General features: G+C 44.0%; 75 protein-coding genes (2 of these 75 only partly in view). 45 read left to right on the top strand and 30 right to left on the bottom strand.

Features of this window, described 5'->3' with window-relative positions; genetic code table 11:
* The 3 genes from AC59IL_RS02025 to AC59IL_RS02015 form a co-directional block, all read right to left on the bottom strand.
* A protein-coding gene (locus tag AC59IL_RS02025; RefSeq protein ID WP_496550400.1) for a circularly permuted type 2 ATP-grasp protein crosses the window boundary here: on the bottom strand, positions 1-2,525 show its 5' portion. It extends 55 nt beyond the left edge of the window; 2,525 of the gene's 2,580 nt are visible here — the first part of the coding sequence; it begins with the start codon at positions 2,523-2,525; its stop codon lies beyond the left edge, outside the window.
* Between the two features lie 131 nt (positions 2,526-2,656).
* Positions 2,657-3,010 carry a hypothetical protein gene (locus tag AC59IL_RS02020; protein WP_496550399.1) on the bottom strand — a complete coding sequence of 118 codons (354 nt, stop codon included), beginning with the start codon at positions 3,008-3,010 and terminating at the stop codon, positions 2,657-2,659.
* Between the two features lie 9 nt (positions 3,011-3,019).
* Positions 3,020-4,402 (bottom strand): C13 family peptidase, encoded by a 1,383-nt coding sequence (locus tag AC59IL_RS02015; protein WP_496550398.1) that lies wholly within the window; start codon positions 4,400-4,402, stop codon positions 3,020-3,022.
* 610 nt (positions 4,403-5,012) lie between these two features.
* Between AC59IL_RS02015 and AC59IL_RS02010 the strand changes: the two genes are divergently transcribed.
* The 11 genes from AC59IL_RS02010 to AC59IL_RS01960 all read left to right on the top strand — a co-directional run bounded on the left by AC59IL_RS02010 (position 5,013) and on the right by AC59IL_RS01960 (position 23,314).
* Positions 5,013-5,969 carry a helix-turn-helix domain-containing protein gene (locus AC59IL_RS02010; protein WP_496550397.1) on the top strand — a complete coding sequence of 319 codons (957 nt, stop codon included), beginning with the start codon at positions 5,013-5,015 and terminating at the stop codon, positions 5,967-5,969.
* A 292-nt stretch (positions 5,970-6,261) separates the two neighbouring features.
* A complete protein-coding gene (locus tag AC59IL_RS02005; protein WP_496550396.1) occupies positions 6,262-7,380 on the top strand; it encodes a Fe(II)-2OG oxygenase family protein in 1,119 nt (372 codons plus the stop codon).
* A 42-nt stretch (positions 7,381-7,422) separates the two neighbouring features.
* Complete coding sequence (locus tag AC59IL_RS02000) at positions 7,423-8,562, top strand: GNAT family N-acetyltransferase (protein ID WP_496550395.1); 1,140 nt, start codon at positions 7,423-7,425, stop codon at positions 8,560-8,562.
* Between the two features lie 112 nt (positions 8,563-8,674).
* Positions 8,675-10,234 (top strand): pyridoxal phosphate-dependent decarboxylase family protein, encoded by a 1,560-nt coding sequence (locus tag AC59IL_RS01995; protein ID WP_496550394.1) that lies wholly within the window; start codon positions 8,675-8,677, stop codon positions 10,232-10,234.
* A 48-nt stretch (positions 10,235-10,282) separates the two neighbouring features.
* Positions 10,283-12,124 carry an IucA/IucC family protein gene (locus AC59IL_RS01990; RefSeq protein WP_496550393.1) on the top strand — a complete coding sequence of 614 codons (1,842 nt, stop codon included), beginning with the start codon at positions 10,283-10,285 and terminating at the stop codon, positions 12,122-12,124.
* A 217-nt stretch (positions 12,125-12,341) separates the two neighbouring features.
* On the top strand, positions 12,342-14,150 hold the full coding sequence (locus AC59IL_RS01985) for an IucA/IucC family protein (RefSeq protein WP_496550392.1): 1,809 nt from the start codon (positions 12,342-12,344) through the stop codon (positions 14,148-14,150).
* Between the two features lie 3 nt (positions 14,151-14,153).
* Positions 14,154-16,286 carry a prolyl oligopeptidase family serine peptidase gene (locus AC59IL_RS01980; RefSeq protein ID WP_496550391.1) on the top strand — a complete coding sequence of 711 codons (2,133 nt, stop codon included), beginning with the start codon at positions 14,154-14,156 and terminating at the stop codon, positions 16,284-16,286.
* Positions 16,283-17,602 carry a lysine N(6)-hydroxylase/L-ornithine N(5)-oxygenase family protein gene (locus tag AC59IL_RS01975; protein ID WP_496550390.1) on the top strand — a complete coding sequence of 440 codons (1,320 nt, stop codon included), beginning with the start codon at positions 16,283-16,285 and terminating at the stop codon, positions 17,600-17,602. Before AC59IL_RS01980 ends, AC59IL_RS01975 begins: the two co-directional genes overlap by 4 nt.
* 157 nt (positions 17,603-17,759) lie before the next feature.
* A complete protein-coding gene (locus AC59IL_RS01970) occupies positions 17,760-19,166 on the top strand; it encodes an MATE family efflux transporter (protein ID WP_496550389.1) in 1,407 nt (468 codons plus the stop codon).
* Between the two features lie 234 nt (positions 19,167-19,400).
* Positions 19,401-21,746 carry a TonB-dependent siderophore receptor gene (locus AC59IL_RS01965; protein WP_496550388.1) on the top strand — a complete coding sequence of 782 codons (2,346 nt, stop codon included), beginning with the start codon at positions 19,401-19,403 and terminating at the stop codon, positions 21,744-21,746.
* Positions 21,747-22,012: 266 nt separating this feature from the next.
* Complete coding sequence (locus AC59IL_RS01960; protein WP_496550387.1) at positions 22,013-23,314, top strand: class II aldolase/adducin family protein; 1,302 nt, start codon at positions 22,013-22,015, stop codon at positions 23,312-23,314.
* A 51-nt stretch (positions 23,315-23,365) separates the two neighbouring features.
* Here the strand turns inward: AC59IL_RS01960 and AC59IL_RS01955 are convergent, their stop codons facing one another.
* The 8 genes from AC59IL_RS01955 to AC59IL_RS01920 form a co-directional block, all read right to left on the bottom strand.
* The gene (locus AC59IL_RS01955; protein ID WP_496550386.1) at positions 23,366-25,135 is read right to left on the bottom strand and encodes a hypothetical protein; all 1,770 of its coding nucleotides are present in this window, start codon (positions 25,133-25,135) and stop codon (positions 23,366-23,368) included.
* A 165-nt stretch (positions 25,136-25,300) separates the two neighbouring features.
* Positions 25,301-25,486 carry a hypothetical protein gene (locus AC59IL_RS01950; protein WP_496550385.1) on the bottom strand — a complete coding sequence of 62 codons (186 nt, stop codon included), beginning with the start codon at positions 25,484-25,486 and terminating at the stop codon, positions 25,301-25,303.
* A gap of 83 nt (positions 25,487-25,569) precedes the next feature.
* Positions 25,570-26,418, bottom strand: coding sequence for a lysylphosphatidylglycerol synthase transmembrane domain-containing protein (locus AC59IL_RS01945; RefSeq protein ID WP_496550384.1), 849 nt, complete (start codon positions 26,416-26,418; stop codon positions 25,570-25,572).
* The gene (locus AC59IL_RS01940; protein ID WP_496550383.1) at positions 26,415-27,356 is read right to left on the bottom strand and encodes a glycosyltransferase family 2 protein; all 942 of its coding nucleotides are present in this window, start codon (positions 27,354-27,356) and stop codon (positions 26,415-26,417) included. Before AC59IL_RS01940 ends, AC59IL_RS01945 begins: the two co-directional genes overlap by 4 nt.
* A gap of 7 nt (positions 27,357-27,363) precedes the next feature.
* Positions 27,364-28,935: an ArnT family glycosyltransferase gene (locus AC59IL_RS01935; RefSeq protein WP_496550382.1), complete on the bottom strand. Its 1,572-nt coding sequence runs from the start codon at positions 28,933-28,935 to the stop codon at positions 27,364-27,366.
* Between the two features lie 168 nt (positions 28,936-29,103).
* Positions 29,104-29,760: a hypothetical protein gene (locus tag AC59IL_RS01930; RefSeq protein ID WP_496550381.1), complete on the bottom strand. Its 657-nt coding sequence runs from the start codon at positions 29,758-29,760 to the stop codon at positions 29,104-29,106.
* Positions 29,761-29,788: 28 nt separating this feature from the next.
* Positions 29,789-32,014, bottom strand: a complete 2,226-nt coding sequence (locus AC59IL_RS01925) for a DUF3858 domain-containing protein (RefSeq protein WP_496550380.1) — start codon at positions 32,012-32,014, stop codon at positions 29,789-29,791.
* Between the two features lie 12 nt (positions 32,015-32,026).
* Complete coding sequence (locus AC59IL_RS01920) at positions 32,027-33,976, bottom strand: transglutaminase-like domain-containing protein (RefSeq protein ID WP_496550379.1); 1,950 nt, start codon at positions 33,974-33,976, stop codon at positions 32,027-32,029.
* Positions 33,977-34,352: 376 nt separating this feature from the next.
* Here AC59IL_RS01920 and AC59IL_RS01915 point away from each other — a divergent pair, with 376 nt between their 5' ends.
* The 3 genes from AC59IL_RS01915 to AC59IL_RS01905 all read left to right on the top strand — a co-directional run bounded on the left by AC59IL_RS01915 (position 34,353) and on the right by AC59IL_RS01905 (position 36,918).
* Positions 34,353-35,171: a DUF6597 domain-containing transcriptional factor gene (locus AC59IL_RS01915; RefSeq protein ID WP_496550378.1), complete on the top strand. Its 819-nt coding sequence runs from the start codon at positions 34,353-34,355 to the stop codon at positions 35,169-35,171.
* 196 nt (positions 35,172-35,367) lie between these two features.
* Complete coding sequence (locus tag AC59IL_RS01910) at positions 35,368-36,357, top strand: hypothetical protein (RefSeq protein ID WP_496550377.1); 990 nt, start codon at positions 35,368-35,370, stop codon at positions 36,355-36,357.
* A gap of 21 nt (positions 36,358-36,378) precedes the next feature.
* Complete coding sequence (locus AC59IL_RS01905) at positions 36,379-36,918, top strand: anthrone oxygenase family protein (protein WP_496550376.1); 540 nt, start codon at positions 36,379-36,381, stop codon at positions 36,916-36,918.
* Positions 36,919-37,065: 147 nt separating this feature from the next.
* Here AC59IL_RS01905 and AC59IL_RS01900 read toward each other — a convergent pair whose 3' ends face one another.
* From AC59IL_RS01900 to AC59IL_RS01875, 6 genes are all read right to left on the bottom strand, one after another.
* Positions 37,066-38,943 (bottom strand): RagB/SusD family nutrient uptake outer membrane protein, encoded by a 1,878-nt coding sequence (locus AC59IL_RS01900; protein WP_496550375.1) that lies wholly within the window; start codon positions 38,941-38,943, stop codon positions 37,066-37,068.
* 96 nt (positions 38,944-39,039) lie between these two features.
* Positions 39,040-42,576 carry a SusC/RagA family TonB-linked outer membrane protein gene (locus AC59IL_RS01895; RefSeq protein ID WP_496550374.1) on the bottom strand — a complete coding sequence of 1,179 codons (3,537 nt, stop codon included), beginning with the start codon at positions 42,574-42,576 and terminating at the stop codon, positions 39,040-39,042.
* Positions 42,577-42,870: 294 nt separating this feature from the next.
* The gene (locus AC59IL_RS01890) at positions 42,871-43,911 is read right to left on the bottom strand and encodes a FecR family protein (RefSeq protein ID WP_496550373.1); all 1,041 of its coding nucleotides are present in this window, start codon (positions 43,909-43,911) and stop codon (positions 42,871-42,873) included.
* A 246-nt stretch (positions 43,912-44,157) separates the two neighbouring features.
* On the bottom strand, positions 44,158-44,724 hold the full coding sequence (locus AC59IL_RS01885; RefSeq protein WP_496550372.1) for a sigma-70 family RNA polymerase sigma factor: 567 nt from the start codon (positions 44,722-44,724) through the stop codon (positions 44,158-44,160).
* A gap of 702 nt (positions 44,725-45,426) precedes the next feature.
* Positions 45,427-45,936 carry a DUF4440 domain-containing protein gene (locus AC59IL_RS01880; protein WP_496550371.1) on the bottom strand — a complete coding sequence of 170 codons (510 nt, stop codon included), beginning with the start codon at positions 45,934-45,936 and terminating at the stop codon, positions 45,427-45,429.
* Positions 45,937-46,147: 211 nt separating this feature from the next.
* Entirely contained in the window at positions 46,148-46,837 is a 690-nt protein-coding gene (locus tag AC59IL_RS01875; RefSeq protein WP_496550370.1) for an aspartyl/asparaginyl beta-hydroxylase domain-containing protein, read from the bottom strand.
* 310 nt (positions 46,838-47,147) lie between these two features.
* On the opposite strand from AC59IL_RS01875, the gene AC59IL_RS01870 reads away from it, so the two are divergent.
* Genes AC59IL_RS01870 through AC59IL_RS01860 form a run of 3 tightly spaced genes read left to right on the top strand, consistent with a single transcriptional unit; the run spans position 47,148 to position 49,999 of the window.
* On the top strand, positions 47,148-47,684 hold the full coding sequence (locus AC59IL_RS01870) for a phage tail protein (RefSeq protein ID WP_496550369.1): 537 nt from the start codon (positions 47,148-47,150) through the stop codon (positions 47,682-47,684).
* A gap of 33 nt (positions 47,685-47,717) precedes the next feature.
* Positions 47,718-48,626, top strand: coding sequence for a formyltransferase family protein (locus tag AC59IL_RS01865; protein WP_496550368.1), 909 nt, complete (start codon positions 47,718-47,720; stop codon positions 48,624-48,626).
* A 14-nt stretch (positions 48,627-48,640) separates the two neighbouring features.
* Entirely contained in the window at positions 48,641-49,999 is a 1,359-nt protein-coding gene (locus AC59IL_RS01860; RefSeq protein WP_496550367.1) for a T9SS type A sorting domain-containing protein, read from the top strand.
* 102 nt (positions 50,000-50,101) lie between these two features.
* On the opposite strand, the gene AC59IL_RS01855 is transcribed toward AC59IL_RS01860, so the two are convergent.
* On the bottom strand, positions 50,102-50,272 hold the full coding sequence (locus AC59IL_RS01855; RefSeq protein ID WP_496550366.1) for a hypothetical protein: 171 nt from the start codon (positions 50,270-50,272) through the stop codon (positions 50,102-50,104).
* A 78-nt stretch (positions 50,273-50,350) separates the two neighbouring features.
* Between AC59IL_RS01855 and AC59IL_RS01850 the strand changes: the two genes are divergently transcribed.
* The 14 genes from AC59IL_RS01850 to AC59IL_RS01785 all read left to right on the top strand — a co-directional run bounded on the left by AC59IL_RS01850 (position 50,351) and on the right by AC59IL_RS01785 (position 66,613).
* A complete protein-coding gene (locus tag AC59IL_RS01850) occupies positions 50,351-50,782 on the top strand; it encodes a CBS domain-containing protein (RefSeq protein WP_496550365.1) in 432 nt (143 codons plus the stop codon).
* 176 nt (positions 50,783-50,958) lie between these two features.
* Positions 50,959-51,372: an NADH-quinone oxidoreductase subunit A gene (gene ndhC, locus AC59IL_RS01845; RefSeq protein WP_496550364.1), complete on the top strand. Its 414-nt coding sequence runs from the start codon at positions 50,959-50,961 to the stop codon at positions 51,370-51,372.
* Positions 51,373-51,458: 86 nt separating this feature from the next.
* The gene (nuoB, locus tag AC59IL_RS01840; RefSeq protein WP_496550363.1) at positions 51,459-52,097 is read left to right on the top strand and encodes an NADH-quinone oxidoreductase subunit NuoB; all 639 of its coding nucleotides are present in this window, start codon (positions 51,459-51,461) and stop codon (positions 52,095-52,097) included.
* Positions 52,098-52,251: 154 nt separating this feature from the next.
* Positions 52,252-54,000, top strand: coding sequence for an NADH-quinone oxidoreductase subunit C/D (nuoC, locus tag AC59IL_RS01835; RefSeq protein ID WP_496550362.1), 1,749 nt, complete (start codon positions 52,252-52,254; stop codon positions 53,998-54,000).
* 254 nt (positions 54,001-54,254) lie between these two features.
* On the top strand, positions 54,255-54,791 hold the full coding sequence (nuoE, locus tag AC59IL_RS01830) for an NADH-quinone oxidoreductase subunit NuoE (protein ID WP_496550361.1): 537 nt from the start codon (positions 54,255-54,257) through the stop codon (positions 54,789-54,791).
* Between the two features lie 6 nt (positions 54,792-54,797).
* The gene (gene nuoF / locus AC59IL_RS01825) at positions 54,798-56,072 is read left to right on the top strand and encodes an NADH-quinone oxidoreductase subunit NuoF (protein ID WP_496550360.1); all 1,275 of its coding nucleotides are present in this window, start codon (positions 54,798-54,800) and stop codon (positions 56,070-56,072) included.
* 112 nt (positions 56,073-56,184) lie between these two features.
* The gene (gene nuoG / locus AC59IL_RS01820; RefSeq protein WP_496550359.1) at positions 56,185-58,902 is read left to right on the top strand and encodes an NADH-quinone oxidoreductase subunit NuoG; all 2,718 of its coding nucleotides are present in this window, start codon (positions 56,185-56,187) and stop codon (positions 58,900-58,902) included.
* A 67-nt stretch (positions 58,903-58,969) separates the two neighbouring features.
* A complete protein-coding gene (gene nuoH / locus AC59IL_RS01815; RefSeq protein ID WP_496550358.1) occupies positions 58,970-59,929 on the top strand; it encodes an NADH-quinone oxidoreductase subunit NuoH in 960 nt (319 codons plus the stop codon).
* 26 nt (positions 59,930-59,955) lie between these two features.
* Positions 59,956-60,471, top strand: coding sequence for an NADH-quinone oxidoreductase subunit NuoI (nuoI, locus tag AC59IL_RS01810; RefSeq protein WP_496550357.1), 516 nt, complete (start codon positions 59,956-59,958; stop codon positions 60,469-60,471).
* 178 nt (positions 60,472-60,649) lie between these two features.
* Entirely contained in the window at positions 60,650-61,234 is a 585-nt protein-coding gene (nuoJ, locus tag AC59IL_RS01805) for an NADH-quinone oxidoreductase subunit J (protein ID WP_496550356.1), read from the top strand.
* The gene (nuoK, locus tag AC59IL_RS01800; protein ID WP_496550355.1) at positions 61,227-61,532 is read left to right on the top strand and encodes an NADH-quinone oxidoreductase subunit NuoK; all 306 of its coding nucleotides are present in this window, start codon (positions 61,227-61,229) and stop codon (positions 61,530-61,532) included. Before nuoJ ends, nuoK begins: the two co-directional genes overlap by 8 nt.
* 63 nt (positions 61,533-61,595) lie before the next feature.
* On the top strand, positions 61,596-63,479 hold the full coding sequence (gene nuoL, locus AC59IL_RS01795; RefSeq protein WP_496550354.1) for an NADH-quinone oxidoreductase subunit L: 1,884 nt from the start codon (positions 61,596-61,598) through the stop codon (positions 63,477-63,479).
* Complete coding sequence (locus AC59IL_RS01790) at positions 63,476-64,960, top strand: complex I subunit 4 family protein (protein ID WP_496550353.1); 1,485 nt, start codon at positions 63,476-63,478, stop codon at positions 64,958-64,960. The genes nuoL and AC59IL_RS01790 overlap by 4 nt, the downstream gene beginning before the upstream one ends.
* Before the next feature lie 216 nt (positions 64,961-65,176).
* Positions 65,177-66,613, top strand: a complete 1,437-nt coding sequence (locus AC59IL_RS01785) for an NADH-quinone oxidoreductase subunit N (protein ID WP_496550352.1) — start codon at positions 65,177-65,179, stop codon at positions 66,611-66,613.
* Positions 66,614-66,629: 16 nt separating this feature from the next.
* Here the strand turns inward: AC59IL_RS01785 and AC59IL_RS01780 are convergent, their stop codons facing one another.
* Positions 66,630-66,887 carry a peptidase associated/transthyretin-like domain-containing protein gene (locus tag AC59IL_RS01780; protein WP_496550351.1) on the bottom strand — a complete coding sequence of 86 codons (258 nt, stop codon included), beginning with the start codon at positions 66,885-66,887 and terminating at the stop codon, positions 66,630-66,632.
* Positions 66,888-67,325: 438 nt separating this feature from the next.
* Between AC59IL_RS01780 and AC59IL_RS01775 the strand changes: the two genes are divergently transcribed.
* On the top strand, positions 67,326-69,572 hold the full coding sequence (locus AC59IL_RS01775) for a hypothetical protein (RefSeq protein WP_496550350.1): 2,247 nt from the start codon (positions 67,326-67,328) through the stop codon (positions 69,570-69,572).
* Positions 69,573-69,666: 94 nt separating this feature from the next.
* Here the strand turns inward: AC59IL_RS01775 and AC59IL_RS01770 are convergent, their stop codons facing one another.
* The 4 genes from AC59IL_RS01770 to AC59IL_RS01755 form a co-directional block, all read right to left on the bottom strand.
* Entirely contained in the window at positions 69,667-70,818 is a 1,152-nt protein-coding gene (locus AC59IL_RS01770) for a glycoside hydrolase family 26 protein (protein WP_496550349.1), read from the bottom strand.
* A gap of 89 nt (positions 70,819-70,907) precedes the next feature.
* Positions 70,908-72,581: a glycosyltransferase family 2 protein gene (locus tag AC59IL_RS01765; RefSeq protein ID WP_496550348.1), complete on the bottom strand. Its 1,674-nt coding sequence runs from the start codon at positions 72,579-72,581 to the stop codon at positions 70,908-70,910.
* Positions 72,565-73,884, bottom strand: a complete 1,320-nt coding sequence (locus AC59IL_RS01760; RefSeq protein WP_496550347.1) for a tetratricopeptide repeat protein — start codon at positions 73,882-73,884, stop codon at positions 72,565-72,567. Before AC59IL_RS01760 ends, AC59IL_RS01765 begins: the two co-directional genes overlap by 17 nt.
* A 317-nt stretch (positions 73,885-74,201) precedes the next feature.
* A complete protein-coding gene (locus AC59IL_RS01755) occupies positions 74,202-76,859 on the bottom strand; it encodes a PKD domain-containing protein (protein WP_496550346.1) in 2,658 nt (885 codons plus the stop codon).
* A 181-nt stretch (positions 76,860-77,040) separates the two neighbouring features.
* Here AC59IL_RS01755 and AC59IL_RS01750 point away from each other — a divergent pair, with 181 nt between their 5' ends.
* The 3 genes from AC59IL_RS01750 (at position 77,041) to AC59IL_RS01740 (ending at position 79,564) form a co-directional block, all read left to right on the top strand.
* Positions 77,041-77,727, top strand: a complete 687-nt coding sequence (locus AC59IL_RS01750; protein ID WP_496550345.1) for an MbnP family protein — start codon at positions 77,041-77,043, stop codon at positions 77,725-77,727.
* Positions 77,724-78,782 carry a cytochrome-c peroxidase gene (locus AC59IL_RS01745; RefSeq protein WP_496550344.1) on the top strand — a complete coding sequence of 353 codons (1,059 nt, stop codon included), beginning with the start codon at positions 77,724-77,726 and terminating at the stop codon, positions 78,780-78,782. The genes AC59IL_RS01750 and AC59IL_RS01745 overlap by 4 nt, the downstream gene beginning before the upstream one ends.
* Positions 78,783-78,994: 212 nt before the next feature.
* Positions 78,995-79,564, top strand: coding sequence for a DUF4337 domain-containing protein (locus tag AC59IL_RS01740; protein ID WP_496550343.1), 570 nt, complete (start codon positions 78,995-78,997; stop codon positions 79,562-79,564).
* Between the two features lie 162 nt (positions 79,565-79,726).
* Here the strand turns inward: AC59IL_RS01740 and AC59IL_RS01735 are convergent, their stop codons facing one another.
* Positions 79,727-81,787 carry an alpha-amylase family glycosyl hydrolase gene (locus tag AC59IL_RS01735; protein WP_496550342.1) on the bottom strand — a complete coding sequence of 687 codons (2,061 nt, stop codon included), beginning with the start codon at positions 81,785-81,787 and terminating at the stop codon, positions 79,727-79,729.
* 356 nt (positions 81,788-82,143) lie between these two features.
* Between AC59IL_RS01735 and AC59IL_RS01730 the strand changes: the two genes are divergently transcribed.
* Together AC59IL_RS01730 and AC59IL_RS01725 are read left to right on the top strand one after the other, a co-directional pair.
* Entirely contained in the window at positions 82,144-82,506 is a 363-nt protein-coding gene (locus tag AC59IL_RS01730) for a BlaI/MecI/CopY family transcriptional regulator (protein ID WP_496550341.1), read from the top strand.
* Positions 82,503-84,773 (top strand): M56 family metallopeptidase, encoded by a 2,271-nt coding sequence (locus tag AC59IL_RS01725; protein ID WP_496550340.1) that lies wholly within the window; start codon positions 82,503-82,505, stop codon positions 84,771-84,773. The genes AC59IL_RS01730 and AC59IL_RS01725 overlap by 4 nt, the downstream gene beginning before the upstream one ends.
* 98 nt (positions 84,774-84,871) lie before the next feature.
* On the opposite strand, the gene AC59IL_RS01720 is transcribed toward AC59IL_RS01725, so the two are convergent.
* From AC59IL_RS01720 to AC59IL_RS01695, 6 genes are all read right to left on the bottom strand, one after another.
* Positions 84,872-86,017 carry a glycoside hydrolase family 5 protein gene (locus tag AC59IL_RS01720; RefSeq protein WP_496550339.1) on the bottom strand — a complete coding sequence of 382 codons (1,146 nt, stop codon included), beginning with the start codon at positions 86,015-86,017 and terminating at the stop codon, positions 84,872-84,874.
* A 123-nt stretch (positions 86,018-86,140) separates the two neighbouring features.
* Entirely contained in the window at positions 86,141-86,899 is a 759-nt protein-coding gene (locus AC59IL_RS01715; protein WP_496550338.1) for an SDR family NAD(P)-dependent oxidoreductase, read from the bottom strand.
* A gap of 149 nt (positions 86,900-87,048) precedes the next feature.
* Positions 87,049-87,429, bottom strand: a complete 381-nt coding sequence (locus AC59IL_RS01710; RefSeq protein ID WP_496550337.1) for a helix-turn-helix domain-containing protein — start codon at positions 87,427-87,429, stop codon at positions 87,049-87,051.
* 12 nt (positions 87,430-87,441) lie between these two features.
* Entirely contained in the window at positions 87,442-88,416 is a 975-nt protein-coding gene (locus tag AC59IL_RS01705; protein WP_496550336.1) for an ABC transporter ATP-binding protein, read from the bottom strand.
* A gap of 75 nt (positions 88,417-88,491) precedes the next feature.
* Positions 88,492-89,445 (bottom strand): CE1 family esterase, encoded by a 954-nt coding sequence (locus tag AC59IL_RS01700; protein ID WP_496550335.1) that lies wholly within the window; start codon positions 89,443-89,445, stop codon positions 88,492-88,494.
* A gap of 103 nt (positions 89,446-89,548) precedes the next feature.
* Positions 89,549-91,480 (bottom strand): adenylate/guanylate cyclase domain-containing protein, encoded by a 1,932-nt coding sequence (locus tag AC59IL_RS01695; protein WP_496550334.1) that lies wholly within the window; start codon positions 91,478-91,480, stop codon positions 89,549-89,551.
* A 1,480-nt stretch (positions 91,481-92,960) separates the two neighbouring features.
* Between AC59IL_RS01695 and AC59IL_RS01690 the strand changes: the two genes are divergently transcribed.
* The 8 genes from AC59IL_RS01690 to AC59IL_RS01655 all read left to right on the top strand — a co-directional run.
* A complete protein-coding gene (locus AC59IL_RS01690) occupies positions 92,961-93,341 on the top strand; it encodes a hypothetical protein (RefSeq protein WP_496550333.1) in 381 nt (126 codons plus the stop codon).
* Between the two features lie 5 nt (positions 93,342-93,346).
* Entirely contained in the window at positions 93,347-93,796 is a 450-nt protein-coding gene (locus tag AC59IL_RS01685; RefSeq protein ID WP_496550332.1) for a hypothetical protein, read from the top strand.
* 722 nt (positions 93,797-94,518) lie between these two features.
* Positions 94,519-95,715: a hypothetical protein gene (locus AC59IL_RS01680; RefSeq protein WP_496550331.1), complete on the top strand. Its 1,197-nt coding sequence runs from the start codon at positions 94,519-94,521 to the stop codon at positions 95,713-95,715.
* Positions 95,716-95,860: 145 nt separating this feature from the next.
* A complete protein-coding gene (locus AC59IL_RS01675; protein ID WP_496550330.1) occupies positions 95,861-98,221 on the top strand; it encodes a hypothetical protein in 2,361 nt (786 codons plus the stop codon).
* Between the two features lie 11 nt (positions 98,222-98,232).
* Positions 98,233-99,336 carry a hypothetical protein gene (locus AC59IL_RS01670; protein WP_496550329.1) on the top strand — a complete coding sequence of 368 codons (1,104 nt, stop codon included), beginning with the start codon at positions 98,233-98,235 and terminating at the stop codon, positions 99,334-99,336.
* A gap of 73 nt (positions 99,337-99,409) precedes the next feature.
* Positions 99,410-107,413, top strand: coding sequence for a PA14 domain-containing protein (locus AC59IL_RS01665; RefSeq protein ID WP_496550328.1), 8,004 nt, complete (start codon positions 99,410-99,412; stop codon positions 107,411-107,413).
* Positions 107,414-107,476: 63 nt separating this feature from the next.
* Positions 107,477-108,223: a LolA3 family protein gene (locus tag AC59IL_RS01660; RefSeq protein ID WP_496550327.1), complete on the top strand. Its 747-nt coding sequence runs from the start codon at positions 107,477-107,479 to the stop codon at positions 108,221-108,223.
* A gap of 75 nt (positions 108,224-108,298) precedes the next feature.
* Positions 108,299-115,343, top strand: the 5' portion of a protein-coding gene (locus AC59IL_RS01655; protein ID WP_496550326.1) for an RHS repeat-associated core domain-containing protein. Its footprint extends 1,622 nt past the window's final position; only the first 7,045 of its 8,667 coding nucleotides appear in the window; its start codon is at positions 108,299-108,301; its stop codon lies beyond the right edge, outside the window.

The following is a 115,343-nucleotide window of genomic DNA, read 5'->3' as shown; positions in this document are numbered from 1 at the left end:
ATTTTTGAAATAACGGCATTTGTTTCAAGCAATAATTCGTTGAGCCTTGTAAGCAGGTTTTTTAAATTAAGATATTCCTGACTGTTATTTTCAAACTTACATAATGCCAGGCCATCTGAAAGATGTAAAAGTGTATGGGCTTCGAGCATCAGCCGTTCAGGCTCGCTCAATGTTTGGGTTTTTCCCTGTTTGGGCAAGGTTGATACGTGCTGCCTGATTTTATCTATAAGGTAAGCCAGCGATTTGGGATAGCTCATGTCGAGCATCAGCAGTTCCAGTACCAGGGGCAGATGCAGATGATCTCTGAACGTGTAACGATAGGTAACCATGCTTTGGGTGGCTGTAAGCACGGCTTCGAGTAACTCGTACTCGGTTTGTGCTTCCTGTTTTTTATCCAGCACCTGTTGCAGCAGCCGTATAATAAACAGCGTTTGTTCAAATTTTCTTCCCAGGTCAAGTATCGTCCATTCCTGTTCACGCCGGGCGCTTTCGCGGTTCATACCCAAAAAAGCAAACATAGAGGTGTTCAGGTTATCTATATCACTGATCATCGACATAGGTTCGTGTTGCGACCTGGTTTTTGCTTTTTGCCATGTTTCTGCCATTTGCTCTACCACGCGCCAGGTATCTGTTGATAAAAAGCTGCGAATCGTATGAACTGATTTTTTAAACAATGACAGGTTTTGAGAAAGCCCCCCGGTTTTATCTTCAGCATATAAATTTTTTGAAAATTCTTCCCAGGGGTTATTGATACCATTTTCGTGCTGTTCGGTACTTTCGCCTCCCAAAAAGCCTGGATAGGAATACGTACAGTGCGTAAGCGCTTCGAGCAATAACTTTTTTGTAATTCCGGTTGCAATAAGTTGGGGTTGCTGGTTTTGAATTACGAATTGCATAACGGTTCGCAGCAACCGGGCGTTATTGATCAGCCTTTCGGTGTAGCGCCCCGCCCAGAAAAGGTTTTCGGCCGTATGGCTTGGCAAAGAACCCTTTTGTAATAAATTATAAGAGCCGCTCGTTTGCAATTGCAATTTTACAGGTTGCACATGATCTTCGCCCGATGATATCACCCAGGTATCTTTACTGATGCCACCGGTTTGATTGGAGATGATGAAGCTGTTTTTGGCATTGCTGGTTCGGGTAAGTCCGCCGGGCATGGCAATAAAACTATCATCTTTTTTTACCAGGAAACTCCTGATCAGGGAATGTCCGGATTCTATATTTCCACTTACCCAGGAAGGCGTTGATGAAAAATTGATTTTTTCCTGCCCGGTATATAAATGCGGATTCGCTTTAATTTCTCTGATCAGCCCGGCTGCATTAGCCGAAGAAAGGGAAGCCCCGTCGATAGCAGAGCGGGTGCCTGCCGTTTTACGGAAAATGCGGCGAATAACGAGGTTGGGCAGGTTGTCTATTACATACTGCATCTCTTTGGGTTGTCCGCACCACCAGGTAGCAATAGACGGGATGATTAAATCTTCACTGAGCAGGTGGCGTGCGGCGAGGTGAAGAAAAGGCACCAGCCCGGTGTTTTCGATAATACTGCTGCCAAGCGGATTGGCAATAGATACATTTCCTTTTCGAACTACCTGCAGCAAACCAGGTATGCCCAACACCGAATCGCTTTTTAATTCAAGCGGATCGCAGTACACATCATCCATCCTTCGCAGTATTACATCTACCTTTTCGAGGCCTTCAATGGTTTTCAGCCATACAAAATTATCTTTTACCATCAGGTCGTTTCCCTGTACCAGGGTAATACCGAGGTACCCTGAGAGGTAAGAGTGCTCAAAATAAGTTTCATTTTCGGGGCCAGGTGTAAGAATGACAATTCTTGGCGTTTCGTTAGTATGAGGCGCAATGCTGTTCAATGCCTGTTGCATGGAATCGAAAAAAGGCGACAGTCGCCGTACCTGCAGGTTGGAAAATAGTTCGGGTAAAACACCCGACATGGCAAAGCGGTTCTCCAGAGCATATCCATAACCAGAAGGCGCCTGTGTTCTGTCGCTGATAATCCATAACCGGCCATCTGCGCCCCGGCCCATATCTGCCGCGTATAAAACAAGGTGTTGTTGTGCCGGTAAACTGATGTTCACACAGGACCGTAAAAATCCCGGGTGCATATAAATTAATTCCTGTGGTATAATCCCTTCTTTGATCAGTGTTTGCCGGCCATAAATATCTTTCAGCAAGAGATTAAAAAGCATGGCCCGCTGCACCAGTCCTTTGTTTATAACAGCCCATTCCCTGGCCGGTATTAATTGAGGGATAGGATCCAGCTCCCAGGGGCGGGTTTCACCCGAAGGATCGTTATAAATATTATAAGCCACCCCGTTTTCCTTCAGCAACCGTAAAATATCGTTGGTGCGGTTTTGTATTTCGTTATGCCCAAGGCTTTGCAGCGATGAAAAAAAGCTCATCCAGTCTGCTCTTACTTTTCCCTGTTCGGTATAAAGCTCATTGTATGAATTGAATGCAGGAATATATTGCTGTAAAAATTCATGTACAGAATGTTGACCGGGCATATTAATTTTCTCAGCTTTTGATGCCTAAAAATAGCGAATTATAAGCAATACGGGGTTTTTGGGGCAATCCAAAATAAACGTACTATTTTAAGAAAGCCTGCACATTATTACACATGCAGGCTTTTTAATTATCATCCGTTATACATTTCGCTGTTAAGCAACTGCCAGTCTTTTACCTGATCGGGTTTAATCAGTAATAATAAATCCTGTTCCGGCGGTGGAAATTCAGCTGGTATTTTTTGAATGCTGTTGCCATCGTAAACTATGTATAGGCATTGGTGCGACCAGTTTATGCCGGGTTCGATGTCAACGAACAACAGTGCCGAAGCTTGTTCAGCCGAAATTACCTTTCTGCTCATATTATAACTCCGGCCGGGTTGTAATAATTCTTTATATACATATACAACCGCCTGTTGCCTGGTATTGTCATCAATACCGGTGTTAACTAATTCAATCAATGCGCTGCGCGATGGCATATTGTTCATACTGCAAAGTTATTTAACCGGCTCGCCTTCGAGTAATTGTTCTACCTGTTTTTCGTATTCTTTTTCTAAAGAGGCCAGTGAAGCTTTTGTTTTTTCGTCGAGGCGATCTAAGCTGGGTTCAATCCTTGATAATACCTTATGTATAACTTCGGGATCGGGATCGGGCCAGTGTTTCTTAATGATCGATTCGATGCTGATGAGCTGAATGGGCGGGAAGTAAAAATAATTCGCTCCCAGCCAGCACGAACGGCCATTGTTTGCAAAACTAAATACGGGCGTATCGTACGGATCGTGTATGGCATTGGCATAATCAAATGCTTCTTTGGCCGATATTCGTCCGTTACCATTGCTGTCGGGGTTAAATGCCAACGGATGGCCATAGGGGTCATGACCCATCATAGCCGAGATCCAGTCTCTTGCAAACGGATCAAAGTCGGCCCCACCGATAGAATTGTTTAATTCTTCACAGGCCGAAGCAATGCTGGTATTGGATGCGGTGCTCTTTGATATTACCGCATTATTAAAACCGCCGCTATGGCATTGTTCCATCATTATCATTAAGCAATTATAGGCTGGTAACTCAGCCAGTTTATCGGTGAACTCTTTTACACCCAAACTGTCGTAATTGGGATAACAGCAAATATCACTTTCAATACCATTGTGTCCGCCATGGTTGTTGGTATGAATAAACAACATGTCGTTCGATTTCAGTTTGGGTTTCAAACTGTCGATCGCTGCCAGCAGCTGTGCTTTTGTTCCGGCCCCATGTACGGGCATGGTATAAGCGCTTCCGTTTCCGGGCCAGGCGGTCACCGGTTTCGGACCTCCGTTGTAGCTCAACGTGCCGTCGTAATTCAGTACTTTAATATTGGCAGGACTAAAACCATATACATGAATAAGCATGCGGTAAGCAAATTCAAGGTCATTGGTGTGGCGGTTATTGCTCATGCCCGAGAATAAAATGGCATACCTGTTACCTCTGAATCGAAATTTCAATGGTGGATAAATGTAAATCGGGTACATTTTCGAAGGCGCATGCAATACCGGTTCGTGAAATGCATAAAATGAAGCAGGTGTTTCACTTTCCCGTGCATAGGGAGGAAAATGAGCGTGTATTTCCTGGTACAGTTCGCCTGTTTTGGCATCGTGCAATAAATAACGGCATGGATGCGCCCAGTTGCGTAACGGTGCATCGTCGGCAAATGCCATAATGGTAGGGCGTGTAAAATGCAATTGCTGGCGGGGAATAGGAATAGGGGTTCTTTCGCCGAAAATTTCTTCCTGTACGTAAAAGTTGGAAGTTTTCAGATAGCTGCTGTTGTTTGTTAAGATCGATTGTTTGATCCCTGAAATAACCTGTTCAGCACCTCTGTTTGAACCATTTGTTGCCATAATTAAATTTTTTATAGGTTGAGTGATAGAACTAAAATTCTGTTGGGTATAGAAAATAACCCTTACAGCAAAAGAGTAATTGCTCATTTACTGAAGTATGATAACCTGTTCATTGAATTTTAATAGAATACTGAACGCTTCAAGGGGTAATGTGCCTGTAGTGTTTAGGTGGGGTACCTGATTGTGGCTTTACCAATCTGCTTAACGGTGTAGTGTTAATATGAAGTATCAATAACGAACATAAAAGTAATGTGAAATTATGCTTGGACCAATACCATGATCGTGGTATTTATATACATAATATATATCGTTGTATGACACTATTTGTTTAACGATTTAAGGTGTTAATGTAACGCTAACTAAACGGCGTGTGTTGCCGATGACTACTTGTTTGGGAAACATACCATATACGGTAAAAAATTTACCACATAAGAAAAAAGTTCGGTGATATATATACGAAAGCTACAGATTTTGCCAATATCGGAATGTTTTTTCCGGAATGCAAAAATGCTGAATCTATAATTTGCCTAAATTGGCCATCCCTGTATATAAAACCATTTCCATTAACATTTTACTGTTTTACTTTTTGTGAAACCATAAATTAAACCTTATGTTCTGGGATTTTGATATTCATGAAAACGATCAACTGGTGTTTAAAGAAAGCCGGCGACAAATCAATAACGGTCATAGTGGCATTGTTCATGAACTGGCAACGGCAGATGGGATATGCCTCAGATACTGCAATATAACCTCAAGTGAACCGGGGACAGTGGTTTTTAAAAATCCCCGGCCTTATATACAACTCAGCTATACCATCAGCGGTCATAAAACTTACCTCGTAAATAATGGAGGGTACCTGTTGGCTTCGTTTAAAAACCAGGAATATAACTACCTGTATCTTGCTTCGGAACAAATTCAGCTAAACTGGGAACCGGGCGAAAAGATTGAGAGTTTTGAACTAAGTATTAACCCTGAGTTGATGTTGCCATTTTTGCCCACAGAAAATCCTTTACTGAAAAGATTGCATGAAGGCATGCAGGAAGGTGAATCGGTGATCATGAGTGACTCGAATTTTTTTCTGCGATCAAAAAGCCGGAATATTTTGTACGACATGTTGCATTGTCCGCTCGAAGGCCGATACAAAGAACTGTATATTAAAAGTAAGATAGGCGAGTTGCTGGCGCTGGAGCTTGAACCATACGGCCAGCAGGTGAAAGTTAATAATAGCGATGTTTCCAAAATACCAAAGCCAAAGCAGAGTGATATTGATAAAATGCATCAGGTAAAAGATATTATTCTTTCCAACTTACAAAAACCCTGCTCCTTAATTGACCTTGCTCACCAGGTTGGTACGAACGATACTTACCTGAAACGGTATTTTAAAGAAGTTTTCGGCACTACCGTATATGGTTTTTTACAGGATACAAAAATGGATATGGCTAAAAAGAAACTAATGGAAGGACATAATGTTTCTGAAACAGCCTTCTTAATGGGCTATAAAAATGCCGGTCATTTTACACGGGCGTTTAAAAAATATTTTGGCTTCAGTCCTAACCAGGTACGGTAAATTATGTTTCTGGTTTGTGCCCGCCCGGATGACCCGGTCGGACGGGGTTTGTGGTTGCGGCCGCGTTTTGGACATTCTTAGTAAGTCAAACACCTGAACAGTTTAACAGATCCAATACTACAAGGCGAGATTCACCGAAAGAACCACAAACTACAAACAGAAAAACATTTACCGTATGTGGTATGGTTTTCTCCGTTCGGGATTGTAAAAAGTAAAGAAGTTTGCAAATAACAGGTATCGTTAGTAATTCGTTGCTCAATACTTTTTATTTGAAAACCTTATTTACATAGTAATGGAAGCTCAATTTTTAATTTCAGCTCTTAATGCAGAAGAAAGAACAGGACACATGCTGCAACCGCCGCTGGCGCCCCCGATTGTTACTGTTACTGCCGATGAAAGGCAGCAATTAATGCACACCGCTAAATTGTTACAAAAAAAATATGGCAGTTACGAAAATGCAGAATATATATCGGCGCTTCATTTAAACGCCTATAAAGTACTGCCCGAACGCATAGCCGCAATATTAAGTAAACTGGGAACTGATTTTTCGGCCCGTCAATACGGGGCCATTGTATTTAAAGGTCTCGTTGCTGTTGATCAGGATGCCCTGGGCCCCACACCGCCATCGTGGCGCGAGATGGACAATAGCCGGTTGCTTTTATATGGTTTTATTTCATCGCTGCTGCATGGTGCGGTGCCTTCAAAACCTGTTCAATATTTTGCACAGCGAAAAGGCGGGGGATTGATTCATGCCATTATTCCCGATAATAATATGGCGTGGTCGCAAACCGGCTCCGGTTCCAAAACCGAATTGTTTGTGCATACCGAAGATGCTTTTCTGTTCAATGCGGCTGATTTTCTAAGCTTTTTATACCTGCGAAATGAAGAGCAGGTGCCTTCTATGTTATACTCTATACGTTCACATGGCAATCCTGATCCGGTATTGAAGCCTTTGTTTCAGCATATATATAAATGTCCAAAAGATGCCAACTACAAAACTGATGAAGCTGCCGGTGAAGGCATCACAACATCTGTTTTATATGGCAATGCCGAAGCGCCGTTCATACGGTTCGATGCTGCTGAACAAATATATAATGAGCAGGCGGGGCAAAGCGACGAGGCCATGAAAAATCTGAAAGCATTTTGGGAAGAAGCGCGGAACCTTATATACAACGATTTTATTCCCGATGCCGGTGATCTGATATTCGTTAATAATCATTTGTGCGCACATGGCCGTAATGCTTTCACGGCCGGTTTCAGAAACGAGAACGGTAAAATGGTTCCCTGCGAACGGCGGCTGATGCTGAGGATGATGAGTAAAACCAGCCTGATTCAAATACAATCTGTAGCCCATCCGCAAAATCCTTACCTCGTAATGGAAGAGCATTATGGGAAAGTGTATGAAGGGTGAATGGTCAATGGTGAATAAAACAAACTTCGTTAAATAGAAGATATGCAAAGTAGTGTAATGGAATCGCCTGCTTTTTTTAAGCAGCCTGATGGATATGCGCCTTTTTATCTGAGGCCATTGCAAATTGAAAACGACATTCCTATAATACATAACTGGGTAAACAGAAGCTATGCACGGTATTGGCAAATGCAAAATACCACGGTAGAAGAAGTAAGGGCCGCGTATATAACTATTATGGAAGCTAAACACTCGAAAGTGTTTATGGGTTTTTATGATGATAAACCTGCTTTTTTGCTTGAATGTTATTGGGTGATCAATGATCCTCTCGGTAATTACTATGATGCGCGGCCCGGCGATTATGGTTTTCATATTCTGGTGGCGCCGGCAGAAAAACCGATTCACAACTTCACATGGCAGGTGTTTACAGTTATAATAGATTTTATGTTGTCTGATCCGGCGGTCGAGAGGCTGGTTGTTGAGCCCGATGCAAGGAATGAAAAGATACATGCACTAAACCGTCGTGCCGGTTTCGAATATCAAAAAATAATTGAATTGCCCAATAAAACAGCCTGTCTGGCTTTTTGTACAAGGCAACAGTATGCGGCTTCCCGGCAAACAGCGCTCACCCCACCGGAATATGTATGCACGAAACAGATCAGCAACTTTGGCGTTTTGTCGTTTCGCCTGCTGCAAATTGATAAAGATATTCCGCTGATACACGAATGGGTGAATAAAGAATATGCCCGTTACTGGCAAATGCAAAATACGTCGGTTGAAGAGGTGAAAGCTGCTTACCTCACTATAATGCAAACAAAGCACTCCAACGTATTTATGGGTTTTTATAATGATCAGCCTGCCTTTTTATGGGAAAGCTATCGCGCCATGAACGATGTGATCGGCAATTACTATAGTGTGCAGGAAGGCGATTATGGCCTTCACCTGCTGGTAGCGCCTGTTGAAATACCCATACACAACTTCACCTGGCATATTCTTAAAATGATCATTGACTTTATGTTGCTCGACAATAAAGTGCAACGCCTGATCGTAGAGCCTGATGTGCGCAACGAAAAAATGCATGTGCTTACAAAACGCGTGGGGTTTGAATATCATCAAAAGATACAGCTGCCTCAGAAAATGGCCTGGCTGGCCTTTTGTACAAGGGAGCAATATTGTCAATGGTGAATGGTCAGTGGTGAATATTTCAAAAGTGCCGTTAGGCACCAAATGTCGGTAGAAAAGATTGCGGGTATTTATATCGTCCCGTAGGGACGTAACAATTTTTAAATAAATAATAATGAATAAGAACATAGATACAGTTGTTGATGATGTTGCAGTATCCGCTCCGGTTGCTGTTACCCATGTTGAAGGGCGGTACAAAGATATTTTTCACGAGGGTACGGCAGGTGAATATAACAAAGCCATTCTGGCGGCTCGCGATCTGGTTATTTCTTTTTTGCAAAAGAATAAACAACCCTTTAGCGGCATCAGTCCGGTACAGTTAAAAGATTTATTCAGCCGGATTGATTTTGATACGCCGCTTGATAACTACGAACAAATTTTTAACGAGGTGGAAGAATTGTATGTTAATCATGCTACCGCTTTTCACCTGCCGCATTATATCGCGCATTTGAATTGTCCGGTAGTAATTCCGGCGCTTGCTGCAGAGGTGCTGATCGCTGCTATTAATTCTTCGCAGGATACCTGGGACCAAAGTGCAGGCGGTACGCTGATGGAGCAACAACTAATTGCCTGGACCTGCCGTGAAATTGGTTTCGATAAAGAGGCTGATGGTGTGTTTACTGCCGGCGGATCGCAAAGCAACCTGATGGGATTGCTGCTGGCAAGGGATCATTATGCAACACAACACCTGCAGTATAATATAAAAAAGAACGGTTTGCCGCCGGTGGCTGCAAAGTTCCGGGTGTTTGTTTCTGAAATGTCGCATTTCAGTTTGCAGAACACCGTTTCACTGATGGGCCTTGGTGAACAGGCATTGATAAAAGTAAAGACCGATGATGCTTTCAGAATGGATGCTGAACTGCTTGAGCAGGCCATACAACAGGAAATTACACTTGGCAATATTCCGATTGCCGTGGTGGCCACCGCGGGTACAACCGATTTCGGCAGCATTGATCCGTTAACAGCTATTGGGCGTATAGCCGCCCGGTACAAGTTGTGGTATCATATTGATGCCGCTTACGGCTGTGGTTTGTTGCTTACGAATAAATACAGACACCAATTGAACGGTATTGAACTGGCTGATTCGGTAACCACCGATTACCACAAATCATTTTTTCAGCCGATCAGCAGCAGTTCGTTGCTGGTAAGGCATAGCCATTACCTTGATTTGATCACCCATCATGCCGATTACCTGAACCCGCAGGAAAACGACTTTGAAGGACTTAACCAGATCAATAAAACCATTACGCAAAGTACACGTCGCTTTGATGCATTGAAATTATGGTTCACGCTACGCCTGATGGGCAAAGAAAAACTGGGAGGCTATATGGAAACCATCATTGAAACAACTGCCCGGGCTGCAAACCTTATTGCCAATGACCCCGATATGGAATTGCTGAATTATTCCGATATCAGTGCATTGGTATTTCGCTATAATCCACGCAGCCTGCAACCTTTCAATATAGCCGATAAAATGAACCAGTATATCAAAAAAGAAATGTTTATGGAAGGAAAAGCCATTGTTGCCGGTACAAAGGTGAACAATGCTTTTTATCTGAAGTTTACGTTGCTTAATCCGCTTACTACTATACACGATATTCAGGATATTCTGGCTATCTGTAAACGGCACGGATCGGCTTATGTAAAACTATTGCGTACATCGGTAAACTGGTGAGCTCATCGCCACCACACAAACTAATTCTACAAAGAAAATTAAAACAGCATGGAACCCTCAATACATGTGTCGCCCGAACAATCAATAGCGCACCTGCAACCTGCAACATGGGAAAAAGTTAACCGGTTGCACCTGCGAAAAGTGATTGCCGAACTGGCGCACGAACTGGTAATTGTTCCCAAAGAATTGTATAACAAACAGGGGTGGGGGTACTACGTGTTGCCTGCCGATGACCCCACTGTAGAATACAGATTTCGGGCAAAGTTGTTGCAGCTCGATCATTGGTATATTGATACGGCATCAATAGAAAAACTGGTAAACAAAAATAGTCAGCCGCTTAGTTCGCTCAGCTTTATCATTGAATTCAAAAAAGCAATAGGCATCTCTGAAGAAGTATTGCCGGTATATCTCGAAGAGATCAACAGCACGCTATGTGGCAGTGCGTACATGCACACGTATAATACTACTACTGCAGCCAACCTTGCTGTAGCAAGCTATCAGCAAATTGAACATGCCATGATGGCTGGGCATCCCTGTTTTATTGCCAACAACGGCCGTATTGGTTTCGATGCGCACGATTATCCGGCATATGCACCGGAAGCGGCCGATCCGTTTACATTGATATGGATCGCAGCCCATAAAAGCAGAACAGACTACGCCGGGGTTACGGATCTTGCTTATGAAAAATTAATTCGTGAAGAACTGGATGAACAAACCATTGCTTTGTTTCATCAGGTGCTGAAAGATGTAGCAGTTGATATAGCCGATTATTATTTTCTGCCCATTCATCCCTGGCAGTGGTATAATAAAATTGCCAATCTGTTTGCAACGGATATTGCCACCAAACACCTGATTTTGCTTGGCCATAGCATAGACGAATACCAGCCGCAACAATCCATCCGCACGTTTTATAACATAACACATCCTCACAGGCGTTATGTGAAAACCGCATTATCGATACTGAACATGGGCTTTATGCGTGGCCTGCATGCCAGTTTTGTGCGTACGGCCCCTGCTATCAGCGAGTGGGCGAGTGCAGTGGTGAACAACGATGCCTGGCTGCAACAAAAAGGATTTGTGCTGTTGCAGGAAGTAGCTGCGGTGGGTTATACCAATCCGCAATATGCCAGTATTATTCGCGACGACAATTCTTCGTACAATGGTATGTTGTCGGCGCTCTGGCGCGAAAGTCCGGCCAATGTACTGAAACCCAAACAGCGTTTAATGACGATGGCTGCCCTGTTGCATGTTGATAGTTATGGCAATGCTTTGCTTCCTGAATTGATTAAAGTATCAGGATTAGCGACTACCGACTGGCTGCGTAAATACCTGAGCTGTTATTTAAGTCCGCTGTTGCATTGTTATTACTATCGCGATATGCGTTTTATGCCGCATGGCGAAAACCTGATTCTCATTCTTGAAAATCATATTCCGGTGGGTGCAATTTTAAAAGATATCGGGGAAGAGATAGCCGTGCTGAATAAAAACATTAGCCTGCCAGATAATGTGAAGCAGATTTATATGCCGGTACCCGATGAGTTGAAAATACTTTCCATTTTCACGCAGATATTTGATTGCTTTTTCCGCTTTTTGTCGAACATACTGGTTGAGCATGTTGCGTATGATGAAGAACAATTCTGGCAACTGGCCGCGGATTGTATTCTGGAATACCAGCAGGAATTTTCTCAGTTAAAAGAGAAGTTTAAACGGGTTGATCTTTTTATGCCGGAAATTATAAAAACCTGCTTGAACCGGTTACAGATACGAAACAACCGCAAAATGGTTGACCATATGTACAACCCGTTCAAAAGCCAGCAATTTGCAGGTACGTTAAAGAATCCAATGTATAAATATAAAGAGGCTGCGATAACGGAAGCTGTTCACAGTTAAATGACCCGCGAAAAGGCGGCGTGTGTTTGTGGTTTGTAGTTTGTGGTTTGAAGTTGCTGCCGCGATTTGGAAATTCATTATTAAATTCAAACGCCTTATCTGTTTAACAGGATAAAAATTACACAGCAGGTTTCACCGAAAGGACCACAAACTACAAACCTCAAACTACAAACTGCTTTAGCGCCTTTGCGCGAAACTAAAATCACCATTGACCACCATGGCCACATTATCCACCATAAATGCCTCACAGGCCATTGCCCATGTGAAACCTGAAATATGGCAACAGGCAACAAGGTTACTGATCAAAAAAATGATCGCTGAGTTTGCCCATGAACGAATTTTGAATCCTGAACCGGAATACCATAAAAACGGATGGAATTATTATGTATTAAAAACCGATGATGCCATCATTCAGTACCGGTTCAAGGCAAAAGTGTTAAGTCTGAACCATTGGATCATCGATGCTGATTCAATAATAAAAACCAACAACGGTGATACCGCTTTACCGGATGCCGCCGCATTTATCATTGAATGTAAAAAAGCAATGGGCATTGATGCCGGTTTGCTGCCTGTGTATCTCGAAGAAGTGGCGGGTACTTTATATGGCAGCGCCTGGATGCTTTCATCATCGCGGCTAACCTCTGCTGAATTGGCCCATGCCGGTTATCAGCAAATTGAGCAAAGCATGACGGGCCACCCGCGTTTTATTCCCAATAACGGCCGGGTGGGTTTTGATGTGACCGATTACAGGCATTTTGCGCCCGAAGCGGCTGAACCGCTTTCGCTGATATGGATTGCTGCTCATAAAAGCAGGGCTGAATTTACCGCCATTGCAGGAACAGATTATCAGCAGGTACTGTTGCAGGAAATAGGCGCTTCTGCTATACATGCTTTCGACGCTTTATTGATAGAAAAGGGGCTTAACCCCGATAATTACTATTACATGCCCGTGCATCCGTGGCAATGGTATAATAAGCTGATCAATTTGTTTGCACAGGATATTGCCGGTAATATGCTTGTTTGTTTGGGATACAGTGATGATAAATACCTGCCGCAGCAATCGATCCGCACGTTTTTTAATATCAGTAATCCGCATAAGTATTATGTTAAAACGGCGCTGGGTATTTTGAATATGGGGTATGTGCGCATACTATCCCCATACTTTATGCGAACAACGCCTGCCATCAATGAATGGGTGTATTCGATTATTGACAATGATACTTATTTAAAGCAAACCGGCTTTTGCGTATTAAGAGAGCTGGCCACCATGGGCTATACCAATTATTATTATGAAACGGCGCTGAAAAGCGATAGCCCGTATAAAAAGATGCTCGCCTGTTTATGGCGCGAAAGTCCGCTCACGAAGTTACAACCCGGCCAGCGGCTGATGACCATGGCGGCGCTGTTGCATATTGATCAGCAGGGGAAGGCTTTGCTGCCTGAGCTGATATGTTGTTCGGAATTAACTACAGACGAATGGATACAGCGTTACCTGAATTGCTATTTAAGTCCGCTGTTGCATTGTTTTTATCAGTACGATATGGTATTCATGCCTCATGGCGAAAACCTGGTGCTGGTGGTAGACAATTATGTCCCGGTAAGGGCCATAATGAAAGATATAGGGGAGGAGGTCACCCTTATGAATACGGATTGTGATATTCCTGAAAACGCAAAACGCATTGTGGTGGCTGTTCCCGATGAATTAAGAACAAGGCCGTTGTTTACTCAGCTGTTCGATGGCATTTTCAGGTTCATTGCCGCCATACTGGTTGAACACAGCGATTATCCACAGCAATCATTCTGGCGATTGGTGGCTGATTGTATTGCAACTTATCAGGAGGGACATCCGCATCTGGTGGAAAAGTTTAAAAAGTACGATTTGTTTGTTGATACCATTACACCCGATGCATTGAACCGCATGCAGATACTGGATAATAAAAAACTCAGGAACCGCGATAATCCGTTTGATGTACCAACAACCGGAGAAATGATAAACCCGGTTGCAATGTTTCATAATAATCAGTGACAGATGAAAATTTCATGTATTTCAATTCCGGTCATTGCTGTGTTGATGGCCAATAGTGCCGGTGGGCAAATCATTGACTATCCGAAAACTGAAAAAGTGCAGGTGGTTGATAAATATTTCGACACATTGATTGCCGATCCCTACCGGTGGCTCGAAAGCGATACATCGGCACAAACTAAAGAATGGGTATCGGTTCAAAATCATATTACCAATGATTATTTGTCGCATATTCCTGTAAGAGAAAATATCAGGCAATACTTAACCGGTGCATGGAACTATGCCAGGGAAACGCCGCCTGTTAAAGTTGGCGACTGGTATGTATTTACAAAGAACAATGGACTGCAAAATCAGAATGTATGGTATGTAAAAAAAGGATTGACAGGGAAGGACTCAGTGTTACTCGACCCAAATAAATTATCAACCGAGGGAACGGCAGCGGTGACCATGCTCGCCGCTTCAAAAAATAAAAAATATATTGCTTATGCAGTGGCCGAATCGGGGTTAGACTGGAATACCATCTACATCATGGATATGGCCACCCGGCAGCCGTTGAAAGATACCATCAAAGACATCAAATTTCCGCGGGTTGGCTGGGCAGCTGATGGTTTTTATTATGCGAGGTACGCAACTACCTCTGCAGCGCCCTGGTGCCAGGTGTATTATCACAAGCCGGGTGACGACCAGCAGGCAGATAAACTGGTATATGAAGATAAAACCAATCCCCGTTTAAGCTTTGGCGTTTTTGTTACCGAAGATGAACGGTTTCTGATTATTACCGCCCTGCCCGGTTCGTTTTTGGGATTCAAATTAACCACATCAACCGGCAATGCATTGCTGTACCAGGATCTGTCTGTTGCCGGTTCTTCATTGCAACCATTGATAAAAGACTATAACAATCACCATACTGTAATAGATAATGCAGGTGATAAATTATTGTTGCAAACCGATTATAATGCACCCAACAACCGGATCGTGCTGATTGATCCTGCACACCCCGAACCCGAAAACTGGCAAACAATTATACCCGAACAAAAAGAGTCGCTGGAGAATACCGATACCGGAGGTGGTTATTTATGGCTAAGCTATTTGAAAGATGCGCATTCACTGGTACGTCAATATAATTATAATGGAAAGAAAGTACGCGATGTGCTATTGCCGGCATTAGGTACGGCGACAAACTTTAGCGCTGCAAAAGAGGATGGGGAATTGTTTTATTCATTTACCAATTTTACTACACCGGCAACCATTTACCGCTATTCAATATCCACGGGAAAGAGCGAGGTGTACAACAAACCCGGCATCAAAGTAAATACTGAAGGATACGAAACGAAACAAATATTCTGTACGTCAAAGGATGGAACACGCATACCTGTTTTCATCGTACATAAAAAAGGGCTAAAGCTGAATGGGAACAATCCTGCTTTTATGCTGGGGCATGGCGGTTTTAAACGCAACATGATGCCCTTTTTCAATTTATCGATACTGATGTTCCTCGAAAACGGCGGCGTGTATGCCCAGCCTGCCCTACGTGGAGGTAATGAATATGGCGAAGCCTGGCACCGGGCCGGTAACCGTGAGCATAAGCAAAATGTATTTGATGATTTCATTTCAGTAGCCGAATACTTAATTAAACAGGGATATACCAATCCTTCACGGCTAGCTATTGCGGGTCAGAGTACCGGCGGTGTGCTGATCGGCGCCTGTATCAACCAGCGGCCCGGATTAATGAAAGTGGCGCTGCCGGCAGTAGGCATGATGGATATGTTGCGTTATCATACATTCACCATCGGCAAAACCTGGGCTGCCGAATATGGCACCAGCGATATAAAAGAACAATTCGATTATCTGATAAAATACTCGCCGCTGCACAATATCAAAACGACGAGTCATCCTGCAACATTGATTACTACGGCTGATCACGACAACACAGTGGTGCCGGCTCATTCATTTAAATATGCAGCCACCTTACAGGAAAATCAGCAGGGCGCCAATCCTGTTTTGATCCGCATCGATACCAATACCGGTCACGGACTGGGAAAACCGGTTGTCAAACTGATTGAAGAGGCGACCGATGTATGGAGTTTTGTTTTTTATAATCTCGGTATGAATTGGAAAAATAATATTAATATAAAATGAGTTCCAAAAAAGTGTATACCATTATCGGCATTGGGATTGGCCCATTTAATCTGGGGCTTGCTGCCTTATTGCAACCGGTAAAAGAAGTACAGGCATTGTTTTTTGATGAAAATGATGGGTTCGACTGGCATGGGGGTTTACTATTAAGCAGTACCACGCTGCAGGACCCCTTCATGGGCACCGACCTTGTTACAATGGCCGATCCTACCAGCCGCTATAGTTTTCTTAATTTTTTAAAACAAACGGGCAGGTTGTACCGCTTCTTCATCAGGCACGACTTGTATATGCTGCGCAACGAATACAATGTGTATTGCAAATGGGTGGCTGATCAGTTAACCAGTTGCCGGTTTGCCCATAAAGTAACAAAGGTTGCCTATAATGATGCATTATACGAAGTAACAGTATGGAATAATCGTAAACAGCAGGAAGAAGTCTTTTATACCCAAAAACTGGTTATAGGTACCGGCACCAAACCCTGGGTGCCGTCATTTGTTCATACGAGGAATATGCCCGGCGTTTTTCATTCGTCGCAGTATTTATACAATAAAGAAGATGTATTGCGCAAGGGCGAGCTTACCATTGTTGGCTCGGGACAAAGCGCCGCAGAAGTGTTTTACGATCTTTTGCCCGAAGTGAAAGAGGGATTCAGGTTGAACTGGTTTACCCGGGCAGACCGCTTTTTCCCGATGGAACATTCAAAGCTTACGCTTGAATTAAGCTCTCCCGATTACGTGGATTATTTCTATCACCTTCCGGCAGGCAAGCGAAAGCAAACACTAACAACACAGAATTCACTATCGAAAGGCATTAATTACGACCTGATCAATAAAATATATGATGCGCTGTACGAGATGACAGTAACTGAACAAATACAGCCTGTGCTGATGAATACCAGCTGCGAATTGCTTGATATAACAACCGATACCAATAACTATACGTTGCACTTTAAGCAATTATTGCAGGACAAAGCATTTGCCTGTGAAGCAAAAGCTATATTGCTGGCAACGGGATACAGATACAATACCCCTTCGTTTTTACAGGGGATCAAACAACGCATAAGCTATACCAGCGATGGCCTATTGGATGTGCATCGAAATTATACAATCGATGTAAACCGGAATGAGGTATTTGTGCAAAATGCCGAAACGCATACCCACGGGTTCACAGCACCCGATTTAAGTTTGGGCGCTCATCGCAACTCATGGATCATCAATGCCATTTCCGGAAAAGAAATTTATACCATCGATCACCGGATTGCCTACCAGCAGTTTGGGGTGCAGGAGACTGATGAACTGATTGACGAATTGGTTGATTAAGTTAAGAGTATTTTCGCGCCAAGGCGCAAAGGCGCAAAACCTTTTCTTAGCGTTCTTAAAGATCGCGAAGCGATCACTTTGCGCCTTTGCGCCTCCGCGAGAATCTAAATACCTTAACTTAATTAATTCTTGCCTTTTTAAATTTTAAATGTTGTTAATGCATTTGTTTGTTATCAGAACCCGTTTGCTATATAATTTATGTAAGATGGCCGTACTGGGCCGGCAAAAGAACTTTACTTCGGGCAGTGTATCAAAGGCTGCATTTCTGTTAGCGCTGCCCGCCATGCTTGAATTGCTGCTGGAGTCGTTGTTTGTAGCCATCGACTTACTATATGTGAGCCGGTTAGGCAACAATGCCATTACCATAGCCGGTATGGTAGGGTCTGTAATCCTGATCATTTACGCAGTGCCTGTTGGATTGAATATTGCCGCTACTTCTTTGGTGGCCCGCCGTGTTGGCGAAAAAAAAGTTGCAATGGCCGGCAGTACGGCTATACAGTCCATTTATACCGGGGTGATTTTTTCATTGGTCTGTAGTACAGGGGCATTTCTTTTCAATAGCGAAATATTGCAATCGCTGGGCGCTTCGGCCGGTCAGCTACAGCAGGGCAACCTGTATTCAAAGATCAGGTTCGGTTGTGTTTTTTTTATGACACTGCGCGTATTGATGAATGGCATTTTGCGCGGCGCCGGTGAGGCGGCAATGGCTATGCGAACCCTGTTGTTACTGTTTGCCGTAAATGCGCTGGCCGGTGGTGTATTGATTTTTGGTTTAGGGCCGGTGTCTGCATTAGGGTTAACAGGCGCCGCCATTGCCAACGGCATCAGCAATGTGGTTGCAGTAAGTTATCAATGCTGGTATTTGAGCAAACAAAAAACCGTTTTGAAAATTGGCAAACAACAATTCATTCCCGTTGCAGATATCATAAAAAAAATAATAAAACTATCTTTTGCGGGCACCTTACAATACCTGATACCGGCTTCGAGCTGGCTGTTAATGATCATCATTGTTTCGAAACTGGGAAACGACACATTAACCGGATATATATTAGCCGACCGTATTATCGTTAGCGCCACCTTACCGGCATGGGGCATTGCCAATGCCGCAGGTGTGTTAACTGCGCAAAATCTGGGCGCCGGTCAGCCCGAACGGGCCGAACAATCAGTTTGGCGAACAGGGTTCTTCAATATGTGTTTTCTGGGTGTGATCGCATTGATATTATTGTTTTGTACCGGGTTAATAATACAACAGTTTACAGCTGAACCGGCTGTTGTTGAAAGTGCAGTATTGTATTTGCGCTGTATGGCCATTGCCTTCTTTTTCTTTGGCTACACCATGGTAATTTCGCGATCGCTGAATGCAGCAGGTTATGTACATATGGTTACTCTGTTATATGTATTCATGTTTTACGTTATACAATTGCCAATGGCCTGGGTTCTCGGAATCTATTATAAACTGGGTTCGGGCGGTGTTTTTAGCGCCATTCTTGCTTCTGAAATAATGCTGGCCTTTACCTGCATGCTGATCTTTAAAAAAGGCCACTGGAAAAACAAAGTAGTTTAATGGCTTGATGGTTTGATTGTTGAATTGTTAGGAACCGAAAATTCGGAGTCTTCAATAAATAGTTGAAGTCTTTAAATTTCAACAACCAGCAATCAAACCATCAAACAATTAAACCATCGCTTCAATATTTTTCCTCAATTCGAAATTCGTTTTACTGTTTGCGTAATACAGGTTGAAAACCAGTACAATATCTTCGGCCTTTTACAAGGAAATTAAAAACGGAAACAACTCTTCATGAAAAAATTGTATATGGCAGTAAAAGGCCTGACCATGCTGATGCTCTTTTTCATATTGAATAGTAATGCATTTGCAGGTACTATAACCGGAAAAGTGACCACCAGCGATGGAAAAGCGGCTGAATTTGCCACCGTATCGCTAAATGGTAAATCGCGTACCCAGGTTGATAAAGATGGCATGTACCGCTTTGAAAATCTGGCAACCGGCGCCTATACCATTACGGTAAGTTTTCTGGGCCAGGAATCTGGTAAAAAAACGATCGAACTAAAGGATAGTGAAACTGTAACCGCCAATTTTGCATTGACGTTAGCTGCCCGCGAATTAAACGAGGTAGTGATCGTTGGTAATAAGTATTCGGTTACTTCGCGCAAAAAAAGCAATTCCGCTTCCCGTCTTCAGCTTGAATATCTCGAAAATCCGCAGGTATATAATGTAGTAGATAAAGAACTGATCAAAGAACAAATGGCGCTTACGCTCGAAGAATCGTTCCGAAATATTCCGGGTGCAGCACCTGCAAAAACGGGGGCCGGTATGCCTGCCTTCTTTTCGCGTGGTTTTTTGACTACCGATAATCTCAGGAACGGTATGGCAACCTTTCTGCGTACGGGCATCGATCTTGCTTCGGTTGAACGGGTTGAAACCATTAAAGGTCCTTCTTCTACCTTATTTGGCGGCACGATGGTATCATATGGCGGACTGGTGAATTATGTAACCAAAAAGCCCTATAGCACATTTGGCGGCGAAATAAGCTATATGACCGGAAGTTATGAACTGAATCGCATAACCGCCGATATCAATGCACCTGTAAACGACGATAAAACCGTTTTGTTCAGGATCAACATGGCTGCACAAAATAAAAACGACTGGCAGGACCAGGGTCATGGTTCTACCATTGTAATAGCTCCTTCGTTATCGTACCAGGTGAATGATAAACTGGTAGTGCGGTTAGATGCCGATTTGCAGAACTATAAAGGAACCTCGAACACAGGATGGTTTGTTAACCCTGGTGTTACACTGAAATCATTCGACCAGTTTAATCTCGATTACAAACGCTCGCTTATCGACAACTCATTCATCGGTCACCAATCGTCGCGCAACATATTTGCACAGGCCGAGTATAAAATATCAGAACAATGGACTTCGCAAACAAACTATGCATGGGGTAGCGGTGAGTATAACGACCTGCTTTATTTTAATCAGGTATGGATTACAGATAGCACTATCAGACGCGATATAGGGGTGTTTTCGCCCGACAAAGTAGGCCGCAAACATTTTCAGCAAAACTTTACCGGTGATTTTCATATCGGTTCTATGCGTAACCGGTTGCTGGTTGGGGTTGATTATATGTCGCAATACCGCAACTATAAGTACGCCAGCCTTACGCTTGATACAGTAAATGTAAATGCCGCCACTATAAAAGATGTAAAAGTGCAAACGGTTGAAACCCGGCTGGGTCAGCTGAGCACCGCCCCCATACTGTTGAAGCAAAACTCGTATGGCGCTTATTTCTCCGATGTGCTGAATATCACCGGCAGGTTAATGATCATGGCCAGTCTGCGGTTCGATTATTTTGATAATAAAGGAACCACCAATAACCTGTCGCGCACCACCACCGGGGCTTATACCCAAACTGCCTTCTCACCTAAATTAGGCATTGTATATCAGCCGGTGAAAGATAAAGTGGCCGTGTTCGCCAATTATATGAATGGATTTAAGAATGAACCTGAAGTAGTGCAACCCGATGGAACAACAAAATCATTTAAACCGCAGCAGGCCGAACAATGGGAGGGAGGCGTTAAGCTCGACCTGTTTAAAAATAAACTGAGCGCTACCATCAGCTATTATGATATTGAAGTTTCAAAGATCAAGAGAACTGAAAGCGATGGTTTTATAGTACAGGATGGAAAACAGCAAAGCAAAGGCTGGGAATTAGAGGTGATCGGTAATCCTTTTCACGGCTTTAACTTTGTTGCAGGATATGGTAATAATGATAACAGGTACAAAAAATCAAACGCCAACGTATTGGATAAAAGAGCTATTGGAACGCCCGAACACGTAGCCAATGTATGGGCCAGCTACAGCCTGCTGAATGGACAACTGAAGGGTTTGGGAGCCGGCGCCGGGGTTATGTATGTGTCGGATGCTTTCTTCAATGCCACCAATACCTTTTCGATGCCTGCTTATACGGTTGTTGATGCTACTATATTTTACAATCTGCCTAAAATTCGCATCAGCATTAAGATGAACAATATTACCGATCAAAAATACTGGATCAGCGATGGATATTATTCGCGTCCGCAACCGCCGGTAAATTACCTGGCAAGCATTGCATTCAAGTTCTAAGTTTTAAGTTCTATGTTCTAAGTTATATACCTCCGATAAAATCAACTAAAAAGGCTTCCCGGTTCACCGGGGGCCTTTTTTGTTACCTTCCTGTACATGCCGGTACATGACAGTTGCCCCCGGATATTGCGCTACCTTGCGCCTATTATAACTACTACCAGCCCTTTTTGACCGGGAATTTTTCTGCGATTGTTGCAACCTTGTCTGTTTTAAAGCTTGCTTATAAAAAGAATTTGCTCGGCCATAGTTAAATCAAAAGAAATTATATGAGTACAGCATTGGATGTATTGCTGCAGGCGCCTGCACAGCAAATAGCATTGGTAATTGCAAGGATCTATAACAGGGGACTTACAACAACAAGCGGTGGTAATATTTCGGTAATTGATGAAGAAACGAATATCTGGATCACCCCCTCAGGTATTGATAAAGGTTCATTAACAGAAAATGATATTGTTTGCATAAAAGCCGATGGCTCGGTGAAGGGCAATCATAAGCCTTCGTCGGAATTTCCTTTTCATAAAGCGATATATGAAACGCGGAAAGACATCAAAGCCATTATACACGCCCATCCGCCGGCGCTGGTATCGTACAGCATTGTACGAAAAGTGCCCGAAACAAATATTATTTCACAGGCGCGGCAGGTATGCGGCCCTATAGGATATGCTGAATACGAATTGCCGGGGAGCGAAGCGCTGGGCGCCAAAATAGCTTCGGAATTTAAAAAGGGATTTTCGGCAGTGATCATGGAAAATCATGGTACAGTGGTGGGAGGAACCGATTTGTCGGATTGTTTTGAACGTTTCGAAACACTGGAGTTTTGCGCCAGAACAGGCATTTACGGCAGCCAGCTGGGTAAGTTGAATTTGCTTAGCGATGCCGCCATCAATGAATTTAATTCGCAATTGCCCAACAATTTGGCTGAACAGGATAGCGTAACTTATCCCAGCGATGAAAAAACCATACGCCAGGAAATTTGCAGAATCGTAAACAGGGCCTGCCGGCATGGATTAATGATCAGTTCATACGGAACCGTTTCGGCAAGATGGCGAAAAAATGATTTTCTGATTACGCCTACCGGTATTTCGCGGTGGGACCTGCAGCCTAAAGATATTGTACAGATCAAAGATGGTAAAAGGGAACCGGGAAAGCACCCCAGCCGTACTGCCTATATTCATCAGCAGATCTATAACATGCATCCGAAAATAGATTCGATCATACTTACGCAATCGCCTTACCTGATGGCTTTTGCTACCACGGGAAAAGATATTGATGTTCGCACCATACCCGAAAGCTGGATCTTTTTGAAAGACATTCACCAGCTCGATTTTGGCGTTCAATACAAAACATCATCAGAAATTCCGAAGCGGGTATCGGCCGAAAAACCGGCAGTGCTGGTAAAAAATGAATGTGTGATAGTAACAGGCGGCAACCTTTTGCAAACATTCGATTATTTAGAGGTGGCCGAGTTCAGCGCGCGCTCATTGGTTATGTCATCTTCAATAGGAAAGTTATTCCCTATATCGGATGAACAAACCGAGGAGCTGCGAAAGGCATTTATTAAAGCGTGATTACCCTTTCAGGTTTATTCTGCGATGCCGGCTATTTCTCTGTTATGGTTTTCATTTGGATGTTTTAGGATATAAAATTACGTTCGAAACAATCAGCAACCATATAAAGCCGAACATAAGTGGTACGTAGTAAACATACCTTAAACTCTGAAAAGACATTGATAATATCAACGATAAATTTGAGCCGATCAGTGCAAGAAATACCAGGTAATAACTTTTTCTTTGTTTGATTATATATGCCAACAGGAAAAAAAGCAGTATGTTAAAAATACCTGACCGGCGCGAAACCGGGTCAAGCGCCCTGCCGGCGAATTTCACGAAACCGCTGAGCACTTTCTTTAAAAAGTTATCGTGTTGTTGCAGGCCTAAGTCATTTTCTTCGATCGTGGGCAAGAAGCTGTAATTCGAAGACCCCTCGGCCTGATTTACATTCCACAATAATTCAGCGCCGCACAAACGGTCTTTTACTATCAGGAACGGATTATGGATAAATGTATTGGTATACAAACTAACCACTTTTGAAGTAGGTACGTGCGATAAATTACTAATGAATGGTGTATTGGTTTCGTACAGGTAAGGGTCGGCCGACCAGGGGCTGTAGTGGCTCTTCCACACTTCAAGGGGCAATAGCTTTTCCATTTGTTGCATGGTTTCGGCGCTCAGCGTTCCATTGTAATAAATTACCGATGCAATACCATGCACAGGAGCCGCCAACTGATACGCCGATGCAACCGGTTTCACCTGTAACCAACTGGGTAAAATCACTTTTTTATAGCCTGTAAACAACAATAGAAATACCGAAGTGGCCAAAACAATACCTGAGCGTTTGTTCTTTATGGCCCAGCCAATCAGAAAGGCTGAAATGAATAAGGCTGCAAATACACCGTTGTGTCGTAACAGCGCCACACATACGAGGCTTACCGTTAAACAGGTTAAGGTAATTTTATAATTAAAAACATAACGTTTGGTAACCAGCTCAGCCAGTATGAGCGTAAGCCATAATAAAGCGGTGCAATAAGGAATATCTTTCCAGATGGTTACAGCCATTACACCATTAGTTGGCATAATGCCGGTTAATGCGGTAAATAGAAGAAGCCATTTTATCGGAATGCCTGCTTTGTAAAGGAATACCAAAAAAGAGGAACAAACAGCCGCCAGAAAAACAACATGAAAAATGGCAACAATGGCAGGCGATTTCCATATGGCGATTAATGCCTTTAGTATAAGGGTGTAAAAAACAGGATGTTCATCACTCAGCGGAAGATTTCCTATTGCCTGTTTCCACATGAAAAATGAATCGACCGACATATTTGCGGGGAAAAAAGCAATAATATACAGCGACCAGCAGCCCAGTAAAATTCCCAAAAAGATGCTGTACAGCTTTGTCGTTGAGTATGCAGGCGATTGTATGCCCGGCGCACTGTAAGCTGTTATATAGCCCTTGCATTTGTCGGTAAAGTATAAAAGTGCAATAAAGGGAAACGACAGCCAACTGCAAAACAGTATAAAAAACAACAATTTGGCAAATAGTTGCTGAACCGGATATTCGGCAAAAAATAATTGTTGCCCCAGTATTGAAAAACCGGCATAAACTGCTGCTGCAATAAAAACTGCTTTAGCTGTTTTGTTGCTTTCCTGCACGAAAGCGGTCACCATTGTGTTCCGCATCAAAAAATAAATGCCGATACTTACACCTGCCAGGGCGAATTTTAATCCATAGTTAAGACCAGCAATATTGAAAAAGAAAAAAGTTACACTTAGGGGAATAGCGTATATAAAGGGGTGGTATTTTACCCGGCTAAAGGGTTGCAGGGAGAACATAGTTGTTTTAATAAAGCAGCCTTACCTTATTAGGGTTTTTTAGTTTTTATAAAATGTTTTTCCCTACGACAATAGCTGCAAATATATAACCAAACCCGCTAAGTGCAAAAATGCTCTTTTAGGAGAAATTTCCTGCAAATTGCAGGAGAGTAGACTGTTACAGAATTATTTAAGGATGATTTCTTCTTCCTGTTCTTTTACTTTCAATGCCTCGGTCATGGTATTGATCTGGTCACGTATTTCTTCCAGATCGCTTAATGTAGACCCATATTCAAGCGCTAATGCAAATTTTCTCATTTCATGAATCACAATAGTTCGTAACGCACCGGCAGAAAGATTTTGAAAACTCATATTATATTGGTTTTTCGTAGCTAATGAGAATGCAAAAATTATTCCCGGCATGATTCTCACAATTTACCCGTTTTGTGGATGTTTTATTTGAGCAATTGTTTCTTTACGCCTGCATAGCCTGCAATAGCGCTTATGGCAGTTACAGCGTAAAAAAGAATACTGGCAGTAACTGCCATAGTTGAGGAAACATGAAAGTACAGGGCGCCTGTAGCCATGGTTAATTCCCGGGTACCGATACCGCCGATACTAACAGGTAAAGCTGCAATGACAGAGCCTGCAAAAAACAATACGGCATATTGCATAAAGTCATCATATGAGGCGTGTAAAACCAGCAACAGGCAAAAAAAGCAGGCTAACTGACAGCCCTGTACAATAACCGACAGCAGCGCTGTTTTAAAAATGGCTGTATCAAAGGGCCTGAAATATTTGTGCACAATAAACCAGTACAGGAAAAAAGCCGGTATAATACCGAATGAAGAAAGCCTGATCCAGGCTGCCGGTAATGGAATCATGATAAAGTTCAGCAGCCCGCTCATGATGGCCAGCAACGTTAATAATCCCGTAGCCCGGTCAATAAGAGTTGCTTTTGATGCGGGCATCAGGGCGTTGCCTCTTTTTTTAAGCACCATCACTTTATATACATCGCCGCCTACGCCTCCCGGTAAAAAAAGATTATAGAACATACCTGTATAATATAATGGCAGGTTTAATGCATAGGTAATGCCGGAATCGATCAGCTTATAATATTGCAGCAGTCTGTACGCGCTTAAAAACTGTGAAGCATTAAAAAAAATCAATGCAGGCAACAACCACACAAGAGCTGTATTCCACTGTATGTGCTTTAATTCATCGCGGTTTACATGACGGAAAGCAATATATATTGCCACCCCGGCAATAATAACCTTTAAAAATATGAGCAACGATCTTTTCATATCGTTGTTTTGGTATATTCAATAACCGATCGTATTCTGTATGCCTTTTTTTGCTGGGATTCATAATAGGTACGCATCAGTATTTCGGCCACAAAGCCAAATAATATCAGCTGCAACCCGCCCAGCAATAAAATAACACCCAGCAATAACAGGGGGCGCCCGCCAATTTGTTCTCCTGTTAATTTTATGATCAGCAAATATACATTGATAATAAGGCCCGGAAAGAACAACAGCAAACCCGCTGGTCCGAATATATGCATGGGTCGCTGAAAATATTTTTGCATGAATAATACCAGCAACAGGTCACTGACTACTATTGTAGTGCGCCCTATTCCATATTTCGATTTACCATATATGCGGGGATGGTGTTTTACCGGTATTTCAGTCATTTTTGCTCCCTGCAAAGCTGCCAGTACAGGAATAAACCGGTGCATGTCGCCATATAAGCCCAGGTTTTTGGCGATATCGTTCCGGAATACTTTCAGCGTACAACCATAATCGTGAAGTGTTACGCCGGTAGTGCCGCGTATGATCTTATTAGCAATACGGCTGGGTATGGTGCGCAACAGATTGTCCTGCCTTTTTGCTCTGATACCAGCTATCAGTTCCCAATCTTCGGCCATTATTTTTTCAAGCATTACCGGAATGTCAGAGGGATCGTTCTGCAGATCGGCATCCATAGTGGCGATAAATTCGCCGCCTGCGGCATCAATACCGGCGGCCATGGCGGCCGACTGTCCATAATTCTTTCTTAATACAATTAACCTGATATTTGGCTGCAGGTGTTTTTTTATAATGGCCACCGATGCATCGGTTGATCCGTCATCTACCAGAATTATTTCATAGTCGAGTTGTTGCAGAGCGGTTGTGGTTGTCTTAATCAAAGCAGGTATATTGTCTGCTTCGTTATACAATGCTATGACAACAGAAAGTTTCATCTGGTTGTTATTGTTTTAATTCATACACAAACGAATACTGCCGGCTGAACAGATCTTTACCGGTTGCTTTTAAAATCAGTTGTGGTAAACTATCCTGTAAGGCAGACTTTCCGGCACGTTCCAGTACCAGCGTGGATGGATTGTTTTTTAAAAATGCAGCCACTTCATTGGCAGAATTCATTACAGGAACCGGCTGCCCGTGATAAAATGTAAATGCTTCATTGAAATTTAGATAGCCAATAACCGGCCTGTTTGTTTGCACCAGTTGCTTCAGCTGATGCACCGAACCTGTTGCATCTAACGCAGGAAACAATATCGAAAAAAATATTCCGTTGGCAACGATAGCGCCACCGGCCATTATTGAAAATGCTTTTGATACTGCCTGTTTTTTGTAGAAATAAACAGCCGGTAAAATGGTAGCGGGAAATGTTAGTAATAACAGGCTTAACGGAGCAATACGCTGCAATGCCTGTTCTGATCGCATCCACAAATACATGGCTGGTACCAGCGCAACGGCAATAATCGACAGCGCTATCCATTCGGGCCATAATTTTTTGACAGTTGCTTTTCCGCGGATATAATAAAATATAAAGGTGCCGGTAACAAGTGCCAGAAAAGGATAGGCGGGTGTGGTGTAGTTGAGCAATTTGGTTGCAGATAAAGAATATGCGAGTACTATAACAGCTGCCGCTACAAGGTTAAAGAACAGCCATTTGTTGGCGAAGCGTTGTTTCCAGGCAAATACAAGCGCCCGTATTAAAAAAAATGATAAGGGGAACAACCCCATGATAACAAACACCCAGGTTATTATAAAAGGGCCTTTATGGCCATCTACAGGTTGTTTAAACCTGTTTATGTTGTGTTGTATAAAAAAGTCCTGCGTCCATGCGCCGTTTGTTTTTACATGCACCAGGTAAAACCAGGGCAGTGCTACAGCCGTTATAATAATCAGTCCTGCAACGGGCTGCAGTTGCCATATTTTTTTTAACGACCATTCTTTGGCAAGCAATAAATACAATAAGATGGTAATGGCCGGTAACGCAAGTCCTACTGGTCCCTTGGCCAGTATTGCCAGGCCCAGCAACACATACATGGCCCACAGATATCCTTTTTTTTGTTGCCGGTTTGCTTCCCAAAAACAAAACAACGATAGTACATGACAGGCGATCAAATACGGGTCGGGTGTTGCCAGTCTGAACTGGAATATAGTATGAACGGAAGCCAGCAATACAAGGCTGCTGAACCAGGCTACCTGTTGCCCGGCATAGCGGTTGGCGAACATCCAGGTGGCGGCAATTACCAGTAAACCACAAACTGCCGAAAAAAAACGGGCGCTTGTTTCGCCGATACCACCTATGCTGTAGGCCAGCAGTATGGCATAATAATGAAGCGGTGGTTTATCGGTGCGCAACGCACCATTAAAAAAAGGAACGGTATAATCATGGGTTTTGAGCATTTCAACCGGCACTTCGCTGTTGCGTGCTTCAGCTATCTGAAACACGGTTACCGTACCGAGCTGTACAAATAATAAGAACGCAGCAATAACAATGATCCACAAAAAAGTTTTATTGTATTGCATGGTCAATACATTTATCAAACGGTTTCCGGCTATTGCATCCTGGTTTGTTATATGAGAACACCTGGGTTGGTACTTTGTTCAGTTTAGCGTGGCAGCGGGTTAAAAAATAAAAATCCCGCCATGCGGCGGGACTATTATAAATTGGGTTATGTGTTGTAACGATGTCTGTTATTCCGTCACCAGGCGGAAGCGAACACCAGCACTAACATATGGATGTTTTGTAAGCATATAATAATTCTCGGCATCAGTATGATCGGCTATATTCAATTGATAAGTATAGCCTCCTTCGAATTTCAAAGCGAACCAGGGAGCAATGTTTACCAAACATCCTGCACCGCCCGAAAGGCCGCCGCTCCAGTGTTGGTCAGCCGCTACTTTTTTATTGTCCCAGGCATCATTGTAAATTTCTTTAATTCCGCCCAGTAATCTGATATTAAATCCCAGGTTTACATAAGGCTGTGCAACTGGTTTTTCACTTTCGTTGTTCAACAAGTGATAACTAAAATTATATCCATATAGCAGGGCCGGTTTTGTTGTGCCTCCTACAGTTACAGGCATGTCATTTGCATCTTTTGTGTCGAACGAAAATGCATAGGATGGAATGTACTGTAGTTCCCAGTTATAAAAGAATCTTTTACCATCCTGATCTCTTCCGAATGACAGAAAATAGCCACGTGGCGTTCCTTTGCCATCGCCCATGGCATAAAAACGGGTACCAAGTGCATAGGTGCGGCCTTCTTTTCCGAAGAAACTTGCTTTTTTATACTGAGCAGATAGATTAATACCAATAAAAAGAACTACCAGGGTTACACTGATTTTTTTCATGTTCGAACGGGTTAAATTGAAGGGTTAATTACTGTTTGGGGGTTAATAAGATGTATTTGAATGTGCTGTTATAGGCTGCATCAATAAAGGCCAGCATATCATTCCATTTGTTGCTGGCTATATTCTTTGCCTTGTACACCTTTTGAATATTTATTACAACTGCACCGTTTTCTTCTTTGGCGGCCAAAGAAAATAAGCCGGTTTCATTTTCAATTTTCCGGGCCAGCTCAGGTAATCCCTGCGCCGTATAACCGGTTGGAATTTTAAACTGAATGGTCCAGTTGTATGTTTTGGGAAAACGTACATCGATATCGAATTTGCGGTTCCTTTCTTCTTTTTTGATCTGCAGCTGCGAACCGATTAATCCGGTAATGTTAACGAGGTATTTTTTGCCGGCCTTCCGTATAAAATCAGGTAGCTCAAATTCTTCCCTATATGAAAGGGTGCTTTTCTTTTGTGTACGGCCATCGGTGAGCAACGTGAATTTTACATTGTCTACACGCTGGTCAAATTCCGATTGCAACGCCTGTTTTACATATTCAGGTTTCCGGGTTTTGTATTCATCCTTTACAGCTTTTATCGAACTGCTGTACTCTTCGGCCTGTTTTGCTTTCATATTCTCCGACGGATCGGTGCCGCCATAATTCTTATAATCGTCAAACATATAGGGCGTATACTTCAGCGCATTGACAATCGACTTTGACTTTTGAATGCCTTTAAAAGAGGAGGTTCTGCTTACGCTCAGTGTCTTCAGGTCGGCCGACAGCTCGGCATTCACCGTGTATTCGGCAATGTTATCTGCGGGTGCGGTGCCCGGCAGTTTGAAGGGTTTTATTTCCTGTGCGCCCGTTTTTTTGGCAGGTTCGGTAATGATGAATGCATCATTGTCGAGCAGGCTTTCTTCCAGTTCTCCGGGGTTTGAATAGTCGGTACAGTTAAAATAAAACTTGTTTCCTACTTTAATAATATACCTGATTTCCTGGTCGAACAGCACCTGGTTCAGTTGCCCGATATTGTTGCCAATAGTGATCAGCAGGTCTGACTTAATATCGCGCTGATATAACAGCGAACCGAATATATAGGCAAACTTTTTATCGCTCAGATAATCGCGCATAAAAACCACTTTATTGCGCACCAGGTAATATGCCTGATCGATGTATTGTTGTTCAGATAAGCTTTTGGCGCCCAGTTTTACCAGTTCGCCCCAGCACTGGTTGATAAAAGCCTGTACGGTAAAATAGCCGTCAGAAAATGGCACATTGCTTTCCAATTCATAATCTTCCCAGGCTTTGCGGGCCAGTTCTTCTTTGGTAAACCCGCTTTTCAATTCACCTTTTGCACCCACCAGCGCACCTTTAACTTCATCTTTATTGCTGTAAATAACCTGAAACTTAACCAGCGGGTACTGCAAAAACGGACTGATAAAGTTTACATCCTTTTCGGTATCGCGGTCTTTATCGATAAAAACATAACGGAAAAAGTCTTTTTCGGTAGTGCTTTCTTTTTTGAATGTGGGAGCGCCGTTCAACGAAAGTGATTTGAAAAAAGATTTCTCATCTGTTTCAATGTCGATTTCATTGAACATGATGGGATATTCTTTATTACATACCTCGTATATGGGGCTAAATTCAATATAACCCGACCAGGTTACATCGAGCTTACTTTTTGTAGTGGTTACGTATTCGAGTATATCGCCGGGTTCAAGGTTGGCTGCCGGTACTTTGTAGTACTGATAACCCGAATTGGCCACCTGATCGAAAAAGCTCTGAAAATATTCGGGAATGTCTGCGCCGCGTTCAACGCCCACAGCATTCTTCAAATCGATATTAGTGGCGGTATCGCCGGGTTTTGTAATGCGGGCAATAAAACCATCTTCCTTTGAGCCGTATCTGAAATAAATTTCCGAGAAGGCTTTTACGGCGTTATTGTCGTTGAGCTTTATCTTAAAATGTGTTTTTTCAAAAAAGTACAGGCTGCGTTCGCGGCGTGTAAAAAAGCCGCCGCTGCTTTTGCGGTCGAATAAAATGGTACGTGAACAACCGATTATCACGGCCGATTCATTATTCCATTTGGCGGGTATATTGTTTACGTCAAAGGCAGGGGCCTTTTCGCTTAGCATAAAGCGGGCATTCGTTTCTATATTGTCAAGAAAATCTTCATCGATATAGCTCTGGGCCATAAGGCCGGTTGAAAAACATGCACCGATGATTGTGATAAATATTGTAAGCGCTGTGCGCGGTTTATATGTTTTCATTGGAAGAAAGGGTTATTTGGTTATACTGAAAAAATAACTGCTGAAAGCCTTGATACTTTCAAGGAATTTTTTCCAGTTGGCAAAATCTGTGTTACTGATCATGCTGTTTTTCAGCACCAGCCGTTTTTTGAGGGTTATTTTATTTCCTGTTACCACATATTCGCCTTTGAATTCATACCCGTCGTATTTCAGTTCAAGCGCTTGCGGCACATCAGAAAATTTACTGCCTGCCGGTATCGACAAAGCAAACTCGTCTTCAAAACTTAGCACATAGTCAAAATCATAACCTGCCTTTCTTTTTTCATCAGGCATATATCTTTCCAGTGTTTTGGGAAAGAAATCGAGGTTGATATACTTATCGCCCGAAATGGTTTGCACATAGTTCGACAGATCGATGTTGCCCGAAATAGTTACAGGAATATCGCGGTTATTGAGGTCGCTTGTTTTTACATCCGAAGCCACCACATTATCGTTATTGAACTCGAGGTAACTGTTCAGGAATTTTTCGCGTTCGTTGATCGGCAGCTCCCCATACATCTGGTGAAAGTCCTTACGTTCATTGCCGGTAAGCGTAACCAGTATTTTACCTTTAAGCACATCGTTGTTTAAGGTAAAATCGGCTTTGGTAAATACTTTATGGTCGTTACCCGTTGTAAGAGGCACTGTTTTTATTTCGTACTTTTCGCCGTTTGCCACCATGGCTTCTTTACCCTGTATACGATAGGCATTTTCACCAAACGGAGCATATTTTTCAGTAGCATCCAGAAAATATTCTTTGCCTTTAAAGTTGAGCGTAGTGATAGCATGGTTGTTTACGCATAGCGCAGGAAGCGATTGCGGATAGGGAATTGAACGCGTGCCGATCCAGGTGAAATGCGCATCGTAACCGGCCAGTTTCAGCAATTCAGTAAGCAGGTTGGCCATTCCTTTACAGTCGCCGTATTTGTTCAACAGCACTTCCTGGGCCGAGGCAGGAATATAACCTGAGTAGCCATCTTCATAAGCTATGTAGCGGATCTTATCCTGCACCCAGTAATAAATAGCTTTAATTTTATCCTCGTCACCGGTAACTCCGGTTGTGATTTTCGTTAAGGTTGCTTTTAGTTTATCCGGCTCGTTATTACTCATTTTGTAAAGCCGGTTGTTCCAGTTATAAACATCAGTTGTTTTATCGAAACCCGGCAGCGATTCGCCCTTGTTTTCGAACGATTTCACCTGTATTACAATATGCGGGTCGGTATATGCCCGGCCAATGGGTTTAAATTCGTTCCTGTTGGCGGGCAAATCTTTCATTATGAATACATAGTTGGTATAGCCGCCTTTTTTGGTTTCCTTTCTTTCGATTTTATATCCTTCGAAATGAAAGGTTTTGAAGTCAACCGAAAGCCAGTCTGGTACTTTAAATTCAAAAACCTGTTCTGTTACCGGATACTGCATGTTAAAGAATAAACGGGGCAGGTATTTGGCATCAGTATATTCTTTTTTAACCGTAATGCGGGCAGCGCTTCCTTTTTCGGCAAAACGCAAAGGATAAAACTGCACCCTGCTATCGTCGAAAAAGATATTTTCATCTGTTAGCGACCGGTCAATCCCTGATCTGTCGGATGTTAAATATTTGGTGCCTACTTTAACAGATTTCTTAAACGTTTTAAGATGTATGAATTTGTTGTAAAACTCGGGGTAGGTTAAACCCGAATATTTTTTTAATGACAGGAAATCCATTTCGGCATCTTCCTGAACAACCACTACTTTGTCTTTCAGGGCATTCAGGCCTTTATCGAAAGTGAAAAAGTGGTAAGATGAGCGGCAAACCACATTGTCATCTTTGTATGTTCTGGCCAGTTTATCGGCTTCGGCCACATCATCGGCGGCAATCTGCTGGGCATTGATCAGTTGTGTACAGCTCAGGAAAGAAGCAGTAAAAACTACAAATTTGATAAGATGAACAAAACGAAAACTCATAGCTACAGATCTTTGTGGCCCGACGGTACTTGGGAAGGGTAATTTCATTGTATTGAACAGGTTTTTGGCATTGCAATGATATAAAAAAAACAGGCGATGTGAAAGTACTGAGGAAAAATACCTGCTAAATATGATGGTTTTTTATAATAAAATTAGCAAATAGCCTCCTGTCAGTGAACTGCGGTAGATATTTGGGAAAAATGCCGCTGGCCAGGGATACAAATTCATGCCTTCTTTTTGCCCTGTTAAAATGGATCTGAATAAAGTCGTATTCCGATTACTTGCTGTACAAAAAAACACCGGTAATGCATACAGGAAATCATTAAGCAGTATCTTTAGAATACCGGCATATTGCATAACAATTATTTGTAATGACATGAGCCATCAACTGATTTCTCCTCCTGAAATATTAGAACCTTATGTGCGCTACATATGGGTGCTGGAAAATGATTCCAATGAAAAAGCGCCTGCCACGTTTAGCGCGCTGCCCGATGGCTGCCCGGGCATTATGTTTCAGCAATCAGATAAAGGGGCATTTTGCGATAACCATAACAAAAAACTACCGGAAATTTTCTTATACGGTCAAACTTTGGAGCCGGCAAAAATGCAATCGCAGGGAAAGCTGAGTACCGTGGGCATTTGTTTTCACCCCGATGCATTAAAATCGCTTTTTGGTATGGATGCCCATGAATTAACGGGGGCTTGTGTTGACCTGTTGCTGTTACAAAACAAAAAGGGGCGCCACCTGACCGAAAAATTGTGGGAGGCGCCAACGATAGAACAACAGATCAATGTGCTTTCGGCATTTCTGGTTTCCTCTATTCAAAAAAAAGGCTCAGCGCATGATGCCGTAACACAATACGCTGTTTCGGAAATACTGCAGTTGAAAGGAAGCCTATCGCTTAAAGACCTGCATCAAAAACTGCGTATGACCGAAAGAAGCTTTGAACGCCGGTTTAAGCAATCGGTTGGCATTTCGCCGAAATTGTTTTCACGCATCTGCCGTTTTCAGGAATCGTTAACGCAGTTAAGAAATAATAATTACGATAAACTTTCCGATATCGCCTACGACAACGGATATGCCGATCAGTCGCACTTCATACGCAGCTTTAAAGAGTTCGCCGGTGTGTCGCCAATCGAATACATAAAACAACTGAACGAGGTAACCGAAAATTTTGCCGAGATAAAATCCTGAGCATTTCATCCCTTACGGCTCTGCTGGTTTTGTTATTCTGATTTTTCACATGTTTAATGCTTTGGCATTTGTCTATTGCCTATTGCCCATTGCCTATTGCCCATTGCCCATTGCCCTCTGCCTTCTGCCCGAAGCCTGTCGGTTTTGTTCTATTTTCCGCCTCACGGCGCTCATAATTTTATGTAAAATTAAAATTATGAGCACCCGCATTATACCCACTACAATACTATTAATTACGGCCGGCGTGGGAACTGTTTATCTGCAATGTTGCAATGCATTTGCTACCGGTTTAACAGATATCAATGGTGGTATGCTGCCTAAAATTACTGACTATAAAATATTCATGGGCAACCTGGTTTCGCTAACTCCGGCAACCGGGGTATTTGAATATGAACCCGCAACAGGTCTGTTTACCGATTATGCCGAAAAACAACGCCTCATCAAATTACCGGCAGGATACAAACTTACAGCAGTAAACGATGGGCTGCCTTTCTTTCCTGATGGAACGATGTTTGTAAAAACATTCTATTACTGGAATGATAAAAGAGATACCACCAAAGGAAAACAGCTTATTGAAACCCGGCTTCTGATTAAGAACAACGGACAATGGGATGCCGGCACCTATGTTTGGAATAAAGAACAAACAGAGGCGCAGCTGGTAACAGGTGGTGCAAAAACTTCGGTAACCTGGGTCGATAAAGAGGCACACCAAAGAACTATAGCGTATCGCGTTCCGGCTGTAAAAGATTGTGGAAGCTGTCATAATGCAGATAATTCTATTATTCCCATAGGATTTAAAATAAGGAATTTAAATGTTGATGTGGTAAGAAATAACGGAACCATCAACCAGTTAAGCTACCTGCAAAATGCTGGTGTTATGAATGCCATTGATCCATCACGGTATACAAAATTGCCGGCCTGGCAAAATGCTGAGCTATCTATTGAAGAAAGAGCAAGGGCTTACCTCGATGTAAACTGTGCGCATTGTCATAGCGATAAAGGCAGCTGTGCCCGGACAACACTGCGTTTTGGGTTTGAAATTCCCTTTGCCAATACACATATTGCCGGTAAAAAGAACCGGATCGTAAATATGATGGCAAAAGGGCGGATGCCCCGCACCGGTACTACGATCGTTGATGAAGAAGCCCTTGCTCTTATTAAATCGTACATTCAAAATATTAAGTAACCAACAACACAACCTGCCAACATGAAAAACATTTCGAAACCAACAAACTCCAATAAAATGACATTCGCCAACCTCATACTGCTTGCTACGGCAACAACCACCGCCTTGATTGCCGGACTGTTTTATGCTTATTCAGTTTCGGTAAACGCCGGATTGGGAAAATTATCCGACACTTCTTACCTGCTGGCCATGCAATCGATTAACCGCGAAATACTGAATCCCTTATTCTTTATGAGCTTTATGGGAACCCTGTTGTTACTGCCGCTCAGTACTTTTTTACAGTACAATCAATCGTCGGCCCGTTTTTATTTGTTGCTGGCGGCTACGCTCATTTATGGTATTGGCACTTTTGGTGTTACCATAGGCGGTAATGTTCCGCTGAACAATGCGCTCGATGCGTTCAATATACAGTCAGCATCAGCCGAAGAACTTACCCGGCAGCGAACCCTGTTCGAAATGCCGTGGAACAGGTTGCATAGTATTCGTACAATTGCCAACTTTATAGCATTGGTGCTGGTGTTGGTTGCATGTATGGCGCCGGTTGATAAGTTGAAAAGTTAACGGGTTAACAAGGTAACAGGTTAACAAGTTTACAAGGTTACAAGTTGAAAAGTTGACATGTTAACAGGTTAACAAGTTGATCAGTTGACTGGTTAGCAGGTTGGCGATCTTGTCAACGGATCAACTTATTAACTTTTCAACTATTCATCACCACCCCGGCGCCTGCTGCAACACAGGATCTTTGATCAGTTCGTCCTGCATAATGGGAAAGAAATAATGCGTGGGCGACACAAACACCCAGGTGGCCACATAAAAGCGCTGCATGCTATATGTTTTGCCACCGACCACAATTTTACCATTGGGATCTTCAACCGGTTTCATACCATTTACCATACGCTGGCAGCGGGGGTAAGGCCAATAATGTTGTGAACGGCTGTCGTTATCGGCGCCGGCGCCCTGCCAGGCCTGTTCTTTGGCCAGCTCCGTGCTGCTGCTGGGCTCAAGGTAAAGCCGGCTGGTAAACCACCTTTTGTTTTCATAAAAAAATTCAACCCGGCGCTCGCGTTGTATGTATTCATTCATCTTTGCTTTATCGCCTTTAATAGCAGGCGGCACCGGCGCCATAAACGACCGCTGGCGAATGGTATTGAGTATATTAATGATCTCATCGGCCGAACCACCTGTTTCGTTCAATGCTTCGGCGTATATGAGCATAATTTCGGGCAGGCGTATCAGTGGAAAATGTATCTGAAAAGTAACGCCATTGCCAGGGCGGTAATCTTCGCGGTAAAACTTGCGCAAAAAATAGCCGGTGGTAGTTGAATTGGTGGCGGCTATTTTGTCGCTCCCGGTAGCTGTGTTCTTTACCGCATTGCGGAAGGTAGAGCCATGGTAAATAACATCCCGGTAAAAACGGGGATCACGTTTGATGCCTTCATACGGATTGGCATCGTCGTACCCGTCGGCAACAGCACGGGCGTCGTATACCGGGTAACCGTAACCGTCGGGACCTATGTATTCATATTCATCTACCTGTTCCTGTATGGGTTGCTGGCGTGAGCCGCCGCCTTCGGAAGGTGGATAATTATCGCCCTGCCAGGCTTCGTATTTGTCGTTCATGTTCATGAATATCGCCTCAGTTTTAAAGGCATTGAAATCGTAGTACAGCTGGTACAACCGCGTATACACTTTATTGTTGCTGCCAGGTACAAAATCGGCGGCGCCGTACCCGGCATAAAGCGTATAACGCGGTGAACCGTTGTCTGATTTCAGGTCAAGCACCGCTTTTGCCGCGTCGCGTGCAGCTTCCCATCGTTTGTTGTCACGTGCGGCGTAGGATGATTTTCCAATGCGGGTGTCGTTGGGCAGTGTTCCGCCATTATAAAGCGGAGTGGCTGCCATCCATCGTACAATGGCTTTTAATGCGAGCGCAGTTCCTTTTTCGGCGCGTGCAAACTGCGGATCGGTTTGGGTTACCGGCAACAGGGCAATGGCCGAATCGCAGTCTTTACCGATCTTTTCAACAATGGCATGAAAGCTTTCCTGTTTGATATTCATATCGCCATTGGGATCTATCAGATAATCGATATAAGGAATTTCGCCGTACAACCGAGCCGCGAGATAATGATAGTATGCGCGCATAAAATAAGTTTCGCCCATGCGTATGGCCAGGTCGCCCTGGTTTAACGGGTTATCGGGCGTATCATACACCCGTATGCCGGTTAGTATCTGGTTGGCCACCCTGATGGTGGAATAAATATCAGACCATTTATAACCGCTGCCCGGCTGGTCGTAGGCATTCCAGCCACCGGTATTAAAAGCGCGCGACTGGCCATTTTCAACAGTCGATCCACGGCATTCATCGGTTATGGCACTTAGCGAAAAGTGTTGCAAAAATGCCAGGCCTCTTGAGCGGGAGTGCAGATCGCTGTATAAATCGGTGATCAGCTTGTTTACTTTTTCGTAATCGGTAAACACCTGTTGTTCGGTCATCTGATCGTCGGGTTTGCGGTCGAGAAAGTCTTTTTTACACGAGAAGCTGGCTGCTATTAGCAGTGTATATATTAAAATGGTAGTTTTTTTCATAAAAGAGGCTTTTGATTTTGTTACCAGTTCCCGGTTACCAGTTCCCGGTTGCCGGTTACCGGGGAACCGGAAACTGGGAACCGGAATCAGTATTTTTTACAGGGTGATATCTATCCCAAAATTCACCACCTTCATAATCGGGTACCAGTTGCCGTTGGCATCATTGGTTTCGGGATCAACGTCTACGGTTTTCAGTCCGTCGAACGTGAGCATGTTCATGCCCTGTATGTATGCACGCGTGCGTTGCAGTCCCAGGCGTTTCATCCATTTTTGCGGCAGGTAATATCCCACTTCAAAATTTTTCAGCCGCAGGTATTGGGCATTGTATAAAAACAAACTGCTGTAGTATTGTTTATTATTGTCGTATTTGCCGTAATGCAGGGCCGGGTATTTAGCCGTTTCGGCTGTTGCGGGCGTCCACCGTTGCAGGTGCATGGGTTTTACTTTTCCTATTTCATCGTTCTGATAAATAGGAAAATCGTAGGTGGCGGGGCCGCCCAGCAATAACGAGGTATGGGTGGCGCCCTGGAACAGGATACTCAGGTCGAAACTTTTATACCGGCAGCTGATGGGTATGCCGAATTGTATTTCGGGCACCCGCGGGTATCCTTTGGCTATGCGATCGTTCAGGTCGGTGATCTGGCCATCGTCATCGATATCTTTATACTTAACATCGCCTGGTAAAACAGTACCCCATTTTTGAAAACCTGTTCCGTTATTCATTTTGTTTAACTCATCGGCTTCCTTCTGGCTGTTGATAAAGCCATCGAAAATATATACAAAGGGTTGACCTACCGGCAGGCCGGTGCGGTATTGCCAGGGGAAGCTGCGTGCTACTTCGCGCTGATAAATGATTTTGTTGCGGGCGTACGAAAAGTTGGGTCGTATGGCATAGGTGAAATTGCTGCCTATTTTATCGCTCCAGCTTATTTCAAAATCAAGGCCTTTATTATCGACAATACCGGCATTGATCAGCGGAGCGCTGGTGCCAACCAGTGAGGGGAAGCCCTGCTTATCGCTGCCGCTCAGATCGGTTATGATATCGTACCGGTGTTCGTGAAACAGGTCGATGGTAATGGCAAGTCGTTTGTGCAACAGTTCCATATCAATACCAATGTTTGCTTTGCGGGCTTTTTCCCAGGTAAGCATTACATTGGCCAAACGGCCCTGGCGTATGCCGCCGGGGTTATTGTTATTTTGTGTGCCGAAATTATACCAGTCGCCGGAGTTATTGTAAAACTGCAGGTAGCCAAAACGGTTATCACTGGGGTCGCCACCTGCCTGATCGTTGCCTACCAACCCATAGGAAGCCCTGATCTTTAACAAATCGAGCCAGCCTTGTGTGTGGTTCATAAATTTTTCGTTCGATACAACCCATCCCGCAGAGGCGGCGGGGAATTTGCCATAACGCCTGCCGGGTGCAAAGTTTTCAGAACCATTATACCCCATATCAAATTCGATCAGGTATCGCTGATCGAAGTTATAGGTGGCCCTGGCCGAAATGCCCTGATAACAGAACGGCACTTCGTTATTTTTTATTCTGATAGAACGGTTGCCAAGCACTAACCCTGAAAAATTGTGTTTGCCGAACGACCGTGCATAATCAATCTTTATCTGGTAATAAGTGCGACCCACATCATCGTCGCGCGAATAACTGTTGCCAAGCGTATTGTCGGTTGTTCTGCGTGGACTGATGTACAGGCCGGTATAGTGGCCATCTTTCATGTAAACATCCACACCATCGGCCGGATAAAAAGTGGCATATCCTGCATATACCCGGTAACCCTGCGATTCGGTAGGTACCGACCGGGTGATCCAGTAGCCACCCTGCCGGTCATACGAAAAGGCGCCTTCGATCTTTAATCCTTTGGTAATGGCATCGAGCTTGTAGCCCATGGTAAATGTTCCGTCGAGGTAGTTGTCGCGCTGATCGAGGTACCCTGTTTTTGATAATTCACCCAGCATGTTGAACCGGTAGGTTTGTGTGCCGAATAACATGCCATTCGGAAATTTAACGCTGTAAGGCAGGTTGCCGCTATTGTCGTTATTTTCCAGAATAATGGGGTAGATGGGCGGTTGTGTATTGGCTATTTCAATAACCCGGTTGGCAGTGGTGCCGGGTGCATTGCGATCGGTGATGCGCGCCCCCAGTATTAAAGTGGCGTATAGTTTAGGGGTGATATCTACATCGATGTTCGATCTGAAATTATACCGTTTAAATATGGCCTGCGTTTTATAGCCATCGTTGATGGTATGTTTATAGTTTCCGTTTTGCTGAAAGTAGTTGCCCATGATAAAATACCTTGCCTTATTGCTGCCACCCTGAATGGTAAGACTGTAATCCTGCTGTACGCCCGGTTTAAAAGCATAGTCGAAGTAATTGATGTTGTAACCCAGCCCGTCTGAATTATCGCCTTTGGCATTGCGGTAATTTTCAATCTGCTGATCGGTAAACAGGCTCAGGTTACCGGGCGACACGCCGGGGTTGTCATTGATTTTTGCTTCGTTGTACAGCATGGCATAATCTGCCGAACCAAGGTATTCGGGAAAATGAATAGGCGTGTTAATGCCGGAAGATACTTTGAAATTGAGCGTGGCTTTTTCAGATGCTTTTCCGCGTTTGGTGGTAATAACAATTACGCCATTAGCGCCACGAACGCCGAATACGGCAGTGGCCGATGCATCTTTAAGAATGGTGAAGCTTTCAATTTCATCGGCGCTTAAATAGTTGAGCGAGCGCTCAACACCGTCTACAATTACAATAGGCCGGGCATTGCCATAGGTGCCAATACCTCGTATGTACAGATCGCTGATGTCGACCCCCGGTTCACCACCTGAAAACTGGTTAACATTCAGGCCGGGTAATCGTCCGGCGAGGGCATTGGTTAAATTGGCTGTAGGACTTTGCTGCAGTTCTTTTGAGGATATGGCGGCAACAGCGCCGGTAACCGTCACCTTTTTTTGTGTGCCATAACCAACCACCACTACATCTTTTAAATTCTGTGCATCTTCTTTTAAGGTGATGGCCAGCGCCGTTCGGCCCTGTAACGCCACTTCCTGGCTTTGATACCCAATGAATGAAAACACAATGGTAGCTTCGGCATAGGGAACGTTTATCGAAAATCGTCCTTCGCGGTCGGTAGTGGTGCCAATCGAAGCGCCACGCATCAATACCGACACGCCGGGTAAGGGCATGCCTTTATCGTTCAATACCATGCCGGTAACCTGTATAGGGGGCAACGATGTGTATTCCTGAATGCCTTCATCTGTTTTTTTTTGAGGTGATGTACTGTTATAAAGTAAGATTTGCTTATCGTCGATAACGTTGAATAAAATGCCTATCGGGTTCAACACTGTAGTAAAGAAATCGCTTAGTTTTTTATTCGGCAGTTTGCACGAAACTCTTTTGTTTACATTAACGACATTGCTGCTGTATATGAAGGCAACGCCTGTTTGCCGTTGTATTTCGCGCAGCAGTTTTTTTACTTCAACCTGTTCAATACTGATGTTGATCTTTTTGTCGAGGATATTCTGTGCATTGGCCTGCACGGTATTGTTGAACAGCATGGCGAACGCCAGTTGACACAATAGCAATCGTGCAGCGATTAAAGGGTGCAATCGCTTCTTTCTCATAGTGAAGTTGTTTAAACTTTCAATAATTGTTTTGGTTATGTCAATAGCATGCCCTTCAGCCTTCTCTGCTGCATTAACAGCAAAGAATGCCTGTTAAGTGCGGAAGATCGAAAAATCGAAAGACGGAAAGAAGCACCTAAACAATGAGACTTTCTTCCGGACTTTCAGACTTTACTGACTTTCCGACTTTATTAAAGGCGTGCGGTGTTTGTGCCTTTACCCGGGTTTGGTTAACAGATTTTTAATGATAATGTCTGAAGGCAAGCCTGCTGAGAATCCCCACCGGATGCCTGGTTATTTCTGGTTTCGTTTTACGATTATTTGTGTGCCGTTTATTTCGTAAGTTGTTTGTGTTGTTTTACAGATAATATCTAATTGCGTATACAGATCATAGTTTGTTAGGTTGCCGGTAAAATGCCAGGCGGCCAGTTCGTCGTTTTCAGGAATGATATTTATGCCATAAGCATTGCTTAATGCCTGCAACACTTCCTGAAGTTCCGCCTCGTCAAACGCCAACTGATCGGATGGCGGGATAATTGCGCCCTCATGCTGATCTTTTGGCTGCTGCAGGGGCAGCGGACGATCAACGAGACCGGTTATAAACCGGTTACTAACGGCATTGAACGTTACTTTTTTATTACGGGTAAGAACAATTGCCCCGGTACTGTCTTTTGCTGCCGCGTATACCATTACTTTACCCGAAACAACCGCTACTTCAATATTGCCTGCCTTTTTATTTTGCGAAATAGTGAAACTGGTGCCCAATACTTCGGTTGTGAGCTCATGGCTGATGTGTACTTTAAAATGTTTAAGCGGATTATGATACACCTTAAAAAAGGCGCTACCATTTAAATACACATCGCGTGTGGGTCCGGTAAAACGGGCAGGGTAGTAAACCACTGCCCCGGATTGAAGGGTGATGAAGCTGCTGTCGGACAGCATCACTGTTTTTTGTGCTGATGTTTTGTTTACAAGGCTATCATAACCGGTAATTATCTGCGCTAATGGAATCTGTTTTTTGCCCGGTGTGCGGTGCAGGAACAAAACAACGCCGGTTGTTATGATCATAAGCACAGCAGCCACGGCGGCTATGCGTAACCAGGTACGAAATATCAGCGATCTTACTTTTGCATCAGGCTGGTCATGCTCCTGCACATTGGTAGTGATCCTGCTCCATAGCTTTGTTTCTATCTGCAATTTTTCGGCTTCCGATAAATGCAGCTCACTGTTTTGGATCAGCGATTCATACCATCCGAGCACGATCTTTTCTTCTTCCTCAGTGCATTCACCGGCAAGGTATTTTTGTAATAAACGGTCAAAGTTCGACTGGCTCAAATAAGTGCTTTATTACATGACGTGAAGAGGACGGGGAACCCTAAATAGTGGGAGAATTATTTTTAAGTTCGCGCAAAGGCGCTAAGGCGCGAAGGGGTATTCAATGAAGGCAATATTGAAACAACATTTAGATTTGGTGAAAAGCGGATCAAATGTTGAAGTGTGCGACGCAAGGAACGAACATAGTAGTGCAATAGCCGGCTACAAAATAATTCTTCCTTTGCGGCTTTGCGCGAATCCTATCTTCTACAATAATGTAAAAAACGTATTCAGGTAATTGCGCAAATGGTGGCGAAGCAATCGGAGTGATTTGGTGATATGATATTCCACCGCTTTTTCGGTGAGTTGCATGTGACCGGCTATTTCCTTTACCGATTTATGTTCGTAGCGGCTTAATTTAAAAATGGTTTGCGTTTTTTCGGGCAGTTCGTGCAGATGGTTTTCAATAAGCACCAGTAATTGTTCCTGATCGAGCTCATCGCCGGGTAGTTCGTTTGCTGGTTGCCGGTTATATTGTTGAAGGAATTTGTTTTTCACCGTTTGCTGCCGGTGAAAGTCAATGACCATATTGCGTAACGAAACGGTAAGGAAGGCGCCCCAGTTTTTAACCTGTAGCGTGTTGCGGTTGCGCCATATTTTTTCAAACAGGTTTTGAACCAGTTCTTCGGCATCGGGGGCCGAAGCGGTTTGCTTAAAGGCCACGCAATATAACTGGTACCAGTATTTTTTATACAATACCTCAAAAGCAGCCATCCCATCCCTTTGCAGGGAAATGTCATTTCCTTCAGGTGATATTGAATTGGCAGGCATCATGGAAAAGGTTTCTGGATTCAAGGTTCAAGGCATAGGAAGTTGAAAAGTTAATGAGTTAATAAGTTTACATGTTGACCAGTTGAAACGTTGACCAGTTAACTTGTAAACGAGTTAACCCGTTAACTGATTAACAAGTCAATCTGCTTATAGACACCATGTTTTCTGTGTCTTAACTCTTCAAATTTTGCAACTTGTACCTTCAAGTTAGAAGTTTTTTCCTAATTAAAAAAACGATTTTGCAATTTATTGCCAGGGCGACGCCGGTTGCCCTGAGGGTGGGTAAAAACACACTATACCAGGAGGATGATTAATAATAGATGATACTTACATGCCATTTTTCGCGTAATTAACCCGATTATGTAATGTAGGTGTACCGGTGATATCCCGTACCTTATAAGGAACGGGACATGTACGGAATATATACGGGATATGTACGGGATAACTACGGAACATAGGACAATTTAATAGTAGCCCGCCTGCACTAAAACACTTTACAGGTGGTGTTTTGTGCTTGTAGACTTTGAGCCGGGAAGGGACGGGCATAAAAAAGCCACCTGTGAAGGTGGCCTGTTGTTAGTTGGCAAGTTGATAAGTTAACCGGTTTACAAGTTGACCAGTTGATGAGTTTACAAGTTTAAATGTTGCTGAATTTATAACTTATTAACTGGTTAACCTGTTAACTTATCAATTAAACTAACCTTATTACTTATGCTGTGGCGACGGCATCGGCATATTGCTATTACCGATATCGCGGTATATTTTCCAGCCGCCATTCTGGGGCTTCCATACAACTACATATTTGCCTTTGTCGAGCAATTTGTTATTATCTCCATATACTTCATACATGCCCGTTTCGGCCAGCAGATCGGCATTACCAATAACGTCAACGGTGGTGGCTTTCAGTTCTTTCGCACCCATTCTGATTGCCTGGCCCCAGCCGTGAGCAATGTCGGTTCCTTTCATCGGTTCGCTGTTCGACATCATCAGCCAGGCGTCTGCTGCATAGTGTGCCGCCAGTGCATTGGAGTCGCCTTTTTTGAACTCTTCTACAAATTTTTGGTTATCGCTTTCTATCCATGACCTTGCTTTCGACAGATCGAACGTAACGCTGTCTTTGGTTGACGTAGCTGCTTTTTCGGTAGTTGGCTGGTTGCACGACATAAAACAGATGAATGCCGCCGCAACAATAAACAGGGAGCAATACTTTTTCATAATAACGATTTTATTAAATAATTAATACCGTGAACAGGGTATGCATAGTGCAGGCTGCTGCAGATTACAAATAAGATGCAGCATAACTGTGAATTATAAATAAGTACGGGCGGATATGATTTAAAAAGGCAGGATGCTGCTTATTATGATATTATTAAAGGTATACACTTCTTTATCAAATGGAGTGGTAGACCGGTGAATTTGATTTTGATCAAAAAAGCGAATTTTCCATTTCATCAGCAAGCCGGTTGGTATGCTCAGTATTTTGTTTCCTGAGCTCTTCAATGATGCGGCGTTTGTTGATATCACCTGTGGGCTGCGATACATGGCTGACCTGTGAACGGGTAAAAACTTCGGTAAGCCAGTCGTTTACAACACAATCAACCACCAGGTGTATACGATCGGCAACGCCGTAATTGGCAACGCGATGGGGCAGTTGTGCATTGATGTACCAGCAATCGCCTTCCTGCATTTGAACTAATTGATCATCGACATAAAATTCAACCTGTGCATTGGTAAATACCGGGAAGTGCAAACGAGCTTCACCGTTTTCGAACGACAGTTCATGGTCGCGGTGCTCTTTTATAACCGATCCGCTGTGCAGGTTCAGCAACCTTACCGACATAAACGGGCAATGTAAATGGCTCAGCAGGTTAGCTATAGCAGGGCATTGCTGCATTAATAGGGTATTGGTATATGTTGTATTATGTTGCAGCAAATCGGGAACAATTTGTGAAGCATCTCCGCCCGGCGACCGCAATGGCAGTACCGTCCACTGACCCTCGTAATGGCGGGTGTTAAAATGAGGTGTCCAGTTCGAAGTAAGGGCAGCCACTTCGTGCTGCATAGCATTGATGTCTGGCGTGAGTGGCAACCGGGCATAACGAATAACGGAGCTCATACTAAATGCTTAAAGTTTTTTAAAACGCGTAACGCAGAACGCCTAAAGCAGAACGCAGAAAACCTATAGCAAACTGAATTTAGCGTTCGGCATTCAGCGTTAAGCGTTACGCATTGATGCAGGTACCGGCAAATGTCAGTATAATTCATTTAATGCAGGGAATTCTTTAGCATCGCTTCTGCTGTACTTTGCATCAAACAAACACTAACAGATAAGTGAAAAAATGATTTACATCAACTATTCTAACGGTGTTGATATATGAAAATACCCTAATTTTAAAACATCATTTCTTCACCATTAAACAAATTGTATGGAACCTATTCTCGGCACTGTTATTTTATTTGCCGGCAACTTTGCGCCACGCGGATTTGCACTTTGCCAGGGTCAGTTAATGTCTATCGCACAAAACACTGCTTTGTTCTCTATTTTGGGAACCACCTATGGTGGTGATGGCCGCACCACCTTTGCGCTGCCCGATCTTCGTGGCAGAGTACCTTTAGGCAATGGTCAGGGCCCTGGATTATCTAATTATGATCTGGGCGAAGTAGTCGGCACCGAAAATGTAACGCTGTTATCGACTCAGATGCCTCAACACAATCACAGCATGATGGTAAGTACAAGCAACGCTAATTCGCCACAGGCGAATAATAATTACCTGGCAGTTGCCAATGGCGATTTTCAGGGAGATAACGTTACTGTAAATACTTATAATGGAACCCCCAATGCTACATTAGGTGGTAACAGTATAGGCATTGCAGGAAGTAACCAGCCACACGAAAATTTACAACCTTCGCTGTGCATGAATTATATTATTGCCACTGAAGGCATTTTCCCTTCCCGTAATTAATAATCAGCTCTGATTAGTTGCCTGTTAACCTTTATGAAAACAGGCATTATTTCCAGTTCAACACTTTGTTTACCCTTGTTGTACTACCTGCGGTCGCAGCAGGAAGCTATTTGTGTTTTTTTGTCGGAACAGACAATACAAAACACAGGGGCAGTTGTTTCTTATTGCTCAGGCGCCGGAATTTCGTGCACGCATGAAAGCCACGGGCAATCGATGCACGATTGGGTAGCTGTACAACAGCCGGATATTGTATTTGTAATAGGATACGGCCGTAAGATCGTTACTGCCGGCATGCCGGATATATATAACGTGCATTTTGGTCATTTACCTCAATTCAGGGGAGCCGATCCTGTATTCTGGCAATTGAAAAAAGGTGTGCGCACACTGGCTATTTGCATTCATTGCATCAATGAACACTTTGATGCCGGTGCAGTTGTATGGAAAAAAGAATATGCCAACGAACTTTTTTTCAGCTATGGATATGTACATCAGCTAATGAGCCATTACCTAGTTGAAGGGGTTAACTGTTTACTGCAATTGAAAAAGCAGGGGCAGCCAATCCATGGAGCGGCACAGAATGACCAACAGGCAGCGGTTTATGCACGCCCGGCAATTAACGACTGCTGCATTAACTGGAACATCATGCCGGCTGCCGAAATATGCGATCTCATAAGGGCCTGTAACCCCTGGAACGCAGGCGCCATTGCTACCTATAATGGTTTTGAAATAAGGATATCTGATGCTGAATCTTTCGGCCGCACGCAGGATGTGTCACTTGTGCCTGCAGGTACTATTCTCGATACTTCCAAAGGATTGCTGGTAGCGTGTATCAATTATGAAATTCTTAAGGTTCATACACTTACTGTGAACGGTATTTTAATGCCCGGCCGGTTTGCAGTGAATTATGGATTCGTAAGAGGGCAGTCTTTTAAAAATATCTGAAAAAAGTAATCAGTATGAGAAACAGAGGCTATTCCGTTGCCTTATGGGTAGGCATGTTGTTATTGGCACCCACTATTACGTTTGCCACCGGCACCGTACTAACTGCAGGCGATATTGCAGTATTAGGCTGGAATTCGCGTGGTGAAACCGGGCCTGACCAGCGATGGGCCTTTATTACTTTTGTGAATTTGCAGGTTGGTACTACCATTAATTTCACCGATAATGGGTATGATAATACGCTCACCAATTTCAGATCTTCTCCCAATACGAACGACGGGCATATGAGCTGGACCACTCAATCTTTCATTGCAAAAGGAACAGTTATTTATTGCACCAATAATTCTGTGAATGGAGCCGTATCGGGCGTTGGCGGTTCAGGTGTAACCGGGAATCTGGGTACCAGTCCGAACTATTTCAGTCAGGCAGGCGATCAGATCATCGTTTACCAGGGAACGCTGGGTACCGCAGTTGGCGCCACATTTATTTATGCCCTGAATACAGGGCAAAGTAGTTTATATACCGGTGGGCTTGGTACCTGGTACACTGGTAGTAGTGCTGTTACCTCCGATAATATTTCCTGTCTCCCCCCCGGTTTATCAGCTACTACAGCTGTTGCATTAACAACTGGTTCAACTGGTTCGTCATCAGGCTTAGGCACATTGGGATCTTCCAATTATGGGTTCGATAATATGAGGTATGCCGGTATCACCTCGGGCACAAAAACACAAATACTTACTGCAATGGCCAATCCCACAAACTGGCTGGGCAATAACACAACATCCCCGTATAACTTTTCTACCGGTGGTGATTATCCAACCAATGCATTTACTGTGCTGCCTGTAACATTATTAGATTATTCGGTCAAATTGCAGGCAAACGAAACCGTACAGCTTACATGGGCTACCGCCGCCGAAATCAACAACGATCATTTTACCATTGAAAGAAGTACCGATGGCATTCAGTTTTCGGTAATCGGAACAGTTGCTGCCAAAAGCGATAATGAACCTGCCAGGTATTCATTTACCGATCAATTGCCCGAAGCCGGTTATAATTATTACCGCCTGAGCCAAACAGATATTGATGGAAGGGAAAAGATGCTGGGTATCAGAACGGTTACCATTCAAAACGCGCGATTGCGTGTTTCACCCAATCCCGCTACCGGCGCTATTAACGTCAGGTTCAATGCCGGCGCCTGGCAGGAAGTGATTTTATTTAATTCGGCCGGCCAGTTATTAAAGGCTTTTCAACTTACGGCACGGGACAGCCGCCTTCACATTCCCCTGGCACCCTACCAGCCGGGATCCTATTTTCTTGCTTTTATTGCCAAAAATGGCCAGGTGCAAACGGTAAAGCGATTTGTGCTGGCGCGATAGTTTTTGCCCAAAGGTGAAAATAGTTTCGCGCAATACGCAAAGTTTAAGATATAAGTTTAGGAACCAGGTTGCAGGTTATTAGTTATAAGGAAACAAGCACACTCATGCCCAGTAACTACCCTGTAACATGAAACCTGCAACCTGTAACCTGTAACCTGTAACCTGTAACCTGCAACCTGCAACCTGTAACCTGTAACCTTGTAACCTGCAACCTGAACCCCAATCGCCTGTCATTCCCCACAGGTTGCGCCCTTCGTTTTTTACACTTCTCATGACCTTCAACAGATTACTTTTTTTTTTAATTAAAATAAATTAACTTAACAGTATAATTAGCTCTTAAAACTAATTACCATGGATACGGTAAGAGATATACTGCAATTAAAAGGTCATGTGGTATATACTGTAAGTCCGGATGCCTCGGTGTATGAAGCACTCGAAACTCTGGAAGCGAAAAATCTCGGCTCGCTGGTAGTATTGGAAGAAAATGGTAAACTGGATGGTATATTTACAGAACGTGATTACGCCCGCAAAGTAATACTCAAAGGAAGATCCTCAAAAGAGACCAGGGTACGGGATATAATGACAGAAAGCCCGATTTTTGTTACTCCTGATTCAAAGATCGAATACTGCATGCAATTAATGACTGACAGGTTCATCCGTCACTTGCCTGTACTTGAAGACAATGAACTGGTTGGAATTGTTTCTATCGGTGATCTGGTGAAATATATCATCGATGAGAAAGATTTCATTATTCAAAACCTTGAACATTACATCACAAGTTGATCTACTCTACAAAGGCATCAGATAGGTGCATTTAGAATGACACCCTCTGTAATTATCCATCGGATGCCTGTTCTGATCCCGTATGATAACTGTTTTGATTAGGTTCGCTTCGTTCCCTTTGATGCGGAAGGAAGTATGTGGGTTATTGTTATAATCCATCATGGAAGAATTATGCTATGCCGGGAAATGACATCCATAGTAATCCCTTATGGCCGTTGCTACTATACGCAATCGTGGTAATAATTTTGCTCGCTGCAATTCTATTCCTGTCATACATTCTTGGTCAGCATCACCACGACCGTGCTACCAATAAACCATACGAAGGCGGTATTGAACAAAGCGGATCGGCGCGACTCCGTTTTTCGGCCCGGTTTTACCTCGTTGCCATGTTGTTCGTAATATTTGATGTGGAAGCTGTGTTCATCATTTTGTGGGCGCTTGGCTTTTATGAACTCGGCTGGCCGGGATATATCGGCGCATCGATATTCATTGCACAACTGGTAGTAGTATTAATTTATGAGTGGGGAATAGGCGCATTGAATATTGGGGCGGATGCGAAGAAGATATTGAAAAGGTACAGGCAGCTATGAGCTATGCCTGTTACCGGTTACCAGTTTCCGGTTGCCGGTAACTGGTACCTGGCAACTGGTAACTGGTAACCTGAAACTTGTAACATATGAAATACTGGCTAAGTAAAGCAGGTGATGTAACGGGTAATTTATCCGGTACCGGCAGCATGGAAGAAGCCGTTAGCAAAAGCATTATGCTTACTACGATGCAGCAATTGCTGGCCTGGGGACGAAAAAATTCCATGTGGCCCTTTCATTTTGGATTGAGCTGCTGCTTTGTTGAAATGGCTACCAGCATTACCAGTAAATATGATGTGGCAAGGTTTGGCGCCGAAGTAATACGTGGTACGCCCCGCGAAGCCGATGTAATGGTAATCGCAGGTACTGTATTCATAAAAATGGTTCCTATTATTAAAAGATTACATGAACAAATGATGGAACCGCGCTGGGTGATATCGATGGGCAGTTGCGCCAACAGCGGGGGAATGTACGATATCTACAGCGTTGTACAGGGCGTAGATAAATTTTTGCCGGTTGATGTTTATGTGCCCGGTTGTCCGCCACGGCCCGATGCGTTTATGCAGGGACTGGTGCTGCTTGGCGAAGCGGTGGGAAAAGAAAAACGTCCGCTTAGCTGGACGATCGGCGAACAGGGTGTAATAAAACCACAGCTTACGCCTATGAAAGAACGAAAACGGGAAGAGCGGATGAGTAAGATTATTTATAGAGGAGTAGATGAAATATAATGGTTTTGGGTTTGAAGTTACGGCAGTTTTTGGTTTATAGTTTATTGTTTGAGGTTCTTTGTATTTACACAGTCTGATTGAATGGAAGCAACCAGAAACAAAAAACTATAAACCAGAAACCGGATTTTAACGCTATAAACGAGTTGCAAATTTCATGTTAGATACATCAAACATATTAGAACAGCTTCAACAGCACATTGGTACTGAACGGTTGCAACAGCAGCAGCTGATTGATGGCATACAAACCATAGTGGTGCCAAAGGAAAAAATTGTATCAGCTTTGCAGTTCCTTAAGGCAGAGATTTCGCTATCTTTTGTAATGCTATACGATCTGTTTGGTGTTGATGAAAGAAGCAGAATCCGTAAGAATGGAATGGCGGCTGCTGATTTCTCGGTTGTATATGTGCTCTTCTCTTTTGATAAGAATGAATTTATCAGGTTAAAAGTGCCGCTGCAGGGCGATTATCCTTCCCTGCCTTCTGTTTCAGTTGTTTTTAAAAATGCCAACTGGTACGAACGCGAAGTGTATGATATGTTCGGTATCCGCTTCGACGGACATCCGCATCTGAAACGTATTCTGATGCCACTTACCTGGCATGGGCATCCGCTGCGTAAGGAGCATCCTGCACGGGCAACCGAAATGGGCCCTTTTCAGTTGTGGGATGAAAAACAGGACCGCGAACAGGAAGCCCTGCGTTTTAAACCCGAAGAATGGGGCATGCAGGAGCACAGCGATGATGCCGATTTTATGTTCCTAAACATCGGGCCGCAACACCCCGGCACTCATGGTGTATTACGCATTATTCTGCAATTAGACGGAGAAGATATTGTAGATGCCGTTCCTGAAATAGGGTTTCACCACCGCGGCGCCGAAAAAATGGCCGAACGGCAAAGCTGGCACACATACATACCATATACTGATCGGGTAGATTATCTGGGTGGCGTAATGAATAACCTCGCGTACCTGCTGAGTGTTGAAAAGCTGGCAGGCATTGAATTACCTGACCGTGCCATTGTAATAAGAGTGATGTTGTGCGAATTGTTCCGCATTGCCAGTCACCTCGTTTGGTTTGGCACATTTGCACAGGACCTGGGACAGTTATCGCCCGTGTTTTACATGTTTACCGACCGCGAAAAGATATTCGATATCATTGAAGCCATCTGTGGCGGCCGCATGCATCCCAACTGGTTTCGTATTGGCGGGGTGGCGCAAGACCTGCCAAACGGATGGGAAAAGCTGGTGCGTGACTTTGTTGATTACTTTCCGCCCAAAATTCGTGAGTACGAAAAAATGGTTATACGCAACAGTTTGTTTAAAGCCCGCACAAAAGGGATCGGCATTTATACACTCGAAGAAGCGATGGAGTGGGGCGTAACGGGTCCCGGTTTAAGGGCCTGCGGTTTTGAATGGGACTTTAGAAAGAAACGTCCGTATAGTGGTTACGACCGGTTCGAATTTGATATTCCCGTTGCACAGAACGGCGATTGCTATGATCGTTCTCTGGTTCGGGTAGAAGAAATGCGGCAGAGCCTGCGTATTGTTGAGCAATGCTTACGTCATATGCCCGGCGGTAGCTACAAGGCCGATCACCCGCTCACCACACCTCCCATAAAGAAATATACGATGCAGGATATTGAAACGCTCATCACCCATTTTCTGAATGTAAGCTGGGGGCCTGTTATACCGGCCGGTGAAGCGATGAGCTGTATCGAAGCTACCAAAGGGGCCAACAGTTATTACTGTATAAGCGATGGCAATACGGCCGCTTACCGCGTGCGAATAAGAACGCCGTCGTTCCCGCATATGCAAATGGTACCCTATATCAGTAAGGGGTATACGGTGGCGGACCTGCTGAGCATACTGGGAAGTATTGATTTTGTGCTGGCGGATATTGATCGTTAAGAGGAGTTTTTCTCTTTTTACTCGTTAAAGGGCGCCAGCGCCCCTGAGTGCAGTAGCGCTAAGAGTTTAAAAGAGAAAAAGGAGAAAAAGAGATATTCTATTTTAAATTTTCGACTGCTTGCATAAATAATAAAATTTTTAAATAAAACAGAACTCTTTTTTCTCTTTCTACTCTTATACCCTCTTAGCTTAAAAAAATGTCCCGCGAAGCGGGACTAAAAGAGTAAAAAAGAGAATCCAAATTGAAAACGGATATGATAGTACAAAAGATAAATAAAGAGCAAACAGCAACTGAACAAAGTACAGTCAGCTACCGCGAAGGGGAGCGGCTGACGGAGGTTGAGATGCAGGCGATCGATCATGAAATAGCCTTGCTGCCGCATAAAGGTGCTGCGGTGATTGAAGCCTTAAAGATCGTGCAGCATTACCGCGGCTGGATCAGTGATGAAAGCGTTAGCGCCATTGGTGCTTATTTGCAGATAAGCGCCGCCGAAGTAGATAGTGTGGCCACCTTTTACAACCTCATTTTTCGCAAACCGGTTGGCCGTCATATCATATTGCTGTGCGACAGTATTTCGTGCTATGTAATGGACTATGGAAAAATATATACGGCGCTGCAGGAAAAGCTGAAAATAAAATTTGGTGAAACATCGGGCGACAACAACTTTACCCTGTTGCCCAATGCCTGCCTCGGTTGTTGCGATCATGCGCCGGCGCTGATGATAGATGGTGATCTGTACAAAAATGTAACGGTTGAAATGCTCGACCGGATATTAAAGAAATATACTTAACCCGCTATGGAACGCCCGCTCACAAAATACATACATCCCGGCTGTCCGCCATTCGATTTGAGAGAATATGAAATGACGGGCGGTTATTCGGCTGTGCGTAAAGCGTTCACCAGCATGACGCCTTTGGAGGTGCAGCAACTGGTAAAGGATAGCGAGTTGCGGGGCAGGGGCGGAGCGGGTTTTAACACAGGTGCGAAATGGAGCTTTGTTCCCATGGATGCGAATGCGCCTCGTCCGAAATACCTTATTTGCAATGCCGATGAAATGGAGCCCGGCACGTTTAAAGACCGGCTGTTGCTCGAAGGCAATCCACACCAGCTGATAGAAGGTATGATACTTTCGGCATACGCCATTCAGGCCGATATATCGTATATATTTTTACGTTGGGCCTATAAAAAAGCCGCACAACTTATTCATAAAAGTTTACATGAAGCCTACCGTGCCGGATATCTCGGAAAAGATATTTTGGGCAGCGGGTTTAGTCTTGATATGCATTTGCACACCGGCGTTGGCCGCTATATGTGTGGCGAAGAAACCGCGCTGTTAAACGCGCTCGAAGGCAAAAGGGCCACACCCCGTGCCAAACCGCCGTTTCCCCAGGTAAGCGGCTTGTTTGGTAAGCCAACCATCGTTAATAATGTAGAAACACTTTGCTGTATACCGCATATTGTGAACAACGGTGCCGCCTGGTTCAAAAGTTTAAGCAGCAGCAGCGACAGCGGCACCAAGTTGTACGGCGTAAGCGGTAAAGTAAATAATCCCGGTTGCTGGGAGTTACCCATGGGCGTTACCATTCGCGAACTGATCGAAGAGCATGCCGGTGGTATGAAGAACGGATATCAGTTGAAAGGGGTATTGCCCGGAGGCGCGTCTACCGATTTTCTGACAACAGAACACCTTGATGTTAAAATGGATTTTAACTCGGTGGCAGCCGCCGGCAGCCGGTTGGGTACGGGTACCATGGTGGTAATGGATGATGCTACCTGCCCCGTGGGCTTTGTGCACAACCTGCAGCATTTTTTTGCGCAGGAAAGTTGTGGCTGGTGCACGCCCTGCCGTGAAGGTTTGCCCTGGGTTGAAAAAATGTTATTGTCGCTCGAAAAAGGCGAGGGCACAGCGCAGGATATTGAGTTGTTGCAACTGCATACCGGTTTGCTTGGGCCGGGCAATACCTTTTGTGCATTAGCGCCCGGCGCCATGGAGCCTTTGCAAAGCGCGTTAAAATATTTCAGAGAGGATTTTGAGAAGCATATTAAGCTGAAGAAGTGTCCCTATGGGTAATAAGTTGTAAGTAATAAGTAGTAAGTAAGAAGTGGCGACAGTTACTGGTTACCAGTAACCAGTAACCGGAAACTGGTAACCGGGAACGATTCACGATTGACGATTTAAAAACATGACTACTATATACATCGATAACAAGCCATACGACGTAAAAGCCGGTAAAAACCTGCTCGAGGCCTGTTTGTCGCTGGGCATCGACCTACCTTATTTCTGCTGGCATCCGGCGCTGGGCAGTGTAGGCGCCTGCCGGCAATGCGCGGTGAAGGTGTTCAAAGATGAAAAGGATACGCATGGCAAACTGATGATGAGCTGCATGGAACCGGTGAAAGATGGGTTGCATTTGAGTGTAATGGATAAAACGGCCAAAGCTTTTCGCGCGCAGGTGATCGAATGGCTGATGACCAACCATCCGCACGATTGCCCGGTGTGTGATGAAGGCGGCAGTTGCCATTTGCAGGATATGACGGTTATGACCGGGCACGATTACAGGAGGTATCATTATAAAAAACGCACCTACGCCAATCAATACCTTGGCCCGTTTATACATCATGAAATGAACCGTTGCATACAATGTTACCGTTGTGTGCGCTATTATCATGATTATGCAGGAGGAAACGACCTGAACGTATTTGCCGCGCATAATCATGTGTATTTCGGACGAGAAAAAGATGGAATCCTTGAAAGTCCGTTTAGTGGCAATCTCACTGAGGTTTGTCCAACCGGAGTTTTCACCGATAAAACCCTGCGCGAACATTATACCCGTAAATGGGATCTTACCACCGCGCCTTCTGTATGCCACCAGTGCAGTTTGGGTTGCAATACCATTGCCGGCGAGCGCTACGGAAAATTGCGTTGTATCACCAACCGGTTCAATAGCGAAGTAAATGGTTATTTCCTGTGCGATAAAGGCCGTTTTGGGTATGAATATGTAAACAGTGATAACCGTATTACGCAACCGATCATACGAAACAGAACCGTGGAGGCGGTTGATGAAGCTGCCCTGATGACCCATTTGAGAACGCTCGTTACCGATCGAACATTAATTGGTATCGGTTCGCCGCGTGCTTCGGTCGAAAGCAATTTTGAACTGATGCAGCTGGTTGGTAAAGAAAATTTTTACCAGGGAGTAAGCGATAATGAAGCCTATCTCGAAAAAAGAGTAGTGGATATTTTACAATCGGGCCATGTAAAAGCTGCTTCGCTAAAAGATATTGAACAGGCCGATGCGGTTTTGGTATTGGGCGAAGATATCTGGAATACGGCACCGGTAATGGCATTGGCTGTTCGGCAATCGGTAATGAAAACGGCAACCGGTAAGGCATTACAGCAAACGCCATTGCCCGGCTGGCACGATGCGGCTGTGCGGGAGCTGGTTCAGCAGGAAAAAGGATTTCTGGCCAATTGCACCATTGCCGGTTCACCGCTCGATGAAATAAGCGCCTGGAAAATGCATGCGGCGCCCGATGATATGGCAAGACTGGGTTTTGCTATTGCACAACAAATCAATCCATCGTTATTTGTGTTGCGTGGGTACGATGAAGAAATGCTATCGAAGGCTGCTGTGATCGCAGAGGCTTTATTGCAGGCAAAACGTCCGGTTGTTATCAGTGGTGCGGGCTGTGCCAATGAAGCATTGATAAGAGCTGCTTTTGATATTGCGGCATCGCTGAAAACATCTGAAAGGGAAGCTGCCATTGCCTGCGTATTACCCGAATGCAACAGTATGGGCCTGGCTATGATGCAGGCGCCCTGTTTTGAAAATGCCGTGTTGCGCATGACGCGTCAGCAGCATGTTACGGCTATCGTTCTTGAAAATGATCTTTACCGGAATATACCGGCCGGTGTTGCCGATCTTTTCTTTAACAGCTGCGAAAATATAATTGTGCTCGATTCTTTAAACAATCGTACTACCCAAAAAGCCGATGTATTGATACCTGCGGCCACATTTGCCGAAGCAGACGGAACGCTGATAAACAATGAAGGCCGCGCCCAACGGTTTTACCAGGTGTTTATGCCCGATAACGGATATATCAAAGAAAGCTGGAAATGGTTGCTGAAGATAAAAGGATTGCAAACTGAAACGGGCAATGGCTGGCAATACCATCCCGATGAAATATTAACAAAGATAGAAACCGTAATGCCGCAGTTTGCCGGCATAGCTGCTGTGGCGCCGCGACATGATTTCAGGATACACGAACAGGCTTTTCCACGTGCCCCGCACCGTTACAGTGGTCGCACGGCCATGCTGGCCAATATAGCTGTAAGTGAACCGAAGCCTTTGCAGGACAATGATTCACCGTTCACTTTCACCATGGAAGGATATCAGGGCATGCCACCCTCACCGCTGATTCCCTTCTACTGGGCGCCGGGATGGAATTCGGAGCAATCAGTAAATAAATATCAGCAGGATGTGGGCGGTGCATTGCGCGGTGGCGATCCCGATATCAGGTTGTTCCGGTACAAACCACAGGCTACACCGGTTTATTTTAAAGATATACCGGAGGCTTTTATGGTGCGGAACAACAAGTGGTTGTTGTTGCCGCAATATCATGTATTTGGTTCGGGCGAGTTAAGTGTATATACCAGGGGTATCGGTTCGTTGTGTCCTGAACCTTATATCGCACTATCGGTATCGGATGCGGAGCGGTTACGCGTAGGAAACGAATCTTTTGTTACCGTAAAAATATTTGAACATGAATATTCGCTGCCTGTAAAAATTGATAAAGATATAAGTAACGGAATTGCTGTAATGCCGGCGGGGTTGCCCGGAATGTTTGCCCTCAGTTGGGGCGCATATATTGAAGTTGGTAATATGAAGTTAACAAGTTGAAAAGTTGATAAGTTAACAGGTTGACAAAGTGCGGAGTGCCTTGCCGTTTCACGATTCACGATTGCCGATGACAACAGCTCAACACATATTAATCGTATTTGGCGTATTGTTCGTGCTGCTCAATATAGCAGCAGGACTCATATGGGTTGAACGCCGGCTGCTTGCTTTATGGCAAGACAGGCTGGGGCCTAACCGCGCCGGTCCGTTGGGAATTTTTATTGTGGTGGCCGATACGCTGAAGCTGTTTTTTAAAGAAGACTGGACGCCGCCCTTTGCTGATAAATGGGTGTTTGTTTTAGCGCCGGCTATTGTGGTGGCCAGTGTGCTGATGAGTTTTGTGATCATTCCGTTTGCACCCAATATAGTAGTGGCCGATCTGAATATCGGGTTGTTGTTCTTTCTGGCCATGTCGTCGCTGGGTGTATACAGCATCGTGCTGGGTGGCTGGGCCAGCAACAACAAATATTCTTTACTCGGCGCATTGCGCGGCGCCTCGCAAATGATCGCCTATGAAGTTTTTATGGGCTTATCATTAATGGGTGTAGTGATGCTTACCGGCTCATTCAACCTGGGCGATATTGTAGCCGCTCAAAAGCACCTGTGGTTTGTAGTTACGCAGCCTGTTGGCTTTATTATTTTTCTGATCGCCGGCATTGCAGAAACGCATCGTTTGCCGTTTGATATTCCTGAAGCAGAAAGCGAATTGATTGCGGGATATCATGCTGAGTATTCGGGTATGAAGTTCGGATTGTTCTTTATCGGCGAATACCTGGGTATTACATTGATATCGGCCATGACGGTAACCATGTTCTTCGGCGGTTGGCTGGGCCCTTCGTTTCTGCCACCGGTAGCCTGGTTTTTTATAAAGACATTTTTATTTATCGGGTTGTTTATTTTATTACGGGCTTCGCTTCCCCGGCCGCGTTATGATCAGCTGGTTGAGTATGGATGGAAGATATTGCTTCCGCTGGTGCTGGCGAATGTGCTGATTACAGGAGCGATTGCGTTATTATTAAAAGGCGGGTAGGAAGCTGCCTGCATAAAACAAAAAAAATGCTAAGTCATCTTCGAACCATGTGGCTGGTGTTTTTACACCTGTTTCGTAAAAAGGCAACGATTGAATATCCCGAAGAAAAGGTGGAGTTGCATCCCCGGTACCGGGGCCGCATTGTGCTCACCAAAGATCCCGATGGAGGCGAACGATGTGTGGCCTGCTATTTATGTGCGGTGGCTTGCCCCGTTGATTGCATAGCGCTGCAGGCAACTGAAGATGAAAACGGCAGAAGGTACCCCGAATTTTTCCGCATCAATTTCTCACGCTGTATTTTTTGCGGTTATTGCGAAGAGGCTTGTCCAACTTACGCCATACAGTTAACGCCTGATTTTGAAATGGGAGAATACAACCGGCAGAACCTCGTATTTGAAAAAGAAGATTTATTGATCAACAGCGAGGGAAAATACCCCGGATATAATTTTTACCGTGTTGCCGGTCTTGATGCAGGTGTAAAGAAAAAAGGCGAAGGAGAGAATGAGGAAACGCCGGTAGATGTACATAGTTTATTGCCGTGATCGGCAATCAATACTCGCGCAAAGGCGCCAAGCTTTTTCCTGGCGTCCTTACAGATCGGGTAGCGATCTACTTTGTCCCGCTATTGCGGGAGCGCCTTTGCGAGAAATAAATTAACGCTGCAACCTGAACCTTGTAACCTGAAACCTGTAACTTTTTCAACTGATCAACTTGTCAACTTTGTTTTACATATCAAGCGCCGTTGCCGTCATCGCCACCATCATGGCCATTACCCGGTATAACCCCGTGCATGCTCTGTTGTACCTGGTGGTGTCGTTTATGTCGGTAGCCATGATCTTTTTATCGCTGGGCGCTCCTTTTGTGGCAGCGCTGGAGATCATCGTTTATGCAGGGGCCATTATAGTGCTGTTCATTTTTGTGGTAATGATGCTGAACCTTGGCCATGAAACGGCCCTGCAGGAAAAAGAATGGTTGCGGTCGAAGGTTTGGGTAGTGCCTTCGGCGCTGGTGCTGGTATTGCTCGTTGAAATGGTGTTGCTGTTATTGCAGGGAAATAAGGCAGCACTGCCTGTTTCGGTGGTAGATCCCCGTAAAGTAGCCTTGTCGTTGTATGGTGAATATGTAATTGCCGTAGAGCTGGCCGGTTTTCTGCTAATGGCTGGTATAGTAGGCGCAGCGCATATTGGCAAGCATACCCGAAAGGAGCGGCATCGCTTTTTGCAGAATGGCGAAGCGCAGGATAAGCTAAAAGCCCCGCCACCACCACCGGCTGAACAACCTGAACAAACTGTATTGCATGATTGAAAATGCCCATATTGTATTAATTGTTGCCGCTGTACTGTTTGCGCTGGGGCTCATTGGCGTGCTCATCCGCAAGAACGTAATCTTTATGCTGATATCGGTTGAAGTTATGTTGAATGCGGCCGGACTGGCCTTTGTTGCCGCCGGCTCAAAATGGCAACAACCCGATGGACAGGTGATGTTCCTGTTCATTCTTGCCATGGCCGCAGCAGAAGTTTCGGTAGGACTGGCCATGGTGCTTCAGATACATCACCAGCATAAGACGTTGGATGTGGAAGAGCTGAAGGAATTGAGAGATTAGGTTTTTAGATGGTTTGATGGTTTAACCATAAAACAATGAACCATCAAATGAGAAGTAATAATTATGAATCTATTACTCATATACATCCCTTTACTGCCATTAACAGGGTTCATACTGCTTTCCTTGTTCGGCCGGCAAATGCCCAAACCCGTAGTTGCATGGATAGGGGCAGGTACAGTATGTGCAGCGGCTGTTATTACCATTATTCTGGGGATTCATTTTTTACAAACACCGCCGGATGATGGCATTTACAGTCAGGTACTATGGTCGTGGTTTAATACAGGCAATTTATCCGTTGATATCAGTTTGCGTGTAGATGCCTTATCGCTGGTGTTTATTTTCATCATAACATTTGTAGGTGCGCTGATACATATCTATTCTACCGCCTTTATGCATCACGACCGCGACTATGCCCGCTTTTTTGCCTGCATGAATTTATTTGTGTGCTCCATGTTGCTATTGGTGATGGCCGATAACATGGTGCTGTTGTATTTGGGTTGGGAAGGCGTTGGGCTCTGCAGCTTTTTACTCATTGGATTCTGGTACGAAGTTCCTGCCAATGGTCAGGCTGCCAATAAAGCTTTCCTCATAACCCGAATTGGCGATACAGCTATGCTGATCGGATTGTTCCTTTTGTTTAAAGAACTGGGTACTTTTAATATCCCCGACATACTGCAACAGGCTCCGCAGCATTTTGCCAAAGGCGATAGCCGTATAACATTAATTGCATTATTGTTATTGGGTGGTGCTGTGGGCAAATCGGCGCAATTACCATTACAAACCTGGTTGCCCGATGCCATGGCGGGCCCCTCACCGGTAAGCGCCCTGATACATGCCGCAACGATGGTTACAGCCGGTGTTTATCTGATTGCACGCATGCACGTACTGTTTCAGTTGTCGCCGGTTACTATGGCAGTGGTAGCTATTATCGGGGCGGTTACTTTATTTATTGCGGGTTGCAGTGCGCTGGTGCAAACAGATATAAAAAGAATACTGGCTTATTCAACCATCAGCCAGATCGGTTATATGTTTCTTGCGTTAGGAGTAGGCGCGTGGAGCGCTGCCATTTTTCATTTCTTCACCCATGCATTTTTTAAAGCGCTGTTATTCCTTGCAGCAGGTGTAGTTATAGAGGCATTGCATCATGAGCACAACATCTTCATGATGGGCGGTTTAAGAAAACGGATGCCTGTGGTGTTCATGACCTTTCTGGCCGGAGCTGCTTCTTTGAGTGCGCTACCATTGGTTACGGCAGGCTTTTTCAGCAAAGATCCCATACTATGGTTTGCCTGGAGCGCTGCCAATGGTAATGCCTTGTTGTGGACACTGGCCATTGCCGGTGCATTTATTACAGCCTGTTACAGTACCCGCCTGATGCTAATTGTTTTTTGGGGCGAAGCAAAAACACCGGTTACTGCAACACCTTCTCAATGGATGATTGTTCCGTTGGTAGTGCTTGCTTTCTTTTCCATTGTTGCCGGTTATATTGAATGGCCGCATAACCTGTTGCACCTTGATTTGTTTTCACAACACGTACAAAAAATATTACCTGCAACGGTATTAAAGCAACAGATGCCATCTGAGCTAATGTTTCAACTGATTGCTGTATTGGTAACGGCTGCCGGTGTATATACCGGTTATGTATTGTATTATGGCAAACCCGGTGTGCGGTGGCAGCAATCGCCGGGTTTATCGGCCGTACGCAATTTTTTATTCAGCGGATGGAAGTTCGATATGGTGTATGATTTGTTATTTGTAAAACCCTTTGTATTTATTACCCGCATTAATAAAAACGATGTTATCGACCAACTGTATAATGGTATTGCACGGGGAAGCGTTCGGCTGAATAACTGGTTGTCGTTTTCGCAGAACGGTTCTTTGCGTTTATATATCGCAGGTGTATTGGCCGGTATTCTTTTTATCATCACCCTTCAACTATTGTTATGATACTGGTATGGATGTTAGGTGTTTTACTGGCAGGCGGCGTGTTGTGCTGGCTGGTGGCGCAACGCGATCAGAATATGTGTAAGTGGATTGCCTTTTTATCGGTTATTGTTGCTTTTATTATTCCTGTTGTGTGGTATGTTCGGGGCGGACATGTTGCTGCCACGGGCGATTCGTGGCTAATTCATTACCAGGTTAACTGGATACCTGCATTTGGTATCAGCTTTCACCTGGCCATGGACGGACTGAGCTTTATATTGCTGCTGCTTACATTTTTACTGGGGCTGCTCGCTGTGCTTTGTTCGTGGAATGAGATCAGGGAAAAAACAGGTTTTTATTACTTCAATCTTTTATGGACGCTGGCCGGAATCAGCGGTGTGTTTGTAGCGATGGACCTTTTTCTGTTTTATTTCTTCTGGGAAGTGATGCTGGTACCCATGTATTTTTTGATCGCCATCTGGGGCGACTCTAACAGACGCTATGCAGCCTATAAATTTTTCATTTTTACACAGGCCGGTGGTTTGTTCATGCTGGTGTCGATTCTCGCTTTGTATTTTATTCATGGCCAGCAAAGCGGCGGACAATATACGTTCGATTACTTTAGTTTGTTAAACACATCGCTGGCTCCATCTGCAGCCCGGTGGATCCTGTTCGGTTTTTTAATTGCCTTCATCATTAAATTACCTGTTGTTCCCTTTCACAACTGGTTGCCCGATGCACACAGCGAAGCGCCAACCGCAGGCAGTTTGATACTGGCCGGGTTATTATTGAAAACAGGCGCTTATGGAATACTTCGATTTGCATTGCCGTTATTTCCCCAGGCTTCCATAGAAATTGCCTGGTGGGCCATGTTGTTTGGAGTTGTTGGAATTGTATACGGCGCCTTGCTGGCTTTTGCACAAACAGATATAAAACGACTGATCGCCTATACTTCAGTAAGCCATATGGGATTTGTGCTGCTGGGCATATTTGCATTTAGTGAAATGGCGCTGAAGGGCGTAGTAATACAATTGCTGGCACATGGTATCAGTACAGGCGCGCTGTTCGTACTGGCAGGCATGTTAAAGGAAAGATTGCATACAAGAGATATCAGTCGCATGGGTGGCTTGTTTACGGCCATGCCGGCTATGGGAGGAATAGCGCTGGTATTTGTAATGGCTTCTCTCGGCTTACCGCTGCTGGGAAATTTTGTGGCAGAGTTTTTAATTCTGCTGGGCGCTTTTTCAGAAAATCCTTTATTCTCGATCATTGCCAGTACAGGATTGGTGTTAAGTGCGGTGTATTCATTGCGCATTGTACAAAAAGTTTTCTGGGGGCAACCGGCTACTGTTACGGTAACACCGCGTGACCTGAGTTTCAGAGAATGGAGCATTATGGCGGTATTAACCATAGCCATTATATTTCTTGGCTTGTACCCGCAACCTGTTTTAGATACAGTAAAGGATGTAGTAGGTAAAATGACAAATCTGGCCTACGGCCTGTGATTGTTTGTAGTTTGTGGTTGCTGCCGCGCTTATTTGTGTTTATGGTTTATAGTTTATTGTTTATGGTTGCTGCGATTTGGAAATTCATTAGCAAAACCATACACCTTAAAAATGCAACATAAAAAAATCGCACAATATGTTGCACCTAAAGAACCATAAACCAGAGACTATACCATAGAACCACAAACCACAAACTTCAAACTATAAACTGCTTTTATGACACATCTTCAACTACTCGCAACATTGCCCTTTATGGTGCTGGCTGTTGCCGCCATTGTGGTGATATTGCTGATTGCTTTCAGGCAAAGCCATACTGTTATACAGATAACCGGTTTTTTGATGATGTGTATGGTGGTAGGGTCCATGTGGTATGTGCGCGATACCTTGCCGCAACAGGTAATGCCTTTGTTTGTGGTAGACGGATTTGCAGCCTTGTTCACCGGTCTTATTATATTTTCAGTATTGGTAGTAGGATTGCTTTCCTATATTTATTTTGAAGAACACGAAGAAAATCCCAAAGAGTATTACATCCTGTTGTTTCTGGCCACTTTAGGATCGGCTGTGTTGACCATCAGCCGCCATTTTATTTCACTGTTCATCGGACTTGAATTGCTGAGTGTTAGTTTATATGCTTTGATCGCTTACCTGCGCAACCGTAACAATGCTATCGAAGCAGGGATGAAATACCTGATACTCGCCGCTTTATCATCGGCCTTTTTGTTATTTGGTATGGCATTGATTTATATGGAAACAGGCAGCATGGAGTTTACGGCCATTGCAGGTGCAATTAAATTGGCCGGTTCATCTGTATTGATTGTAATGGGTATTGGGTTGATGGTGGTGGCCATAGGGTTTAAGCTGGCGCTGGTGCCATTTCATTTATGGGCAGCGGATGTGTATCAGGGAGCGCCGGCGCCGGTGACTGCTTTCATTGCCACCGTGTCGAAGATCGGCGTATTTGCCGTGTTGCTGCGTTTTGCACAGGCCATCAACCTGCAGCAATATCCACTGGCTGTTACCATTTTTATTGTTATTGCCGTGGCCTGTATGATCGTTGGCAATTTGCTGGCGCTGCAACAGCAAAATTTAAAACGCCTGCTGGCATATTCATCCATTGCACATTTCGGGTATCTGCTGGTAGCATTTCTGGCAGGTAATACCGGTACAGAAGCTGCAATCTTTTATCTGATCGCGTATTCAATAACTATATTGGCAGCATTTGGCATCATTACTCTGTTATCGACCCGGCGAAGAGATGCCGATGAATTAAACAATTACCGCGGATTGTTCTGGCGAAGTCCGTTAATGGCCGCCATACTCACCATTGCATTGCTGTCGCTGGCAGGCATCCCGTTAACAGCGGGCTTTCCGGCAAAGTTCTTTTTATTAACCACCGGTATACAGCAACATTTGTGGTTCCCGGTTATTATACTGGTCATTACAAGTGTAATAGGTTTGTATTATTATCTGCGTATTCTCAGTGCGCTGTTTGCCGCCCCGCAATTAACATCTGTTAAAGAAAGAACGCTTCATCCGTTTTTCTATTTCGCCACCTATGCATCTCTGGTAGTGCTGATGGTATTATTGCTGTGGCTGGGCGTTTTACCGGGATTTATTGTTGAAAATGTGCGGGAGTTTCTGTTTTTGCATTAATACGAGATTTCACGTTTTAAAAAAGGATGCTTATTACACTATCCTTGTTCAGATGAACCTCAATTGTTTTTGCTTGATCGTCGTGACGTATCTGCAAATCGTAAGTGCCTGGCACTTTTACTTCATGCAAATAAAATACACCCTGTTCATCAGACTGAACCGCTATATCGTCATGTTTATAGCTTCCTCCTGTTATCGTCACCGAAACATCCTTCATAAGCTGCCCGTTTGAAGAATCATGCACAATGCCTTTTATGTTTTTCGTTTCAGACATATGTATTTGTTTTTTAGGTGTAAAATCAAAACTATTTATTATTATAATTTAATCAATTTACCGTAGATATGGTTAGGTTGTTTAATGCCAGGTGCATTATGAGGAATATTTTACTCTTTTTGTTTTTCAATATTATGATTCTGTAAAATGTCGCATTTAGGCACAGATATATTATACTCAGCCTTGTTGTATCCTTACCTTCGCATAAACAATTTTTTCTCTTTCTCCGTAATTCAACAATGTCCTTCTTATAACCTGATTGTAGTAAGGCGTTATTCCTTTTTAAGGTTTTGCGTTTTTTCGGAATGTAAGTTCATACTGATGTTTTAGTGCCTTTACCCTAAAGCGCGACACAGTGTTTCTTCATTTTCCTTAAATGAAGCGTAAACCTCACCTGCGAAGTGGTGTGAAGTTTTATTCATTTTTAACACATTACCTATGAGTTATTTGCAAACCAACGGGCACTCCAACGCTTTGGCAGAGCCCAATTCTCCCACTTTATCATCTGTTGCTGCTGCAATTACTGAAACCATTTCTACACCTGTTACTCCAAAAGCCAGGGCGCCATTAAAAAAAGAAATGGCTGAAAAAAAAGAAAGGCCGTTTTCCCGCGAAGCAGAAGAAGCCATGTTTACAACATTGATTGAAGAAGAAGCAGGGATAGAAGAAGGTATTGAAGCAGAAGAGATGATTGCTGAAAAAAGAGTTCCTTTCCTTATTGAAAAAAACAAGGTGTTTGGCCGCTATACCGGCCAGTTCGGGCCGTTTGAAATGGTATTGAGGATTGATATCGACGGATTCAATCCTTTGCTGAAAGTAAGTGGTGATTATTTTCTGATATCCGGACAAACCAAATCGTTTTTTGGTTCTTTTATGGCCGATGGTATTACTGCCTCACTTGTAAAAGGAATGGTTACTATCAGTGGTATGGCAAAAACCTCGTGGTCTACATCATTCACCCGGCTTAAAATTACCATTAAACAAACTTCTGTTTTTCAGGCTTTATCGCCGGCTATTTTGCAATGGTATCATGTAAGCACCAATACCCCGGGCGCCATGTATGTATGTAACAACACCAGCAGGGCTTTTCGTACGGCTCAGTTAGAACAGGATTGCGTTGAAGGCGTAACACCTTTTGTTTCTTATAACACAGGTTCATTACCTACAGGCGGTCCTGAACGGCAACTTTCAATTAATACAGCATACCAGGAAGCCGGCATAGATATGATTACTTCCGGCGTATCGAATGTTATTCCGCTGGATGTAAAAGGTATTGAAGCCAGATGGTCAAATGCTGAATTGCACAATGCTATGATCAACCACTTTGGCATGTATGCCGAAAAACCTGAGTGGGCAATCTGGTTATTACATGCCTATGAACATAGCTTCGGCCCTTCATTGCATGGAATAATGTTCGACATGCCAGGTGGTTTACAACAATATGCATGTGCCGTGTTTTATAAAGGTTTAACCGGCAGGGGAGCTGAACAATACAGGAAGCAATTGTATAGCTGTGTACATGAATTAGGTCATTGTTTTAATCTGCAACATACATGGCAAAAAAGTTATGCAACACCTCCCAAACCCAATATTACAGATTCGCTTTCATGGATGAATTATCCGCGGGCGTATCCGGGCGGGCCATCTGCATTCTGGAATTCTTTCTCCTTCCAGTTTGATCCTGTTGAAGTAACTCATTTACGTCATGGTTTCAGACCCAATCTTTTCAGGGCAAGGAATCCATTTACGCAGGGCGGTTTACTGGATGTTGGATCATTGTTTGAAGATAATGTAGAAAACTATTCCAGTCTTGTATTGCAACTGCAGGCCAAACAATCTTATCTCCTCGGGGAACCGGTTTTTCTGGAAACCCAGCTTAGAACTACCAGTACGATGAATCAGCAGGTAAACAGTAATCTGCATGCTGATTTTGGTTTTATTACCATTGGTATAAAGAAGCCCGGTGGCGAAGTGCTGCTGTATGAACCTGTAACACATATGGATGTTGAACCAATGTTTGAAGTTTTGAATGCTGATAATCCGGCCATTTACGACAGCTCGTATATTGGCTTTGGCAGAAATGGATTTATTTTTGATCAGCCGGGTATTTACCAGTTACGGGCTGTATATTATCACCGCGATGGTTCACGTATCGTTTCGGATACGTTGCCGATTCGTGTAAAAAATCCTGTAACTGCAGAAGATAACGAAATAGCCGATGTAATGCTGAGTAATGATGTGGGATATCTTTTGGCTTTTATGGGTTCTGATGCACCGTATCTGCAAAAAGCAAATGATTCTTTGGATGTGTTATTGAGCGACAAGTATAAAGATCACCCGCTGGCTGTTTATGCACAGTATGTAAAAGGAGTAAATGCGCAGCGAACTTTCAAAAACATTACTCCCGACAATAAGATACAAATTCGAAGACCCGATTTTGAGTGGGGACAGGCATTGATTAAATCGGTGATTGATAAATCCAAAGCTGGTCGTGGTTTTGATAATATTATGCTCTATCATGCCATGCAAAAACTGGCAAAATCGTACCAGCTTGCGGGGAACAATCAGGCTGCAGAAGCTACAGTAAGGGATATAAACGCACATTTTAATGGTTTGCAGTTAAAGCAACATACGAAGGATTATATTGCCCGTCAATCGGCAACCATTTTGTCATCTGACAGATAAAGACAAGTTGCAAATTGACAAGTTGTAAGTTACAAGGTACAAGCCCGTTGGTCATCCTGATATTTCGGGCTTGTACCCTATTACTGTCTTCAATTTACTTCTTACCTCCTGCGTCCTTCATCGCCACCTCACGTATTACGCCGGTAACCTTTGCATCATTTTTAAAACTCCAGTCGAGCGATTTATAAGTGGTTGTATTATCACTGGCCACATGAAAAAATACCAGTGCTTTTACAGCCGGGTATTTTTGTGGTAAAGCATTAAATGCCTGTTTGAACCACGCCGGCCTGTCGCCCCCAACGGCCAGTGAGCCGAACTCGGTAACAATAATAGGTTTTTTATACAGGGAAATATCTGTATAAAATTTCCCGAATATATCATCAAACGACCACCACTGGCTCCAGGTGGCTACGGTTCCGTAATTGATAACGGTGGTGCCAATCCAGTTCACATAATCATGACCGGGATAAAATTCTGCATACGAATAGGCAGGGTGGGGCGACCATACCCAGACGACGTTTTTGGCGCCTGCTTTATGAAAGCGGTCAACCACATGACGCCAGGCAGCGATAAATGCGCCGGGCTGGTTGTTTTGCGGTCCCCAGGGATAGCGATACGGGTCATTCATTTCATGGGCGAATCGCAAATAAAACGGTGCTCCGAATTTTTTGGCATCCTGCGCCCATTTATCGATGTAAGCATCGAACCGGCCATTGGCAATGGCCTGCAGACCCTCTTTATTTTTGTTGCTGTTTTCCCCGTTCAGGTCAAATTGCGATGGATCAAAATCATCGAGCCAGGGTTCCCAGGTGATCATGGGTATAGAACCCAAATCATAGATAGCCTGTGCTTTCAGCAACGGAAATACTTCATTCTTTTTACTACCCCAGGCTGTATATAGCGAAATGATGGGTAAACGGGTATGCAGCGAATCTTCGAGCGATACAATGCTTTCGAACGATTCAGCCGTATTATCGTCATACGCACCCCAGAAAAAAGTATCCGGTGCGTTCATCACCACCGTACTGTTGCGGTAATGGTCGAACCATTTCAACGAAGCCGACCGGCTTTCGCGGGTGCTCACCATTTTCTTTTCCAAACTGGCTACATTGCTGTTTACTGTTGTGAACAGATCGTCAAGCGGCCCTTTTGATTTGTTGCCGGCATATGCCAGCAGACAAAAAATACCACTGCCAAATGCCAGCGCTATTATAACCAAAGAAAAACGGAAAAGAAATGTTTTCATCTGTTATGTTTATTGGTACATTAGTTTTTTTGTCTATTCAATATCGTTTAGTATGAGTGTTTTTTTAGTGCCGTTAAGGCACCAAAATGTTAATCTTCTACCAACATTATGTCTCCATCGGGACTATAAGATTTTGATCCCCCTTTTACCATTTGTCTATTGTCTATTGTCAATTGCCTGTTGATATTGCTCAGATCAACTTCGGCCCAGGGTTCTTCAGCTTTTATTCGGGTCGATTGCCATGCGGCATACATACCGCCAACCGACATGAAAAAAGCAATGGAGGCAAATGCAACCATGCCCCATATTTCACCGCTTGTTAATGTAAGCGTTGCTTCGGGTGTGAAGAATCCACGTTTGGCAATCACGTATATTATCAATCCGGCAAATAATACCTGGTGTATGATCAGCGGTCGTGCAAAAGGGGAGAACCCTTTTACCGCCTGTTTGGCGGTAGGTATGTACGGGATTTTTCCATTCCATAACGACAGCACAAAGCCCATCAGAAATACCGGCCAGCAGGCAAATTTTAAGAACATGCCGCGCCAATGCAATCCGCGTTCGTGTTCGCGATGACAAAGCCATTGCTGTACATACAGGTAAATGGTTATACCCATAACGGCCACGGGTAGCCAGTGAGCTATGAACTCCATAAAATCCATATTCGCAGGCAGCCATCCGAAAAGCAGGTATAAAAAAGGTATTAACAAAAACAGGAACATGGTTACCCCTGATAAATAATAGGTGCCGATGGTAGTGTATGATATCTTTTGCCAGAATGATAATCTTCGCCACAGGCGGGGCAATTCGGCAAACAATACTTCATGTACGCCCCGGGCCCATTTTAATTGCTGCTTGCAAAATGAACCAAAGTCTTCGGGCACCAGTCCCCGACTTACAATAACAGGCGCATAAATTGATTTCCATCCTTTGGAGTGTATGCGTATGGCCGTTATAAGGTCCTCGGCAAGACCAATGCCATGTCCGCCGATGCTGTTCAGCGCGGTACGTCTGAATGTACAATTGGCGCCAATGGCAACGGCGCAATTGTATCCATGCATACCCATTTGGGTGGGACCATAAAATCCATAGGTTTGCTCGGCCGCTGCTTTTGCAGTAAAGGATCGGTATTGATTATAATAAGCCTGTGATACCTGAACAAACCCTATGTTTTTGTCGTCGAAATAACCCAGCACTTCATCAAGAAAATTGGGGTAGGGGATATGGTCGGGATCGAGCACGAGTATAAAATCTTCTGTTGTTTGTTGCAGGGCTGCATTGATCTTACCGGCTTTGGCGCCGGGCAAGCCTACCAGTTCAAGCCATACAGCGCCATGCCGTTCGGCTACTTCTTTAAAGCGCTTGTCGCACGTGTCGTCGAGTAAATACGTGGTATGCGGATACCGGATGTTGGCGCAGGCTTCGAGTGTTTTTTCAAACATACTTAATGGCTCACCGGGCGAACTGGTAGTAAAGATGGCTACGCTTAATCCCGCCGGGGCGGGATTGCTGTTGGGCATCCTGATGCGCAGATAAGATATCCAGAGCATCATCATACGAATAAGGCCCCACCAGAAAATCAGCGATAGCAGCAGGAACAATGGTAATGATGCAATATGCTCCTCACGAAACCACCAGTTGAACAAATACAACATACTGATGCCGCCTGCGATCACCAGGGCGGCCAGTACCAGCTTTTGGGGGCGGTTAACAGCAGCGGCCCTGCGATAACACCACAGATCGTATTTATTGGTTTGCGCCATTAATGAAATTGTATTTTAATTGAATGCCTCCCTGGTTCCGGGTATAAAACAACAGCTGACTATAGTTGTAAAATGCCTGTATTGAAAAAGCGGGCGATAGTTTTATCTGCAAACTATTTGTCAACTCTACCGGTGTGTATGTAATAGTAGTATAGGTTTTACTGATATAAGCCTGATTGCTGCGGTCTTTTTCGTAAGTAAGCGATGGATTATCGGCTTGTGCATAGACACCTACATTTGCTCTTGTTGAAAATTGAATGGCCTTCGAAAATGAAATGCTTACCGATGCCAGCACGGCATTGATCACCTGATTTTGCTGTGTAAAGTAAGGATCGTATACGCCGGATAATGTGCTGTGTGCAACAGCCGAAGGAGGTATGGCGCTCAGCGGTTTCGTGGATACATAATTGTTTTTATCGGCATTGGCGTAACTGAATGCATAACCGGCTTTCAGGTTAAATGTCTTTGATTTAATTACAGGCAACAACAACCAGGCATATACCGTGTGAATGTTGTTGCCGTCGTTAAAATGTTGTTGCTGATACCCGGCCTTGCCCAGCCAGTTATCGTTCTTATTAAAGTTTAATGCAAGCATTAGATCCTGTTCCAGTACCGGTTTTTTTACACTGGCGATCGAATACTGGTAAGGCTTCTTTTCAAATCCTGCTTCTGCCGAGAATGAAGCGCCCATTTTTTGGATAATACCCAGGCGGCCTGTAAAATAAGAACTGCCTGTATTTAATAAATGCTGAAATACACCTGCACCAAAACTGACCGTAGTTTTAGAGCCAAAGCTTATTTTGTTACCGGCCTGTAACCATAAAGATTTATAGCTGCTATCGGCAATGGTAAACCGGTTGAGTTGTGCCTGTATAACCGGCGCCCAGCACCACGATCTGTACATGCCCGCTTCAAAACCATAGCTGCTGCCGGTGCGCGGCTGGTCGTCTGATTCAAGGTTCATATTCAGCAATACATAAGGGGTTGTATATGCTTTTATCTGGTTTAATATCGTTATCGCATCCTGGTTGCCCGGCTGGTTGTGTAATATCTTTTTTGCACGTTGCCGGGCAGCATCTATGTGGCCCATCCACAGATCAATATACGCTAATAACTTACTGGCCTCGGTTTGGGTGCTGTCGTGTGCTATAACTGCGGATAATAACTTTTTGGCTTCGTTAAATTGTTTTTGATAAGCAAGAGAACGGGCAAATGCAACGGTATCTGACCGGTTTGTTGATTGGGCACAGGTTTGATATATTGTAAATAATACAATAAATGAGGTTACTGCTGCTGCTTTCATAGCGTGTTGCAAGGAATGAATCAGGCCTTTATATTACTAAAGGAGTTGTTTTAAAATGATTGAAATACTACGGAAGGAAAAGGGGCCGGGTCTTCATAAGCCATGGGTAATAAACAGAGACTGGTGAAGTACTCTGAAGTTTAAACAAAGTATAAAAAATATTTATAAATTAAAATAGTAATGGGTGGCCGTTAACGAAATATGCCTCCCGGCTTCGGGAGGCATTGGTTGGCATAGGCGCTGATTATTAGGTGATTACAGCGTGGTTATGTTAACAGGCAGGGGTTGAAATAAATAATATGTATGGCATAAAATAATTATCTCACCAGTGTAAACGCTCCTTTTTTGGTGATTGTGTTGCCGCGGTAATCAATTCCCTGTACCATGTATACAAACGTGCCAGGCTCCTGTTTCACGCCGTGAATGGTGCCGTCCCATCCCTTGCCGTTTTGCGAAGTAGTATACACCAGTTGGCCCCAGCGGTTATAAATACTGAATACATTCAGCTTTGAAATACCCACCAGTATGGGTTTGAACACGTCGTTCTTTCCATCACTATTGGGGGAAAAGGCATTGGGCATAAAAATATCGGCGTTTGTTTTGAAAACCTTTATAAAAATGGCATCGTTGCCATAGCATCCTTCTGCGGTGCTGGCTGTTACGAGGTAAGTGATTGAATCAACGCTTGAATTAAAGGTGGCTACCGGATTATAAACAGCTGCATCGCTCAGCCAGGAGGCCGGGCTCCAGGTATAACTCAGGTCAATGCCGCTATTTGCAATGGCATTCAGTTGCAACGGCTGACCTACCACTACAACAGTATCGTTACCGGCAAACACTACGATCTTAGGCCTTACGTAAACTATTACTGTGTCTGATACCGGTTTCGGGCAACCGAGCGTATCGGTAACTGTAATTATATAAGGCGTAGTTATAAGCGGATGGGCAACGGGCGTTAAGGTATTGCTGCTGGTGAGTGTGCTAACCGGCGTCCAGTTAAAATAAGCGGCTACCATGCCGGCGCTTAGTTGTGCATCGGTATCGTAACAAATAGTAGTATCGGCGTTTACTGTTACCTGCGGATAGGGAACTACTTTAACCCGTACCGAACTATGGTCCTGGCATTTGCCCAGGTTGGCTATTACCGAATAGGTGATGTCTGATTCAGCATATGCCATCGGGTATTTAACTGTGGCGCTGCTAAGGTATGTCGATGGCGACCATTGGTATTTCAATGCATAGCTTACGGGGGTTAGCTGAAAGCTATCTGTTTTACATACCGTTGTATCGGCCGGCAATTGCACGGTGATGAAATCAAGCGTATTCACCGTAACAGAGCCGGTTGCCACGCATGCATTTTGTGTAACCGTAACTGTGTACACCGTAGTGTCTTTGGGCCATACCGTTGGGTTGGCGGTATTGGCGTCTTTAATATTGTACGCCGGCGACCAGCTATAGGTGATGCCGGTGCCGGTTACATTGGCAATCAGTGGCAAACTATCGATGGTGCAAATAAGTGTATCGGTGAAGGGCAGGGTTAAGTTGGGTTTGTCGTTGGCCGTAACTGTTTTGGTTACGGAACCGCTGCAACCTACGCTGCTGCCCACGGTAAGGCTTACTGTGTAGGTGGCCGGTGCGGCATACTGGTGCGTAGGATTGTTTATTGTTGAGGTGTTTGACGATGACGAGGTTTCGCCAAAATCCCAGGCCCAGCTGTTCACGGTGCCATATTGTGCATTGGTGGCATCGGTAAACTGAAAGGGCGATTGATAACAACTACCCGTAAACGTGAATGCGGGTGTAAAGCCGGGGTATACCTTTACTGTGGCAGTTGCCGAGTCGACGCAGCCCGATGAATTGGATACTTTTAATTTCAAAGTATAGGTGCCTGCTGCAGGATAAGTATAGGTTGGTGTGGCCGAACTGGATACATCGGTTGAAATGCCCGGTACCCCAAAGTCCCAGGAATACGATGTTATATTGGAGGCAGCAGACTCATTCTGGAAAGTAAATGTATAATTGTCGCAATTGATGTAGGATGTTTTTAAACTGACGGCAGATAGCGTACAGTTGTATACATAAATCTGTAATTCTTTTTTCATTGAATCGATCAATACACCGTTCCGCCATTCCTTTACATATACCGCTACTACATATTCACCCGTGGTGGCCGGCGCAGTACCCGACAACAAACCTGTAGCCGGATCAATGGTAACCGAGCTTCCCAATGGCGAAGTGCCGCTGTAGCCTGAGGTATAGGTTAATTCGGGGTAGGGCGGACTGCCGGGTGCAGATGAGCTGGTTTGTCCGCTGGGATTGGTTACGGTTAAGCCGCTTCCAAACGAGTACGACACTGAATCGCCATCGGCATCAGTTGCTTTGAAAGGATACGTAAAGGTGCCATTGTAGCAAACAATGGCTGTATCGAGAAAAGCAAAATTGGGGCTGCTGTTTTTGTGATAATCAACACTATTAATAGTACCGGGAATCATGCCCGTGATGGTAATGCCGGTACTGGCCGAGTTGCTGATGTTTATAATGCCATCTACACGCAGCGCATCCTGCACAGCAAGCACATAGCCGGCAGCAATATCAGGCAGGTCGACCGTAGTTACAAAGGTTCGAAGTTCGTAACATATGGTAGGCGGATTGCTCATGCATGGACTATAACTTGTTTTGGAAATGGTTTTCACAGATGAGTAACTGATTGATTTGGTATAAACAGTTGCATTGGTTGAAGCGTTGAAAATACCGAGGTAAACGCTCTCTTTGGGGCCATTCGTAGTGCAGCTGAAAAATACAGTTACGGTAATTGTGTAATTAGATGTACCGGAGGTACTTCCAACACCATTGTATTTGTATTCGATATATCCTCCTTTCACGTGTTTTGCCGAAACGGTTTGTGCGCACAACAACAGGAACAAGGGTACAAGGGTTGAAATTTTTCTTAGGGTTTGAGCTGATAATATGTTCATAAAAATTCTATGCAGTCACTATTTGGTATAATATTGCGTTATAATATTCGTTCGGAACTCAGACTATTTTTATATGCACATCATCTCTTTTTACCTTGGGTTAACCTTCTCCAAAGTATTGCACTTTGGAAAAGGTATAACCCGGCTCCGGCAGTTTCAATTCGTCTGTGTATTATTTTGTATGATGCTGACGTTTAGTTTTACAACCGGTCGTCAGCATACAATTACTATTCAATTCAGACATAAAATAGGTTCCCGTACGTTGAACCTTTTCAATGAAACATACACTAACCCGTTCGGGGAACCGATGGTGATCACCCGCTTCAAATATTATGTTTCTCACTTTAGCGTCACCGGCACTGATAAAAAGCAAAGAACTTTATCGAACAAAACCTATCTTATCGATGAAGCAACGGCCGAATCAAAAACACTTGTTTTTGCTGCTCCCGACGGTTCGCTGCAATCGCTTTCTTTTGAAATAGGCGTCGATAGCATCCTGAACGTGAGCGGTGTTCAAACCGGTGATCTTGATCCCATGAAAGGCATGTTCTGGACCTGGAACAGCGGTTACATCTTTGCCAAACTCGAAGGCCAAAGCGATTCATCGCATGCCCCCGCTTATTATTTCAACTGGGATGTTGGCGGCTTCAGATCACCGGCCAATGCGTTACGAAAAATTCAATTGCAATTGCCTGCTGAAATATCCGCCGCACCCGATCCCGTTATAATATTAGATGCCGATCTGCTGAAATGGTTTAATGCAAAACACCCGGTCGCCATATCACAAAATCCGCTTTGTCATCAGCCCGGTCATTTGGCTATGCAAATCGCCGATAACTATTCATACATGTTTTCCGTTGCTTTATGAGAACCGTTGTTACCATATCATTTCTGCTTGTATTGCTGATCGCCGGTCTTTCATTTGTCGATGCCGCCAAACCTCCAACACCTCTGAAATTTATAGTTCCCCGCAACTGGCCAAAACCGCATTATGATTTTAAAAGCAACCCGCTTACACAGGACGGTTTTTTGCTTGGCCGCAAATTGTTTTACGATCAGCGGTTGAGCGTTGATTCAACCATTTCCTGCGCCGATTGCCACCAGCAGTTTGCTGCTTTTTCAACTTTCGAGCACAACCTCAGTCATGGTGTTAACAGCTCGCTCACTACGCGCAATGCACCTGCTTTGCAAAACCTTGCCTGGCAAACCGCTTTTATGATGGATGGCGGTATTAACCATCTCGACCTGCAGCCTCTGATGCCCATCACCAATGCCAATGAAATGGGTGAAACGCTGGCCAATGTTGTTCGCAAACTGCAACAGGATACCGTCTACAAAAGAATGTTCACTGCTGCTTTCGGCAGCCAGCTCATCAACACCCAGCGTATTATGCGTGCCCTGAGCCAGTATATGTTGATGCTGGTAAGCTGCAACAGCAAATACGATAAGGTGATGCGTGGTGAAGCTGCTTTCATTTTACCCGAACAACTGGGTTACGACATCTTTAAACAAAAATGCAGTTCCTGTCATAAGGAACCGCTGTTTACCGATTTGTCGTACCGCAATACCGGATTGCCTGTTGATAAAACGCTGAACGATGTGGGCCGCATGGCGATCACAGGCGACAAAAACGACTCAATGAAATTCAAAGTGCCTTCCCTGCGCAACGTAGCTGTTACCTATCCATATGGGCATGATGGCCGCTTCTTTTCGCTCATGAATGTGTTCGAGCATTATCGCAGCAAAATGGTTGTTTCATCAACCACCGATTCGCTGCTGATACACAGGCTGCCTTTGTCGAACTACGAGATCGGGCAACTGACCGCCTTCCTGATTACATTAACTGATACCGCCTTTTTAAAGAACCCATTATTTGCACCGGATGGGTATACCGTAACCCCCTCCTTCATTCATTTGCACTGAGCATGATACGTTTAATTACCGGAATGTGTTTGGTAGCAGGCGGGCGATATTGACCGGGAATCGACGAACGGGTAAAATGTATCGGTGAATTACCGGGATTTTATAGGATTAGCCATCTAATCAATTAAACCATGGTTAACATGTCGATTGCAAAATTTATCCGATATCTGAATTAATTTTACAGGTTATTACTAAATGTTGTACATAATAATATGAGTGATATTTCAGAAACAATCCAGGAATCGGTTGAAAACTCAGGCAAAAGCAAGATCAATTCACGCGTAGCGATCTTTGTTTCCATTGCCGCTACATTTATGGCCATTTGTAATGTAAAAGACGGCAATATTGTACAGGCCATGTCGCAGGCACAGGCACACAGCATCGATGCCTGGTCTTACTTTCAGGCAAAAAGCACCAAACAGGCGCTTGCCGAAAACACCCTTGAATTGTTAAAGCTGCAGAAAGGCGTTGATAACAGCGAGGCGATAAAGAAATATGAAGAAACGATCAGCCGGTACGAAAAAGAAAAAGCAACTATAAAGTCTCAGGCAGAGGGATACCAGAAAGAATATGAGGATATCAACATTTTTGACGACCAGTTCGATATGACCGAAGCGTTGTTGTCGATTTCGCTGGCCATGTTTGGTATCACGGCCCTTACCCAAAAAAGATGGTTGTTCTTTTTTGCAGCAGGGGTAAGTTTACTGGGAATGCTTTTCGGTCTTACCGCATTTTTTAATATCAGTCTGCATTCGGATTTTGTGTCGAGGATATTGTCGTGACGGCGCCAGCGCCTGTAATGCAGTGGCGCTAAGAGCTTGAAAGAGAAAAAGGAGAAAAAAGAGATATGTTTTATCTCAAAATTTCATTATTTATGCAAGCAGTCGAAAATTTAAAAATATCAACGGCTCTTTTTTCTCTTTCTACTCTTTTCATCTCTTAGCTTAAAATTCTTTCACCAATACCACCACCTCAGCCGGCGGTATATTTCTTATTTCGATAAAAGCCGGTTCGCCGGAATTGCCTGCTCCTTTTACTGTTACTTTGGAACCTATAGGGTGTGAGCCATTATACGCTTGCCCTGCGGCCTGCATGGCAACTTCTGCTGTATTGGCCACTACGGTAAATTGCGTGCCCGGGGCCCATAGTTCTGCAGATACCATGATGTCGCCCCCGCGTATCGCATCATCTGTCCCGTTCGTATTGATCACGCAAACGGCTTCCTGGTAATCGAGAATGCGCGACCAGGCCGCCAGTTCACCGGCTTTTGGAAATTCGAAGGGATTGCTGAAGTTGCGGGTTGGCCTGAAGTATTGCCGGCCGATTCGCAGCACTGCATATTTAGCGCGCACATTGCAGCAATGCGCTATACGAACATATGCGGGACCGTTACTATCAAAACAATGCTTGCCCGCTGTTCCAAATGGCCCAAAGCCGGGTAATGAGTTGTCGGTGCCGTTCAATTGTGTTTGCAAATCATTTTGGTGATGTTGCCTGGGATGATCGGGGCCAAACATGGCTTCGCGCAGATAGCGATCGCTGCCTCCCCAGCCTTCATTGATCAGAAACTGTTTTTGTGATTGCGCCGGCCCGGCAAAAGCCTGTTCGGTACCATAATACATACAGGGAACGCCAAGGGTGAACAATTGAAAAGCCGTTGCTGCCGCTACCTGGTAATCTTTCACGAGGGCGTTATCGGGAATGTTGGCCGAGAACCGCAGCTTTACCCCAAATACCTGATCGTGGTCGTCGAGAATGGATACATGCCGGTCGCCAAAGCTGCGATGTGATGCAAAGCCTTTACTTTTTGCATCAAAGCTGTCGAAATAAATTTTAGCCGGCTGCAAACCTTTGCCGATATCCTGCAGTATTAATTTGTCGTTACCGATATCAAGTGCGGCATTTAAATTTCGTTGAAGAATCGCCGTAAGATTATCGAGATAAATATCCTGTATGTCGTCGCCGCCTGCAATTTCACCCACTAAAAAAAAGTTGCGTTTGCCTAATGAGTCGGCAAACTCACGAATGGCGCCACAGAAATTCCGGGCTTCTTCCAGCGAAATGTGCTTCACTGTATCGATTCGAAAGCCATCACAATCAGTGAGCGCTATCCAGTATTTAAAACAATCTGCCAGCAGGGTAAGGGTATTGGAAACATCCAGCGCAAAGTCTTTCAGCGACATAAAATCGGTACGCTTATGTTCGGCCTGCGGGTTCAAAACATCACCCGCACCCAGGTTGCCTGTGCCGGCACGGGTATATGCTGCGGCTACCTGCAAATCGCGTGGCCATACGCCTTCATGTGGTTGCTGAATATCTGCACTTTTGGTTGTAAAACCTTTTTCCAGTTCATTGCGCCATACGAGGCTCCAGTTTTTGGATGCTCCGTTATTGGGATTGCCATAAAAATCGGGGAAGGGCAAAAAGGGCGGACTATTTTCAATGTCATTAACAGGTTTTAAAGGAGGCAGGTATCCCCAGTTATCACCCGAATGATTGATGATAACATCGAGGATGATCTTTAGCTGTTTGCTGTGAGCTGCTTCAATCAATTCAATCAGATCGGCGCGGGTTCCAAAGCGGGCATCTACTTCCAGAAAATCCTGTATACCATAGCCGTGAAAAGTGTCTAACCGTACCCGTTGTTTAAATACCGGGCCTACCCATATGGCGGTGATACCCAGGTTTTTTAAATAATCGAGCTGGCTTTGAATTCCTTTAATAGTGCCGCCCTGCCAGCGCAATCCCGATGCAGCCCAGTTTTTCCAGTTCATATCGGGCCGGGGTATTGTACGCAGCTTTTTTATGTCGGCACTGCTTAACAACGGTCTTAACTGTTCGCGGCCGTCGCTAAACCGGTCGGGCAGCAGAAAGTAAAGCACTTCATCACGCCAGTCACCAGGCGAAGGAAAGTAAATGTTACCGTCGCGGCGTGTTTTGTCGATGAGTGTTCTGACCTCGGTCAGGGTTTCGGGGCGATTAGCGGTGAGCAGAGATGCAGGCATACAGGTTAATGGGTTTTTTAGTCAGTAAATAAGTAAACAGAACTTTTCGGGCTAATAAATACGAATCAGTGAGTTTGGAGAGGATACGCAAAGCAGGCAGCAACGCAGGATTTAAAACTACATTGATATATGATATGTAACAATACTCTTAATAGGGTATGCTGTTATGAACCGAATTTAGATAAAATATTTATAATATTCACGCGCCACTGATTCAAATCATTATTTGATACCAGGGTTGTTAGCCTGCCCTTACCTCTCAAATGGCCCTTCCGTTTATCCAAAATTTCCCCCTTTCCTAATAAATTAGTTGCGCTACTAATGAATTAGTAGTATTATTGTAAAAAGAAATTGACATGGTTAAGCTCGCTAAAAGGGAAGAACAGATCATGATGGTGTTCTGGGACCTTAATAAAGCGTTTATACGTGATGTTATACCTCATTTGCCCGATCCCAAACCGCATTATAATAGTGTAGCCACGATGGTTAAGATCCTTGAAGAGAAAGGATTTCTGGGGCGTGAAACGGTTGGTAATATACATTGTTATTATCCCACCATCGGCCGCGATGATTACCAGAAGTTTGCCATGAAAGATATCGTAAGCCAGTATTTTGATAATAGCTATCCGCGCATGCTGGCCTTTTTTGCCAAAGAACAAAACTTAACGGAAGAAGAGCTGAAGGAAATACTTAAAATCATTAAATCTAAAAAGAAATGATACCGTATACACTCCATGCGGGCCTTATCATTGCCGGATGCCTTATCTTTTATAAAGTATTCCTGCAAAAAGAAACTTTTTTCAGACTGAACCGGTGGATGTTGATGATTTGCCTGTTGCTGGCGTTCTGTTTGCCATTGATACCGGTACCACAGCAATGGTCATTTCGTAAAACCGAAGAGCCGGTGGTTGTATCGCATGCCACCGCCGATTTACCGGTATATGAAACCGGTGTGTCTGAAACAACTGCCCCGGCGTTACCCGCTGCTGCTCCTGAAAAGAAACCGGTTATCAGGGGCGGGCAGGTAGTGATGTGGCTATATTGGCTATACTGGTTTGGAGTGGCCGTGTTTGCTGCCAGGTTTTTACTGCAGATCATTACCTTATTGTACCGCGCTTATACACGACCGGTAATCAGGGATGGCCGTTTCAGGATCGTTGAATTATCGGGCGACAAAGCGCCCTGTTCCTTTGGCAACAACATTTTTATCAATCCCGAAAAATACGACTGGGATACCTATAACCAGATACTGCTACACGAAAAAACGCATATACAGCAGGGACACAGCATTGATATACTACTTGCCGAACTGGTGCTTATTTTTCAATGGTTTAATCCGTTTGCCTGGTTGTATCGCAAAGAGCTGGAGAATAACCTTGAATTTTTAACCGACGATCAACTGGTGCATTACAACAATGTTGAAAGAACCACTTACCAGATGAGTTTGCTGAAGGTTTCGGCCCCGCATTTTCCATTGAGTGTTACCACCAATTATAATCAATCGTTACTTAAAAAAAGAATAGCCATGATGAATTCCAAAAAATCAAATGTACATACCACCTGGAAGTACCTGTTCCTTTTTCCGGTGCTGGTATTATTTGTTTGCTTATTAAATGAGCCTGTAGCTGTTGCCCAAACCGCTGCAGCAAATAAAGAAAGCAGCAAAGAAAGCGACAAAAAGAACAACAACGACGAGTTTGGGTTGCCAACCGAAGGGTACTGGTTTGCGACCATCGACAAAGAGGAAGTGGAAATTCAGTTCAAAAGCGATGGAGAAAAGCATTCCACCAACAGCAGTACTTTTTTGTTAAGTGAATTTAAGGATCTGCCCAAAGAAAAATCCGGCACTTTTTCTTTAACACGCGAAGCCGGTACCATTGAATTTACCGGCAAATTCGAAGGTAATCAGGGGATGGGCCGTTACCAGTTTACTGCCGACAAATCGTATGGAGAATCTATGCATAAAGAAGGCATTGAGTTAAAAGACGACAAAGACCAGCTGGTATTTTTTATGGTAAATATTAAGCAGTCGTATGTACATATGTTAAAAGATAATGGATATACTACATTAACCAAACACGACCTGATACCGCTGGCTGCTTTAAAAGTTGATGCTGCTTATATACAATCAATAAAAAAACAGTTTTCAACGATTAGTCTGCACGATTATATTCCTTTAAAATCGCTGGGTGTTACCGGTGATTATGTTGAGGAGATCAGAAAAGCAGGTTACCCCAATGTAACGGTACACCAGATCATTTCGTTTAAGGCACAGCATGTTGACGGAAAATATATTGCCGATGCATTGGCTGCATCGAAATCAGAAAAAAAGGAAAAGGCTGAAAAAATAGAAAAAACAGAGAAGGCTGAGAAAGCTGAACAACCCGAACGCATAGAAAGAGAAGAAAGGGAAGAAGTGTCGGCCCATGATATCGTGGCTTTAAAGGCCTTAAAGATAGATCCTGCCTATATCAGTTCTCTTAAAGAAGTGGGTTACGACAACCTGACCAATCATCAGCTGATTGCCCTGAAATCGCAGAACATCGATGCTGTGTATATCAAAAAATTACAGGCGGCAGGTTATGCAGCTATTCCTGTTTCGCGTTTGATTGCTATTAAATCGCAAAATATTACGCCCGAGTATTTGAAGAATTTTGAAGGCACAGGACTTTCGCCATTAACGATCGACCAGGCAGTACCTGTAAAAAGTTTGCAAATAACGCCCGAATATGTACGAAGTTTTTGGGATATGGGTTATAAGAATATCACGTGGCGAAAAGTAATAAGTTTGAAAGCGCAATCAATTACACCCGATCTGGTGAAGGAATACAAAGCATTGGGTTTCGACGATCTTTCGCTCGAAGATGTAATAACCGCCAAAGCCACCAATACTACCCCTGCATTCATTGCTTCGATGCAGCAAAAGGGGCACAAACTTTCTTCTATTCATAAATATGTACAGTTGAAAAATATTGTTACGGAGTAAAGATTCAAGGTACAAGACTCAAGGCACAAGGTGTTGAAATTTAATCAGCGTAATTAATACTCACGACCTTGTGCCTTGTAGTTTGTACCTTGTGCCTTTTAAATATAATTCTGCAGCAGCTGCAATAGCTTCTTATCCAGCTTATGTCCGTACCAGTTTTCATACTCCACATCGGCTCTTCCTGAATCCAGCACGCCAAAATCACCGATGAAGTTCCAAAGGCCAAATCCGATCTGGTATTTCGACAGTACGGCCAGTACATCGTTGAACCAGGAAAGAAATACTTTATGTGGTGTTTTGTTCCAGCAGCCGCATTCGCCACAATGCACGCCTACACCTTTATTCATGAGTGCAACCCAGGGTTCGTAGTATTTTTCCAGCGCTTCTTTGTTCACTATTTCATTACGTTCTTTCGCAGGCCATTGCGGTAAAGGCATGTGATCGGGATCGGGGTTGGCCCATGGCGCTTTGTAATGCGAAACACTTGCCGGAAAATAACCCCTGCAGCTTTGGTGAACAGGCAGCCCCACCAAATCGGGAGCAGCGCTGTTGCCTGCATCGTTTCCATCGGCAATTACAAACCTGCCGGGCGTTTGTGCGTGAATTACATCAGCAGCTGTTTTTACTATTTTACGATATAATGGCCCCGGTACAGTCGAAACCTGCGCATGCTGATTGTTCATGTCTTCACGCATACCGGGTTCATTCAACAGATCGAAGCTGATATTTTTAACAGAAACATTTTTATACAGCTTTGCCCACATATCCCAGTGAAAATAGAATGCTTTTTGTGCTGCTTCATCTTTCCATAAATTAAATGGCTCATGAAAGCCGGCATTGATGCAATAACCGGGCGCGCGATGAAGGTTCAAACTTACATGAATGTTATGTTTAAATGCCCATTGAATCACTTTGTCGATAGCGGCTACACGCTGTTCATCTATGTGATATACTTCTTCGGCAGTGATATTGCGACTGCGGTCGATTTTAAGATAGGTAGGGTAGGCCACCGGTATCCGAACAAAATTAAAACCCCAGTCGTGCATCCATTTAAAATGGTCTTCGGTGGTTGTATTGATCGAAAATGAAGTGTCGGGTAAAAAGAAGTCGAGCACATTAAAACCCCTCCACATTGGAAGTTTGTTTTTGGGCGGATGCGCAGCCGCACAGGTAACGGAAACAGAAGAAAGAGCAGCGCCTGCGAGCAGAGTGCCGGTATTTTTTACAAATGACCTCCGGTTCATATGCATATTTCCCTGCTGCTATGCAAATACGCTGCCATGCACAACCAAAAGCAGTTTATTGTTTGTGGTTTGTAGTTTGTTGTTCTTTTGTTAAATCATACTGTGTGATTTTGATCCTGTTTCCTACACATTTATTCCACCACTTACTTCAATACGCTGGCCATTGATCCATGCCGCGTCGCCGGTGCACAGAAAAGCAACTACAGGACCAATATCCTGCGCATTGCCAACGCGGTTCAATGGCGATAAGGCGCTCAGCCTTTCTTTTAATTGCGGATTGTTTTTGATGGAGGCATTGTTGAAATCTGTTTCTATTGGGCCGGGTGCAACTATATTACACGTAATGCCTTTGGGGCCCAGTTCACGCGCCAGGTATTTGGTAAGCACTTCCATAGCTCCTTTCATCGATGCATACACCGAATACCCGGGATTGGTAAAGCGGGTTGTGCCCGATGAAATGTTAATGATGCTACCGCCATTGTTGATGTGTGGTACTAACTTTTGTGTTAAGAAGAAAATGCCTTTAAAGTGCACGTTCGAAAATTCATCAAACACTTCCTCGGTTACTTTTTCAAAAGGTATGGAAGCGCCTATGCCTGCATTATTGATCAGGTAATCGAATGTAGTTGTATTCCATGATTTCAGCACATCAACTACCTTTTGAACAAAAGAGTCGAGCGATTTTAATTCAGACATATTAAGCAGTATAGCCGTTGCTTTACGGCCAAGCGCTTCAATTGTCTTTACCGTTTCAAGAGCGGCCTCTTCATTATTGCGATAGGTAAGAATTACGTCGGTGCCTTTTTTAGCCAGGCTGATGGCCATTTCCTGGCCCAGACCGCGGCTGCCGCCGGTTACCAGTGCGATTTTGGATGTTGTCATGTTTTATTCTTTTTAGCACAGCAAAATTGCAATTAATAACAATCCGGGGTATGGTGATTGTTTAAGAAAAAATGGTGATTGTTTAAGATTTAAAAAGGCAACGAGGTATGAGGATACGGAACTGATATGATTTTTTTAACTGATATGACTTATAGCATGTTGCTATCTCTGAACTTTTTGGGGGTAGTGCCGGTAAAATGTTTAAAGAATTTAGTAAAGTTCGACGGATCGTAGGTGAGTTGCCGGGCTATTTGTGCCACCGACATGGATGTGGTAGTTAATAATTCTTTAGACAGGTTCACGAGGCGTTCTTCAAATAAGTCGCAGGTCGACTGGCCGGTAACTTCTTTAATGGTATTGCTTAAGTGCACAGGATGCACATGTAGCATATTCGCAAAATCCCTTATTTCATACACTTCCTCAACATTGCCGGCCCGAAGCTCTTCAATGTGTTTATCGAGCTCGGCAATGTATTGCTTTACAATTTCTTTTTTACGAGCTGATATGATGGTGGCTGTATTTGCTTCCATAACTGTATAAAGTTAAGATTGCTTTTTCATCGAAATATATACCTTGTCGCCTTTTTGGTAAGCGCAATCGGTTCTGACTGTATATACCGGGCCCGATTCAACCTGTACCTCAACTTCGTAAGCGCTGCCCAGGAAAAACACTTCATTTACTTTTCCTGCAAGTGGAATTTTTCCTTTTGTAGTGGTTATGATAAAATCTTCCGGCCGAACGAATATTTCCTTTTGATCGATCTTTGCTTTTTTAGAACTGTTTGTAAGCGTAATGCTTTCGTTAATCAGCCGGTTGTATTTTCCAAACATCCCCGCTGCATATTCGTTAACAGGCTGCCGGTAAATTTGTTCAGGATTGCCCTGTTGTATGATTTGTCCGTTTTTCAGAATAATAATGTCATCGGCCCATGATAATGTATCTACCGGGTCGTGCGACACCAGCACACAGGTTATTTTAAGTTTTTCACCCATATCGCGGATGACCTTTTTTAAAATATTCCGGTGCAGCATGTCGAGGTTCGAAAAAGGTTCATCCAGCAAAAAAAGTTTTGGGGAGCCTATCAGCAGCCGCGCCATGGCGATCCGTTGTTTTTCACCGCCCGACACCTGGTCGGTTTTACGTTTTAATAAATGACTGATGTCGCATATTTCGTATAAAGTTTTTGCTTCTTTGTTGCTCAGTTTGTTGGCGTATTCCAGAATTTCTTCAACGCGGTAATTGTTGCGTAATTCAAAATGCTGCGATAGATAAGCGATCTGCGGATGGCCTGGAATTAATTTTTCATTTGGTCCATCTACATGTTTATTTTCAAACAACACGTCGCCGGTGTCGGGTTGTGTCAGCCCGCCAATGATCTTAAGCAGGGTGCTTTTACCTGAACCCGATTCACCCACTAATGCTGTTTTTTTGAATTTTTGAATGGAAAAGGAAATGTCCTTTACCACAAAATTTCCATCGAGCTGTTTGCTTATGTTTGAAACCTTTAAAAAATCCATATTGCCAACCGGAATTTTTAATGACCAGTTTTTTTAAGGTGTCAAAAGTAAGTCATAAATGATCATTCAAAGGTTCTATTTTACCGAAGCTTGAAAGGCAGATTGAACGCTATTGAAAAATTCACAAATTATTTCTTCTGCTTTAAAGTCGTTGCATACGCCGCCAATCAAAAATTTAGGCAAGTATTGTTTGCCTCCCGGCCAGGTATGACCTCCTCCCTGAATTTTTATAAACAAAACCGGTGCTGTTTTGTGTTGATATGTATAGCGTGTTGCAATACATCCATCGCGTTTGCTTATATCTGGTACCTGTGTTATTTCAGGAGTTGTTGTGCATTTATTAAGGCCAACTATTTTATTGATCAGTTCTTCTGTTGGCAGCATATCATATTGTTCTTCATTCTGAGTATTACGCTGAAATTTGCCGGGGCCGCCGTTGTAGCTGATCAAAGGATCGGCTGTTCCGTTAATGAGTAAAACCGGCATTGGGTGCGAGTAGGTATAATTGTTTGCGATGGAGTAGGGTATGCTGGCACAAACCGGTGCTATGGCTGCAATCCGTTCTGAAAGATGACCGGCGAGGTACAGCGAAAAAATACCTCCGCGCGAAATGCCGGTACAAAAGATCCTTGCTGGATTGGCATGGTAATTTTTCACAACCGTATCTATCAATACCGAAATAAATTTAACATCATCTATATCCTGTCGATTTCCCTTTACCCGGCTGCTTATGCCTTTCATGCTCCAGCTTTTATTTATAGCATTCGGCGAAACGATTATAAAACCATACTTATCGGCTACATCGGTAAAATTATATAATCCCAGTGCGTTCTTATTGGTGCCACCGCCTCCATGCAAAGCGAATATAACCGGCGATTGTTGTGAAGCAGAATAATGGTTGGGTAACCTGATAATATAGTCTCTTTGCAAGCCATCGAGCGTGAGCTTTTTTTCCATGATTGTCTGGGCCTGCAGGTGTAATGTTGTAAAGAAGCACAACAGTGTGAGCAATCGGCTTAAAATATTCATGCCTGTAATAAATTATTATATGGTAAAATACAATATTTATTCCTCCATATAATAAAGAAATCACAAATTTCAGGAAGTTGAATTGCGTCAGTAAAAAGCTGTGTTAAATTCCCATTCTTTTTCTAAGCTCTTCGTATCGCGGATCGGTTTTTATTTTTTTGTAGGGAGGATATTCAATGAAGCAGGCTACAGGGCCCATTCTTTTATTGATACATTCGTGCAGGTGATAAAATGTTTTATCAAGATTGCCCATGCCCAGCCATATTGAAGCGAAGTCGCCATCGATCACCGAATCGGGTTCCTGTTCCTGGCGCAGTTCCAGTTTGTGAATGCATTCCATAGCTTTATCGTGCATGCCCAGTTTGGCGTAAGCGTAACCTAAACCCATCAACCCTTTCAACGGGTGGTTGGTGAGCCGGTGCACTTCTTCAAACAACTCCAGGGCGGTTTGCCAGTCGCCATTCAGTCCGGTTCCCCATCCCTTCAATTCAATGCCGCTGCGCATTTGCGGATCCATCTCCAGCAGTTTTTCAGCCTGAATGATCGCATCGCTGTAACGTTCTGAAAAAATATACATCATGCCCAGCGAGCGAATGATCGTGGGCGACAGCGGATCGATTTGTTCCGCTTCTTCAAGCGTTTTAACAGCCTGTGCTTTTTGACCCATGGCGATATAATAAAAGCCAAGCAGGTCGTAGCCGTCTGCCGCACCGGGATTCAATTGAATTGCTTTTTGCAGCGCTTCGTACGCTTCATTCCATTTCCATTCATAATATAAAAAAGGCATGGCTTTCGCGATGTGACCTTCCGAAATGGTATCGTCGAGCTCCAGCGCTTTATCGGCATACTGGTGGGCAATTTCAAAAGCGGTGTGCGGTATCATTTGTCCCTGCGAACCCAAACAGCTGTATGCCTGTGCTACCATAGCGTATGCCTGTGCGTAACCGGGCTCAAGGGCAATGGCCTGTTTAAAACATTCAATGGCTTTGCGGGTATCGGCCGGCGTAAGTTTGCTCCGGAAGTGCAATCCTTTCAAGTAGTGCGTGTAAGCTGCCACATTTTTAACCGATGATTTCACCCCGCGCGTGCGGGGGAGAACCGGTGATGGTGCAGCGGTAAGGTTTTCTTTTAATTTATTGGCAATGATGCCGCTGATTTCGTCCTGCACTTCAAAAATGTCGTTCAGGTTGCGGTCGTAGGTTTCGCTCCATATGTGAAAACCGTCGGCCGCATTGATCAGCTGGGCGGTAATGCGAACGCGGTTGCCTGCTTTGCGCACGCTGCCTTCGAGCACTTTATCAACATTTAGCTGAATGGCAATGTCGCGAATGTCGTCGTTCTTTCCTTTAAAGGCAAAGGCCGATGTGCGTGAAGTTACCTGAAGGCCGTTTACCCGGGTGAGTGCATTCAGCAATTCTTCGGTAATGCCGTCGCTGAAATATTCGTTTTCGGGATCGGCGCTCATATTTACGAACGGTAATACAGCCAGGCGATTTACCGGGGCGGTAGTTTTGCCCCGAACCTCATTTCGGCCGGGAACAACCATGCCGCTGTTGGCGATTGCAAAAACCCGCACCGGTTGTTTTACATTTTTCAGTTCAAAAAAGCCCAGTTCGCGGGTTTGGATATGTTGTTGATTGCGGATTTCGTCGAATACTTTTTCTGAAATAAATACGCCGCCGGGTACGGCCAGCGATTCAATGCGGGAGGCGAGGTTCACACCGTCGCCGTAAATCGATTCTTCCTCTATAGTTACATCGCCGGTATGAATGCCGATCCGGAGTTCAACCTTTGGATCGTGCTGTAAATGTTGCTGAATTTGTATAGCAGCATGCACGCTGTCGATGGCGCTGTTGAAAATGCTGAGAGATCCATCGCCATAATATTGCAAAATTTTACCATTGAACTGTACGATGGTGGTTTCGAGCACTTCTTTCAGGCGCTGGCGTTTACGGCGGGCCAGTTGTTCATTTTCCTGCATCAGGGCGGTGTAGCCCGTCATGTCGGCGAATAATATTGCAGCAAGTTGTCGCATAATTCAGAATGTAAATGTAAGGAACAAGGCACAAGTTTCAAGGTGCGGGATGATAAATGGTAGGCAGTAGCAGGCTGTTGCCGGTTGCCGGTTACCAGTTACCAGTTGCCGGTTACCGGTTACCGGTTACAAACTGCCGATTGGTAAAACCTGTGGGGTATGAAAATAGTACCTGTACTTACAGGCAATATTCCGTTGTAAATACTTTGTGTTTTTTATGTCTTATTATTACGCACACAATGGTTGCTGGTATAATAATTGTCGCAATGGGGAAGCCCTTTTTTAGCTGATATAATAATATAACATAGATAAACAGCCGATTGTTCAGAGATTAAGTTTTAACGCAGCACCATTGCCAATTAATCCTTATAATATAATAAAAATTCGCACCCGCTATCTATGATCAATTTTGTTACTTTAGTGCGGTCTTTGTTTTAATAGATATGATCTCCCGCGTATCAGGAGTGATGCTACAATCCCCCTATGAGCAAACTAAAAATCCCTCATTATATTGATTGATCCATTTTAATTGTAGCAACCACCATGGCATTTTGATTGCCGGCAGGTTGTTTTTGGGGCCGGGCAAAGGGAGGATAGGCTATTGCCGGCGAAGTTTCATCGTATGCAAGGTGCGTTCGATTGTTGACTGGTTGTTATAGCGCTATAGCTTATGGAGTTTATACTCATGCAGATTGAGTTGTATCCTCTGCAATTCGGGTTTTATGACAGGCAGATTGTAATGTAGCTATAGCCGCTGATGTTTTTGCCACTGCAAACTGAGTTGTATCGTTTGCAAGGCGGTTTTTGATTACTGCATGTTGAATATAACATATGACAAAGTGATATTAGGCTACCATCAACCTGGTTATAGCATACGACATACTTGTTTGGCCATTCGACAAGTTGATTATAGGTTTATGCAATCGGAGTCATAGCTTACACCATGCGCGATGGAGGCTTTGACTTGCATAACCGACATCAAAGCTCACCATGCGAAGGCGCCAAAACGCAATGCGATGATCCAAGCCTGAGCAGTGGTCGATTGATATCGCGTTGCCGGCATCAAAACTCGGCATGCAGGGGCATCAACTTGCGATGTGAAGACGACAACTCAATTGACTGCCAGTAAAACCCGCGCTGCCATCATTAAAACTCAATATGCTGAGGGATAAAAACGCGCTGTGAAGGCCAGATCTCGCGTTGCAGTCGGTTAAAGAGCGTCTGTTATATAAATTGCTTCAAAAAGATCCATTTTTGACGCAAATTGCAGGCGCCAAAGCACCCGTCTTTCTAACATTAGCTGCTATGCATACATGCAAAAGCAATTTAGGCTTTTTAAGGGATTAATTGTGAAAATGGGAAATTGATGAGTATTTTGGTAACGACATTTAACGGTAACTGAAAAGGGGGGAGGGCCCTCTAAATAAACAGCCTGATAATTTTAAATTATTATTCGAGCTATTAAAAACTTCGTTAAAAGATGCAAGCCATTAAAAAAGGAGAAAAAGTATTTATTATCGTAATAGTAATAATAGCAATAGTACTTTTGCTTGTTCGATTAAATAAAGAGAAAATCATTAATAAAAATGGCGCCTACGTTATTGGAATAGTAAGGGAAAAGGATTGGCTTGAAAATGGATTTTCATATAAGTGTGAGTATCATTATAATAATAAAAAATATTTTGCTGAATTTACAGGAATAAGAAATGATTCGCTTGTTTTTTTTAAAATATCGAGAACCTATCCTGATAAATGGAAACTTATTGAAATTAAGAGAGTTCCCGGGTGCTTTAAATTCACTGATGTTCCAAAATTAGGGTGGAGTGATTTACCTACTTGTGATAGGTTAACCAGATTTTGAGATCAATGATAAAATATCTAAAAAATTTACGCTTTCTTTTTTGCAGTTTCGTATTATTTGATAGTTGTACGTGCCATTATTATTATTCGAATAATGAAGAATCAGCGGAAATAGATATGAACTTATTAGTGTTGGAATCTAGAATTGATTCCTATCCAGGTGGTGAAATGGATCGCTTAGATGTTTCTCTTTATTTTAAAGATTCTTTGTCAACTAGAATTGTCAGAAACTCAATTAAAATTTATCCAACTGTTCCAGGCAAAAATGATACGTTGATATTCATTAATGAGTATGCAAGTAATTATTATTATGAATTTTTTAAAAAGTGGCCCGATAAATTGAATATCGAATTGCAATTTGATGCAGATTCATCTGGAAGTATTTTACATAAATCTATATATCTAAAGAATTTAAAAAGAAATAAAGATTGTGAGTTTCGAGCACCTGTACATTGATTTCACCTAAATAGGTTCAACAGATCAATTTAATATCAACCGTTCGGTTTAGCGCGTTTGTTGTGGGGATGAACGTAATTTGTCAATATGTAGGTAATATCCTTCTGCCTGAATTAAAAAAGAGAAAAAACACATTTTAACCGGTGTTTTTTCTCATGGTAACTTAAAGCACCCTGCTTACTTTTGACTCCATATTGCGTTAGCGTTATTTTTTTAGAGCGTGAATTTTCGTGTGGATAGCCCAAACTATATTTGAATACTCGTAGATTGAACATTTAATGGTTAAACCAGAGTGGGACTTTTGCACAGCCCGTGTATTGATTTATTTTGAATGTTTATATCCGGCGATTACCTTTGACATATCGAATTACGTTAGCTAATGGAATGCACCTATGTGTGTTTTTTGTTAACGGACGTAATTTTTGTAGAAGCTATCTGTAAATTAGAATTGTATTTTCGACTATTGACGATTTCCTGACAACCAGAACTAATCAGTTAACCCAACCCAAACCCCAATCTGTTTATGACAGTCAGCCCTTTGCTCTCTTCGCGGTTTGTTAGCCAACAAACCAGTTCTGCACAACCTGTTTTATTCAATCATCTGTTTGTCGGCTCACTATTGCCTTTCTTCTGATGACATTTATGCTTTAATGATTGTAATGCGTTGCGAACCGTAATGCACTGTGTATTATTATGTCTTTAACTAAATAAAGTAGCGTTTTATGAACCGTTTCCTGATATTGCTGTTCCCTATTTTTTTGGGACAAACCCTTGCTGCCCAGTATGTATACACCATAAAGGCCGACAGTGTAAAAATCACCAACAGTTGTGATACGGCGGAGTTGATTATTGAAAACCACACGCAAAATGTGCAAGGGTTCCTGTATAATAAGGGTAGGGGACGCACTGAATTTAGAAGGGGTGCCATCAAAATGAGTGATAGCCTATATCTTATTGGGGCAGATACATTGAGGATTCGCACAGCATCCACAGCTTTAAATGGTTTATCGGTAAGTAATGGAAACGTGGTATTGGGACAAAGTGCAGGACAATCCGGCAATCCCGCGGTTTTAACAGAAAGTAGAGAAGTCCCATTGGGCGGCAATAATTTATACCTTTCAGGCAACGGACACCTGGTTGTTGGTAATACCAGTAGTGATGGATCAAAACTTCAGGTTAACGGAACTTCCTCTTTTTATAATACAATTACACTTGAAGATAGCGGTAGTTTATTGGTTGGTTTATCAGCGTTCCCCCGTGCTCATATAGGCCAAATTGGAGGCTATGACTTTAAATATGGCGCTTTTAATAGTGGAAGAGCTGTTGTGGGTGAAAATCCGTATACTGGAAGAAACGGTCTTACCACTGCAGGAAATTTTGATATAAATATATGGATTAAGGCTACCGAGGGTGATGTAATTTTAGGAACCAATGATATTGAAAGACAAAGGATATTGGCAAATGGTAATATTGGTATAGGAGTATCTGCTCCTACTGCCACTTTCCATTTGAAAGCAGGTACTTCAAGCGCCGGTACGGCCCCTTTAAAACTAACTGCTGGCACCGTTCTCTCCACCCCCGAAGACGGCGCCATTGAATTCGATGGCAATGACCTTTACCTTACACAAAATTCGACCAGATATAAACTCTCAAAAACATTAACCGGCCAGCTTACTACCAACTTCGGAGGGCCGTCGTTAAGTGCTTATAATTCTGTTACAACTACATTGTCTGTGTCGGGTGCACAGCCCGGCGATGTGGTAACAGTAAGCGCTAATGCCGGCTCAGTGAACCCGCCTTCTATAATTATTTCGGCGTATGTTACCTCGGCCAATACTGTAACGCTGCAGGCATATAATGCCGGCAATAGCACAGTAACAATTGCATCTGATACCTATAAGGTTAGGGTAATTAAATAAATACAATCCCGCCTTTCGGCGGAGCAGAGCAATATAATTATTAGTGCAAAAGTGCATTGGAACCATATTAATCATGGTGTGCAGTTGGTTAACAGCATACAACCAGATCAACAGGTCGGCTATCAGCCGGCCGGTCAAAACCGTTATGTCATCTGCTCAAAATAAAATTGAATCGTTGAAAGACTCAGTTGTTTCGTCAAAAAACAACATAATTCATCGTATTCCCGGGGCATCACCGGTTGGTGAAGCTATTCACCAGTCCGATACAAAGGTTCCTGGTTTGGTTGCTGATTCAACGCCTGCCATAACAGATGATGAGCCAACTACGTATTTTCTGAAGCACCACGATTGTAAAACGGTTATAAAAGTACCAATATGGGCATATGTTTATGTGCCGGTGATACTTGAACCTGTTAAAAAAGTTGTAGAACCGGTGAAACCGCAGCGCATTCCTTTTTTACAGGTGCATGGTAACGTAATGTATAATATAAACTATTATTCGAATATCGATACACCCTATAATGAACAAAACATTTACCAGCATACGATTCAAACGTACCTGGATATTACGGTAAAGGGTCAGTACCCCATGCGCGTGTATCTTACCAACAGGTTCAGCAACTCGCACCTGTTTCGAAACTTTTCTGATCTGAACCTCAATTATAACAATACACAGTTCACTCAAAAAATAAAAACACAGGTGCGTGAACGGTTCATGGCTTCTTTGCCTTCGCCCACCGCGCCCGACAGTTTGAAAAATGAACTGGATGCTGCTTTGAAAAAACTTCGGTCGCTCGAAGCATGGGTAAAGAACCCGGGACTATTGCAAAAGCTGGTCGAAGCGAGGGAAAAGGCAATGCGTGATTCACTGGCAAAAATTGCTTCGAACAAATGGGATACCGGCTTCCTCTCTAAAGCAGGGAAGGTGCCGGATTATAAACAGATTGGTGATTCAGCCCTGTCGCACCTGGGGTTAGACAGTACGAATATTGAAGCAGAATATAAAGAAAAAAAGCAACAGGCAGATTCGTTACGTACACGCATAGCCACGTTGCAGCTAATGATAAAGACTGTTAATCATCAATCGCAGGAAACTGTGAATAAGGTTTGCCGCGACATTGAACAGGCTAAGAACCCGGCCAGGCTAAAGGAAATTATGGAAGCGCATCATATTGGTGATTCCATATTGCCCAAAGGTTATAAAACGTTAATGGCCGTTCGGTCGTTCGGCATTGGACGCAGCGTGGTGAATTATTCTGAGTTATCGGCCAAAAATATTACTGTTAACGGAGCGCAGGTTGAATACAATCCATCGGCGTATTATGCAGTAGCGGCAGGAACCGTCGACTACCGGTTCCGTGATTTTATTGTGAAAAACAGCGGGCAATCCAAACAATACCTTACCGTATTGCGATATGGCAGAGGGTTAAAAGACGGCAATAATATAATTTTTACCTGGTTTGGCGGCCGGCGTCAGTTATACAATGCAGGGACTGTAGATTCTCAACAAGTACAGGTGCCTTCATCGGCTTTAATGGGCCTTACCATTGAAGGAACCTACCGGCTTACTGATAATATTACAGTAACTGCCGAAGTGGCCAAGTCATCATACCCGGTATATGCACGTGATTCAGCGGGTAAAAGCAGTTTGTCTTCGCAGATGCTCGAAATGAGTAACCGCCACAATGAGGCGTACTCATTAAAAACGGATGCCTTCTTTCCAAAAACGCAAACAACTGTACGGGGAACATTTAAACGGCTGGGCGCTAATTTTCAATCGTTCAGCACTTTTACCGATGGATCGGAGCAAACAGCCTGGAGTGCAGCTGTTCAGCAATTGTTTTTTAAACGTCAGTTAACCGTTGCGCTATCGGCCAATACCAATGATTTCAGTAATCCGTTTATCGGAAGTCAATATAAAAGCACCACTGTCTTTAAAAGTATACAGGCAACCTGGCGCAGGGCCAGATGGCCGGTTATTTCAGCTGGATATTTTCCCAGCAGCCAGATCACGAAGTTGGGCGACGGCCAATACAAAGAGAACTTGTTTTATACGCTTACCGGTAATGTTACGCATTCTTACAGTTATCATCATTTAATGATGAGCTCTGCGGTCGTGTATACACAATTTTACAATCGCTCGTCAGATTCTGGATTTGTATACTTCAATACAAAGAACCTGTTATTTAGTCATGCTGTTTTCTGGCAGCAGCTTACCGTGCAAACAAATGCATCAGGCGCCTTTAACCAGGATTACAAATTATATACGCTCGAAGGAAAAGGTTTATATAACCTCAATAAATACCTGATGGTAGGCGCAGGTGTTAAGTACAATCGTCAAACTGTATTCGATATAGAACAACTGGGCTATTCGGCAGAAACAACTGTGCAGATCCCCCGGTTCGGACAGGTACAATTCTCGGCAGAAAAAGGATTTATTCCAGGCATGAATAAACAACTGGTACCGAATAACACAGGCCGGGTTACTTATTTTAAAACTTTTTGAACAGGTTAACTATGCATAAAAAATGGCTACTCTTTTGTTTGCTGCTGCCGGCTATGTTTCATATAACATATGCCCAGGTGAGTATGACGCTTCAGGTTCCTCCCACAGGTGTTTTGTTGAAGAACCAGTTATGGAATATGGTGCTGGTTAATTCGGGTAGCACCAATGTGCTTGCCAGGGTGAACCTTGTTTTGCTCGATGTGCAAAACAATCAACCGGTATTAACAGCAGTTTCAGCGCCCGTTTCGCTTGGTAAGGGAGCGCGCCAGTTGCAGGCCCGTGATCTGGGACCTGTTCAGTATGCATACAGTATTCCTGCTTCGCGGATAGATATGGACCCGAACGGCATGTTGCCGGCCGGTCGGTACCAGGCCTGTTACACCATTGCGAATGTTGAAAAGATAAACAACACATTGGTAGAAAATTGCATTCAGGTAAATGTAGATCCGCTAAGCCCGCCATTGCTGAATACACCGGCCAATGAAGATAAGCTGCTCACGCCTTATCCGCAATTCACCTGGCTGCCGCCTACGCCCGTAGGTTTATTCAACGATCTCGCTTATGCAATGATCATTGTAGAAGTATTGCCTGGTCAGGGTAAGGCTGATGCTGTACAGCAAAACATTCCGGTGAACAATGCCGTATATACGAAAAGCCTGTACTGGAACTATCCGGCCTCCGGAAAATCGCTCGACACGGCTCGTGTATATGCATGGCGTGTAGTGGCCATGAATAGCGGAAAGGCTGTAGCCATGAGTGATATATGGACGTTTAAAGTAACGGCGATGAAACCAAATAGCCAGCCGGTAAAAGAAGATCCTTATGTAGAAGTAAAACGTGCACAGGATGCGTCCATTGCAACAGCCGGAAATGTGTTGCGGATAACCTACAACAATGCGGCGGCTGATACACTGATAAAATATAGTATCAGCAGCATTGAAGAAGCCGGTAACCCGGTAGTACAGGAGGGCGAGCTGACTTTACAATACGGAACCAACCTGTTGCAGGTGCCATTAAAGAAAAACAAAAAACTGGTAGAAAATAAAGTTTACCTGTTCAGGTTTACCAACAGCCGCAATGAAAGCTGGACGGTAAAGTTTACCGTGAATCGTTGATCGTGAATCGTCAATCGATCCCGCAAAGGCGGGATGAAACGGCAAAATGTACAACTATTAACATCCCCGAACTATGATATTGAGTTTAGCTTTAAGGTATCAGAAGCATATAGCCTTATTCCTGGTAAGTATCCTGTTTGTTCAGTTAACCATTGCTGAACGCATCGCCTTCTATAAAGGAGAACCGGTGAGATTTTTTTCTTCTTTTAGTGGTAATAGCAGAAAAAGTAGTATTGGAAGCGTTGCTGTTTCTCCTGAAATCAGCCAACAGCTATTAACGAAGCGGGATGAAAATGAAATAAAGGAAAATAGTTTGAGTTTGAAGGATGAGTTCTTCACAGCGGGGAGTGATCATATTTCTGAGGGTGATGCCAATTCCCCCTCCACCGGAGGGGGCCAGGGGGAGGCCGGACGTCGTTTCATCGGGGGCCCCACCCAACCCGAATCCCAATCGTTTCAATCGGTTAACAGCAACAACATGGTCGACCTGTTCACCGGCGACTTCAGCTACAACATTCCGTTACTTGATGTAGGCGGTTATCCCGTGAACATTGCTTATCACAGTGGCATTACCATGGATGAAGAAGCAAGCTGGGTCGGTCTCGGCTGGAATATCAACCCCGGTTCTATAACACGAAATATGCGTGGGGTACCGGATGATTTTAATGGGGGAACGGATACTATGAGGCAGGTTTCATCTATCAAGCCGAATAAGAACTGGGGAGTAACACTTGGCGCCGATTTTGAATTATTTGGTCTTTCTAAAACACCCAGTGGCACCACAGATACGGTTAGTGCCGGAGTAACTATTGGCGCCAGTTACGGCATCTTTCATAATACCTATAATGGCTGGGGTGTTGAGCGATCATTAAATGCTTCTATAAATGCCGGCTCAAAATCATTTGGTAACCTGAGCGCAGGATTGTCTGTAACCAATAATTCACAAACCGGGATATCTGTAAATCCCAGTTTATCGGCCTTATACAAATGGCATAATGGCAATGATGATGCCGGAGGCGGTGTAGGCGTGCGCATAGCAGCTCCATATAATTCAAGGACCGGCCTTAAATCTTTACAATTAGGACTTAACGGCAACCGTTGGCAAACGAAAAAAGGAGAAGAGGGGAATGCGGGTGCATCGCATAGCTTTGGAGATATTTCATTTGCATGGCCTACCTACTCGCCCACCATTACTATGCCCATGACGAATTATAATTTCAGCCTCACGGTTAAACTGGGATATGAAGTAAAGGGCTTTCATCCTGATGCGTACATTAGTGGATATGGGGGCAAAGAATATGTGGCAGATGCCGATACGTCTGTAGCTATGCCGGTGTTTGGATACCTTAATTATCAGAATATGGTAGGTAACCGGGATGCGTTGACCGACTTTAACCGTGAAAAGGAATTGTTTTACCGCGAAAAACCGGCTATTCCGCATATAGCAGTGCCTTCCTACACCTACGACGTATTTTCTGTTTCGGGTGAAGGTACGGGAGGAAGCTTCAGACCATACCGAGGTGATATCGGGTTTATTGCCGATCACCGCATACGAAGCAAAACTACAACTGAAGCAGCCAGCATTGATATTGGATTGGGCGATGCGGTGCATGGCGGCGTTGACCTCAATGCAAATTACTCTTATACGCAAACCGGTCCGTGGGAGTCGGAAAATGTGATGGGTAATACAATTAATTTTCGCAACAGCGAAGGGCTTTTTGAAGCGGCTTATTTCAGAAACCCGGCAGAAAAAGCCATTAACACAACCGCTTTTTATGATGCCATTGGTGGCGATGATGTGGTGGCGCCTGCTTTATCACAAAGCAGCAGAAGCAGTTCAACCATATTGGCTTCCAATACCCTTAACCGGTATAATAACAAGGGTAAAGTAGGAAGTATTGATCTTAATACTTCAAACGCTGTTCGAACCCTGCGCGACAAACGGTCGCAGGTAATTTCATACCTCACGGCAACCGAAGCGTCTGTTATAGGGTTGGATAAATACATTTATCACCATGAAATAAACCAGTTCAGTCCACGTCATTGTGATGATTTTTCAGTAGAGGATAATGGCGGTGTAGGAACAGGTTTGCTGGCTTATTACTATTACAATAACCAGTTGAAAGGAGGTTATAGAGATGCTCCCGGGTTAGAAACGGATTTATTTCATAACTGGGAATATGGAAGCCCCTATTCTGACTTACCGGTTGATAATTTTTCAGGCCGCTGGCTGGGACGCATAAAAGCACCGGTGACCGGAACCTATGGCTTTGGCATAAGAGGTGATGATGGATACCGCTTATGGATCAATGATAGTTTGGTAATTAACCAATGGCGGCCGCCCTTTTACGATGGAGGTTGGAGTACTGTTAACCTCAATCTGATAAAAGACCATTTTTATAAGGTACGGTTAGAATACTTTGAGTACGGAGGAAAGGCCACAATGCACCTGGCATGGTTGAGACCTGATCAATCCAATCATCTTTTTGAAAAAGAACATCATGATGTAGTTGACGGAATATACCTGTACCCTCCCAAATTTGTTGATACGGCTATTGTAGATGATGTAATTACCCGCGAAGACAGGGTGAACAACTTCCGTAAAAGCAGTCATATTTCCGAAGTAGACGTGTTAAACCCCGACGGCCGCCGGTACGTGTATGGCATACCGGTATATAATATTGTACAGAAAGAAGTAAGCTTTTCTGTTGAAAAAAACGGGCGTGAAAATACCCAAAGCGGTATGACCGCCTTTTCTGACCAGGAAAATAGTACACAAAATAACAGCGGTAAACAAGGCTATTACAGCCGGCAGGAAATACCCGCCTATGCCCACTCATTTTTACTAACCGGAATTTTGTCGCCCGATTATGTTGATGCAACGGGTAATGGCATCAGCGACGATGACCCTGGCGACGCCGTAAAGTTTAATTATTCAAAAAGCGCCGGCATTGCCAGCCCGTTTGAATGGCGGGCGCCATATAGCGACAGCGCCAATTACAATGAAGGATTGAAAACATATAATCGCGATGATAAAGCGCATTATATCAGTGGTAAAAAAGAGATGTGGTACCTGCATTCCATTGAATCAAAAACCATGATTGCTACGTTTACCCTGCAGCACCGCGAAGACCTGCTTGAGATCAGTGAAAAAGGGGATAAGGTAAATAATGGAAAAGCTTTTTGCCTGAAACAGATCGATCTGTATTCAAAAGCCGACTTTTTAGCGCATGGGTCAAATGCCACACCTGTTAAAACCGTTCATTTTGAATACAGCTACGAACTGTGCCGGGGCGTTAATCACACCAGGTATAACTTAAGTAATGATTCGGGCAAGTTAACATTGAAAAAGATTTGGTTTACCTATAATGGCAATGAAAAAGGTAAGCTTAATCCATATGTATTTTATTATCATAATAACAATCCCCGGTACACAACCAATGCTACCGATAAATGGGGCACCTATAAAAATCCGGCTCAAAACCCCGGCGCTACAACGGCTAATCCGTTGAATAATGCAGATTATTCATATGCTTTACAGGATAGCGCACTGGCTGCAGGCAATGCTGGCGCATGGACCATGGATTCGATAAAACTACCATCCGGCGGCCGAATAAAAGTGAAGTATGAAAGTGATGATTATGCGTACGTGCAAAACAGGCGCAGCACTCAAATGATGGAGCTTACAGGCTTTGGATCAGGAACTTCCGGCCCCGATGGCGACAGGCTATATTCTTCCGCTAATTTAACCCTTGGCATAACCGATTACCTGTATGCATATGTTAAAGTGCCTGTAGCAGTAAACACAAAAGAGGAGTTGTATGCCCGGTACCTCGAAGGATTGCGCAAATTGTATTTCAGAATACTGGTCGAAATGCCGCCTACCGATAATTATGGAAGAGGCTCTGAATATGTACCGTGCTATGCTGAGCCCGATTTTGCTGCCGGTAACTGGTATGGCTTTACCAGCGACCCGAATGTTATATGGATTAAAATAGCCGGCGTGAACAACGATGGCAATGGCGGCGGATCATTAAGCCCACTTGCACAGGCCGCTATAAATTATCTGCGGTTGAACCTGCCCTCTAAGGCTTATAAAGATTCGGAGCCTGGCGACGATCTCAACTTTTTTCAGTTGATACGGATGTTTGCTCCTAAACTGGGCGACATAATCAATGTGGTAAATGGCTTTAATAAAACTGCGAGATTAAAGAACTGGGTGGCTCATACTACACCTTCCCGTTCGTATGTACGTTTGAATTGCCCTACGCTTAAAAAATATGGTGGCGGGTTGCGGGTAAAAAGCGTTCTGATCTATGATCATTGGAATGCTATGACAAAGAAAAAGGAAACGGTATACGGACAAAATTATGATTATACCACCTGGCAAAATGTAAATGGAAAGCCTGTCCGCATCAGCAGCGGCGTGGCTGCCTGGGAACCCGTTATCGGCGCAGAAGAAAATCCTTTTCACCTCCCGATTGAATACCAGGACCGTGTTTCAATATTAGGCCCCTCTGCAGCCCAGTACAGTGAAGAACCATTGGGCGAAGCATTCTTCCCCGGTGCTTCAATAGGGTATAGCAAAGTGCGGGTACGAAGCATTCATGCCGATAAAACCCGTTCGGCCAACGGCTATGCCGAGTCAAAGTTCTATACATCCTATGATTTCCCCACTACCTGGGACTGGTCGATGTTTGATAATGATACCAAAAAAAGATATAAGCCTTTGCTTAGAAACTTCCTTCGCATAGATGCTAAAAGCTATCTGACCATTTCGCAGGGGTTTAAAGTTGAGCTCAATGATATGAATGGAAAATTGCGGTCGGAAGCAACTTATGCTGAAACCGATTCGGTTCATCCGATTTCATATACCGAAAATTATTACAGGGTAGATAACGGGTCGGTGCAGTTTCAACACCTGAACAATAAGGTTACCACCATCGATCCTTACGGAAATATTGACACAGCTGCTACCATTGGTAAAGACGTGGAACTGATGGCCGATATGCGCGACCAGACTTCGGTATCTATCGGCGCTAACATCAATTTAAATACCGATCTGTTTGAAGTGGGCGGATGGCCTGCTATAGTTCCCACCGTGTGGAACATGTTCCAAAAGGAAACGAACCAGTTCCGTTCGGCTGCTATGACCAAAATAATATACCGGTATGGCATCATCGACAGTGTGGTGCATATTGAAAAAGGCAGCAAGGTGTCTTCAAAAAATATGATGTACGATGCCGAAACCGGCGATCCGTTACTAATAAGAACGCAAAATGAATTCAATGATCCTGTTTACCAGTTCAGCTATCCGTCGCATTGGATTTACCGGGGTATTGAGCCTGCGTACAAAAACATTGACGCCATTATTAACCATCTGCAGGTAAGGAACGGTAAAATAACCGATGGAACAAACGGACTTGATACCCTGTATTTGACTGCCGGTGACGAACTGCTGGCATACAGTAAAGAAACAATTAGTACAAACGGCTGTTCAACCAATTCCTATGCAAGTTTTCCGGATGCCTATAAATTATGGGTGATAGATTCCAATACGGTAAAGGGCGGCAATCAACAATTGTTTTTGGTTGATAAGAATGGAATGCCCTTCTCCGGTAACGATGTAACTGTGAAAGTGGTGCGTTCGGGCCGTCGAAACATAAATGGCGCAGTAGGATCTGTGGCGTCACTGCGTAGCCCGCTGGTTAAAGATGCCGGGGGGAATTATCGCCTTGTATTTGATTCCACTACCCGCGTAATCAGTGCCGATGCCGGTGAATTGCAGCAATACTGGAAGGTGGCAGATAAACGAAAAACAGATCTTGATAAAAGTTGTGTTCCTACATCTGTTGATAGTGCCAGGTTTGAGGCCGAAGCCTGCTCATGCATGAAGCCGTTCTTTGATTATCTCATTGCATCGAATAAATTGTTTATAAAAGGTTTTTTTGGAAAGAAAACGATAGGGCAACTGGTGAGTGCAGCTAATATTAATGTAAGTGACTGTCCTATTTTACAGGATAATCTAAATAGCTATTTCAAACCACTTTCTACTGATCCTACAGGTGCAATATATAAATGCCGGATCGGTAGTGTTGAAATAGACCTTGTTCGTCGTGCAGCTTCCAGCCAATCCTTCTATGAAATGACCTCCAGCACATGTACATCTGAAGGGGTCATATTTAAAAAACCAAACGTAGTAATACCGCAACCCGATACAGTGACTGTACGCATTGCGCCTGATTTTTCAGCGAGTCTGCTGTCTGCCCAAAATTGCCCGTCTTTCAGAGATTCGCTTACCATCATAGATTCTGTTTCGGATCGCCTGCTGGTAGAAACCAATCTCGATTTGGGCGGATACGACCGCAATGCCATTTCGATCATGCGGTTCAATGATTTGAATCAGATACCCGGCGCAGCCAGTATTTTATCGGCGCATCTTCTTTTACAGGCCGATCAGCGCGGGCATTATGGTACGCTGTGGCCAAATGCCAATTCGGTAAATCCTATAGATACAATGAGCGTATCGCTGGCCGAACCCGGCTGGTTCCCCAAAGTGCCGTTAGATACATTCCATAGCGAAGCGCTCAACAGCGTTTGGCACAGGGAAAGCAAAAGAACGGTGCCATTTCAGAATGATACCATCGATGTAAAAGATTACGTCGAAGGACTTCGCAACGGCACTTATTTTTCCAGGTCGTTTATACTAACGCAGGGATCAAGAGATTTTCATGTTAATGTAGATACGACATCAGGTATACCCGGTTACCTGCAAAGCGGATACGGAAATTATTATTCAACGTATTATTCGCAACGATACGCCGATGCTGCAAAAAGACCGGTGATCGAAGTAACCTATGTGGTACCGCCACCACCGGTAGATACTTTTGGGGCGGTGCTCACCTACAACTCTACCATACAGTGCACCGATATCAATAGTCCTTTATGCTACAGCGCCATCACCGATACTACCGTAAATCCTTATCTGTATGGTATATTGGGTAACTACCGTCCCGTGCGCAGCTATGTATATTATGGCCGCCGGATGGAATCTGATCCGTTGCAACCTGTAAATACCCGCACCAATGGTACGATAAAAGATTTTGCACCTTTTTGGGTATTGCAGAACAACCGCTGGGTTCCGTCGTACGACACCACCCGTTGGGTATGGAACAGTCAAACCACTATGTTTAACCGGAAAGGATTTGAACTGGAAAATAAAGATCCGCTCGGCCGCTATAACGCCGGTTTGTATGGATATGGTTTAACGCTGCCAACGGCTGTATTGCAAAACAGTCATTTTCAGGAAGGCGCTTATGATGGCTTTGAAGACTATGGCTTCGAAACAAACAACTGTGATATGTATTGCCCTGTTGCCCGGCCTTTCGATTTCTCGGCTTATGCGGCTGATTTCACTACAGTACAGGCGCATACAGGGTTATACAGTTTAAAGGTTGACCAGGATAGCCTGACGAGCATAGGAGTTACCCTGCAACCGGCTGCCGATTCAGTTAATGCGCAATTAACAGCTGCACAGATGTCTGACAACTGTGGTGCAAAACTCAAAGGGATGCTCGCTTCAAAAAACACCATTCTGCCAAATTTTGCTCCTATAGCCGGAAAACGGGTGGTTGTTGGCGGTTGGGTAAAAGAAGATAATAGCTGCCTTTGTAAAAGTTACACCCGCAATCATATACTGATTGGTTTTGTTGCGAATGGTAATGTGACTTCAATACAATTGAGCCCTTCAGGTAACCTTGTTGAAGGCTGGCAGCGATACGAGGGCGTGGTAGATATACCGGCCAATGCATCGCAAATGACCATAACCCTGCAGGCATCCGATTCGGCCACTACTTATTTCGACGATATCCGCATTCATCCCTACAATGCACAAATGAAATCGTATGTGTACAATGCGGTAAACCTGCGGCTGATGGCTGAGCTGGATGAAAACAACTATGCCACTTTTTACGAATACGACGATGATGGAACGCTGGTTCGTCTGAAGAAAGAAACAGAACGCGGCGTACAAACAATTAAGGAAACACGAAGTGCATTGTTGAAGGAAGATCAATAGAAATGAAGAATAAGAAATTAAAAATGTGAAATGAAAAAGTGAGGTTCAATTAATATAGGAGATATGAAAAAGATTTTTTTAATGATGTTTATGGGCTGCCTTTTGATAAGTGCATTTACATCAGCGGCCGATACCACAGGCGTAAAACAGTTTATGGAAAAAGCGCAACAGGCATATAAGTCTGCCGGTTATCTGAGCTTTCACATACTATACCGGTATGCCAATAAAAATCAGCCGGATAATTATATCGATACCATGTCGGGCGAAGTGGCCATGGACAAAGACCGTATGCGGTTTCTGCTCGAAGAGATGGAAACGATTACCAATGATAAGTACACCATTCAGGTAATAAAAGATGAAAAACTAATTTATCTGTCAACCCCCAAAGCAACGCAGTTTACCGACCCTGTGAACATGCTCGACTCGGTGCTGACACATTTAAACGGGGTTCAAACACGGGTGACACGTAATAAAGGCATTGCTACGCTGAATATCATCTTTCCACCAGGGCAAACGTATAAGAGTATGACGATGCTCATCAACGAATCGACCGGCTATTTTCAGAAGGTAGTGTATGAATTATATACCGCAGGCCTGGTTGAAAAAGATCAGCTCATGCAGCCCGGCAATAACGGACAGTACCAACCTGAAGGGCGCATAGAAATTGTGTTTAGCCAGTACCGGCAGGGGCAGTTTACCGACGCGTTGTTTGATGAGGGCCGGTATTTTACGCGCCTTGGGAAAGGAAAATATGAGCCATCGGAACAATATAAAGATTACCGGATATTTCTGGCCTCATCAAAACTGTAACCTTATCCAAAGAATTAACCCAGCGAACCTTTTTCAGCAATTAAAAAAATGAAAGGGGCATAAAATAAGATTCAAATGCAGACCCATTCCTTTTACCGCATATTACTACTGATCGGCTTTATTTGTACCGGGGTTATAGCACGTGCAGGCGACGGCGGAGGCGTTGTTGCAAGAGCTATTCTCGATGGCAGCAAAAATCAATTGCATGCAGATTCTTCCCGCACGGTAGAAGATTCCGCATTCTTTAATGCTGCATCCATCGGCAACCTCGATACGGGGTATTCGGTGCAGAATGTAATTACGCTGAAAATAAATGAGGCATCGCCATTATACCTGCGAACTGCTTTCACGGCCACCGTTCAGTTGCGCATCATTTACAGCAATGGGTCTGCAATAGATTCGATCGATAAATCATTTACCATTAATTACGATTCGGCGCACCCTTACAATGCCCGAAACAGTTTTGTGTTTAATGGCGGACGCCGGGTAACTGTTAAAATATTGTCGGTAGATAAACACGGTGCAACATGGGATGTAGCATCTGTACTGATGGTAGAAAACCAGTTAACAGCCAAACCAAAATATGTTTTCTCCTGTACCAATACGATTTCCAATATTACCGTATCGCCGTCGACTGATCCCAAAGCCGATGAATTACCGGTAACCTGGACGGCCATACGCGGAGCCGATCAGTACGATGTGGAGTGGACTTATATTGATAGCAGCGCATTGGCCGCCAATAAATATGGCAGCCCGCTCAATCCTGCATTGATCTTTTATCACAATGCTACCCGGGTAACCGCTACTGGCAACTCCTATAACATTCCGCTTATTTACGACAATTCAGGTACCTTATTTATAAGAGTAAGGCCGGTGCAACTGGGAAAAGCCAATTCGGTAATAACCGCCATATGGAGCTCAGATGCTTCCACATCGGTAATGGGGCAATATCAGTTTACCGGTCATGAACGGCCGCTGAACTGGCAGTCGAACATCAGTTTTGCCGAAGAAGGAAAAAGGAAAGTAGTGGTTCAATATTTCGATGGTAGCTTGAAGAGCCGCCAAACCATAACCAAAGACAATACCACCAATAATACCATTGTTGCCGAAACTTTTTACGATTACCAGGGAAGGCCTGCCATACAGGTAATGCCGGCCCCTTCACTGAAAAATATTATTCAGTACAGAGATAATTTCAATGTAAATATTAATAATAAGGAATACGACCAGAGTAACTACGACTCTTTGTACAGTCCCGATCTATATTGTTCGGTGCATGCCACGCCGATGAGCGCCGATTCGGGGGCCAGCCTGTATTATTCTCCCAACAATCCCAACAAAAAAACAGGGATCAACCAGTTCATACCCGATGCGCAAAATTATCCTTTTACAGAAACCGAATATACGCAGGACGCCACCGGCCGCATCAGCCGGCAGGGCGGGGTAGGACCCGATCACCAGTTGGGCAGCAGGCACGAAACCAAATATTTTTATGGCACACCCGATCAAAAAGAACTGGATGCCCTATTTGGAACGGATGTAGGCCACTTTTCGCACTACTTTAAAAATATGGTACGCGATGCCAACGGTCAGTACAGTGTGAGCTATGTAGATATGCATGGCCGTACCATCGCTACAGCCCTTACAGGCTATGCCCCTGCAGGTATGGCTACATTGCCTTCGAATGTGAAAACCATGATCACCGAAAATCTGGCCGATTCTGGGTCACGCTTCCTGCAAAACTGGAGTATGGTGAACCAGAAATCGCTGGTAGTGCCCATGGCCGACACGTTTAACTTCAATTACCGGTTAGATCCTACTTCCATTACTGAAAAAAGTTGCGACACGCAGAATATATGTTATACCTGCCTGTACGATCTGCAGATAACCATAACCGATAACTGTAATAACCAGTTGCTGCCTGGTAGCAAAGCCTTTGATACGGTAATTCATAATTTTTCGTTCGGCGCTATACCCAACACCTGCTCTCCTTCACCTATGAACCTGAGTTTCTCCCTGTTCCTGAATGAAGGTAGCTATCAGATAACCAAACAGCTAACGGTAAACCGCGATGCCTATGTTTATTACAGGGATAGCGTATACCTGCCCAATAATACCTGTAAATCTGTTCAGGATTTTATCAATGAGCAACGCACGCTCATTGCACAAACCAGCACAGAATGCTTGCCCGATTGTAAAACTTGTCGCGATAGTGTAGGCACCTTCGACCACTTCAGAAATAATTTTATTACCAAAGCAGGCATATCCTCTGCAGATACTGCAGCTTATAGCACGCAAATAGCCCTGGCATATCAGAATGCACTGAAAGACTGCGACGCCATTTGCGGCGATAGCGCATCGGCCGATAATGATATTCGCTCGGCTATGTTACAGGACATGACGCCCCCTTACGGACAATATGCAAATCCTGTAAAAGAAAATATCGACGTCTATTCTATTTTTTATGTAGATCCCAGGGATACGCTTTATTATGTACCGGTATTCAGGCTTGGGAATGTGCACTACCTCGACGTTGTTGGCCAGTCCGACAAAGTGTATGACATGAAAAATGATATGATGGTAGACCCGAATACCTTGAACATGAATGAGTTTATTCAAAACTTCCGTACATCCTGGGCAGACGCATTGCTGCCTTATCACCCCGAATATTGTAAGTTCAAAATGCTGGAATCGGTAAGGGCAAGCAATGTGTGGGACCGTAAGATGGAAGCAGTAAGTAATTTCCGCGATGCACGGGCGGCGGGTTATCTGAACCCAACCGGCAATACCGGGTATCCATTTAATGCATATCAAATAAATACAAATAACCTTGATCCGTTAATTACGCTACCCGAAAGAAAGGCCGAGCTTGAGAAAAAGCTGACCGATTACATGAAATTGCAAAATGGGCCAACAGTGAACATGTGGAGCATGGCCAATATTGTGGTAAAATGCGATTCGGGGAATGCGCCTTGCGTAAATTATTACAATGCCGACCAGACGCATAATTTCGATACTACCTGGTGCGATGGCGATCTCGATATGGCCTGGCAAAGTTTCAGACAAATGTATCTGAACGCCAAACAGGAAATTATTAACGACCTGGTAAATCATCCGGTTGGCTGCACGCCTGCCAACCCGGCCTATACAACGATGCCTACCCGCGCCCAACTGGTAAAAAATGGACATCATCCGCAATTTACCGAAGACACCAAAACTGTGATCAGTGAAAACGGACTCGATTATGCCAGTGATCCCGGTAAAGTGTCACAGGCTAAAATCGAAGGGCAACAACAGCTGAATGCGTATTACGATAGCACCTGTGCCGCTATGGCCAACCAGTGGGCTGCAGAGTTATCGCCCTGCTCTTATACCAATGCAGCTTTGCGCGATACCATTTTACCCTTGCTGAAGGGGCTTTGCCGCCAGGCCTGCGATATCGATCATCCTTTTGGTGCAAGCAGTTTGCCTGCAGGTGTTACTTACCAGGGCTATCACAGTTTTCAGGAAATCATCAGCGCTTACAACAGCTCGCACAATATTACCAATGAGCTTGAATGCAATGCCGAACTAATCACCGCTCCGGCGCCTTACGACAAACAACCGGTATATTATAACAAACCGGTATACACCAAACCCTCTGATTGCGAGTGCGGAATTATTACCGACCTGTATAAGAAGTATAAAAACAGCCGCTTACGGTTCGTGACATTTTCAGCTTATGTAAAATTAACGCAGGGCGTTACCATGACCGACAGCGATCTGCGAACGTTGCGCGAATTGTGTACCAATGCAAAAATACCCGGCGAATCGGGTAATGTATGTACCTATTTGAGCCAGCCCATATACCTGCCGCCTGCATTTCAGTGTAATGCAGGAGAAGTATGTACTTCCTGTACAGTGGTAAGCGATTTGTATCAAAGTTACCTGCAGCAATACCCGGTTGATACCCCTGCATTGGCAGATGCTAATGATACCATACAAACAAAACGCAACACACTCTTTCAGAATTATATGAATAACCGGCTTGGTTATTCGCTGCAGGCCTGGGAATACCTGCAGTTCATGAAACAATGCGCCGATTCGGCAGAAAGCATCAGCAACACCACGGTATGTATCGACGGCCATATCGGCAACCTGTTTTTATCGAACGAACCCGGTAAACTGGAAGATATACAAACAACGCCCGATGGCGGTTATGTAATGACGGGTTACACAGGATTAACCATTGATAATAATCCCATACGGGATGGCGTGATTGTTAAAACCGACAGCCTGGGTACTATACAATGGGCAAAAAGATATGGCGGAGGTAGCGATGATTATTTTACCAGGATAAAACGTACTGCCGATAACGGGTATATAGCCATTGGTACCACCAAATCGGGTCACTATGCAAACGGCGCCATATGGGTAGTAAAAACCAATGCAAGCGGTGATACCGCCTGGAAAAAAACGATCGGCTTTGGTACGCCCAATGGCGAGCGCGGATACGATATTATACAAACCACCGATGGCGGTTATGCGGCGTTGGGTATATTTAATCAGCATACAGGCCATGGCGAGTTTTTGCTAACCCGCCTGCAGGCCGATGGTACCATCAACTGGGTGCATCGTTTTGGTACCAGCCGTTTACAGAACAACAGTTTTGAATGTATAACACCCGGAGCCGATTCGCTTAGTTATGATGGTGCACCTTCCTATGGCTTATTGCAGCAGAATGATACCCTGCTGGTAACCGGTGCCGCCTACGACCACAACCTCGGCGACAGATATTATGGTGTTGTATACAAGGTGAATAAAAACGATGGAGATTTGCTGAATTACTGGCATTATGCCGATAATGCGTCGAACACCAGCTGCTGGTTCAGGGATATTTATCCTACATCGAATGGCTACCTGATCATGGTGAATAATGCCGACAAGCTGAGCACCACCAATGAACAGGTATCGGTGATCAATGTATCGAATGCAGGCGATGTATTGTCGTACCAGCGCTTCAATATACCCGATGGAAGCACCAAAATGGAGGCATCAGCTGTATTTCCCACTTCCGACGGCGGATATATCGTTGCACAAAAAGGTAATGGCGGATCTCACATAATATGGCAACGCGTAAATGCATCAGGTTCGGTAATGTGGGTAACCGAAACGGCCTTCCCCGGCACGCAAACCGTTGGACGTATCATACAAAAAAGCGACAGCAGCTTTGCGATAGCAGGCGATAACAACGATCAGATGATGATGCTGGTGCTGCATCCGGGCAATGCCTGCTACGACAACACCATCGACCTGGGAACCACCAATCCCACAATGACCCGCATTGACTGGGCTATTGAAAGCAGTCAGTTTGTTACGCCCGCATATACCGATATGACAATGGCGTCTGTACCATTGATTATTACACACGACTCTGTAATAAGCTGTCCGGGTAACGGCACCTGTTTCAACGATTATGAAGGACCACGGCTTTGCGGCAAATCAGATCCCGTGTTTCCGCCGGCAAGTGTTGACTATATCGGCACCTGTACCGACAGCACATTCTTTGCGGTAAGTAAAGGCACCGAACTGTATAAAGTTTACAGCGATTCATTGACTGGCGCTTTTGAAGAAAATTATATCGCCAAATGTTTACAGGCATATCGCTACGAAGCGTTTACCGTAACCCATCCGAAAAGAGAATATCACTATACTTTATATTATTACGACCAGGCCGGAAACTTGATACGCACCGTACCACCAGCCGGAGTGCATGAAGCCGATACCGCACAGGTAAGACTGGCCCGCGCAGCCGGAACCGAATTGTTGCCACAGCATATGTTGGTTACCGATTATCGCTATAACACATTGAACCAGGTAGTAGCGCAACATACACCTGATGGAGGCAGCAGCCTTTTCTGGTACGATAGATTAGGAAGACTGAGCGTGTCGCAGAATGCAAAACAAAAAGATAGTACGCAATACAGTTATACGAAGTTTGATGTTATAGGCCGTATTACTGAAGTAGGACAATTAAGCAGCAGTACAGGCATTGCAGATAGTGTCAGCCGGAATCAATCATTGCTGAATACATGGCTGAGCAACGCAGCCTCAACTGCAGAGCAAATTACCAGAACCGTATATGATCAGGAATATACGCCGGTACAACCGTTTATAATAGCGCGCAACCTGCGTAACCGGGTATCAAGAAGCTGTTTGTACAACACGGCATTTGAATTAAGCAGAGATTCTGCAGCTGCCAGCACCTATTACAGTTATGATATTCTGGGCAATGTAGATACGCTGCTGCAGGATTACCAGTTTGGTACAATGCAGGCCAACGGCAACCGCTTTAAGAAAATCGTATACGACTATGATCTCGTAAGTGGCAAGGTAAATCAGGTAAGTTACCAGTCTGGTCAGCGCGATGCATTTTATCACAGATACATTTATGATGCCGAAAACCGCATTACCAATGTGCTCACCAGTGCTGATAGCATCAACTGGGATAACGACGCTTACTACCAATATTACGATCACGGACCGCTGGCCCGAACCATATTAGGCGAGCAGCAGGTACAGGGCATAAACTATGCGTATAACCTGCAGGGATGGATGAAGTCGATCAACCCAGATGTGTATAACGGAACAGGATATACTTTAAAAGCAGATGGTAGTTCAGGAAGCATAGTGGGTAAGTCAGCTTATAATGTAATGCTGAATTATTTCAATGGCGACTATCTCGCCATTAGCGGGGTCACGCCACAGGATGCAGGGTTGGATACAACTACTTTTGGTAGTGACTACAGGCCGTTGTATAATGGTAACATCAGCAGCATGGCGGTGAATATCGGGGCATTGAACAACCCTATGCTATACAATTATCAGTATGATCAGTTGAACAGACTGGTCGCCATGGATGCCTGGCATAAAACAGGTAGTGCATGGAGTAACATTGCCAAACTAAACGACTTCCAGGAACGCGTAAGCTATGATGCAAACGGCAACATCTTAGGATACAAACGAAATGGAAACAACACCTTCGCTGGCAAGCCGCTGGGCATGGATAGCCTTACTTATAGTTATGTAATGGGCACCAACCGGCTGGATCATGTGAATGATACAGTGCCAGCAGGAAATT

This window comes from Niastella sp. sgz303648, from assembly GCF_059587045.1.
This window is presented reverse-complemented; position numbering and strand designations above follow the sequence as displayed.

Coding starts and splice junctions, on each gene's coding strand:
- AC59IL_RS02020 (WP_496550399.1), bottom strand. CDS start 3,010: ATGAACAATATGCCATCGCGCAGCGCATTGATTGAATTAGTTAACACC.
- AC59IL_RS02015 (WP_496550398.1), bottom strand. CDS start 4,402: ATGGCAACAAATGGTTCAAACAGAGGTGCTGAACAGGTTATTTCAGGG.
- AC59IL_RS02010 (WP_496550397.1), top strand. CDS start 5,013: ATGTTCTGGGATTTTGATATTCATGAAAACGATCAACTGGTGTTTAAA.
- AC59IL_RS02005 (WP_496550396.1), top strand. CDS start 6,262: ATGGAAGCTCAATTTTTAATTTCAGCTCTTAATGCAGAAGAAAGAACA.
- AC59IL_RS02000 (WP_496550395.1), top strand. CDS start 7,423: ATGCAAAGTAGTGTAATGGAATCGCCTGCTTTTTTTAAGCAGCCTGAT.
- AC59IL_RS01995 (WP_496550394.1), top strand. CDS start 8,675: ATGAATAAGAACATAGATACAGTTGTTGATGATGTTGCAGTATCCGCT.
- AC59IL_RS01990 (WP_496550393.1), top strand. CDS start 10,283: ATGGAACCCTCAATACATGTGTCGCCCGAACAATCAATAGCGCACCTG.
- AC59IL_RS01985 (WP_496550392.1), top strand. CDS start 12,342: ATGGCCACATTATCCACCATAAATGCCTCACAGGCCATTGCCCATGTG.
- AC59IL_RS01980 (WP_496550391.1), top strand. CDS start 14,154: ATGAAAATTTCATGTATTTCAATTCCGGTCATTGCTGTGTTGATGGCC.
- AC59IL_RS01975 (WP_496550390.1), top strand. CDS start 16,283: ATGAGTTCCAAAAAAGTGTATACCATTATCGGCATTGGGATTGGCCCA.
- AC59IL_RS01970 (WP_496550389.1), top strand. CDS start 17,760: ATGCATTTGTTTGTTATCAGAACCCGTTTGCTATATAATTTATGTAAG.
- AC59IL_RS01965 (WP_496550388.1), top strand. CDS start 19,401: ATGAAAAAATTGTATATGGCAGTAAAAGGCCTGACCATGCTGATGCTC.
- AC59IL_RS01960 (WP_496550387.1), top strand. CDS start 22,013: ATGAGTACAGCATTGGATGTATTGCTGCAGGCGCCTGCACAGCAAATA.
- AC59IL_RS01955 (WP_496550386.1), bottom strand. CDS start 25,135: ATGTTCTCCCTGCAACCCTTTAGCCGGGTAAAATACCACCCCTTTATA.
- AC59IL_RS01950 (WP_496550385.1), bottom strand. CDS start 25,486: ATGAGTTTTCAAAATCTTTCTGCCGGTGCGTTACGAACTATTGTGATT.
- AC59IL_RS01945 (WP_496550384.1), bottom strand. CDS start 26,418: ATGAAAAGATCGTTGCTCATATTTTTAAAGGTTATTATTGCCGGGGTG.
- AC59IL_RS01940 (WP_496550383.1), bottom strand. CDS start 27,356: ATGAAACTTTCTGTTGTCATAGCATTGTATAACGAAGCAGACAATATA.
- AC59IL_RS01935 (WP_496550382.1), bottom strand. CDS start 28,935: ATGCAATACAATAAAACTTTTTTGTGGATCATTGTTATTGCTGCGTTC.
- AC59IL_RS01930 (WP_496550381.1), bottom strand. CDS start 29,760: ATGAAAAAAATCAGTGTAACCCTGGTAGTTCTTTTTATTGGTATTAAT.
- AC59IL_RS01925 (WP_496550380.1), bottom strand. CDS start 32,014: ATGAAAACATATAAACCGCGCACAGCGCTTACAATATTTATCACAATC.
- AC59IL_RS01920 (WP_496550379.1), bottom strand. CDS start 33,976: ATGAGTTTTCGTTTTGTTCATCTTATCAAATTTGTAGTTTTTACTGCT.
- AC59IL_RS01915 (WP_496550378.1), top strand. CDS start 34,353: ATGAGCCATCAACTGATTTCTCCTCCTGAAATATTAGAACCTTATGTG.
- AC59IL_RS01910 (WP_496550377.1), top strand. CDS start 35,368: ATGAGCACCCGCATTATACCCACTACAATACTATTAATTACGGCCGGC.
- AC59IL_RS01905 (WP_496550376.1), top strand. CDS start 36,379: ATGAAAAACATTTCGAAACCAACAAACTCCAATAAAATGACATTCGCC.
- AC59IL_RS01900 (WP_496550375.1), bottom strand. CDS start 38,943: ATGAAAAAAACTACCATTTTAATATATACACTGCTAATAGCAGCCAGC.
- AC59IL_RS01895 (WP_496550374.1), bottom strand. CDS start 42,576: ATGAGAAAGAAGCGATTGCACCCTTTAATCGCTGCACGATTGCTATTG.
- AC59IL_RS01885 (WP_496550372.1), bottom strand. CDS start 44,724: ATGATGCCTGCCAATTCAATATCACCTGAAGGAAATGACATTTCCCTG.
- AC59IL_RS01880 (WP_496550371.1), bottom strand. CDS start 45,936: ATGAAAAAGTATTGCTCCCTGTTTATTGTTGCGGCGGCATTCATCTGT.
- AC59IL_RS01875 (WP_496550370.1), bottom strand. CDS start 46,837: ATGAGCTCCGTTATTCGTTATGCCCGGTTGCCACTCACGCCAGACATC.
- AC59IL_RS01870 (WP_496550369.1), top strand. CDS start 47,148: ATGGAACCTATTCTCGGCACTGTTATTTTATTTGCCGGCAACTTTGCG.
- AC59IL_RS01865 (WP_496550368.1), top strand. CDS start 47,718: ATGAAAACAGGCATTATTTCCAGTTCAACACTTTGTTTACCCTTGTTG.
- AC59IL_RS01860 (WP_496550367.1), top strand. CDS start 48,641: ATGAGAAACAGAGGCTATTCCGTTGCCTTATGGGTAGGCATGTTGTTA.
- AC59IL_RS01855 (WP_496550366.1), bottom strand. CDS start 50,272: ATGAGAAGTGTAAAAAACGAAGGGCGCAACCTGTGGGGAATGACAGGC.
- AC59IL_RS01850 (WP_496550365.1), top strand. CDS start 50,351: ATGGATACGGTAAGAGATATACTGCAATTAAAAGGTCATGTGGTATAT.
- ndhC (WP_496550364.1), top strand. CDS start 50,959: ATGCCGGGAAATGACATCCATAGTAATCCCTTATGGCCGTTGCTACTA.
- nuoB (WP_496550363.1), top strand. CDS start 51,459: ATGAAATACTGGCTAAGTAAAGCAGGTGATGTAACGGGTAATTTATCC.
- nuoC (WP_496550362.1), top strand. CDS start 52,252: ATGTTAGATACATCAAACATATTAGAACAGCTTCAACAGCACATTGGT.
- nuoE (WP_496550361.1), top strand. CDS start 54,255: ATGATAGTACAAAAGATAAATAAAGAGCAAACAGCAACTGAACAAAGT.
- nuoF (WP_496550360.1), top strand. CDS start 54,798: ATGGAACGCCCGCTCACAAAATACATACATCCCGGCTGTCCGCCATTC.
- nuoG (WP_496550359.1), top strand. CDS start 56,185: ATGACTACTATATACATCGATAACAAGCCATACGACGTAAAAGCCGGT.
- nuoH (WP_496550358.1), top strand. CDS start 58,970: ATGACAACAGCTCAACACATATTAATCGTATTTGGCGTATTGTTCGTG.
- nuoI (WP_496550357.1), top strand. CDS start 59,956: ATGCTAAGTCATCTTCGAACCATGTGGCTGGTGTTTTTACACCTGTTT.
- nuoK (WP_496550355.1), top strand. CDS start 61,227: ATGATTGAAAATGCCCATATTGTATTAATTGTTGCCGCTGTACTGTTT.
- nuoL (WP_496550354.1), top strand. CDS start 61,596: ATGAATCTATTACTCATATACATCCCTTTACTGCCATTAACAGGGTTC.
- AC59IL_RS01790 (WP_496550353.1), top strand. CDS start 63,476: ATGATACTGGTATGGATGTTAGGTGTTTTACTGGCAGGCGGCGTGTTG.
- AC59IL_RS01785 (WP_496550352.1), top strand. CDS start 65,177: ATGACACATCTTCAACTACTCGCAACATTGCCCTTTATGGTGCTGGCT.
- AC59IL_RS01780 (WP_496550351.1), bottom strand. CDS start 66,887: ATGTCTGAAACGAAAAACATAAAAGGCATTGTGCATGATTCTTCAAAC.
- AC59IL_RS01775 (WP_496550350.1), top strand. CDS start 67,326: ATGAGTTATTTGCAAACCAACGGGCACTCCAACGCTTTGGCAGAGCCC.
- AC59IL_RS01770 (WP_496550349.1), bottom strand. CDS start 70,818: ATGAAAACATTTCTTTTCCGTTTTTCTTTGGTTATAATAGCGCTGGCA.
- AC59IL_RS01765 (WP_496550348.1), bottom strand. CDS start 72,581: ATGGCGCAAACCAATAAATACGATCTGTGGTGTTATCGCAGGGCCGCT.
- AC59IL_RS01760 (WP_496550347.1), bottom strand. CDS start 73,884: ATGAAAGCAGCAGCAGTAACCTCATTTATTGTATTATTTACAATATAT.
- AC59IL_RS01755 (WP_496550346.1), bottom strand. CDS start 76,859: ATGAACATATTATCAGCTCAAACCCTAAGAAAAATTTCAACCCTTGTA.
- AC59IL_RS01750 (WP_496550345.1), top strand. CDS start 77,041: ATGATGCTGACGTTTAGTTTTACAACCGGTCGTCAGCATACAATTACT.
- AC59IL_RS01745 (WP_496550344.1), top strand. CDS start 77,724: ATGAGAACCGTTGTTACCATATCATTTCTGCTTGTATTGCTGATCGCC.
- AC59IL_RS01740 (WP_496550343.1), top strand. CDS start 78,995: ATGAGTGATATTTCAGAAACAATCCAGGAATCGGTTGAAAACTCAGGC.
- AC59IL_RS01735 (WP_496550342.1), bottom strand. CDS start 81,787: ATGCCTGCATCTCTGCTCACCGCTAATCGCCCCGAAACCCTGACCGAG.
- AC59IL_RS01730 (WP_496550341.1), top strand. CDS start 82,144: ATGGTTAAGCTCGCTAAAAGGGAAGAACAGATCATGATGGTGTTCTGG.
- AC59IL_RS01725 (WP_496550340.1), top strand. CDS start 82,503: ATGATACCGTATACACTCCATGCGGGCCTTATCATTGCCGGATGCCTT.
- AC59IL_RS01720 (WP_496550339.1), bottom strand. CDS start 86,017: ATGAACCGGAGGTCATTTGTAAAAAATACCGGCACTCTGCTCGCAGGC.
- AC59IL_RS01715 (WP_496550338.1), bottom strand. CDS start 86,899: ATGACAACATCCAAAATCGCACTGGTAACCGGCGGCAGCCGCGGTCTG.
- AC59IL_RS01710 (WP_496550337.1), bottom strand. CDS start 87,429: ATGGAAGCAAATACAGCCACCATCATATCAGCTCGTAAAAAAGAAATT.
- AC59IL_RS01705 (WP_496550336.1), bottom strand. CDS start 88,416: ATGGATTTTTTAAAGGTTTCAAACATAAGCAAACAGCTCGATGGAAAT.
- AC59IL_RS01700 (WP_496550335.1), bottom strand. CDS start 89,445: ATGAATATTTTAAGCCGATTGCTCACACTGTTGTGCTTCTTTACAACA.
- AC59IL_RS01695 (WP_496550334.1), bottom strand. CDS start 91,480: ATGCGACAACTTGCTGCAATATTATTCGCCGACATGACGGGCTACACC.
- AC59IL_RS01690 (WP_496550333.1), top strand. CDS start 92,961: ATGCAAGCCATTAAAAAAGGAGAAAAAGTATTTATTATCGTAATAGTA.
- AC59IL_RS01685 (WP_496550332.1), top strand. CDS start 93,347: ATGATAAAATATCTAAAAAATTTACGCTTTCTTTTTTGCAGTTTCGTA.
- AC59IL_RS01680 (WP_496550331.1), top strand. CDS start 94,519: ATGAACCGTTTCCTGATATTGCTGTTCCCTATTTTTTTGGGACAAACC.
- AC59IL_RS01675 (WP_496550330.1), top strand. CDS start 95,861: ATGTCATCTGCTCAAAATAAAATTGAATCGTTGAAAGACTCAGTTGTT.
- AC59IL_RS01670 (WP_496550329.1), top strand. CDS start 98,233: ATGCATAAAAAATGGCTACTCTTTTGTTTGCTGCTGCCGGCTATGTTT.
- AC59IL_RS01665 (WP_496550328.1), top strand. CDS start 99,410: ATGATATTGAGTTTAGCTTTAAGGTATCAGAAGCATATAGCCTTATTC.
- AC59IL_RS01660 (WP_496550327.1), top strand. CDS start 107,477: ATGAAAAAGATTTTTTTAATGATGTTTATGGGCTGCCTTTTGATAAGT.